Annotated in this window: 102 protein-coding genes (2 of these 102 cut by a window edge); 51 read left to right on the top strand and 51 right to left on the bottom strand. The window is 41.1% G+C overall.

The window, feature by feature from the left end; translation table 11 throughout:
• A protein-coding gene (locus ACYVIL_RS15715) for a pyridoxal phosphate-dependent aminotransferase (protein ID WP_303472378.1) crosses the window boundary here: on the top strand, positions 1-1,161 show its 3' portion. 24 nt of this gene lie to the left of the window's left edge; 1,161 of the gene's 1,185 nt are visible here — the last part of the coding sequence; its start codon lies off the left edge, out of view; the stop codon is at positions 1,159-1,161.
• 240 nt (positions 1,162-1,401) lie between these two features.
• Here the strand turns inward: ACYVIL_RS15715 and ACYVIL_RS15710 are convergent, their stop codons facing one another.
• The 3 genes from ACYVIL_RS15710 to ACYVIL_RS15700 form a co-directional block, all read right to left on the bottom strand.
• Positions 1,402-2,571: a pyridoxal phosphate-dependent aminotransferase gene (locus ACYVIL_RS15710; protein ID WP_303472381.1), complete on the bottom strand. Its 1,170-nt coding sequence runs from the start codon at positions 2,569-2,571 to the stop codon at positions 1,402-1,404.
• A gap of 30 nt (positions 2,572-2,601) precedes the next feature.
• Positions 2,602-3,426, bottom strand: a complete 825-nt coding sequence (locus ACYVIL_RS15705; protein ID WP_303472830.1) for a sulfite exporter TauE/SafE family protein — start codon at positions 3,424-3,426, stop codon at positions 2,602-2,604.
• 127 nt (positions 3,427-3,553) lie between these two features.
• A complete protein-coding gene (locus ACYVIL_RS15700) occupies positions 3,554-6,172 on the bottom strand; it encodes a TonB-dependent receptor plug domain-containing protein (RefSeq protein WP_303472383.1) in 2,619 nt (872 codons plus the stop codon).
• A 526-nt stretch (positions 6,173-6,698) separates the two neighbouring features.
• Here ACYVIL_RS15700 and ACYVIL_RS15695 point away from each other — a divergent pair.
• Positions 6,699-7,700 (top strand): LysR family transcriptional regulator, encoded by a 1,002-nt coding sequence (locus ACYVIL_RS15695; protein ID WP_303472385.1) that lies wholly within the window; start codon positions 6,699-6,701, stop codon positions 7,698-7,700.
• Here ACYVIL_RS15695 and ACYVIL_RS15690 read toward each other — a convergent pair.
• Genes ACYVIL_RS15690 through ACYVIL_RS15680 form a run of 3 tightly spaced genes read right to left on the bottom strand, consistent with a single transcriptional unit; the run spans position 7,693 to position 8,703 of the window.
• Entirely contained in the window at positions 7,693-7,932 is a 240-nt protein-coding gene (locus tag ACYVIL_RS15690) for a hypothetical protein (RefSeq protein WP_460313344.1), read from the bottom strand. The two genes, ACYVIL_RS15695 and ACYVIL_RS15690, sit on opposite strands and share 8 nt — an antisense overlap.
• Before the next feature lie 11 nt (positions 7,933-7,943).
• Positions 7,944-8,378 (bottom strand): hypothetical protein, encoded by a 435-nt coding sequence (locus ACYVIL_RS15685; protein WP_303472390.1) that lies wholly within the window; start codon positions 8,376-8,378, stop codon positions 7,944-7,946.
• Between the two features lie 7 nt (positions 8,379-8,385).
• On the bottom strand, positions 8,386-8,703 hold the full coding sequence (locus ACYVIL_RS15680) for a DUF883 domain-containing protein (protein ID WP_303472392.1): 318 nt from the start codon (positions 8,701-8,703) through the stop codon (positions 8,386-8,388).
• Between the two features lie 213 nt (positions 8,704-8,916).
• On the opposite strand from ACYVIL_RS15680, the gene ACYVIL_RS15675 reads away from it, so the two are divergent.
• Positions 8,917-9,897 carry an endonuclease/exonuclease/phosphatase family protein gene (locus tag ACYVIL_RS15675; protein WP_460313342.1) on the top strand — a complete coding sequence of 327 codons (981 nt, stop codon included), beginning with the start codon at positions 8,917-8,919 and terminating at the stop codon, positions 9,895-9,897.
• 77 nt (positions 9,898-9,974) lie between these two features.
• Here the strand turns inward: ACYVIL_RS15675 and ACYVIL_RS15670 are convergent, their stop codons facing one another.
• The 4 genes from ACYVIL_RS15670 to pncC form a co-directional block, all read right to left on the bottom strand.
• Complete coding sequence (locus tag ACYVIL_RS15670) at positions 9,975-10,133, bottom strand: YqaE/Pmp3 family membrane protein (RefSeq protein WP_216046824.1); 159 nt, start codon at positions 10,131-10,133, stop codon at positions 9,975-9,977.
• A gap of 85 nt (positions 10,134-10,218) precedes the next feature.
• Positions 10,219-10,665: a PA2169 family four-helix-bundle protein gene (locus tag ACYVIL_RS15665; protein ID WP_303472398.1), complete on the bottom strand. Its 447-nt coding sequence runs from the start codon at positions 10,663-10,665 to the stop codon at positions 10,219-10,221.
• 366 nt (positions 10,666-11,031) lie between these two features.
• Positions 11,032-12,066 carry a recombinase RecA gene (gene recA / locus ACYVIL_RS15660; protein WP_303472400.1) on the bottom strand — a complete coding sequence of 345 codons (1,035 nt, stop codon included), beginning with the start codon at positions 12,064-12,066 and terminating at the stop codon, positions 11,032-11,034.
• A 212-nt stretch (positions 12,067-12,278) separates the two neighbouring features.
• A complete protein-coding gene (pncC, locus tag ACYVIL_RS15655) occupies positions 12,279-12,764 on the bottom strand; it encodes a nicotinamide-nucleotide amidase (RefSeq protein WP_303472401.1) in 486 nt (161 codons plus the stop codon).
• Positions 12,765-12,927: 163 nt separating this feature from the next.
• Here pncC and mutS point away from each other — a divergent pair, with 163 nt between their 5' ends.
• From mutS to ACYVIL_RS15610, 9 genes are all read left to right on the top strand, one after another.
• Positions 12,928-15,507, top strand: coding sequence for a DNA mismatch repair protein MutS (gene mutS / locus ACYVIL_RS15650; RefSeq protein ID WP_303472403.1), 2,580 nt, complete (start codon positions 12,928-12,930; stop codon positions 15,505-15,507).
• A gap of 187 nt (positions 15,508-15,694) precedes the next feature.
• The gene (locus ACYVIL_RS15645) at positions 15,695-17,326 is read left to right on the top strand and encodes a CTP synthase (protein WP_303472405.1); all 1,632 of its coding nucleotides are present in this window, start codon (positions 15,695-15,697) and stop codon (positions 17,324-17,326) included.
• Positions 17,327-17,432: 106 nt separating this feature from the next.
• Entirely contained in the window at positions 17,433-18,725 is a 1,293-nt protein-coding gene (eno, locus tag ACYVIL_RS15640) for a phosphopyruvate hydratase (RefSeq protein ID WP_460313338.1), read from the top strand.
• Between the two features lie 80 nt (positions 18,726-18,805).
• Positions 18,806-19,447 (top strand): hypothetical protein, encoded by a 642-nt coding sequence (locus ACYVIL_RS15635; protein ID WP_460313336.1) that lies wholly within the window; start codon positions 18,806-18,808, stop codon positions 19,445-19,447.
• A gap of 381 nt (positions 19,448-19,828) precedes the next feature.
• The gene (gene leuA, locus ACYVIL_RS15630; RefSeq protein WP_303472411.1) at positions 19,829-21,388 is read left to right on the top strand and encodes a 2-isopropylmalate synthase; all 1,560 of its coding nucleotides are present in this window, start codon (positions 19,829-19,831) and stop codon (positions 21,386-21,388) included.
• A 7-nt stretch (positions 21,389-21,395) separates the two neighbouring features.
• Complete coding sequence (gene leuB / locus ACYVIL_RS15625) at positions 21,396-22,502, top strand: 3-isopropylmalate dehydrogenase (protein ID WP_303472413.1); 1,107 nt, start codon at positions 21,396-21,398, stop codon at positions 22,500-22,502.
• Positions 22,503-22,542: 40 nt separating this feature from the next.
• Positions 22,543-23,937, top strand: a complete 1,395-nt coding sequence (gene leuC / locus ACYVIL_RS15620; protein ID WP_303472415.1) for a 3-isopropylmalate dehydratase large subunit — start codon at positions 22,543-22,545, stop codon at positions 23,935-23,937.
• A 9-nt stretch (positions 23,938-23,946) separates the two neighbouring features.
• Complete coding sequence (leuD, locus tag ACYVIL_RS15615) at positions 23,947-24,549, top strand: 3-isopropylmalate dehydratase small subunit (RefSeq protein WP_303472417.1); 603 nt, start codon at positions 23,947-23,949, stop codon at positions 24,547-24,549.
• Positions 24,550-24,712: 163 nt separating this feature from the next.
• A complete protein-coding gene (locus ACYVIL_RS15610) occupies positions 24,713-25,915 on the top strand; it encodes an HD-GYP domain-containing protein (protein WP_460313333.1) in 1,203 nt (400 codons plus the stop codon).
• Between the two features lie 54 nt (positions 25,916-25,969).
• On the opposite strand, the gene ACYVIL_RS15605 is transcribed toward ACYVIL_RS15610, so the two are convergent.
• Both ACYVIL_RS15605 and ACYVIL_RS15600 read right to left on the bottom strand, forming a co-directional pair.
• Positions 25,970-27,034: a general secretion pathway protein GspB gene (locus ACYVIL_RS15605; RefSeq protein ID WP_460313331.1), complete on the bottom strand. Its 1,065-nt coding sequence runs from the start codon at positions 27,032-27,034 to the stop codon at positions 25,970-25,972.
• A 1-nt stretch (position 27,035) separates the two neighbouring features.
• Positions 27,036-27,938, bottom strand: a complete 903-nt coding sequence (locus ACYVIL_RS15600; protein ID WP_460313329.1) for an ExeA family protein — start codon at positions 27,936-27,938, stop codon at positions 27,036-27,038.
• A gap of 117 nt (positions 27,939-28,055) precedes the next feature.
• Here ACYVIL_RS15600 and ACYVIL_RS15595 point away from each other — a divergent pair, with 117 nt between their 5' ends.
• The 4 genes from ACYVIL_RS15595 to ACYVIL_RS15580 all read left to right on the top strand — a co-directional run bounded on the left by ACYVIL_RS15595 (position 28,056) and on the right by ACYVIL_RS15580 (position 33,495).
• Entirely contained in the window at positions 28,056-29,288 is a 1,233-nt protein-coding gene (locus tag ACYVIL_RS15595; protein ID WP_460313327.1) for a multifunctional CCA addition/repair protein, read from the top strand.
• 109 nt (positions 29,289-29,397) lie between these two features.
• Positions 29,398-30,612, top strand: coding sequence for an ATP-dependent RNA helicase SrmB (gene srmB / locus ACYVIL_RS15590; RefSeq protein ID WP_303472426.1), 1,215 nt, complete (start codon positions 29,398-29,400; stop codon positions 30,610-30,612).
• A 427-nt stretch (positions 30,613-31,039) separates the two neighbouring features.
• Positions 31,040-32,827, top strand: a complete 1,788-nt coding sequence (locus tag ACYVIL_RS15585; protein WP_303472428.1) for a putative bifunctional diguanylate cyclase/phosphodiesterase — start codon at positions 31,040-31,042, stop codon at positions 32,825-32,827.
• A gap of 92 nt (positions 32,828-32,919) precedes the next feature.
• Entirely contained in the window at positions 32,920-33,495 is a 576-nt protein-coding gene (locus tag ACYVIL_RS15580; protein ID WP_303472430.1) for a thymidine kinase, read from the top strand.
• Positions 33,496-33,633: 138 nt separating this feature from the next.
• Here the strand turns inward: ACYVIL_RS15580 and prsR are convergent, their stop codons facing one another.
• The 13 genes from prsR to ACYVIL_RS15515 form a co-directional block, all read right to left on the bottom strand.
• Entirely contained in the window at positions 33,634-34,995 is a 1,362-nt protein-coding gene (prsR, locus tag ACYVIL_RS15575) for a PEP-CTERM-box response regulator transcription factor (RefSeq protein WP_303472431.1), read from the bottom strand.
• Between the two features lie 27 nt (positions 34,996-35,022).
• On the bottom strand, positions 35,023-37,047 hold the full coding sequence (prsK, locus tag ACYVIL_RS15570; protein ID WP_303472832.1) for an XrtA/PEP-CTERM system histidine kinase PrsK: 2,025 nt from the start codon (positions 37,045-37,047) through the stop codon (positions 35,023-35,025).
• Positions 37,048-37,114: 67 nt separating this feature from the next.
• Positions 37,115-38,239 (bottom strand): beta-ketoacyl-ACP synthase III, encoded by a 1,125-nt coding sequence (locus ACYVIL_RS15565; protein ID WP_460313324.1) that lies wholly within the window; start codon positions 38,237-38,239, stop codon positions 37,115-37,117.
• A 170-nt stretch (positions 38,240-38,409) separates the two neighbouring features.
• Entirely contained in the window at positions 38,410-39,366 is a 957-nt protein-coding gene (locus ACYVIL_RS15560) for a hypothetical protein (RefSeq protein ID WP_460313322.1), read from the bottom strand.
• Positions 39,367-39,409: 43 nt separating this feature from the next.
• The gene (locus tag ACYVIL_RS15555; protein ID WP_303472436.1) at positions 39,410-40,042 is read right to left on the bottom strand and encodes a hypothetical protein; all 633 of its coding nucleotides are present in this window, start codon (positions 40,040-40,042) and stop codon (positions 39,410-39,412) included.
• The gene (locus ACYVIL_RS15550) at positions 40,035-40,577 is read right to left on the bottom strand and encodes an RNA polymerase sigma factor (RefSeq protein ID WP_303472438.1); all 543 of its coding nucleotides are present in this window, start codon (positions 40,575-40,577) and stop codon (positions 40,035-40,037) included. The genes ACYVIL_RS15555 and ACYVIL_RS15550 overlap by 8 nt, the downstream gene beginning before the upstream one ends.
• Positions 40,578-40,648: 71 nt before the next feature.
• Positions 40,649-41,560 (bottom strand): hydrogen peroxide-inducible genes activator, encoded by a 912-nt coding sequence (locus ACYVIL_RS15545; RefSeq protein WP_303472440.1) that lies wholly within the window; start codon positions 41,558-41,560, stop codon positions 40,649-40,651.
• A gap of 130 nt (positions 41,561-41,690) precedes the next feature.
• On the bottom strand, positions 41,691-42,959 hold the full coding sequence (locus ACYVIL_RS15540) for an inorganic phosphate transporter (protein WP_303472442.1): 1,269 nt from the start codon (positions 42,957-42,959) through the stop codon (positions 41,691-41,693).
• A gap of 14 nt (positions 42,960-42,973) precedes the next feature.
• Positions 42,974-43,651: a TIGR00153 family protein gene (locus tag ACYVIL_RS15535; protein ID WP_460313319.1), complete on the bottom strand. Its 678-nt coding sequence runs from the start codon at positions 43,649-43,651 to the stop codon at positions 42,974-42,976.
• Between the two features lie 194 nt (positions 43,652-43,845).
• The gene (gene phoU, locus ACYVIL_RS15530; protein WP_303472446.1) at positions 43,846-44,523 is read right to left on the bottom strand and encodes a phosphate signaling complex protein PhoU; all 678 of its coding nucleotides are present in this window, start codon (positions 44,521-44,523) and stop codon (positions 43,846-43,848) included.
• A gap of 12 nt (positions 44,524-44,535) precedes the next feature.
• Positions 44,536-45,342: a phosphate ABC transporter ATP-binding protein PstB gene (gene pstB / locus ACYVIL_RS15525; protein ID WP_303472448.1), complete on the bottom strand. Its 807-nt coding sequence runs from the start codon at positions 45,340-45,342 to the stop codon at positions 44,536-44,538.
• Between the two features lie 13 nt (positions 45,343-45,355).
• Positions 45,356-46,915, bottom strand: coding sequence for a phosphate ABC transporter permease PstA (pstA, locus tag ACYVIL_RS15520; protein ID WP_460313317.1), 1,560 nt, complete (start codon positions 46,913-46,915; stop codon positions 45,356-45,358).
• On the bottom strand, positions 46,908-49,070 hold the full coding sequence (locus tag ACYVIL_RS15515; protein ID WP_460313315.1) for an ABC transporter permease subunit: 2,163 nt from the start codon (positions 49,068-49,070) through the stop codon (positions 46,908-46,910). The genes pstA and ACYVIL_RS15515 overlap by 8 nt, the downstream gene beginning before the upstream one ends.
• 246 nt (positions 49,071-49,316) lie before the next feature.
• On the opposite strand from ACYVIL_RS15515, the gene ACYVIL_RS15510 reads away from it, so the two are divergent.
• From ACYVIL_RS15510 to ppx, 3 genes are all read left to right on the top strand, one after another.
• Entirely contained in the window at positions 49,317-49,820 is a 504-nt protein-coding gene (locus tag ACYVIL_RS15510) for a glycine cleavage system transcriptional repressor (protein WP_303472453.1), read from the top strand.
• A 96-nt stretch (positions 49,821-49,916) separates the two neighbouring features.
• Complete coding sequence (gene ppk1, locus ACYVIL_RS15505) at positions 49,917-51,980, top strand: polyphosphate kinase 1 (protein ID WP_460313313.1); 2,064 nt, start codon at positions 49,917-49,919, stop codon at positions 51,978-51,980.
• Positions 51,981-52,024: 44 nt separating this feature from the next.
• Positions 52,025-53,551, top strand: a complete 1,527-nt coding sequence (gene ppx / locus ACYVIL_RS15500; protein WP_460313311.1) for an exopolyphosphatase — start codon at positions 52,025-52,027, stop codon at positions 53,549-53,551.
• 87 nt (positions 53,552-53,638) lie between these two features.
• On the opposite strand, the gene ACYVIL_RS15495 is transcribed toward ppx, so the two are convergent.
• The 4 genes from ACYVIL_RS15495 to tkt all read right to left on the bottom strand — a co-directional run bounded on the left by ACYVIL_RS15495 (position 53,639) and on the right by tkt (position 59,000).
• On the bottom strand, positions 53,639-54,538 hold the full coding sequence (locus tag ACYVIL_RS15495) for a fructose bisphosphate aldolase (protein ID WP_460313309.1): 900 nt from the start codon (positions 54,536-54,538) through the stop codon (positions 53,639-53,641).
• A 93-nt stretch (positions 54,539-54,631) separates the two neighbouring features.
• The gene (locus ACYVIL_RS15490) at positions 54,632-55,810 is read right to left on the bottom strand and encodes a phosphoglycerate kinase (RefSeq protein WP_303472460.1); all 1,179 of its coding nucleotides are present in this window, start codon (positions 55,808-55,810) and stop codon (positions 54,632-54,634) included.
• Positions 55,811-55,890: 80 nt separating this feature from the next.
• Entirely contained in the window at positions 55,891-56,898 is a 1,008-nt protein-coding gene (gene epd / locus ACYVIL_RS15485) for an erythrose-4-phosphate dehydrogenase (protein WP_303472462.1), read from the bottom strand.
• Positions 56,899-57,008: 110 nt separating this feature from the next.
• A complete protein-coding gene (gene tkt, locus ACYVIL_RS15480) occupies positions 57,009-59,000 on the bottom strand; it encodes a transketolase (RefSeq protein ID WP_460313306.1) in 1,992 nt (663 codons plus the stop codon).
• A 349-nt stretch (positions 59,001-59,349) separates the two neighbouring features.
• Between tkt and metK the strand changes: the two genes are divergently transcribed.
• On the top strand, positions 59,350-60,495 hold the full coding sequence (gene metK, locus ACYVIL_RS15475) for a methionine adenosyltransferase (protein ID WP_303472466.1): 1,146 nt from the start codon (positions 59,350-59,352) through the stop codon (positions 60,493-60,495).
• A 68-nt stretch (positions 60,496-60,563) separates the two neighbouring features.
• Here metK and ACYVIL_RS15470 read toward each other — a convergent pair whose 3' ends face one another.
• On the bottom strand, positions 60,564-61,016 hold the full coding sequence (locus ACYVIL_RS15470; protein ID WP_303472468.1) for a hypothetical protein: 453 nt from the start codon (positions 61,014-61,016) through the stop codon (positions 60,564-60,566).
• A gap of 137 nt (positions 61,017-61,153) precedes the next feature.
• On the opposite strand from ACYVIL_RS15470, the gene ACYVIL_RS15465 reads away from it, so the two are divergent.
• Positions 61,154-61,960, top strand: coding sequence for a M48 family metallopeptidase (locus ACYVIL_RS15465; RefSeq protein WP_303472470.1), 807 nt, complete (start codon positions 61,154-61,156; stop codon positions 61,958-61,960).
• Positions 61,961-62,031: 71 nt separating this feature from the next.
• Here ACYVIL_RS15465 and ACYVIL_RS15460 read toward each other — a convergent pair whose 3' ends face one another.
• Positions 62,032-62,856: a mechanosensitive ion channel family protein gene (locus ACYVIL_RS15460; RefSeq protein ID WP_303472472.1), complete on the bottom strand. Its 825-nt coding sequence runs from the start codon at positions 62,854-62,856 to the stop codon at positions 62,032-62,034.
• A gap of 577 nt (positions 62,857-63,433) precedes the next feature.
• Here ACYVIL_RS15460 and ACYVIL_RS15455 point away from each other — a divergent pair.
• The 3 genes from ACYVIL_RS15455 to ACYVIL_RS15445 all read left to right on the top strand — a co-directional run bounded on the left by ACYVIL_RS15455 (position 63,434) and on the right by ACYVIL_RS15445 (position 66,113).
• Positions 63,434-63,613, top strand: coding sequence for a hypothetical protein (locus ACYVIL_RS15455; RefSeq protein WP_303472474.1), 180 nt, complete (start codon positions 63,434-63,436; stop codon positions 63,611-63,613).
• Between the two features lie 213 nt (positions 63,614-63,826).
• Positions 63,827-64,555, top strand: a complete 729-nt coding sequence (locus tag ACYVIL_RS15450) for a 16S rRNA (uracil(1498)-N(3))-methyltransferase (protein ID WP_303472476.1) — start codon at positions 63,827-63,829, stop codon at positions 64,553-64,555.
• Between the two features lie 88 nt (positions 64,556-64,643).
• Positions 64,644-66,113 (top strand): ATP-binding protein, encoded by a 1,470-nt coding sequence (locus tag ACYVIL_RS15445; RefSeq protein ID WP_460313302.1) that lies wholly within the window; start codon positions 64,644-64,646, stop codon positions 66,111-66,113.
• Here ACYVIL_RS15445 and ACYVIL_RS15440 read toward each other — a convergent pair.
• Both ACYVIL_RS15440 and ACYVIL_RS15435 read right to left on the bottom strand, forming a co-directional pair.
• On the bottom strand, positions 66,084-66,734 hold the full coding sequence (locus tag ACYVIL_RS15440) for a response regulator transcription factor (protein ID WP_460313300.1): 651 nt from the start codon (positions 66,732-66,734) through the stop codon (positions 66,084-66,086). The two genes, ACYVIL_RS15445 and ACYVIL_RS15440, sit on opposite strands and share 30 nt — an antisense overlap.
• Positions 66,731-67,870 carry a sensor histidine kinase gene (locus ACYVIL_RS15435; RefSeq protein WP_460313298.1) on the bottom strand — a complete coding sequence of 380 codons (1,140 nt, stop codon included), beginning with the start codon at positions 67,868-67,870 and terminating at the stop codon, positions 66,731-66,733. The genes ACYVIL_RS15440 and ACYVIL_RS15435 overlap by 4 nt, the downstream gene beginning before the upstream one ends.
• Before the next feature lie 220 nt (positions 67,871-68,090).
• On the opposite strand from ACYVIL_RS15435, the gene ACYVIL_RS15430 reads away from it, so the two are divergent.
• Complete coding sequence (locus ACYVIL_RS15430; RefSeq protein WP_460313296.1) at positions 68,091-68,633, top strand: hypothetical protein; 543 nt, start codon at positions 68,091-68,093, stop codon at positions 68,631-68,633.
• Here the strand turns inward: ACYVIL_RS15430 and ACYVIL_RS15425 are convergent.
• On the bottom strand, positions 68,630-69,811 hold the full coding sequence (locus ACYVIL_RS15425) for a XylR family transcriptional regulator (RefSeq protein ID WP_303472486.1): 1,182 nt from the start codon (positions 69,809-69,811) through the stop codon (positions 68,630-68,632). The two genes, ACYVIL_RS15430 and ACYVIL_RS15425, sit on opposite strands and share 4 nt — an antisense overlap.
• 181 nt (positions 69,812-69,992) lie before the next feature.
• On the opposite strand from ACYVIL_RS15425, the gene xylB reads away from it, so the two are divergent.
• Positions 69,993-71,453, top strand: coding sequence for a xylulokinase (xylB, locus tag ACYVIL_RS15420; protein WP_460313294.1), 1,461 nt, complete (start codon positions 69,993-69,995; stop codon positions 71,451-71,453).
• A gap of 146 nt (positions 71,454-71,599) precedes the next feature.
• Complete coding sequence (gene xylA, locus ACYVIL_RS15415; RefSeq protein ID WP_303472490.1) at positions 71,600-72,919, top strand: xylose isomerase; 1,320 nt, start codon at positions 71,600-71,602, stop codon at positions 72,917-72,919.
• 123 nt (positions 72,920-73,042) lie between these two features.
• Here xylA and ACYVIL_RS15410 read toward each other — a convergent pair whose 3' ends face one another.
• The 3 genes from ACYVIL_RS15410 to ACYVIL_RS15400 all read right to left on the bottom strand — a co-directional run bounded on the left by ACYVIL_RS15410 (position 73,043) and on the right by ACYVIL_RS15400 (position 75,969).
• On the bottom strand, positions 73,043-73,816 hold the full coding sequence (locus ACYVIL_RS15410; RefSeq protein ID WP_460313292.1) for a ThuA domain-containing protein: 774 nt from the start codon (positions 73,814-73,816) through the stop codon (positions 73,043-73,045).
• 76 nt (positions 73,817-73,892) lie between these two features.
• Positions 73,893-75,269, bottom strand: a complete 1,377-nt coding sequence (locus ACYVIL_RS15405; protein WP_460313355.1) for a sugar porter family MFS transporter — start codon at positions 75,267-75,269, stop codon at positions 73,893-73,895.
• A 247-nt stretch (positions 75,270-75,516) separates the two neighbouring features.
• Entirely contained in the window at positions 75,517-75,969 is a 453-nt protein-coding gene (locus ACYVIL_RS15400; RefSeq protein ID WP_303472493.1) for an Lrp/AsnC family transcriptional regulator, read from the bottom strand.
• A gap of 123 nt (positions 75,970-76,092) precedes the next feature.
• Between ACYVIL_RS15400 and cysK the strand changes: the two genes are divergently transcribed.
• The 4 genes from cysK to ruvX all read left to right on the top strand — a co-directional run bounded on the left by cysK (position 76,093) and on the right by ruvX (position 79,200).
• Complete coding sequence (gene cysK / locus ACYVIL_RS15395) at positions 76,093-77,073, top strand: cysteine synthase A (RefSeq protein ID WP_303472496.1); 981 nt, start codon at positions 76,093-76,095, stop codon at positions 77,071-77,073.
• 182 nt (positions 77,074-77,255) lie between these two features.
• Positions 77,256-78,221: a glutathione synthase gene (gene gshB, locus ACYVIL_RS15390; protein WP_460313289.1), complete on the top strand. Its 966-nt coding sequence runs from the start codon at positions 77,256-77,258 to the stop codon at positions 78,219-78,221.
• On the top strand, positions 78,208-78,765 hold the full coding sequence (locus ACYVIL_RS15385; RefSeq protein WP_303472500.1) for a YqgE/AlgH family protein: 558 nt from the start codon (positions 78,208-78,210) through the stop codon (positions 78,763-78,765). The genes gshB and ACYVIL_RS15385 overlap by 14 nt, the downstream gene beginning before the upstream one ends.
• 15 nt (positions 78,766-78,780) lie before the next feature.
• The gene (ruvX, locus tag ACYVIL_RS15380) at positions 78,781-79,200 is read left to right on the top strand and encodes a Holliday junction resolvase RuvX (RefSeq protein WP_303472502.1); all 420 of its coding nucleotides are present in this window, start codon (positions 78,781-78,783) and stop codon (positions 79,198-79,200) included.
• 2 nt (positions 79,201-79,202) lie between these two features.
• Here ruvX and ACYVIL_RS15375 read toward each other — a convergent pair whose 3' ends face one another.
• The 3 genes from ACYVIL_RS15375 to ACYVIL_RS15365 are packed head-to-tail and all read right to left on the bottom strand — an operon-like array spanning position 79,203 to position 81,700.
• Complete coding sequence (locus tag ACYVIL_RS15375; protein ID WP_303472504.1) at positions 79,203-79,529, bottom strand: putative signal transducing protein; 327 nt, start codon at positions 79,527-79,529, stop codon at positions 79,203-79,205.
• Between the two features lie 5 nt (positions 79,530-79,534).
• Positions 79,535-80,647 carry a PilT/PilU family type 4a pilus ATPase gene (locus ACYVIL_RS15370; RefSeq protein ID WP_460313286.1) on the bottom strand — a complete coding sequence of 371 codons (1,113 nt, stop codon included), beginning with the start codon at positions 80,645-80,647 and terminating at the stop codon, positions 79,535-79,537.
• A gap of 9 nt (positions 80,648-80,656) precedes the next feature.
• Positions 80,657-81,700 carry a type IV pilus twitching motility protein PilT gene (locus ACYVIL_RS15365; protein ID WP_460313284.1) on the bottom strand — a complete coding sequence of 348 codons (1,044 nt, stop codon included), beginning with the start codon at positions 81,698-81,700 and terminating at the stop codon, positions 80,657-80,659.
• Positions 81,701-81,729: 29 nt separating this feature from the next.
• Between ACYVIL_RS15365 and ACYVIL_RS15360 the strand changes: the two genes are divergently transcribed.
• From ACYVIL_RS15360 to ACYVIL_RS15335, 6 genes are all read left to right on the top strand, one after another.
• Positions 81,730-82,422, top strand: a complete 693-nt coding sequence (locus tag ACYVIL_RS15360; RefSeq protein WP_303472510.1) for a YggS family pyridoxal phosphate-dependent enzyme — start codon at positions 81,730-81,732, stop codon at positions 82,420-82,422.
• A 13-nt stretch (positions 82,423-82,435) separates the two neighbouring features.
• The gene (gene proC / locus ACYVIL_RS15355) at positions 82,436-83,257 is read left to right on the top strand and encodes a pyrroline-5-carboxylate reductase (protein ID WP_303472511.1); all 822 of its coding nucleotides are present in this window, start codon (positions 82,436-82,438) and stop codon (positions 83,255-83,257) included.
• Positions 83,258-83,270: 13 nt separating this feature from the next.
• Positions 83,271-83,792, top strand: a complete 522-nt coding sequence (locus tag ACYVIL_RS15350) for a YggT family protein (RefSeq protein ID WP_460313281.1) — start codon at positions 83,271-83,273, stop codon at positions 83,790-83,792.
• 9 nt (positions 83,793-83,801) lie between these two features.
• Complete coding sequence (locus ACYVIL_RS15345; protein ID WP_303472514.1) at positions 83,802-84,224, top strand: DUF4426 domain-containing protein; 423 nt, start codon at positions 83,802-83,804, stop codon at positions 84,222-84,224.
• A gap of 103 nt (positions 84,225-84,327) precedes the next feature.
• Complete coding sequence (locus ACYVIL_RS15340) at positions 84,328-85,611, top strand: ABC transporter substrate-binding protein (RefSeq protein WP_460313279.1); 1,284 nt, start codon at positions 84,328-84,330, stop codon at positions 85,609-85,611.
• A 34-nt stretch (positions 85,612-85,645) separates the two neighbouring features.
• On the top strand, positions 85,646-88,375 hold the full coding sequence (locus ACYVIL_RS15335; RefSeq protein ID WP_460313277.1) for an ATP-binding protein: 2,730 nt from the start codon (positions 85,646-85,648) through the stop codon (positions 88,373-88,375).
• Between the two features lie 42 nt (positions 88,376-88,417).
• Here the strand turns inward: ACYVIL_RS15335 and ACYVIL_RS15330 are convergent, their stop codons facing one another.
• Positions 88,418-89,674 carry a lytic murein transglycosylase gene (locus ACYVIL_RS15330; protein WP_460313275.1) on the bottom strand — a complete coding sequence of 419 codons (1,257 nt, stop codon included), beginning with the start codon at positions 89,672-89,674 and terminating at the stop codon, positions 88,418-88,420.
• A 94-nt stretch (positions 89,675-89,768) separates the two neighbouring features.
• Positions 89,769-90,542: a peroxide stress protein YaaA gene (gene yaaA / locus ACYVIL_RS15325; protein ID WP_460313273.1), complete on the bottom strand. Its 774-nt coding sequence runs from the start codon at positions 90,540-90,542 to the stop codon at positions 89,769-89,771.
• A 375-nt stretch (positions 90,543-90,917) separates the two neighbouring features.
• On the opposite strand from yaaA, the gene tal reads away from it, so the two are divergent.
• The 3 genes from tal (at position 90,918) to ACYVIL_RS15310 (ending at position 94,091) form a co-directional block, all read left to right on the top strand.
• Positions 90,918-91,871 carry a transaldolase gene (gene tal, locus ACYVIL_RS15320; RefSeq protein WP_303472526.1) on the top strand — a complete coding sequence of 318 codons (954 nt, stop codon included), beginning with the start codon at positions 90,918-90,920 and terminating at the stop codon, positions 91,869-91,871.
• Between the two features lie 117 nt (positions 91,872-91,988).
• The gene (gene pgi, locus ACYVIL_RS15315) at positions 91,989-93,635 is read left to right on the top strand and encodes a glucose-6-phosphate isomerase (protein WP_460313270.1); all 1,647 of its coding nucleotides are present in this window, start codon (positions 91,989-91,991) and stop codon (positions 93,633-93,635) included.
• 285 nt (positions 93,636-93,920) lie between these two features.
• Positions 93,921-94,091 carry a DUF3545 family protein gene (locus ACYVIL_RS15310; protein ID WP_303472530.1) on the top strand — a complete coding sequence of 57 codons (171 nt, stop codon included), beginning with the start codon at positions 93,921-93,923 and terminating at the stop codon, positions 94,089-94,091.
• Between the two features lie 50 nt (positions 94,092-94,141).
• Here ACYVIL_RS15310 and ung read toward each other — a convergent pair whose 3' ends face one another.
• Genes ung through thrA form a run of 4 tightly spaced genes read right to left on the bottom strand, consistent with a single transcriptional unit; the run spans position 94,142 to position 99,553 of the window.
• Entirely contained in the window at positions 94,142-94,804 is a 663-nt protein-coding gene (gene ung, locus ACYVIL_RS15305) for a uracil-DNA glycosylase (RefSeq protein WP_460313268.1), read from the bottom strand.
• Positions 94,805-96,091, bottom strand: coding sequence for a threonine synthase (gene thrC / locus ACYVIL_RS15300; protein ID WP_303472534.1), 1,287 nt, complete (start codon positions 96,089-96,091; stop codon positions 94,805-94,807). It abuts the gene before it with no gap.
• 48 nt (positions 96,092-96,139) lie between these two features.
• On the bottom strand, positions 96,140-97,087 hold the full coding sequence (gene thrB / locus ACYVIL_RS15295) for a homoserine kinase (protein WP_460313266.1): 948 nt from the start codon (positions 97,085-97,087) through the stop codon (positions 96,140-96,142).
• Between the two features lie 3 nt (positions 97,088-97,090).
• Complete coding sequence (gene thrA / locus ACYVIL_RS15290; protein ID WP_460313264.1) at positions 97,091-99,553, bottom strand: bifunctional aspartate kinase/homoserine dehydrogenase I; 2,463 nt, start codon at positions 99,551-99,553, stop codon at positions 97,091-97,093.
• A gap of 642 nt (positions 99,554-100,195) precedes the next feature.
• Between thrA and ACYVIL_RS15285 the strand changes: the two genes are divergently transcribed.
• Entirely contained in the window at positions 100,196-100,606 is a 411-nt protein-coding gene (locus tag ACYVIL_RS15285) for a universal stress protein (protein WP_460313262.1), read from the top strand.
• 308 nt (positions 100,607-100,914) lie between these two features.
• Here ACYVIL_RS15285 and ACYVIL_RS15280 read toward each other — a convergent pair whose 3' ends face one another.
• Positions 100,915-101,328, bottom strand: coding sequence for a MarR family winged helix-turn-helix transcriptional regulator (locus tag ACYVIL_RS15280; protein WP_303472541.1), 414 nt, complete (start codon positions 101,326-101,328; stop codon positions 100,915-100,917).
• Between the two features lie 367 nt (positions 101,329-101,695).
• On the opposite strand from ACYVIL_RS15280, the gene ACYVIL_RS15275 reads away from it, so the two are divergent.
• The 4 genes from ACYVIL_RS15275 (at position 101,696) to ACYVIL_RS15260 (ending at position 105,910) form a co-directional block, all read left to right on the top strand.
• Positions 101,696-102,421, top strand: a complete 726-nt coding sequence (locus ACYVIL_RS15275) for a siderophore-interacting protein (RefSeq protein ID WP_460313259.1) — start codon at positions 101,696-101,698, stop codon at positions 102,419-102,421.
• An 86-nt stretch (positions 102,422-102,507) separates the two neighbouring features.
• Entirely contained in the window at positions 102,508-103,071 is a 564-nt protein-coding gene (locus ACYVIL_RS15270; RefSeq protein WP_303472544.1) for a gamma-glutamylcyclotransferase, read from the top strand.
• 271 nt (positions 103,072-103,342) lie between these two features.
• Complete coding sequence (locus ACYVIL_RS15265; protein ID WP_460313256.1) at positions 103,343-105,466, top strand: TonB-dependent receptor plug domain-containing protein; 2,124 nt, start codon at positions 103,343-103,345, stop codon at positions 105,464-105,466.
• A 228-nt stretch (positions 105,467-105,694) separates the two neighbouring features.
• Positions 105,695-105,910: a Beta-galactosidase C-terminal domain gene (locus tag ACYVIL_RS15260; RefSeq protein ID WP_460313254.1), complete on the top strand. Its 216-nt coding sequence runs from the start codon at positions 105,695-105,697 to the stop codon at positions 105,908-105,910.
• Positions 105,911-105,986: 76 nt separating this feature from the next.
• On the opposite strand, the gene ACYVIL_RS15255 is transcribed toward ACYVIL_RS15260, so the two are convergent.
• On the bottom strand, positions 105,987-106,355 hold the full coding sequence (locus ACYVIL_RS15255) for a response regulator (RefSeq protein WP_460313252.1): 369 nt from the start codon (positions 106,353-106,355) through the stop codon (positions 105,987-105,989).
• Between the two features lie 77 nt (positions 106,356-106,432).
• Here ACYVIL_RS15255 and aceK point away from each other — a divergent pair, with 77 nt between their 5' ends.
• From aceK to nspC, 5 genes are all read left to right on the top strand, one after another.
• Positions 106,433-108,139 carry a bifunctional isocitrate dehydrogenase kinase/phosphatase gene (gene aceK / locus ACYVIL_RS15250; protein ID WP_303472564.1) on the top strand — a complete coding sequence of 569 codons (1,707 nt, stop codon included), beginning with the start codon at positions 106,433-106,435 and terminating at the stop codon, positions 108,137-108,139.
• 7 nt (positions 108,140-108,146) lie between these two features.
• The gene (locus tag ACYVIL_RS15245) at positions 108,147-109,136 is read left to right on the top strand and encodes a 1-aminocyclopropane-1-carboxylate deaminase/D-cysteine desulfhydrase (protein WP_460313249.1); all 990 of its coding nucleotides are present in this window, start codon (positions 108,147-108,149) and stop codon (positions 109,134-109,136) included.
• Positions 109,123-109,734 (top strand): nicotinamide riboside transporter PnuC, encoded by a 612-nt coding sequence (gene pnuC / locus ACYVIL_RS15240; RefSeq protein WP_303472566.1) that lies wholly within the window; start codon positions 109,123-109,125, stop codon positions 109,732-109,734. Before ACYVIL_RS15245 ends, pnuC begins: the two co-directional genes overlap by 14 nt.
• Before the next feature lie 112 nt (positions 109,735-109,846).
• Positions 109,847-111,049 carry a saccharopine dehydrogenase family protein gene (locus ACYVIL_RS15235; protein WP_460313247.1) on the top strand — a complete coding sequence of 401 codons (1,203 nt, stop codon included), beginning with the start codon at positions 109,847-109,849 and terminating at the stop codon, positions 111,047-111,049.
• Positions 111,050-111,063: 14 nt separating this feature from the next.
• Positions 111,064-112,203, top strand: a complete 1,140-nt coding sequence (nspC, locus tag ACYVIL_RS15230) for a carboxynorspermidine decarboxylase (RefSeq protein ID WP_460313245.1) — start codon at positions 111,064-111,066, stop codon at positions 112,201-112,203.
• 44 nt (positions 112,204-112,247) lie between these two features.
• Here the strand turns inward: nspC and ACYVIL_RS15225 are convergent, their stop codons facing one another.
• From ACYVIL_RS15225 to rsmI, 3 genes are read right to left on the bottom strand one after another with little or no spacing between them, the layout of a single operon-like run.
• On the bottom strand, positions 112,248-113,126 hold the full coding sequence (locus tag ACYVIL_RS15225; protein WP_460313243.1) for a DMT family transporter: 879 nt from the start codon (positions 113,124-113,126) through the stop codon (positions 112,248-112,250).
• Positions 113,113-114,159, bottom strand: a complete 1,047-nt coding sequence (locus tag ACYVIL_RS15220; RefSeq protein ID WP_460313241.1) for an FAD:protein FMN transferase — start codon at positions 114,157-114,159, stop codon at positions 113,113-113,115. Before ACYVIL_RS15220 ends, ACYVIL_RS15225 begins: the two co-directional genes overlap by 14 nt.
• A complete protein-coding gene (gene rsmI / locus ACYVIL_RS15215; protein WP_460313239.1) occupies positions 114,152-114,991 on the bottom strand; it encodes a 16S rRNA (cytidine(1402)-2'-O)-methyltransferase in 840 nt (279 codons plus the stop codon). Before rsmI ends, ACYVIL_RS15220 begins: the two co-directional genes overlap by 8 nt.
• Before the next feature lie 85 nt (positions 114,992-115,076).
• On the opposite strand from rsmI, the gene ACYVIL_RS15210 reads away from it, so the two are divergent.
• A protein-coding gene (locus ACYVIL_RS15210) for a penicillin-binding protein activator (RefSeq protein ID WP_460313237.1) crosses the window boundary here: on the top strand, positions 115,077-115,343 show its 5' end (the start). It continues 1,704 nt past the right edge of the window; 267 of the gene's 1,971 nt are visible here — the first part of the coding sequence; it begins with the start codon at positions 115,077-115,079; its stop codon lies beyond the right edge, outside the window.

Below are 115,343 nucleotides of genomic sequence, written 5' to 3'. Positions count from 1 at the left end.
AATAAAATTGATTCTTCACGCCGCAAATGGCTAAAATCCGTTGGACTAGGTACGGGAGCTTTAGCACTCTCTGCATGTGTAGATTCTAGTGTAAAAGAACTCAATGCCGCAGGCATGAAAACTGATCACTTTCCGTCCGCAACACCGAATGTAAATGACGGACTTATAAGACTGTCCTCAAATGAAAATGCATTTGGGCCATCAGCTAAAGCAGTAGACGCCATGCAAGGTGAACTATTCAACCTTGGCAGGTATGCTGATGCAACTGTGGATGTCCTGAAGAAGAAAATTGCAGCCCAAGAAGGTGTTTCTGAAGAACAGATCGTAGTCACCAATGGCTCTTCTCCAATCTTATTTGGATACGCGGACTGGATCACCAAAAATGGCAATAAATTAGTCACTTCCATGGCCACCTATGAAGGGGTTCCTCGTGGTGCAGAATTTATGGGCGCAGACGTTACTTATGTACCCTTAGACTCACAAATGAACTTCGATCTAGATGCAATCGAAGCAGCAGTTACTGATGACACCACAGCGGTTTATATTTGTAACCCAAACAACCCAACTGGTTGTGTAGTTGATGCTGGAAAACTAACCGAATTTGCAAAACGTGTATCGCAAAAAGCGCAAGTTTTCATTGATGAAGCCTACATTGAAATGTCAGATGCTTACCCTGCAAACGTCCAGTCAAAGTTAGCTGCCGATGGCTACAACGTCGTAATTTGTCGTACCTTCTCAAAAATACATGCAATGGCTGGACAGCGTTTAGGTTACGCTATAATGCCCGTTGAACAAGCCAAAGTAATAGGCCGAATGTTGAGAATGGGAGGTGTGAACTACCTCGGGCTAGTGGCGGGTATGGCGAGCATGGATGATCATGAGAATTTAAATACTATGCGAAAACGTGTTCAAACCGAACGCGCCAAGTTAACCGCTGCTGCTCGGGAATTAGGACAGCCATATGCAAAAAACCCGCAAGGGAATTTTATCTATATGGATACAGGTATGCCCCATGACCAATTTTCGGAAAAAATGAAAGCTGAAGGAATAAAAGTGGTCGGCAGAACATGGCCTGGTTATGACTCTTGGTCTCGTATTAGTATAGGAACGCCAGAAGAGACTGATGCTTGTGTTAAAGCTTTAAAGGCAGTTTTAGCATAATTAAGGTTGTCCAAAGCATTTAATAACTTCAACTTTAAACGCAAAGGATACCGCAACAACCTCAAGCCTCTGTTCCAGTCAGGTTAAATATCTCTGGCTGGAGCATTGGTTAACTAAACAGATATTTAACAACTTTGCCCTTTCAAAAACCATAAAAAACCCATTATCTGCAAGAAACAAATAATGGGGTTAATGTTAAATCTACGATTTTGAAGCTAACCTAAAGTAGTGGTTGCGAACTTACGATTTCATCATTTTATACATTTCATCTAACGCTTTAGGCATAGCATCAGCGTACATTTGCACATCTTTTATTATTCCTGTACTCACCCGCGACCAAGGTTGATAAGTACGATATTGGCCGCGAATTAATACGTTTTGTTTTTCCATCGCCTGCCTAAATGAATTGGCGTCTCCATCACCAAGATTAACAAACACAAAGTTAGTGCTTGAAGGTAACGCAGTCAACCCATTGGCTTTTACCGCTGACAATATTATGCCTTTAGCTTCCATAACTTTTTCTCTAGAAAAGGTTTTGAAGCCCTCATCATGATAACTAGCAATGGCTGCAGCTAAACCAGCCTGGTTGATTGAATAACTTCCCAAACCATATTTGTTAATAAATTCGATATTTTCTTCCGAACCCAGCATATAACCCACTCGCATTCCCGCAAGTCCATAGATTTTAGAAAAAGTACGAGCAACAATGATATTGTGGCCCTGATTAATAAGGGGGATCATCGAATGTTTAGGACCATCTTCAATGAGTTCATTGTATGCTTCATCCACCAAGACTAAAGTTTTCTTAGACGCCTTAATACAAAACTCTTTCAGTTTCATCGGATCAAGAATTCTTCCGGTGGGGTTATTCGGATTACAAACGTGCACCATGGCAACATCATCATCTATAGCATCATAAAGAGCATCAAGATCAATTTCTAAATCGGCAGTATTTGGCACCCGGCGAATTTCGGGTCCTCCCTGACTTATAGGCGCTTTAGAGGTGGTATCCCAAAATAAATCTGGCCCTAAGATAACGCCTTTCGTTGTTGCTGCCAAAGCGGCGAAAGCCAGAATCAGCGAAGAGCCTGCAGTAATTGAGATATTGCTAGGTTTCAAACTATAGTTTTCTGCAATCATATCCCGTAAATACATTGCTGCATTGTAGGCATAATACGCGCCTCCCTGACTACTCGCTTGCGAAATAGCTTTTAAAGCTTCTGGGCTAGGGCCATAAGGGTTTTCATTGGCGTTAAGTTTGGCAATACCGGCGGCAGGTCCGTAATTAACTTTGGGTGCTGTTGTAGCAGCTGATGCCATGCCTGCAGGCACAATTAAGCCTGAAGCTCCGGCAGCGGAAGCAGCTATACTGCCGCCTAAAAATAAGCGTCTAGATGGATTATAAGTCATTATTATTTTCCTTTTCTTCTTAAAATGTGTCTACGACAAAACTTTGATAAACATGGCTGTTGATACAATTACTAAATAAATACCGAACAAACGTTTGAGTTTTTTCTCGCTAAAACTATGGGCCAATGAAGCCCCAAATGGTGCAGTTAAAATGGAACCAACGCTGATGGCAATTAAGGCCGGCAGATTGATGTATCCAACAGTGCCAAATGGCATGCTCTCAGGACTAGTGTTTTCCATAAACAAAAATCCGATAGCACCAGGCAAGCCAATTAGACATCCCACACCCGCTGCAGTTGCCACTGCCTGTTGTATGGTGCGTTTACACATAACCATAGTGATAACAGTTGGCGTTCCGCCACCTATACCCAATAATGCCGAAAACCCGCCCAATACAAATGCCAGTGTGGCTTTGCCCATGCCTGAAGGCATTGAAAAGGACACCCCTGGACGAACAACAAAATCTGGGAAAAGAAAATAGATTGAATACAGCAAAACCCCTGCGGCAAAAACAATAGTTAAACCAACGCTACTTGTATGGTTAGCAATGGCAAGCCCTCCCAGAACCCCTAAAACAATCCAAATAGACCATGACTTGAGGACATCAAAATCAACCGCACCTCGACGACGATGGGCCATCACTGACCGGGCACTCGATACCACTATGGAAGCCAAAGACGTACCTATCGCCACTTTCACCAACTCTTCAGAATTGGGTGTAAAAAACGGAAAGACCGCCAATAGGGCGGGCACCACGACAAAACCACCACCGTTTCCAAATAATCCCGCGGTAATACCAGCAACAGCGCCGGCACAACATAACGTTAGAACGAACCAGAGTAACTCTATCTCCATCACAACATCGCTCCACTAAAAATGGTTTTCAAAATATGTACTCAACTTAATAAAAAATAAACTCGTAAAACAAGCAGGGGGCTTTCGCCCCTTCTGCCATTTCAGTATCTTCTAATCGTTTAACGATTTAGAAATTAGCAATAAATTTGGCGTAGTAGTAACCACCTTGCCAATCAACCACCGAATCTGAGCGATAAACGCGTCCACAACATGAATCTCCCATTGTTGCTACATCAGGATAGTTGTCGAAAATATTACGAACTCCCATGGAAACCGTATACATATCATTGATATGATAGGTACCTTCCAGATCAACCATTAGCTCTGAACCAAAAGTTTGGATTTCAGTATCAACTGAGCTATCGTTGGCGTTTTCATATTCACCGTAATAACTGAAACGTGTAGTTAAACTCCAATCCTCGTAACTGTGATTAATCGAGAACACACCGCGCATTTCGGGTACCCCATTCTCAAAATCGAATTGATCTTCTGCGTTTAAGTAATCACTAGGATCTGAATCAAACTCCTGAGAGTTATAATTGATCGAAGCGGTAAACATTGTTTCGCCAAAATCAGATTTCAAAGCGTAGGTACCAACTACGTCAAGGCCTTCAGTTATTGTATCGAAGGCGTTTTGGAAGAAGAAAACACCACCAATGGATTCAGCGCCCACTACACCGGCTTCGGCCAGATTCAAATAGTTAGTGTAATCATCACCACTTGACGGATCGGTAGACACATCCATGGTAGAAACAGCATACACTCTGTCTTCCAATAATATATGGTAGTAGTCAACGGTTAAGCTGAAATCACCAATTGCTGCGGTCAAACCCAATGTAAAGTTAGTCGATAACTCAGGGCGAAGCTCTTCAGCACCAAGTGCTTGGGCAACCGAACCTCCTGCTGGAAACAAACCTGTCGCAACCGGAAACCCATTGGGTAAGCGTGTAGACACATTGGTTGTACCTTGCTGACCTGGAGTTGGTGCTCTGAAACCAGTTCCGTATGAACTACGAACTGCAAACTCATCGGTAAATTGGTAAATAGCAGCGACTTTATAAACTAGCTCGGAATCAAAATCAGAATAATCTTCATAACGCAGTGCAGCTTGTGCAAATAGTTTGTCAGTAAGATCACCTGAAATATCCACATAGGCAGCATAGGAATCTCGAGAGTATTTACCTGAGAACTCAGGAGAATAACCAGGGAAACCATTTGAACCTACACCAACAACTCGGTAAACCGGATCTAATCCTTCAATACCGTCATCTTCAAAACCGTCACCATCTACATCATTGGTTGTATAGTTAGCGCAATCTAGTGTCGAACCGCTGTCAATAACAGCTTCACCAGCTTCAGTTGGTAGATAATCATCTGTACAGAAATCCCAAGGATCTGCAGAAGCGTAAGGGCCTGCAAAGTACGAGTCTTCTTCTCCGCCGGAGATTTCATAAGACTCATCCATATAACTCAAACCAAAAGCAAGAACGTAATCAGCTAAGTCATAAGCAAAGTCAGCTTGAATTTGTGTCTCTTCATTACTTAAATCACCCGGTTTAAATGACGTAGGTGACAAGTTACCCATTGATGGGTTAACAGTATTGCTTAACGTATACGAAATTTCATTGTAACCATATCGGGCACTTATATCGTAACTAAATGCATCGTTCACCCCTTTTATACCACCAAGCAGTGAGTAGTCAGTTACGTCTCCGAAGAAACGTGGTGTAAACCCTCCAGGAAATATTTCGATTGGGCTCCATATAGAACCATCTTCCAAACGAAGATCTTCAATGGTGCCATTACCCGGATAACGATAAAAGAATGACCCATCACCTTCACTTTCTGAATAATTTCCAAAGCCATAAAGTTCAACATCATCAGTAAGTGAATACCCTGCATTCACAAAAATCCGAGTACCGCTTGAATTGGGCTGACCCCACGGCTGAACTTGAGACGAACCGTGTATTGTTTGACCTTGTAACTCTGCAGCTGCAATATATTCTGCAGATTGTTCGTCAACGCAGAACCAAGCTTCACAATACTGGGTTCCTCTGAAAGTGGCTTCCGAGTCTGAATACTCAGCGGAGATGCTTAAAAAACCATCATCACCTAAAGCAAACCCTTTATTACCTGCGATGACCAACTGATCACCATCGCCTTCAAAATATTGTCCAATTTCTGCTGAAAACATGCCGCCTTCAGTATTATTTTTAAGCTGGAAATTGATTACCCCTGCGATGGCATCAGAACCATATTGGGCAGCAGCACCATCACGTAGTACCTCCACACTCGCTATCGCTGCGGTAGGAATGGTCGCTAGATCAGGCCCTTGTGTACCTGAACCACCAATGGAAACTAAAGAAGCACGGTGACGGCGCTTAGAGTTTACGAGTACTAAGGTTTTGTCGGTAGGTAACCCCCGCAGCTGAGCAGGACGGATAAAGGTACCGCCATCTGAAATAGGCTGTCGAGAAACTGAATAAGATGGTACTAAGGTTTTTAGGACATCATTCATATCTGAAAACGCGACCGCATTTAAGTCATCGGCACTGAGCACATCTACAGGGACAGGTGAACTGGTCACTGTTCTTGGAGCACCTCGCACCCCCACTATCGCTATCTTTTCTAAGTTGTCTTCTTCTGCCGCAGCCTCTTGCGCGAGTGCTAAAGGAGCACTCATCAGAGAAATAGCACAACCAGATAAACCCGCTAAAATGGCGGCATTGATTTTGTTTAATTTCATTGTGTGTTCCCCTATCAAATATGTGTTCTAAATAGTGTTTTGTTATTTTTTCTTTTTATTTTTTATTCTTGTGTGTTTTTAGTTTCAAATTCCTGAGTTAATTTCGACTTAGGGAGTGCCCTTTTTGGGTTCAATTAAGCACCAACTTCAAGCAAATAGATTTTTTGATAATGCATCAGGCCTATCAACTATCTTTCAAGAGACTAAAAAATGCTGTGACGAGGCGGAAGAAAAAAGATTATTGAGGGTTATAAGAAAAACATTGAGCCTTAAATTTTTCTTATGAATAACAAGAGCATATAGATTTCGTTTTGCTCAAAAAAATATTATCAAAAATTGAACTAAACATATTTTTTACATTATCAAACTAGATATATCATAGCCATGGTATAAAAAATGCTTAATTAACAAGTAATTACAAGGAATAGTGCAAAAAATAAGTCTGAAACCGATATGTAACTAATTTAGTGCAATGGAGGACACCAATTATCATTAAATAAGCGTCATTGTTAGAGGTAGCTGTTAAATGAATACTAAACAACTTGAGTACTTTTTGATGACTGTACAGCAAGGTAGCATTGCAGCCGCAGCAAGAGACCTCGACATTGCTCAACCCGCCATTAGTCAGCAATTAGCTAATTTAGAAAGAGAAATGGGCGCAGTCCTTCTTGAGCGCAGCTACAAAGGTGTGAGGCTTACCCATGCAGGGCAAATATTTGTTAATTATGCTGAATCAATAACCAAAAACATCAATGACGCTAAGAGCGAACTGCAGCAACTCGTCAAAAGCTCCTCGGGAGTAGTTAGGGTTGGCATGCTACCGTCAATTGGAAATGTCTTGTCAATGCCTCTGATTGCAGAGATCAATCATTTTCACCCTCACATCAAATTAGAAATTAGTACAGGCCCGTCCTACGCGGTAAAAGAATGGCTTAAAACCAATCAACTCGATATCGCGTTAACTTATGAACAAGAAATAGATCAGAATTTTATGAGCTCCTACCCCCTTATCGAAGAGTTTATGTACTTGGTTGTTGGGGGGAATGATAGTGCGAAAAACTTCAAGCAGTTGTTACATAGAGATTCAGTGAATTTTTGGGAGTTAAGTCAATTTGAGCTTTTAACGCCAGGCCTAAAAGACGCTCTAGGAAAGCTAATCAATAATTATGAACAGCGCACGGGGGTTGCCTTAAAACACGATAAAGCGTATTCAGGACAATTAATGACAGGATTAAGACAAGTGATCCAAGGCGAGGGATTGATGATATTACCTTCCTCAGCAATGTACCATTTAGAAGAGAGCAAGGTCATTAAAACTTTAAAGATAGAGCAACCAGAGATGACTCGAATGGTATTAGCAACCACCAATAAGGGAAAGCGTATTTCTGATGCTTCGATTCAAATGCTAAACGTGATCAAAGCTGTGACAGCAAGTGAACAAGCTTTATCACATTGGCGCGGTCGATTAGCGTTATCGACAGAAAAACTCCCACAAACCCCATCAAACTTAATCGCTAAAGCTATATAAGTCGCAATAAAATACTGATGATGGTTTTGCTAGAATTTGAATCTGATCCCGATTGAAGTTCGTAACAAGAGCCAACTACAAAAGACGTTAACAGCCCTTTAGGAGATCCCAGCCATTGTTTAGATTGGTTTTGGGCATGCTCTAACCTTTGCTGCTTAATATCTTTGGACACTTTATATATAGACGCTTCGTTATCGACTCGGGCTTTTTGTGCGGCCAATAAATCAAACATATTAAACCTCGTTAAGTTTGAGTTGATGAATTTTCTGTAGGTTTACCAAATAAAGTATTGAGTGTTGTAGAAAGTCCAATAGAACAAACGGCATTTTTGAAAACTCGATGGATAACCCAAAACAAAAGTAGATTTAGGGTGATTAAAAAAACAGCAACAACCATCCAGTGAACACCGTAACTATAAGCGCTATAACCTAAGGTGAAAAGTAAGCCGGTCCAGGTAATTAAACTAATCCCGACTAACAGTAAAATGCAAACAAAGCTCAACACCAATCCTTTCACAGAAAGTTTTAATTCCTGAACTGCTAGCGTCTTCGCCTTGCCTACTTGTGCTTTTTGTGACTCCCACACCCTAGCCCAACTTGCCTGCAGTTCAGCAAAATCTGCAACGTCATTGTCAGTCGCTGCAGATTTTTCGCGCTGGTGAGTCTCGCCATCAATCATCAGAAGTCTACTTTCTTTTCAGAAGTGCAGTCAGTGCCATACCGGCAGCAAATGCGATACCTGCTGTTGCAACCGGGTTCTCTTTGGTAAATTTCCCTACCGCTGAAGAATTCCAGAAATCTAAAGCTTCTTGCTGTTTTTCCGACATTGCTTCTGCTGAAGCGCTTGCAGAGTGCCTTACTTTTTCTTCAGTCTTAGCTGCTTGCTTCGATAATGAATCAACTGAGTGATGAAGGGCATCTGTTACCTTGTCAGCAATTGGAGTGTCTGACTCATCACGGCCCTGTTTAGGAATATTGCTAGCTGAATGTGCTTGGTTTGACATGTAATGCTCCTTTTTTAGTTAAATGCTATCAATCAATTATTGAAAGACAGTAATTTATAAGGAGCAACCAATATGCCACTTTAAAAGGCACAACTTAATTCAATGAAAACAAATAATTAACGCTTTTTAGTACGAACCGCCCAATAATTAAAAGGTTATTCTTGTAAATACTTCTGATACTCTTTGCAACAATTACATCAATTCGTAAAAAATATGATTGAAACAACTCTACTTTGTACCAGCGGTTTTCTTTTAGCCATTACTCTACTCCCTTTATTACCTAGCAATCATTGGATATGCCGGAGTTGGGAGTTCCCTCGGGTACAGATAGTTGTGTTAATCGTAATTAATATTTTACTAACGGCAATCTTCAGCGAAAATACCTTAATGATAAGTCTGCTTGCAGTAAACATCGCAAGTTTACTTTATCAAGTAGTTTGGATATTGCCTTACACATTTCTTTATCCTAAAGAAGTTGAACAAGGAACAAAAACGCAATCCAGCACAAGTATTAAAGTCATCACTGCAAACGTACTCATGCCGAACAAATCAGCTCAAAAACTAATAGACTTAGTGACCCAATATGAACCGGATATCTTAGTCACATTGGAAACAAATAAGTGGTGGCAGGAAGCAATGAGTCCCATCCACAAAAAATATCCATATCGAGTTAATAAGCCTTTGGAAAATTTATATGGAATGCACGTTTACAGTAAGTTTGAAATATCCGATTTACAGGTTATGGAATTAATTGAGAAGGATGTGCCATCGGTTCATTGTTATATCCATTTTGCACAAAACGTGAAAGTAAAATTTCATTTTATGCATCCTGCTCCCCCGTCACCAACAGAAAACGAAACAGCAAAGCCCAGGGACAAAGAGTTACTTTTGATTGCCGATGAAGTGAAAAACTCTCTACAACCGACCATAGTGACTGGAGATTTAAATGACGTTGCCTGGTCTCCTACTACACGAAATTTTCGTCATAAGAGTGGATTACAAGATCCTAGAATTGGCAGGGGCTTTTTCAATACCTTTCATGCAGACTATCCAGTAATTCGATGGCCTCTTGATCACCTTTTTCATTCACATCACTTCATGCTGATAGACATAAAAAGGCTGCCTTCCATCGATTCTGATCATTTCCCACTATTCACTGAGCTCGTCGTGAAAGAACAAGCACAATCAGAGTAAGGGTATCTGCAATGAAAGTAGTCCGCTTGCAAATTTAAATTATATTGCTGCGGACTTTACTCTTAATATTATTAACTTTATCTTTTGGCAATAATCCAAACTGCGTGGATTATTCCGGGTAAGTAACCAAGAATAGTCAGCAGAATATTTAAGAAAAAAGCGCCACTGAATCCTACTTGAAGAAAGACTCCTACGGGTGGCAATAGAATAGCTAAAATAAGTCGAATGATATCCATAATGTACCTCACTGATGAACATTGATTAGTTTAAAATCACATTATAAGCCGCCCTGTGAGCGGCTTATAACTATTAAGTTATCGGCTAAGCAGTGATTTCCTGCAGAGCTTTCATTTCATCGTGACAAGCTTGCATAGTGCCACGGATTTCTCGAAGTGCTAAGGTGCATGTATCAGGCTGAGTTTCTTTAAGAGCCTCATCAATAATTTCTAAGGTTTTATCTTCAACTTCTTCAAGTTGACTAATGTACGTATGTTCTTTGTCGAAAGACAAAGCACCGACTAATTTGGTGTACATGTTTCGTATATTAACCGCAATGGATTCACCTTTTTCTTTCTCACCTTTTTCAGCAATGGCGAAAGGCTGTAGAGCTTCGATTGCCGCCTTTTTCTCAAACATCATTCTTGCAAAAACTTGTTTCACCGATTGATGAGATGCTTTGTCGATACTTTCTTCATAAAAGTCTGCGCCAGCGCTTAATACTTCAATCACATCAGTTACTTTGTTTACTTGTTTCACTTCATTACTCATAAATATCTCCTTTTAATGATCGAAAAAATAATCAAAATTTCACTTTGATTGTGTTGTTATTCAGTCTAAAGGGTTGCAGAAACCGCACCATCGTGAAGTAACAGCGCAAAGAAATATTAGAATGAACATGAAAAGCACATTTTATTCTTATATTTCAATTAGATAAGAGAATTTTAAATGAACCCGTTAATCGGCATTCAGAGATAAAGAAAAAAGTAGAAGGGAAAGACAGGCAATCCAAATTGTAAAAAATTTACGCATAAGATGGAAAGTTTACAAAGAAAAGTATCTATTTCAGTATTTAAAAAGCCCCGCCAATAAAATTAGCGGGGAACTCACGCTTAGGGAATGTGTGTAAGGTTAGGGTTACAACACATCCTCAGAAGCTATAGGATCTTCTGGTTTGACTGTTTTAGACAGTAATAACTCAGCTCTGAGGCGTTTCTCAATATCATCAGCCATATCAGTGTGTTCTCGTAGGTATTTAACCACGTTGGCTTTACCTTGACCGATACGCTCTCCATTGTAGCTATACCAAGCCCCCGCCTTTTCAACAAACTTCTGCTTTACACCTAAGTCAATCAACTCAGCTTCTTTACAGATACCTTGGCCATATAAAATTTGGAATTCAGCTTGTTTAAATGGCGGAGCAACTTTATTTTTAACCACTTTAACTCGGGTTTCATTACCAACCACTTCATCGCCGTCTTTAATCGCACCAATACGGCGTATATCTAATCTTACCGAAGCATAAAACTTAAGGGCATTACCACCAGTTGTGGTTTCTGGAGAACCAAACATCACCCCAATTTTCATACGAATTTGGTTAATGAAGATAACTAAGGTGTTTGACCGTTTGATATTACCGGTTAGTTTACGTAGCGCTTGTGACATCAAACGTGCCTGCAAACCAACGTGGGAATCTCCCATATCACCTTCAATCTCAGCTTTCGGCGTTAACGCCGCTACGGAATCGACGACTACAACGTCAACCGCACCAGAACGCACTAACATATCGCAGATTTCTAATGCTTGTTCACCGGTATCAGGCTGAGAGACCAACAGATCATCAATATTCACCCCTAATTTGGCCGCATAGACTGGATCCAAGGCATGCTCCGCATCTACGAAGGCACAAGTTTTACCCATTTTTTGTGCTTCAGCGATAGCTTGTAAGGTCAGGGTTGTTTTACCAGATGATTCTGGACCATAAATTTCGACGACTCTACCACATGGCAAGCCACCTATTCCCAGCGCAATATCAATTGTCAAAGAGCCGGTTGAAACCGCTTCAATATCTAAAGCTTGGTTGTCTCCAAGGCGCATAATCGCACCTTTACCAAATTGTTTTTCAATCTGCCCTAGAGCAGCTGATAATGCGCGAGATTTATTATCGTCCATCGGAATATCCTTCGAAAATAGCGTGATAAATTAAACAAGGGTTCAACGAACTTGTTTATTTGTTTCATAACCTAAAGTTTATGCTGAGAAGTATACTGTATGATTATACAGTTGCAAGTACAGTTTTACTTGTTTTGTAATTTTCTGACCTGATGAGTTAAAAATGTCTATTAAAGGTAAGACGTATTAACGCCTTAACAATATGTAAAGCCTTAACAAATTCGTTGACTAACCTGTTTTAACGCAAACTCGATAGCTTGCAGCCTCACTTCATGACGATCCCCAGAAAATATCTGTTTTTCAGTAAAAATATCACCATTGATATAAAAGCCAAACCACACTAAACCTACAGGTTTGTCTTCTGTCCCACCATCAGGTCCGGCAATACCACTTATGGAAACGCCCACTTCGGCGTGGGATTTTTGTGCGCATCCTGAAGCCATCTGTTCAACAGTCTGAGCAGACACAGCGCCAAAGGAAATCAAAACTTCCTGTCTAACCCCTAACAAATCATGTTTTGCTTCATTAGAATAAGTAACGAAGGATTGCTTAAACCATTCAGAACTTCCCGCAACGCTGGTGATTGCAAAGGCAACGCCTCCGCCGGTGCAAGATTCTGCACAACTTATCGTCCAACCTTTTTGTTGTAACTGCTGACCAAGTTGCTGCGCCATTAAATCGATTGATTCGGTTAACATATACAAATATGCTCCAATATTAATTTTAAGTGGCAGATTGTACTAACAACTGCTAGAAAAAAAACCCATACTTCTTATAATGCCCAATTGTTTTTAATTGTCTTGCTTTAGGTAAGTCATTTATTCAAGCATAACCTCAACCTGCAAAGAGATCCCAACCTCAATGAGTAATAGCGTTAAACAGCCAGATCTAGATAGTCATACTCCCATGATGCGTCAGTACTTAACCATAAAAGCTGAACATCCAGATATTCTGCTTTTCTATCGAATGGGCGATTTTTACGAGCTGTTTTTTGACGATGCAAAAAAAGCCTCGGAACTACTAGATATCTCCTTAACCGCCAGAGGCAAGTCAGGTGGGAACGCCATTCCTATGGCCGGTGTGCCCTATCATGCTGTAGAAAGTTACCTTGCCCGGTTAGTTAAAATGGGGCAATCGGTGGCGATAGTTGAACAAGTGGGAGATCCTGCCACCAGCAAAGGTCCAGTCGAAAGGCGAGTACAACGAATTGTCACCCCAGGCACAGTAACCGATGAAGCCTTACTCGAAGACAAGCAAGATAATTTGTTAGCGGCTGTGTTTTCCCAAAAAGACGTGTTTGGTTTTGCCGTGATCGATATTACAAGCGGCCGTTTTAGTTTATCTGAATTTACTGGAGAAGAAGCTCTATTAGCTGAATTACAACGCTGTAATCCTGCCGAGTTGCTATATCCTGAGGGGTTTAGTCATCTGCATTTAATCGATGATCGCGCAGGCTTAAGGCGACGTCCTGTATGGGAATTTGATCTGCAAACGGCCAACAAGCAACTAAACCAACAATTTGGCACCACAGAGCTCAATGGCTTTGGTGTGCAAGATGCAAAAATTGCGATTTGTGCTGCTGGCTGTATTGTTCAATATGTTAAAGACACCCAACGTTCGGCTTTACCGCACATACGCAAAATCCAATTGCAAAATAATGACGATACCGTACTCATGGATGCAGCCACCAGGCGCAATCTAGAGTTAACCTTGAATTTATCTGGCGGCGTTGAACATACTTTAGCGAGTATTCTAGATTATACGGTTACGCCCATGGGTAGTCGCTTATTAAAACGCTGGATCCAAACCCCTGTGCGCGACTTACAGGTTATTAATAGCCGTCAACAGCAAATAAAAGCCTTACATGAAGGCGAATACGAAGATTTGCGAGATATGCTTAAATCTGTAGGCGATATGGAACGCTGCTTAGCCAGGTTAGCTTTACGTTCCGCTCGTCCAAGAGACTTTTCCCGATTAGGCAATGCATTTGAAATGCTACCAAAGGTTCAACAAACTTTGGCAAATTTAGGACCAGAGTTTGTTAAATTGAGTGAAGATATCAACAATTTTCCTGAACTTGGTGAATTGTTATCCAACGCAATCATCCCTAACCCACCGGTATTGATACGAGATGGAGGTGTGATCGCCCCAGGCTACAATGCAGAATTGGATGAACTCAGAAACCTAGCCAAAGGTGCTACAGACTATCTCGAACAGTTGGAAATTCGAGAAAAAGAACGAACGGGTATTCCCTCACTTAAAGTAAATTACAATAAAGTGCACGGTTATTATATTGAAGTTAGTCGCAGTTTTGCCGATCAGGTCCCTGCGGATTATGTCCGCCGTCAAACCTTAAAAAATAACGAACGCTATATTATTCCAGAACTCAAAGAGCACGAAGACAAAGTACTTACCAGCCAAGGACGCGCACTCGCTTTGGAAAAGCAGTTATATGATCAGCTCTTCGATTTATTATTACCCCAATTAAATGAGCTCATGATAAGTGCTATGGGACTGGCTGAGTTAGATGTTATTTGTAATTTAGCACAACGAGCAGAAGCGTTAGATTTACATTGTCCGGAAATGTCTGAACAGAGCGGAATATTCTACGAACAAGGTCGCCACCCTGTGGTTGAAAATGTGATGAAAACGCCTTTCATTGCCAATCCCTTAGCGATGACCCCATCTAGACGGATGTTGATTATAACAGGGCCAAATATGGGCGGAAAATCAACTTATATGAGGCAAACAGCATTGATCGTGCTGATGGCGTACATAGGTTCATTTGTGCCCGCACAGCAGGCCGTTATCGGCCCTGTAGATAGAATATTCACCCGCATTGGAGCATCAGATGATCTCGCCTCTGGCCGCTCTACTTTTATGGTGGAGATGACCGAAACGGCGAATATTTTAAATAATGCAACGGCCAATAGTTTAGTTTTAATGGACGAAATTGGTCGTGGAACCAGCACCTATGACGGCCTATCATTAGCCTGGGCATGTGCCGAATACCTTGCATCTAAGATTCACGCATACACACTTTTTGCCACCCATTATTTTGAATTGACTCAATTGGCTTCAGAGCTCGACAGTTTAGCTAATGTGCACCTTGATGCTATTGAACACAACGATGAAATTCGTTTTATGCATGCGGTTCAAGAAGGCCCTGCTAATCGCAGTTATGGTTTACAAGTGGCGCAACTAGCCGGAGTGCCGAAGAGTGTTATTCGCTCCGCCAAAACAAAACTCGCTATTTTGGAAAAACAACCAAACATTGACAGTAGTGAGCTGGCAGTAAGTGATCACTCACAGCAATTAGATCTTTTGGACTGTGTAGATGAATTACGGATTAAATTGAAGCAAGTGGAACCCGATGAGTTGACGCCTAAAGAAGCCCTAGCATTAGTTTATTCCCTTAAAGAAATGAGCAAACAATCTTAATAATATAGACGTTATTAGCATTGACTGAATGTAGTTTAAATCAAATCAAGATTTGTCGCTGTTTAATGAAAAAGTTCGTTGTATGGACAGGCAGGTTTCCGTATACTGTTGAGCCGTCCATATGCCGAAACTTTGTCGGTTCCTTGGTCAAGTATTCTTATCAACTCCAAAACGTCTTAGGTTACACATGACACATTATATTTTCGTCACAGGTGGTGTCGTTTCATCACTTGGAAAAGGTATTGCCGCAGCTTCGTTAGCTGCAATTCTCGAAGCTAGAGGATTGAAAGTTACGATGCTCAAACTGGACCCATATATTAACGTGGATCCGGGCACTATGAGCCCCATTCAACACGGCGAAGTATTTGTTACCGATGACGGTGCAGAAACAGATTTAGATTTAGGTCATTACGAGCGCTTTATTCGTACCCGTATGACCAGACGCAATAATTTCACCACAGGTCGCGTATACGAAGAAGTATTAAAACGTGAAAGACGCGGTGACTATCTTGGCGCGACCATACAGGTTATTCCTCATATTACTAACGAAATAAAACGTCGGGTAATAGAAGGCGCAGAAGGAGTAGACGTAGCCATTGTTGAAATAGGTGGAACTGTAGGTGATATAGAGTCACAACCATTTCTCGAAGCAATTCGTCAGTTAGGTGCAGAATTAGGGCGTGAGCGCGCCATGTATATGCATCTAACATTAGTTCCTTACATGGCTGCATCCGGTGAAGTGAAAACCAAGCCCACTCAACACTCCGTGAAAGAGTTACGCTCCATTGGTATCCAACCAGATATTCTAGTTTGCCGTTCAGAGAGTGCCCTTCCTTCAAACGAACGTCAAAAGATTGCATTATTCACGAACGTCCCCGATAAAGCCGTTATCGGTTTAAAAGATGTGGATAGTATTTATCGCATTCCTGCGGGCCTAAAAGCCCAAGGTATGGATGAATTAGTGGTTCAACGTTTTGGTTTAGATTGCCCTGAAGCCGATTTGACTGAGTGGGAACAAGTTTTATATGCAGAGTCTAATCCAAATGACGAAGTCAATATCGGCATGATCGGCAAATATGTCGAATTACCCGATGCATACAAATCAGTTAACGAAGCATTAAAACATGCAGGCTTAAAAAACCGTCTTTCAGTCAATATTCGTTATATCGATTCTCAGGATATCGAAAGCAAAGGCGAAAATGTATTGCACGATCTTGATGCTATTTTGGTTCCAGGTGGATTTGGCGAACGTGGTATTGAAGGGAAAATAGCTGCCGCTAAATATGCTCGTGAAAACAAAGTCCCCTATTTGGGAATTTGTTTAGGGATGCAGGTTGCGCTAATTGAATATGCTAGAAACGTAACTGGCATGGCGGATGCGAATAGTACTGAATTTAATCCAGATACCCCATTCCCAGTCGTCGGCTTAATTACAGAATGGCTGGAATCGGACGGCAGCACAGAGGTCAGAGATGAAACTTCTGATCTAGGTGGTACAATGCGTTTGGGTAGTCAATTGTGCCATTTAATTCCAGATACAAAGGTGCACCAAACCTATGGCGATACAGAAATTTATGAACGCCATAGACATCGTTACGAAGTAAATAACAATCTGCGTGATGAAATTGAAGCATCAGGTTTAATTGTGTCTGGTTTATCTACCGATAAACGTTTGGTTGAGGTTATCGAATTACCTGATCACCCATGGTTTATTGCAGGCCAATTTCACCCAGAATTTAACTCTACACCCCGTGACGGCCACCCTCTATTTACAGGGTTTGTGCACGCCGCTGGTGAATACCATAAAAATAATAATTAAAAGAAGAACCAAGCGCCTATTCGCATAATAAATATAAGCCTTAAACAAAGGCATTATTATGCGAGTGCTTAGAACGTAAATTAAACATTTTTATAAGGCAACAAGAATGGCAAAAATCAGCAAGATTATTGGCCGTGAGGTAATGGACTCGCGTGGTAACCCAACCGTAGAGGCAGACGTTTATTTGGAAAGTGGTGCTTGGGGGCGAGCTTGTGCTCCTTCTGGCGCATCAACTGGCTCTCGTGAAGCATTGGAATTACGTGACGGTGATAAGTCTAGATACTTAGGTAAAGGTGTACTTAACGCCGTTGCCGCTATTAACGGTGATATTCAGGCAGCGTTAGTGGGTCAAGATGCACTTGAACAACGTGCAGTAGATAAGGTTATGATCGACCTAGATGGCACAGAAAATAAAGAAAAGTTTGGTGCTAATGCCATTCTTGCGGTTTCTCTGGCAGTTGCAAAAGCGGCGGCGATGGAGAAAAAAGTTCCTTTATATCAACATATTTCTGAACTTAACGGCACGCCAGGACAGTACTCAATGCCAGTCCCCATGATGAATATCATTAACGGTGGTGAGCATGCTGATAACAACGTAGACATTCAAGAGTTTATGGTTCAGCCGGTAGGCGCACCGAATTTCCGTGAAGCACTACGTATGGGCGCTGAAATCTTCCATAGCCTTAAAAAAGTTTTGTCTGCTAAAGGCCTTAACACTGCAGTTGGCGACGAAGGTGGCTTTGCCCCTAACCTAAGTTCAAACGAAGAAGCCCTTAAGGTTATTATCCAAGCAGTTGAAAGCGCTGGTTATGTCATGGATAAAGACGTTACCCTAGCACTCGATTGTGCATCATCTGAGTTTTATGTTGACGACCAATATAATATGAAAGGTGAAGGAAAAGTCTTTAACTCTGAACAGTTCAGTGATTATTTAGCTGACCTTTCTGCTAAGTATCCCATTATCTCAATTGAAGATGGTTTGGATGAAAGCGACTGGGATGGTTGGGCTTACCTAACAGGCAAAATCGGCGATAAAATACAACTTGTCGGTGATGACTTGTTCGTGACCAATACCAAGATTCTTAAACGCGGTATTGATAATGGTGTAGGTAACTCTATCCTGATTAAGTTTAACCAAATTGGTTCACTTTCAGAAACCTTAGATGCGATTAAGATGGCTAAAGATGCAGGTTTCACAGCCGTTATCTCTCATCGAAGTGGTGAAACTGAAGATGCAACCATTGCAGATTTAGCAGTAGGAACCGCAGCAGGACAAATCAAAACAGGTTCTCTATGCCGTTCTGATCGTGTTGCTAAGTACAACCAATTGCTGCGCATTGAAGAAGCTTTAGGTGACTCAGTTAGTTACGGCGGTCGCGCTGAAATTAAAGGTCAATAAAGCCTAATGAGCATGTGCCAGCCTGAGTTTTATCTGGTGCATGCTTACAACTACCCTAATTGTCTGATATAAGTCAGATAATGTCCGATACCAATCATCAACAACAAGTTGATATCTTCGCCTCAGATCAAAGACAGCGCCATTTTGCCGAGCTGTGTAATGCCCTGTATGAAAGAGAATTACACTCCTTAAGTAAAACCGCACCGAATAATATACGATTGTTACAACGTCGGTTATCCGGATTGCCCTACCATATTAAAAATGCAGCCGAATATTTACTTGCCCAAGACTATCCAATTCAAGTGGATATTCACAATGGCAGCTGGCAAGCAAAACAAACGGCTAAATGTGTTAGTAGTAAGTACGATCCAGAAAAAACCTTTGTTTGGTTTAGCAATTATGTTCGTATGGGCTTACCCTCACCGATTTACATGAGTGATATGGGCGTTGAAACCGTGGAGTTAGACTCTGTTGATAGAATCGACCAAGAACAGCATAAACTGCATTTCAATAAACATGGTTGGTTTAATTTTAACGGCGCTTATTTAGGCGAGTATGAACATTCATTGCAAAGCAAAACCTTATTAATTCCCAATAAAAGCAATATCACCGCAGCGTGTTGCGGTCACAGCTGGAATCATAAGGGGAAAACCATTCCCCGCACGCTCAGCTTACGAGAATTATTGCTATCCACAACCATCAATTGGAAGACCTATAAGTAATTAACCTAAAAGCAACATAGGTTAAAAGGTCGCTTAGTTAATGAACAGTTTTTTGAGTTTAGTGAAATTTCCACTGCAAAATGCGCCATATACGCCTGCTTATCCCGAGTTAAGGTTAGTTATTCCAAAGCGATATATATGGATTTATTAACTAAGGTTGACGCATAGGCTGATAAAGGATACAAATACACCACTGGAGAATTTACTCTAAATTTGATTAATTGAGAACAATGTGGCTTTACGAAAAATAGCTTTACTGAACATCCTACTACTTCTGGCAGCGAGACTGCACGGGTAGGTTGTAAATGTCACAACTGATTTTAAAACCCGTGCAACGCACGGGTTTTTTGTATGGGCAATATACTTAACAGGAGAAAAAATATGTCTAATCAAGTGAAAATATTTGATACAACCTTGCGTGATGGCGAACAAGCGCTGCCTGCAAGTCTCACTGTTAAAGAAAAACTGCAAATTGCGTTTGCCATTGAACGTTTAGGCGTAGATATCATTGAAGCTGGATTTCCAGTGTCATCACCGGGTGACTTTGCGTCAGTGCAAAGCATTGCCAGAGAAATCAAGAACGCCACTGTATGTGGCTTATCTCGAGCCCTAGAAAAAGATATTGATGCCTGTGGTGAAGCCTTAAAGGTTGCCGATCAATTTCGTATTCATACTTTTATCGCAACCTCAGATATACATGTTGGCGCTAAACTTAAAAAATCCCAAGAAGAGATTGTGGAAATGGCGGTACATGCCATTAAACACGCTCGTCGCTATACAGATGACGTAGAATTTTCCTGCGAAGATGCAGGACGTACTCATATCGACTACTTGTGCAGCATGGTTGAAGCGGCAATCAACGCTGGCGCAACTACGGTCAATATCCCTGATACTGTCGGTTATACAACGCCAACAGAGTTCGGTGGGATCATTAAAAATTTATACAATCGAGTCCCGAACATCGACAAAGCAACCATCTCAGTTCATTGTCACAATGACTTAGGTTTGGCCGTTGCTAACTCCTTGGCTGCCGTGGAAAATGGTGCAAGACAAGTTGAAGCAACAATGAATGGAATAGGTGAACGCGCGGGTAACTGTTCATTAGAAGAGATTGCAATGATATTGCAAACCCGCCATGCCATGTTGGGTTTGCAAACCAACATCAACTCCAATGAAATTTCACGTACCTCTAAACTCGTTAGCCAGTTATGTAATATGCCGGTTCAGGCTAACAAAGCCATTGTAGGAGCCAACGCGTTTAGTCACTCTTCTGGTATTCACCAAGACGGTGTTCTAAAAGCACAAAACACCTATGAAATCATGACTCCAGAGAGTGTGGGAATTAATAAAAATAACTTAAACCTAACTTCACGTTCAGGTCGCCATGTCATTAAGCATAGATTGACTGAGTTAGGCTATAAACAAAGCGACTATGACTTAGAAGCGATTTACAGTGCATTCTTGAAATTAGCCGATAAAAAAGGCCAAGTGTTTGATTATGATTTAGAAGCACTGTTGTTTTTTGATCAACAGAAACAAGACCAAGCTCATTTCGAGCTACTCTATTTACAAGCCAATTCGGGTCGGGAAATTATTCCCAGTGCTACCGTGAAAATGCGTATTGGTGAATCTGAAGTTACCGAATCAGCTGTGGGTAACGGACCAGTAGACGCAGCCTTCAATGCCATTACTAAAGCCATAGGTCACAGCAGAGTCGATGTGGTTGATTTCAAATTAGACTCGAAAGGTGAAGGTGCTGATGCACTCGCTCAAGTCAGTCTAATCGCCGAATATAATGGTCGCCGTTTCAACGGTATCGGTCTTGCCACCGATATCGTGGAGTCGGGCGTCAAAGCACTCATTTATGTGTTAAACAACACACATTTAGCTGATCAAATTGATCAACAGAAGAAACAACAAATAAAAATTGCAGGGGTTTAATAAGTACATGTCTAATTATGAAATTGCCGTTTTACCAGGAGACGGTATAGGTCCAGAAATTATGGCTGAGGCCAGAAAAGTGCTCAGTGCAGTTGAAAAAACCTGCGGATTGTCATTTACTCTGAACGAATATGATGTGGGTGGCTTAGCCATTGATAATCATGGAAAGGCTCTCCCAGAGTACACCCTAAAAGGGTGCGAACAAGCAGACGCAATTTTGTTTGGTTCCATAGGCGGTCCTAAATGGGATAGTTTGCCTTTGGAGCAACGCCCGGAACGAGCAGCATTGCTTGCATTGCGAGGCCACTTCGATTTATTCAGTAACTTACGACCTGCTAAGATTTATGAAGGCTTAGAATCACTATCCCCCCTTCGCGCAGATATCGCAGCAAGTGGATTTGATGTACTCGTCATCAGAGAACTCACCAGTGGCATTTATTTTGGTCAGCCTAAAGGACTTGAGGGTGAAGGCGAAGAGCAATTTGCCTATGACACTATGCGTTACTCAAAACGTGAAATTCGTCGTATAGCTAAAAGTGCGTTTGAAGCGGCGATGAAGCGCGGCAAAAAAGTCACCTCGGTAGATAAAGCGAATGTGCTAGTGTGCTCTCGTTTATGGCGTGAAGTAACGGAAGAAGTAGCAAAGGATTATCCAGAAGTACAACTTGAGCATATCTATATTGATAATGCCACCATGCAATTACTGCGTTACCCCAACGAGTTTGATGTGATGCTTTGTTCTAATTTGTTTGGCGACATCATCTCTGATGAGTGTGCAATGATTACAGGCTCCATGGGATTATTACCGTCTGCGAGTGTTAATGAGAGCGGTTTTGGTATGTTCGAACCTGCTGGAGGCTCAGCGCCTGACATTGCAGGTAAAGGCATTGCTAACCCTATTGCGCAAATATTGTCTGCTTCGATGATGCTACGTTATAGCTTGAATCAGGGCGAAGCGGCAGATCAAATTGATGATGCGGTGCGCAAAGCGTTAGCTGAAGGTGTATTAACAGGAGAGTTACTTCCTCCAGAAAAACGCCATCTAGCCAAAACTACATCGCAAGTGGGTGACGTAATTAGTCAGCACATATTATCAGCAGCGCAAAATAGCTAAAATTAGCCTGCAGGCTAAGCTTTAAATTTAGGAACTAAAAATGGCAAAATCTTTATATGACAAAATTTGGGAATCCCATATTGTCGATCAATTGGGTGAAGATAATCTTATTTATATTGACCGTCACCTGATCCACGAAGTCACCACTCCACAAGCGTTTGCAGGGTTAAATGAAAAAGGACGTAAAGTAAGATGTCCACAAAAAACCTTCGCAACCATGGATCACAGTATTTCTACTCGCTCGTTAGCAATAGATGCCTGCGGCCCAGAAAACCAACTGCAATTGCAGACCTTAGCCAACAATTGTAAAGAACACGGTATTGAATTATTCCCTGTAGGACATCAAAAGCAAGGTATCGTCCATGTAATAGGGCCTGAACTTGGCTTAATTTTACCCGGTATGACGGTTGTTTGTGGAGATTCCCACACGGCAACCCATGGCGCATTTGGCGCCCTTGCTTTTGGTATAGGTACTTCACAAGTTGAGCATGTTTTTGCCACCCAAACATTAAAACAAAGCAAAGCCAAAAGTATGCTAATTAATGTTGATGGAAAATTACCCATTGGCATCACAGCAAAAGACATCATTCTGGCCATTATTGGTGAAATAAGCCATGCCGGCGCCACTGGGTATGTTATCGAATATGCCGGAGAAGCCATTCGTGGGTTAACCATGGAAGAGCGCATGACAGTGTGTAACATGACCATTGAAGCAGGAGCAAAAGCGGGCTTTATTGCACCTGATGAAACCACGTTTGAATACATTAAAGGTCGTGAATATGCGCCAACTGGGGAAACTTGGGATGAAGCAGTAGCCTATTGGAAAACCTTGCATACCGATGAGGGTGCGCATTTTGATAAAGTGGTTGAATTGCAAGCACAAGACATTGCCCCACAGGTAACTTGGGGAACCAACCCAGGTCAAGTGACTGGTGTGACTAATGCCATTCCAACCCCAGAAGACTTTAGCGATCCCATCGAGCGTGAATCAGCTAGTAAGGCCCTGGCGTATATGGATTTGAAAGCAGGCACAAAGCTTACGGATGTTGCAGTCAATAATGTATTTATCGGTTCTTGTACTAATAGTCGAATTGAAGACCTGCGCTCAGCAGCGCAGATTGCTAAAAAAGGAAAAGTAGCAGAAGGCGTAACAGCCATAGTTGTTCCCGGTTCCGTATCAGTTAAACAACAGGCTGAAGAAGAAAAACTCGACCAAATCTTTATTGATGCGGGTTTTGAATGGCGCCTACCCGGTTGTTCAATGTGTTTAGGAATGAACGACGATATTCTCAAAGCAGGTGATAGGTGTGCGTCAACGAGTAACCGAAATTTTGAAGGACGCCAAGGCCGTGGGGCAAGAACCCACCTAGTTTCTCCAGCAATGGCAGCTGCAGCTGCGATCACTGGTCACTTCATTGATGTACGCGACTTGTAGGAGTAGATGATGACAGGATTCACAACCCATTTAGGTACAGCAGCACCACTTGATCAAGCCAACGTGGACACAGATCAAATCATTCCCAAGCAATTTTTGACTGGGGTTACTCGCACAGGCTACGGCAAACACTTATTTCACGATTGGCGTTATTTAGATTTACATGAAAAAGAAGTCAACCCAGATTTTGCCCTAACCAAACCTGAATATCAGGGAGCGAGTATTCTACTAGCTCGTGAAAATTTTGGTTGCGGTTCAAGCCGTGAGCATGCTCCTTGGGCCCTCGCTGATTTCGGCTACAGCGTCATCATTGCCACCAGTTTCGCTGATATTTTTTATGGTAATTGTATAAATAATCAATTATTGCCAATTAGCCTTAGCAATGACGAGATGAACAGTCTTTTTGCCATTGTGAAAGACAAGCCTGAAACCCAAATTTTTATCGATTTACCCAATCAAAGGGTTAAAGTGGCTGAGCATGAATATCATTTTGATATCCCTGAACACCATAAAAACAATTTGATTAAAGGGCTTGATGCTATTGGTCAAACCTTAGAACTAGACGATAAAATTCTTGATTATGAAAATAACGCGTTAGCTTGGTTAAGATAGTTCTCTTGTAATAACAGCATCCAGGAACGACGGAGTAAATTCCTTGCCTGGATGCTTGTTTAAATTTCTAAACCACGATTTAAAAGGAGATTTGAAATTACTATTGGGATAAAATACAGCTTCATTTAAAACCTTAAAAATCTGTTGGGAGTGTTGGGTAGTAATGCTTGAAGCGATCAAAATCGAAGATTTAAAGCCAGGCATGTTTGTTAATGAAGTTATCGAACAAAAAGGCAAATTAAAAATAAAAACAAAAGGCCTAGTAAAATCAGTTAAATCAATTGATTTGTTAAAGAGCAAAGGTGTAACCAAAGTAGAAATTGATTTATCTCGAAGTAATCTTCCACCACCAGTTGTCACTCCTAAAGTAGAACAAGACGAAATTAAAGAAACACCTTCATCGCCTCCCCCCAAAATAAAATCTTATACTGATAGTGAACAACTTGAGGCTGCTACTAAGCTATATGATGAAGCCTTGGTTATTCAAAGTCGATTTTTTAAGCGCTTAGCAGCCAACGATACGCCGTCACTGTCTGATGTGAAGAACTTAAGTGCAAATATAATAGAATCAGTATTAAACATGCCAAGTGGCTTGAGTTGCTTAACCTTACTAAATAAATCAGGAAGATATTTGTTAGAGCATTCTCTAAACTGTTCTATTTTACTGACGATGTTTGCAAATTATAGAAACATGGGTCCGCAAGCAATTGAAGAGTTAAGTCTAGCCGGATTGTTAATGGATGTCGGTATGACCAACATGCCAAAAGACATTACGCAATCCCCTGCAAAACTAACCCTCCAACAAAAAGAAATTATTACAACCCATGTGGATATTGGTCTTGATTTAGTTGACCGCTGCGGAGGTGTAACCGCGATAGTACAAGATATTATCTTCAACCATCACGAACGAATCGATGGCACAGGTTATCCAGATGCGCAGAGTGAACATGATGTAAGTGAATACGCTCGAATGGCCGGGATTGTAGATAGCTACGATGCGATGATTAATGAACGGCCATTTCGTAAAGCCGTGACCCCTTCTAAAGCCCTAGTGAAGCTTCTAAGTGATGAAAGTTATGACCAGGTACTTGTTGCTCAATTTATAAAATGCTTAGGTGTGCACCCCGTTGGCTCTCTTGTAAAATTGGATAATGATAGGTTAGCGATAATAACTCGCGGCAACAAAGAGACTCCTATGAAGCCTGTCGTCATGGCTTTTTATAACTTAAAAACCTCAAGCTATTCTGAAGTCAAAAAGTTAGATTTAAGTCAGGTGAATGTAAAAATTATCAGTGCCGTTCGATCTGAAGACTTTGGTTTAAATTTAACCAAGTTTTTAAAAGAGATTTTAATAACCGCGTTGTGATTTTTAAACAGGGCATTTAGTAGTCGTTAAATGCCCTCGAATAAGTCACTTAATCTACCAATCTGATAGTGCTTCCATACTAAACTCTTGACCTTTAAAAGTCATGATCACATGTTGCGGCTCAATTCCCTGTATAATAAGCCCGTCTTCAATTTCCTGTCCTTCAACGGCTCTTTTACCATTCACCCTAACCCATCTCTCTTGCGGTGCTGACACGTACATATGGGCGGAAAACGCTAAACTCGGTAATTCCATTAACACCCAAGCAGGAAGATCACTCACCGATGGTACATCCTTGATGGATTGTGAATTATCAGCAGGATCGACGGGGGTTTCATCTCCTAAAGAGGCCAAGGCATTTCGAAAGCGCTGCAATAACTCTGGTGGAATATTAGCTTCTTCTTCCTCGCTTTGTTGTTTAACTGCTTGTTGTTCTGCCAGCCGTTGCGCCTCGTCATCTGCAGATTCTTTCTCTATAGGGCGTTGGTTTTGCGTTGGCGGTTTTGCTTGTTCAGGCTCGGAGTCGAGTTCAGAAATGACTTGCTCGGTTTTCGCCGTTACCGAACTAACTTGATCAATATTCTGCTCTTGCTGAGTAATTTCGGACCCAGTGGACTCATTAGGATCGATGAGTTGGCTGTTATCTTCTGGTTTTGATTCTGTCGTTTGTGCAACTTCAGGGGGGGGATTAAATACATGCTTAAATTGGGTTAAGTTTGCCAAAGTTAAACCAAAACAAAATCCAGCGGCGATAACCACTACTGCAATCAGTGATTTTTTACCATAATACTGCCATGCTTCTGGTAGCTCTTGCACCGAAGGTAAAAATAAACTGCGGTTAAACTGCTCTGAAATACCTTGGTCGATGTGCTGAGTAATAGTACTGGTATCTTCAACCAATTTTTGGGTTTTCGATTTAGCAATTTTGGGCTTTTTGACTTCCACCGTCATATCGGGGTCGATCTCAACTTCCTGCACCCCCATTTCAGCTAACGCATTTACCATATCCAAGCTGCTAACAAGACCGGACTTTTTAATCTTTACGGGTCCGTTTTGGGCAGTCACTTTAATAATGACCATTCCAACTTTAAGTTGCTCAACACTGATTTTTTGGGTCATGTTAGGCTCCAACCAAATAGCCAATACTGGCAGCGGCGAGAAAACTTGCAACCAATATCAAAGTCCATTGCTTTCCTTGTCGCTGTTTAACCACGTCATCACCTAAGATTTGCCTAGCAGCCGCGATAAAAATATGGCGACGAACAATGGGATGTTGTTTGGTAAATGTTAGTGTTAAAGCGCGATCGCAGAGTAGGTTAATGACCCTAGGTATGCCGCCGGTTATTTGATAAATCGCTTGTAAAGTAGGTTTACTGAAAATTCGTTCATGCCCGCCTGCCACCGACAGTCGATGGGCAATGTAGTTTTTGACTTCCAGTGAAGAAAGGGGCAATAAGTGATATCTGGCGGTAATACGTTGGGCTAATTGTCTTAACTCATTGCGTTTCAGCAACTGTTGTAACTCAGGCTGTCCTATTAACACCACCTTAAGTAATTTTTCCCGATTGGTTTCCAAATTCGTTAAGAGTCGCAACTGCTCCAACACTTCAGGTAATAAATGTTGAGCCTCATCAACAATCAAAACCGTATTGATTCCGTTTCCATGATTGGTGGTGAGTTTATCTAAGATTTTATCGGTAAAATATTTCAAACTGGCTTGTTTTTTAAGATAACGAATTTTTAACTCATCGCAAATTGTTGCCAGTAATTCTATTGCCGAAAGGGTTGGGTTGAGAATCATTGCCACTTGCGTATTATCAGGCAATTGTTGCAGCAGTTTGCGTGAGACAGTGGTTTTCCCAGTGCCGACCTCACCTGTGAGCATGACAAACCCGCCGCTTTCACGTAAACCAAAAATTAAATGAGCAAGCGCTTCTTTATGGCGAGGACTCATATACAGATAATCTGGGTTAGGTGCTATCGAAAACGGGTTATCGGATAATCCAAAATAATTCAGGTACATATATGCTTATAAAACCAATCCAAATTTGCGACGAATAAGGTAACACTATTTGAGGTTAACTCAAAGACTGCTTACTATGGGAGTTATTGTGGAAAGCATAAAGAGAGTTATCTACAGATGAAATGTTTTTTAGTTGGCGGCGCGGTGCGCGATAAACTGCTGGATCGCAAAGTTAATGACCAAGATTGGGTTGTGGTTGGCGAAACCATAGAATCAATGTTGGCCGCGGGTTTCACTCAGGTAGGTAGTGATTTTCCGGTTTTTCTGCACCCCAAAAGTAAAGAAGAATATGCACTGGCGCGCACCGAGCGAAAAAATGGTAAAGGCTATACTGGATTTGAGGTAAATAGTGCCCCTGATGTTACCCTTGAAGAAGATCTGCAACGCAGAGATTTAACCATCAATGCCATGGCGTTAGATCAGAACCAGCAGTTGATCGACCCTTTCAATGGTCAAAAAGATTTAAAGGAGCGTGTTTTACGTCATGTCTCCCCTGCTTTTACGGAAGATCCACTCAGGGTACTGCGAGTAGCTAGATTCGCTGCTCGATATCATCAATACGGTTTTCAAATTGCGCCAGAAACCGCATTGTTAATGAAACACATGGTGGAACAAGGAGAATTAGATCACCTCGTCCCTGAACGTGTATGGAAAGAAACATCTCGCGCACTATTGGAAAACGATCCCGACATATTTTTTGAAACCCTAAGAGCCTGCGGTGCATTGAAAGTATGGTTTCCTGAACTAGACATACTATGGGGCATTCCAAACCCTGTGCAATGGCATCCCGAAATAGATACTGGGATCCATACCATGATGGTCATTCAACAAGCGGCGAAACTCACTGATAGTTTAGCCATACGTTATGCAGCCTTAGTACATGACTTGGGCAAAGGGCTAACAGATCCTGCTCAGTGGCCATCCCATCGAGAGCATGAAGAGTTGGGAGTTGCCCCTATCCAAGCCCTCAGTGAACGTTTGAAAGTCCCTAATGATTGTAAAGAATTAGCGATTATGACCAGTGAATACCACACTCATATTCATCGAGCTTTGGAGCTCAGACCCGCCACCGTATTGAAGGTATTAAATCATTGTGATGCTTGGCGACGACCACAGCGATTCAAAGATTTACTTACAACCTGCATAGCGGATGCAAAGGGACGAGCCGGCTTAGAAGATAGAGACTATCCCCAAGCGGATTTCATGTGGCAAGCCTTCGAAGCGGCGAATGGCGTAGAGGTCAAATCGATTATTGAAGCAGGTGCTGTGGGCAAAAATATTAAACTACGCTTAAATGAAAAACGCATTCACGCTATTCGAAACATGAAAGAGAATTATGCGGCGAATTAACCCCCTTACATCGGCAAAATTGCTTAACTCAATTAAGGCTGCCCTAAAGTGGATAACTACTTTATAATTGCGGCAATTATGTGAAAGCGACTAGAATCCACGGAAAAATATGTTTGATGAATTAGATCTTGACGAAAAGTTATGTCAAGCCTTAGCCGATATGGGGTACACCTCCCCTACCAGTATTCAATCTCTGGTGATCCCTCCAGCCATGGAAGGACAAGATATCTTAGCCAATGCACCTACGGGAACGGGTAAGACTGCCGCATTTTTGTTACCGGCTTGTCAGTTTTTACTGGATTTTCCTCGTCAACAACCTGGTTCTTGTCGAATTTTGATACTAACGCCTACCCGAGAACTCGCCTTGCAAGTGTATGAACAAGCAATGCAAATCACACAATATACAGATTTAGAGTGTGGCGTAATCACTGGAGGCATTAATTATGGAACAGATCGCGAAACCCTAGAAAAAAACCTGGATATTTTAGTCGCAACCCCCGGCAGATTGTTCGAGCATATTGAAAAAGAAAGTTTTGATTGCCGCGATATTGAAAGTTTAGTGTTGGACGAAGCAGATCGCATGTTGGATATGGGCTTTTCCGCCATTGTGAATCAAATTGCTGCTGAAGCGCGTTGGCGCAAACAGTCCATGTTGTTTTCAGCTACCCTTGAAGGTCCTGGGATTGCGCGTTTTGCCAAAGACTTGCTAACCAATCCCGTTTCACTAGAAGCGACCCCAAGCCGCAAAGAACACGCGAAAATTCTGCAATGGATCCATCTAGCAGATGATGCAACCCATAAATATAATTTGCTAAAAAGTATTCTAACCAATCAAATTCAATCAGCGGTGGTATTTGTAAAAACTCGGGACCGACTCAACCAACTTAAACAAATGCTCGAACGAGATGGATTCACAATTTCGTGGCTGCAAGGAGAAATGCCCCAAGATAAACGCAATAGTGCGTTACAACGTTTTAAAGATGGCGAGATAAACATTCTGTTAGCCACCGACGTTGCTTCAAGAGGTATTGATGTGGACAACATCAGTCACGTCATTAATTACGATCTTCCTAGAACAGCAGATATTTACGTTCATCGTATTGGTCGAACCGGTAGAGCAGGAAAAAAAGGAACCGCTATATCCATTGCTGAAGCCCACGAGATGGGGATCATCGCAAAAATTGAGCGCTATACACAGCAGCGCTTGAAACGTCGCGTGATAGAAGCGTTGCGACCAAAGAATAAAGAAGCTAAACCGCCGGTTAAAAAGAAAAAGCCTAAATCTGCCAAAAAGAAAATTAAGCGTCCCAAGAAAAACAAATGAAGGTGATAGTTTGCAACACAATATCGCAAGAACTTCAAATTAATCAATAACTTGCTGTGATAGCTAGTTAAGCCTTCAAATTATGGGGGAGTAAATTGTTTTTTTAGATAGTTTGATAGTCCTATTTGCTTAAAAGTTGTATGATGTTGCCGTATTTAGTTTCGCTGTGTAACCAATTTGGCTGGTTTTTAGAAGGGGTTCTGCCATTAACAACGATTTTGAAATTAATCAGGCAAATTTACGAGATAAAACTAACTCCATTTATGAAAATTTACTTGTCGGACTAATCGGCAGCTTAGTTGCAGCCATTTTTCTTGTTTTTGCATTAGATACACCCAATACCCATAGTTTAAAGCTAACTTGGTTGGCTGTTGTTGCTCTGATAACAGCTTTCCGGTTCATTGATTGGCTTTATTGGCGAATTAAATTGCGCCGAAAAAAATACGAAGCACATCCGGCCAGAAATCGCGCGGTGCTTGGGGTTATTTCGTTGGCTTTAATGTGGTGCGTCTATTCGGTCGTTTTTTACGACAGTATGGATCTAACAGAGTTGGCTTTGACCTTTGCCATGCTTTGTACTCTCTCAAGTGGAGCGAACTCTGCTCTTTCAGGCCATAAAAAGACGGCTATTCTTTATACTATTCTGTTGTTAACACCCGTATCCTGTATGGCGTTATTTTCTGGTGTTACAGTACATATTTTTATCGGCTGTTTAGGGCTTCTATACAATATTGCCATCACCTATTCCGCAGCTCGAGCCGCTGACTTAACGAAAGAAGCCATCAAACTACGCAATGAAAACACGCTTATTTTAGAAAAAATGCAGCAAAAAATCGCCCAAACTGATGCCGTCCATGCAGAATTATCACAGGCTTATAATCATTTAAGTGATAACAAGGAAGCCTTAGAAAAAGAGGTAGAGCGACGCACAGAAGAAATCAGAATGTTATCGAGCTTAGATCCGTTAACTCAGTTATATAATCGTGAAGCATTTATACGTCAGTTATCTGAAACGGCAACTAAGAGTATTAAAAGCGGTCATTCAGTCGCTTTGCTTTTCATCGATTTAAATGGCTTTAAAAAAGTCAACGATACACTCGGACACAAAGTAGGGGATGCAGTATTAGTCGAGGTAGCCGGCCGAATTGGTGCATTTGCTAATGACTATCAAGCGGGACGCTGGGGTGGCGATGAGTTTTTAATGTTATTACCCTATGCTGACCATGAAACTGCTATTTCGGTGGCCAATGCATTATTAGCTCGTATATCTCAGCCCTTAGATGTCATGTCTAATCAGCTTTTTGTCAGTGCAACCATTGGCATCGCGATGTTACCCGAACACACGTCAAATGAAACAGAACTAATTCAACTGGCTGACTTTGCAATGTTCGAACAAAAGAAATTGAATTTATCTGCGCCAAGAATGTTTTCCCAGGATTTATTTGAAAACCTCAAACAAATCGAAGAACTGCGCAATGGTTTACAGGAAGCCATCAGCAATAAACAACTTTATTTATGTTACCAACCCATTGTGAAATGCAAAACTAAACAACCTTGGTCATTTGAAGCTCTGTTACGTTGGAATTTTAACGGCAACCTCGTTGGTCCCGACACCTTTATCCCCTTAGCAGAACAAACCGGATTAATTCACGAAATTGGTGCTTGGGTGCTTAACCGAGCCTGCATTGATGCCAGCCAATGGCAGCATAGTCCCAATGCATCGGTCTCTGTAAACGTTTCCATCACACAGCTGTTAGATTCTGATTTTATTGGCGTTTTAGATAAAGCATTAAAAACGAGTAAATTAAAACCAGAACGACTGCATTTAGAAATAACAGAATCGATGTTTGCTGATAACAAAGAAAAAGTCAAAGCCAAAATAAATGCCATCAAAGAAAGAAATGTTCAAGTTTCCATTGATGACTTTGGTACAGGTTACTCGTCATTGAGTCAGTTACAAACCCTCAAGTTCGATACCATAAAAATTGACCGTTCTTTTGTTTTGAATATGCAGCATGGTGGCGAAGCTATCATCAGAGCAACCCTGTTTATTGCCAAACAATTTGGTTGCCAAACCGTAGCTGAAGGTATTGAAACAGAACAAGAAGCACTCAAACTGTCTGAAATGGGTGTGGATTACTTACAAGGTTTTTTGTTTTCTAGACCGATAAAAAACGACGATTTACGTCACTGGGTGGAGAAGATTGAAACCTAATTTAGGCAACATATACCCCAATAACAGACACACCTTGATTTCAACTTTTAAAATACAACTGTGTGGCATAACACAGTTTTAGAGCACGCTTTATGGCCCAACTTTATTTCTATTATTCTGCAATGAATGCAGGTAAATCCACATCTTTGTTGCAGTCTGCTTACAATTATCAAGAACGCGGCATGCGCGCAGAAATTTTCACAGCTGCGCTGGATGATCGCTACGGAATTGGAAAAGTAACGTCCCGTATAGGTTTAAAGTCAGACGCTCACTTGTTTAATCGAGAAAGTGACTTATTTAAAAGTACGGAAGCGTTACAGGACAATGGAAAAATTGACTGCATCTTTATCGATGAGGCGCAATTTTTAAATAAACGCCAAGTAAAACAATTAACTAAAATTGTTGACCAATTGCACATTCCGGTCTTGGCCTATGGTCTGCGCACCGACTTTCTCGGTGAAACCTTCGAGGGAAGTCACTATTTATTAGCGTGGGCCGACAAGATGATTGAATTAAAAACAGTATGCCATTGTGGTAAAAAAGCAAATTTCGTTGTCCGTTGGGATGAGACGGGAAAACCGGTAAAACACGGCGCACAGGTGCAAGTTGGCGGTAATGATACTTATGAGTCTATGTGTCGAAAACACTTTACTCAACTAGTTTGGTAGTCTCCATAAAAGGGATAACTGATTAGACTTTAACGCTAGGCTGCTCCCCTTTAGACACCAAACCTGCCCCATTAAACTTAAAACGCCTCAGCATATTTATCCTGAGGCATTGTCGTGTTTTGGATTTCCCAATACTTGTTAGGCTCCAGTTTTAATATCATCTAAGTGGTACTTATCAATAAGCGAATATAACGTTGGTCGTGTCACCCCTAAAAGTTCAGCAGTTCTCGACATATTCTTCTCGGATTGGTAATAAGCTCGGCGAATAGCACGACTTTCGGCTAATTCTCTTACTTCACGTAAGTTTAGGCTATCCACGCTATCATCACCATCTTCACGGACAATTAAGCCTAAGTCATCAGCCTGAATTGTACTGCCTTCGGCTAAAATAACCGCTGACTTCAGTTTATTTTGCAACTCACGAATATTACCGTTCCAGCGATGTTGCAACATCGCTTTAACCGCACCATCACTCAGGCCTTTCACTTTGGTTCCAAACTCTTCGTTGTACTGATTTAAAAAGGTTTTAGCCAGTAAAATAACATCATTCTCGCGCTCTCTTAAGGGCGGAATGCTGATAATAATTTCGCCAACGCGATAGAACAAATCTTCACGGAAAGTTTGTTCTGTCACCATATCTTGCAAATTTCGGTGGGTTGCACAGATAACACGAATATCCACAGGGATTTCACTTCTCCCCCCTACCCGTTCAATCACCCTTTCTTGCAGAAAACGGAGCATTTTGGCTTGTAGTCCAAGGGGCATATCACCAATTTCGTCTAAAAATACAGTGCCGCCTTGAGCCGTTTCAATTTTACCTAACGTGGTTTTATTCGCGCCGGTAAACGCCCCTTTTTCATAGCCAAAAAGTTCGCTTTCTAGTAAATTTTCAGGAATAGAGGCACAGTTGATGGCTACAAAAGGCTTGTCTTTTCGAAGACTATGATCATGAATACTGCGGGCAAACACTTCCTTACCGGTACCACTTTCACCTAACAACAAGGTGCTAATATCAGTTTGTGCAATTTTCTCAGCTTTACGGCTAACTATTTGAATAGATTCACTATTACCAATAATTTTGCTCATGGATGAAGAGTTTTTAGCAAGCTGCCGGTTTTCTAGTTCAAGATTAAATAAATTAGCAGCCCGATTCACTAGAATCTGAATGGTGTCAGAGTCGATTGGCTTTTGATAAAAGTCGTAAGCACCTAGGGCAATAGCTTTGAGGGCATTTTCTTTATCATTATTGCCGGTCACCACGATCACTTTGGTTTGCGGCGATAAGGCTAAGATTTCCTCCAGAGCGGCTAAGCCTTCAGAAGCATTAGCAGGATCTGGTGGCAATCCTAAATCGAGGGTAACAACTTTAGGCTCATATCTGCGTAATTGGTTGATCGCAGATTGGCGATCTTCAGCAAAAACAACTTCGTATTCGCTTAAGCTCCATTTAAGTTGCTTTTGAATTCCTAGATCGTCGTCAACTACTAATATTCTATCCACGTCTTTTGGGTCCCTCTATAAAGATTATTATTCTGCAGGAAAATTCAGTGTAAACACTGACCCTTTTTGCTGTTCACTTTGGACCTTAATACTGCCGCCCAACCTTTCAACAAAATTCTTGGCATCGTATGCACCAATTCCCATTCCTGCGTTACCTTTAGTGGTATCGAATGGTTTAAATAAGCGATGTTCAATAAAATCTTGACTCATTCCCTCACCGCTATCTTCGATGGTAACGATAAGAAAACGTTGGTCAACGCTCATATCGATGCTCACTTTTACCTGCCCGTGATCGTCAGTCGCTTGTTGCGCATTACTGATCAAGTGATACATAACATTACAGAATTTTTCTTCATCTATCACCAGTTGTTTCTCATCAATGACAATTAAACTCGGAATGGGTAAATTTCCTGCGCATTTTTTGTCGATCACTGATTGAATACTCACGGAAACATCACATAGCTTTTCGTTGCTTCGTTGCGCTTCTTTTTTATCTGTGAGCTGGCGTAACATTTTATCCATACGCGCTTTTGTGTGGGTCAAGGTTTCAAAAGTATCTTCAATAAACTCAGGGTTATCTTTGTGTTGCTCAGCGTTGGCTAAGATCAAATCGATTTGTGCTAGCACATTCTTCAAGTCATGTAATACAAACGCCGACATTCGGTTGAACGCCGCAAACTGTGCATTTTCAGCCACCTCTTTACCGGCTTCGTGATGGAAAACATAGCTTGATATTTGTGCGGTCACTGCGGTCAGGTAATCCCTGAGCTCCCAATTTAATTTACGAACCGAGCGGTCACCATTCATAATTGCTAACCCCCAAAGCGCTTCGGCCTTATATATGGGAAGCACAATTTGAAAGGAGCACTCATTTAACAACGCATGGTTCAATTTTAAGCCTTCATAAATAAACGGCTGATAACGCAACTCTTCTATATCGATAACCCAGTCTTTTTGCTGGCAATACACAGCTAACTCATTCAATAATTGAACTTCTCGTGGAGTAAGATCTGGGTGGTTAATTTGTGCTTTAGGATTTAGGCTGTGCCCTTCCTTTTTCAGTAACACACCAGAATTGTATTCAATGGCTTGAATCCAACCATTAAGCGCATTTTCATAAACCTGTGAAATATTGGATTCATTGGAAGACAAAGCATCGGTTAATTTTAACCATTCAATACGATAATCGAACTGATTGACGAAAAAGTGCTTGGTAATAAATACCCGTATTTTCACTCTTAGGCTGTTGGACAAGAACAAGGTCATTAGCAGTGCAGTGGATAATACTATGAGTATTATCTGTATTGTGCTTCCCCACTCTCCACCAATGTATTTTACGAAATAGCCTATCATCGCCATGATAAACAAATACACGCCTGCGACCATTAACAAAGAACTGTGTAACACGATTTCTCGAGAGATAAATATGTCAACGCCCCAATGTTTGATTCGGCGAATAGCCAATACTAGGAACGGCAACAATCCCGTATAAACGTAACCTCGTGCGGCAATATAAGTTACTTCTACGCCGCCAACCATGGTGGCATTGGCAAAGGTCACGAATTCAAATAAATTCGTGGCTCCCAGGTATAACACAAGGGGTTTATATGCCCACTTATTTTCTCCAGCTTGTCGATAGATTAACTCCAGTATGACCAGAACTTCCAAAGAGATAATTGTTAGGGCTAGAAACTGCCAACTCACATCGATTGGGAGAAAATAAGGTAATAAAATGCTGGCAACGGGCACAGATAACATGATGATGGAAAAGGGACGCATTAACACGTCCTTAATACTTCGAAAGTCGTTTTTAATGCAAGCCAGTAAGAAAACTAGCCAGATACTTTGTTTAACTGCATCCCATAGAAATAAGTGTTTGATTTCTACAGGTCCAAATAAAAAATTAATGTGCAGTAAACACCACACAGCAGTCCCTGCTGTAGCTAGAATCAATAAATATTTAACCAATCCTGCCTTTCTAACGGTGAAAAGCAACAATAGCAATAGGCTGTAACTGACTACACCTAGTCCAAACCCAAGATCAGCTATCATCATCTATTGACTTCCTTGCACAAAACTAACTATCGTAAGCACCAATTAACCCTTCAATGGTTAACTCTTACTTCTTTTTAAGCACTAAACTGCCAATGGAATAACCCGCACCGAATGAGCAAATCAGGCCATAATCTCCTGATTGTAAATCTTGATGATGTAAATGAAACGCAATAATTGAGCCTGCCGATGCGGTGTTTGCAAATCGATCTAGTACAATAGGTGCTTCGTCAGCATCTGCCACCCGACCGAGTAACTTTTTAGTTATCAAGGTGTTCATATTAATGTTCGCTTGATGTAACCACCAGCGCTTTACATCTACGGAGGTTAAATTGTGCTTGGCCAAATGATCGGCAATGTGAGCGGCCGCCATGGGACAGACTTCTTTGAATACTTTGCGTCCCTCTTGATGAAACAATTTATCCGGCCCGTAAGGTTCGGTATCAAAAACTCGACTCATGTAACCAAAGTTGGAACGAATATTACTGGAAAAATCGGTAACAGCTTTGGTACTGAGAATTTCAAATTGTTGCTCACTGGTAGCCGTATCTTGATGTTCAATTACCATAGCTGTGGCAACGTCACCAAAAATAAAGTGACTATCACGGTCCTGATAATTAATTTGCGGTGAAATTAATTCAGGATTAATGACTAAAACACACTTGGCCGTTTCAGCAGCGATCATTTCATATGCTCGATGCAACCCAAAGGTTGCCGCGGAACAGGCAACCAACATGTCGAAGCCAAAACCTTTAATGCCTAACGCACCTTGCACTTCAATGGCAATAGCCGGATATGAGCGCTGAGTATAAGCACAAGATACAATAACTGCATCAATGTCTTGTGCTGTCTTATTTGCCGCTTTTAGTGCTTTTTTCGCTGCATCTAAAGCCACTTCAGCTTGGTGTGACAATTCATCATCACTGCGTTCTGGAATATTTGGACGCATTCGTTCAATATCTAAAACACCGTCTTTTACATAAGCGTACCGACTTTTGATACCTGATGCTTTTTCTACAAAATCTGCGCTAGATAAGGGTTTAGCCTTTATTTCATCCGCAGCAATGGCCTCGGCGTTTTCTAAGTTGTACTTTTCAGCATAAGCATTATAACTGTCAACCAACTCACTGTTAGAAATACTGTAAGGGGGCGTCCACATTCCCGAACCACTGATCACAATCTGTTTAGTCATGTATTAAAATCCAATCATTTGTCACTGCAAAATTAAACTGTCTAAGCTTAGCGTTTTCGCAGTGAAAAGTCATGGAACATGCACAAGCAATTTACATCTAACGCCTGCTCATATAAAAATACCGTGAAGATTCACGGTATTTTTAACGCCTCGATATACCTGATTTGACCTTAAAACATGTAGGTCTCTGCGTTGGTTAACAATTGTTTATCCGTTATTTTGTCTTTTACACAAGATTGAATATCCTGATTTTTAAAAACATAAATACGATCTTCAGAGCCATTGTTCTGTGGCGAGCCAAAGTTCGATAGCACAAAAGTGACATGCTCATCCCCAGGCAGTGCTCTAAATCCATTGCCGTATTTACACAAAGTCGTGGCTATATTGTTTTCAAAACGCGATAGAAATGCACTGTACTGTTGCTTTTTCTGAGCCATCCTTTGCTCCGCTTGCTGTTTTTGATCTGCTGCTAACTGTTTGGCATATTTATCGACACTAGCCTGCTGTTCTTTTAATTCTGCAATTTTACTCTCAAGTTCCGTTTTTTCTTCTAACAGATCTGCTTTTCGCTGACTATCTGCGCTGCGCATTTCAAACTCTATATCCCGCAAGCGGCGTGTATATTCTCGCAGCTCCCAAGCTATTTCACGTTCTTGTTGATTGAGCTCCCGTAGCTTTTCTCTTGCTTTATTCATTGCCCCACTCGCTAACCGCAAAGATTCCTCGACTTCTTCGCTCCAATGTTCTTCATCAATTTCAATGAATACATTGTGCTCATCATCGCCAATCTCCGGTAAAGGCGGTATAGGCGGCAATTCGGGTATCACCGCAAAGTCACTATCGCCATTAAAGGAAAATTCAAAGTGTCTGGAGTGAGCACTGCTTGTTAACTCAAAAACCACACCTTGGGTAGACAAATAGGTAACATCTAAGCCCCTAAGTTTGATCCCATCTTTACTTTCCCCTTGGGTTAACGCGGTTTTGATAATACCGCTCATTATCTGCAATTCACTTTTCAATTCAGGCAAATTTGTTTTTGCCCATACCATGCTTGTCGTTATGCCTAATAGTGCGGCACTCAAGCTAGCCGCTAATGTGAGTTTTTTGAATTTACGATAGGTTGTCATTTTTCACCTCTTGAATACTTAAAATTAGATACACTATTCGGCCTTAGGGTTTGCCCGTTGGGTTATCATATATAGCGTTTTGAAGCTGATTGAGTTGGCGGGCATAAAACAACTGATCGTCATTTCGTTGTTCATTAATAAACTTAATTAACTCACCAAAATCTTCTTTACGTTCTTGTCTACTGGAAGCCAGTAAATACTGGGTAAGCTGAGTACTAGCATCTAATTGCTGCTCACGTAGGGAGGCGACATAGTCATTCAATGCCGCATTTTGTTGCGCTTTAAATTCGTCTAGCTGTCGCGCCACTTTTTGCTCTAGACGTTGCCCAGAATCACGAAAACCAAATGTCATTTTACCTCCCTCAACACTGGCTTCGAAACCACTAAACACCAGCACAATGGCGACAATTGAAAGTGCGCTTGAAAACACCGAGAAGCCTTGCCACTGCCACCATTTTTGCGAAGCTTGATAATCAAAGCTTGCTTCTTGATTCCAATTAGGTGCAGCTTGTGATTGATAATCTTGAGCAAACAAAGAAGCTCGGTTGGCCATTTCCACTTGCTTGGAAAAGTCGTCATCTTCAATGCATAAACTTTCAAACTGCTGTTGTTGTTGTGGACTCAAGTCTCCTTCCATCCAAGCGGCAAGCAACTCAGATTGATTTAAATTAGGCATATTCAACCTCCAATAAAATTTTTAACTTTGATAACGCGCTGTACATTCGAGATTTAGCGGTGTTAGCTGAAATTCCAAGTTGTTCCGCAATTTCTTCAAACGTAAATTGACCGAAAAATTTCAATTCAATAACCGCTTTTTGAGATAGCGGAAGCTGCTGCATTGCATTTACCAATTGATTAGCATTTTGAGAGGACACCATGGATGTTTCCATACATGGCTCACCACTTTCAATTTCTGGACTATCATCAAGGGCTTGATGGGGCTTTTTACGTCGGTAAAATTCAATGCATCTATAATGGGCAATTTTGAAAAGCCAACCTCGAAAGCAGCCCTCTCCCCGGAAATTACTTAAATTACGAAACACTGAAATAAATACTTCCTGCATCAAATCTAATGCGTCTTCGCGGGTGCCTGTCATGCGAATGCCATAGTTATACACTTGAGATTCATAGCGTTTTATCAGATTCAACCAAGCACGTTTGTTGCCGTTTAATGCTTTGCTTATTAACTGTTGGTCGCTTTTTTCAAACACGTAAATGGTTCCATTAGTCTGCTTGTTGATATAGTCGAGACCAAGTTTCAAATAGTTTGAAACCAGCGAAATTATTTTTTTAAGGTAGGTATAGGCATCAGTGGTGAGAGCAATTCTGCTAACATTCTGAATAAACGAACACGGGTGGTTCCCGATCGCCAAACTAGGCCAATTTCACGGTAAGCATTGTCTTCGGCTGGCATGGACATTAGTTGTGCGTTGTTTAGTATATGATGATCAATGGCAAGTTCTGGTAAAAAAGTATAACCGAGTTTGCTATTTGCCAGTTCAACCAGAGTATGTAAGCTAGACGCTGCGAGTGAGCTAACTTGTTCAGAATGTTTCAGTCGACAGGCGCTCACGGCGTGTCCCGTCATACAATGTTCCCGTTGTAACAAGAAGACACTGTCTTTGGGTAATGCAGACATATCCATAGGATCGGCCAAGGACTCGATTAAATCACTGTGGGCCACTAAATGGAAGGGGTCATGACCAATAACCAATTGCTTACAGCCAGGGGTTTCCATAGGCAAAGCTAAAATTAATAGGTCTAAGATTCCATCGTTTAATTGGCGTAACAGATTTTCAGTGGTGTCTTCTTGGAGTTTTAATTGCAACTCAGTGAAGTTGGCTTTGACTACTGACAATATTCCTTCGAAAATGAATGGCGCTATAGTAGGAATGACCCCTAATTTCAGACTACCCGCCTGCCAATTACCAGCCGAATGGGCAAAATCAACCAATTCCGTAGCATCATTTAACAATTTTTTACTGCGCTCGACCAACTCTAAGCCGAAGGGCGTAAAAACAAAGGTTTTATGGTCCCGCTCGAGCAACTGACAAGCAAATTGTTCTTCCAGGTTTTGAATAGCGGTACTGAGGGTCGATTGACTGACGCAACACAGCTGAGCAGCCTTATTAAAATGCTGCACTTCATGTAATACAACCAGATAATGTAAATGTTTTAAATTGGGCCACTTCATGATTTATCTTCTAAAAAACTGATTAGACTTGTTAGTTTAAATCAGATTTTTAAATATTCAAATCAAATAAAAACGGCACCCTAGGGTGCCGTTGTTTTGCATAAGCAATTTAATCGCTATCAATTTTAGACTAACTAGCAAATATACCTTTGAGCATGAAAAAGAATATAATTGATAAAGCGGCACCTGCAGGTAGAGTAACAACCCAGGAAATCACGATGTTTCGCACAACCCCCAAGTTCAGTGCAGCGATACCACGTGCCATTCCTACTCCTAACACAGCCCCTACTAGAGTTTGTGTAGTAGAGATGGGTAAGCCAGTACCTGAAGCAAGCACCACTGTGGAGGCAGCTGCTAACTCAGCCGCAAATCCACGACTGGGCGTTAAATGGGTAATGCCGTTTCCTATGGTTCGAATTACTCGGTGACCAAACAAGGCTAATCCTGCAACAATACCGAGTGCTCCTAGGGGGAGTATCCACCAATCCAAGGCAGCTTTAGAACTGATTTCACCTTGGCTATTGACCACTGAAACAACCGCTGCCAAAGGTCCAATTGCATTGGCTACATCGTTTGAACCATGAGCAAATGCCATACAACAGGCAGTAACAACCATCAAAATAGCAAATACTTTTTCAACATTGGTAAAATGCATTGATCTGTCGAGACTTTCGTCAAACTTGAGTCGATTTATATACAAACGACCAATAGTAGAAACAACAACGGCAATAACTATCGAAAGTATGCAAGCCTCAAAGAAGGTAAAGTGCAAGCCTACATGCTTCAACCCTTTCGTGATGGTGACTAGCGACATTACAAAGCCAGCAAATGCCATATAGAAGGGCACATAGCGTTTGGCGTTTCTAAACGGATTATCGGTATCAAAGATAAGACGTTGGGCACTCATGAAAATCAAAAAGGCGATAAAACCGGAAATAGCAGGTGTAATTACCCAACTACCTACAATCCCGCCAACTTTAGTCCAGTCTACAGAATCTGCACCTACGCCGACGGCGGCAAAACCAACAATGGCACCTATAATAGAGTGAGTAGTGGATACCGGCCACCCCAAATAAGATGCAACCCCTAACCAAATGCCAGCTGAAAACAACGCAGATATCATTCCAAATACGAGTAAATCGGGAGAATCAATGAAATAGCTAGTATCAATAATGCCTTTCCGAATGGTAGAAGTCACTTCCCCACCGGCTAAATAAGCGCCGGCAAATTCGAACACCATTGCAATAAATACTGCTTGTTTAATGGTTAACGCTTTAGAGCCTACAGAGGTTCCCATGGCATTCGCAACATCATTAGCGCCAACCCCCCAAGCCATCAAAAACCCAACGACAGCCGCAACAACGATCAGGATAAACCCGTAGTCATTAATAATTTCCATAGAGGTACGCCTTTTTATCCTGCTAACATCAATTCAAGTCGAGCACCGACTCGTCCTGCGGTATCGGCTAAACCACCGACTAATTCAATGATGTTGTATAAGAACATAACATCGACAGGATTCATTTCAGATTCCAATTTCATTAAAGAACTACGCATGTTTATTTGCATACTGTCAGTTTCATCTTCAATTTCATCTAGTTGGGATATCATTCTTTCAACTAAATCGACTTCCCTACCTTTAAAACCTGCTTCCAATAATTCATCTAATTCATTGATGACATTTTTAGCTTGAGATGAAGCATCAAGACACCTAAGCAGATAAGCATTAAATGACTCCTGTAATGATTCGGGGATCTGTAATTGACGACCTATAATGCGTCCAGAAATATCCTTTGCTTTATTGGCCAATTTATCTTGCTGAGTTATCAGTGCAAGTATGTCTTGACGTTGAATGGGCATAAACAAACCTGTAGGTAAGTTTGTTCTCAATTCACGTTTGACCTTGTCTGCCTGTTTTTCCAGTTGAGATATTTGTTGTTGCACATCCTCTGCGCGAGTCCAATCACATTCATAAACATGTTTAAAAAATACAGCGAGCAATTGAGTACACTGATCGACTAGATCAATGTGATCTTCAATCGGCTTCAGTGGCGATTTGGCAAAAACACCAAGAAATGAGTTTGTTGACATTATGTATCTCTAAAATAATCGGTTAGCCAATCCAGAAGCCTGAATCATACGCGAAAGACTAACCTGTTTATATGACATTTTTATGACCCCGCTGAAACCCTTTGAATAAAAGGGTTTATAGAAAAATCACAAAATCGAATGCGCTTAAAAAAAGCACTATTTACGCTAAAAAAACGACTCTCAATACCCTCTATTTAGATGTCGCGGTTAGCTGAGCCTTCCACCAAAAATATAACGTATTCACAGACATTCTTGCACCTATCTCCAATACGCTCAAATGAGCGCAAGGCCCAAAGGACCTCCAACCAATTTTCAAGTTCATCGGAATGTTGTTGCATTTCTAAAATAGTAATACTGAGTAAGTCTTTGTACTGGGCATCTATTGATTCATCATTTTCATACGTTTTCTGCGCAGCCATTATATCCAAGCGTGCAAACGCATCTAAGGTATCTTTAAGCATTTCTAATACATGTTCACCAATATTCAACATACTCGACTTGAGTGTCTCCGAGTCAGGTACATTAGAATGAGAGATCAGTTTTGCTACCCGTTCTATTTCATCTCCCATGCGTTCAATATCGGCAGTTGCTTTGGCTATCGTCATAATTAAGCGCAAATCACTAGCCGTTGGGTGACGTCGAGCAATAATTCGCATGCATTCTTCATCAATCTGAATTTCCATGGAATTAATTTCTTTATCATTAATTACCACTTTTTCAGCTAAACCAGCATTATTTGTTTTTAAGGCATGCAAAGTATCATTTAGTTGCTGCTCTAACAGGCCTCCCATAGTCAGCACTGAGTTCTTGAGATCTTCAAGTTCCTTGTTAAAACCAACAGAGATATGGGTATTGATTTCTATGTAAGCCATTTAGCGTGGTTCCTACCCGTAACGTCCGGTTATATAAGACTCTGTTTGCTTGCGTTTAGGCATTGTGAACAAACTATCACTGTCAGAGTATTCAATAACCTTACCTTCATGGATGAACGCAGTATAGTCAGATACCCTTGCAGCCTGCTGCATATTATGGGTGACTATAATAACAGTGTGTTGCTTCTTCAGTTGATTGAGCAATTCTTCAATATGTAATGTTGCTAATGGGTCAAGTGCTGAAGTGGGTTCGTCAAGCAAAAGGATCTCAGGTTTTAACGCTAAAGCACGAGCGATTACCATACGTTGTTGTTGACCGCCTGATAGGGTTAACGCCGATTCAAATAAACGGTCGCGAACTTCTTTCCAAAGTCCGGTTTCACGTAATGCCTGCTCAACTGCGTCATCAAGTTTTCTTCGTTCATGGACACCTTGCAACTTCAAACCATAGGACACATTTTCAAAAATTGACATGGGAAACGGATTGGGTTTCTGAAATACCATGCCAACACGAGTACGCAAAGTCGCAACATTTTGTTTACGATGGTAGATATCACTACCAGAAATTATCACCTGACCAGATACTTCACACCCGTGCAATAAATCGTTCATTCGGTTGAAACAGCTAATTAAGCTAGATTTTCCACAGCCACTTTGACCGATCAGTGCGGTCACCTGATTTTTAGGGATTAACATATTGATGTCTTCGAGCACTCGTTTCTCACCAAAACGCAAATTGAGTTGCTTCACCTCAATGGCGGTTTGCTCTGGTGATAAATTATTGACATCTAATTTGTCATGTTCAAATAACTTTAACATGTATTCCTGTACTCTAATTCTGTGTATATTGTTTACGCAGCCGATTACGAATAAAGATAGCGATTAAGTTTAAACTCAACACCATTAACAGTAACAACATGCAACAGGCAAATATAAATGAAGAGCCATTACCAATATTTTGACTATGGAATGCGCCGTCATATATTAGTACACCTAGGTGCATAAATTGGCGTTGTAAATGGAAAAAGGGAAATTCCCCGTCTACGGGTAACGCTGGCGCGAACTTCACAGCACCAATTAACATCAAAGGTGCGACTTCCCCGGCCCCACGGGCCATTGCGAGTATGACACCAGTCATGATCCCTGGACTCGCAATAGGCAAAATCATCTTAAAAATCGTTTCAGCTTGTGTTGCTCCAAGGGCATAACTGCCATCGCGCAACGACTGAGGCACCCGTCGTAAACCTTCTTCTGTGGCAACTATGACAACGGGCAAGGTCAAAATAGCCATTGTCAGTGACGCCCAAAATATCCCCGGGGCGCCGAACGTTGCCGCGGGAAGTTCGTTGGAGAAGAGTAACTTGTCAATATTTGCCCCAACCACGTATACAAAAAAACCTAAACCAAAAACACCGTACACAATGGAAGGTACCCCTGCCAAATTATTCACCGAAATACGAATAAGGGCCGTCATTTTATTGCGCGGAGCATATTCATGCAAATACACTGCGGCTAGCACGCCAAATGGAGTAACGAATAACGTCATTAACAGCACCATCACAATAGTACCAAATAACGCAGGGAAAACCCCGCCTGAGGTATTGTTCAATTTTGGTGAGTCGCTAATAAAAGAGGCAAATGCAGCAAACGAGGAAGCAAGCTTATCTTTCAGACTCATGGCATTTGGAGTGCGCAACTCGCGAATATCCTGAAGATTTATTGAATAAGTACTGCCATCAGCAAATGCGACTGTGAGTGCATAACCTGTGAGGGTTCCCTCCACATCCTTAAGGGCATCCTGCAATTCATAAAACCGTTTAGCTAACTTTACGCGGGCTGGAGCATCAGACTTAACCCCCCGCTGATCCAAACTGGCTAGAGCTCGATGGATATCAGCCAATTCGCCTTGACGAATTAATTCAACAGATGCAATTAATTGATTAATTTCCCCTTGAACACTATCAAACTTTTCCAAGCCTAAAGTATTGCCCGATGCATCCATTATTGATAAAAATTGAGCAATCACTGTCCCGCCGTTTTTTAATTCAACCACTACCACATCGGGGATCTCTTCAATACTGATAATACTTGATTTTTTAAGGGTCAACTGGCCACTGAATAGTTGTTGTACAGAAGAATAGCGGTAATGCATAATCTCTTCACCAACACGCATTGTTTTGGCATCCAACTTTACAAACTGAGTCTGATAATTTCCATCAGGTTGTTGGTAAATAATAGTTTGAATATTTTGCGGCCAAAAAAAGCCTCCACCTCGAATAAAAATAAAAAACGACAGTGCGATTAAAACTAACACTAAAAAGCCTGCCACCGCTGCGGTAAAGCTGGTTGCCACTGATTGTTTTTGGTCGAGATTAAACTTCCAATTAGCCATGTTGATAGTTCTTCCTCAACCACTGTCGAAGTAACTCTGCAAAGGTATTTAATACAAAGGTAAATAGAAATAGTACTAGAGCAGTTAAAAACAGAATTTGGTAATGACTGTTACCCACTTCTGCTTCTGGCATTTCAATGGCTAAGTTAGCGGTTAGGGTGCGTAAACCAGATAACAAATTCCAATCAGCAACGGGGGTATTTCCAGTGACCATCAGAACGATCATGGTTTCCCCAAAGGCCCTGCCTAACCCTAAAGCGATGGCACTTAAAATACCTGGATACGCCAAAATCAACACCACTTTACGGAGAGTTTGTAGCCGCGTAGCCCCCAAAGCGGAAGATGCTTGTTTGAGACTATCGGGCACTTCATAAATCGCATCTTCAGCGAGCGAATAAATGCTAGGCACTATGGCTATTCCTAATGCCAACGCAACAACAAGGGTATTTTTATTAATATTTTCTAAACTATCTATTGGTAACCACCAATGTCCTTGAAGATTAGTGCTTACCATCGACAAGACGTCCGTAATCGAATAAACAAAAAAACCTAAGCCAATGAGTAAAACACTCGCAATGGGCAACTCCCACCCTTGTTTAAAGCGCTGTGGCAAACGTTCCACCAATGGTTGATGTAAAAGGGCAAACAAAACCAAAACCAGGGGTAATAACAAAACAAAAAGCAACAATGACAAGATAAATTGTTCTGCTAAGGGCGCTAACCAAATCGCAGCAATAAAGCCCAGAACCACAGAAGGGATAGCTTCGAGCACTTCGATACTCGGCTTAATCCAATTACGTAACCTTGGTGGTGCGAAAAAACCGGTATACATGGCTGCGCACACAGCCAAGGGAACTGCAATTAGTAATGCCAAAAAAGAGGCTTTTAAACTGCCAATGACCAAGGGAACTAAACTAAATTTAGTTTCGTGATAATCCGCTGCCGAGGTCGTTTGCCATACATAATCAGGTTTAGGATAGCCCTCATACGTATTTTTCCCCCACAAAGATTGCATGGTATTTACCGCAGAAATGGACTCAACTTCCCATACATGAATGGTGTTATCCGTCGCCGAATACAAAATGTTCTGGCTTAATGAGACATGATTGTTGATATCGTTTGTGAATACATCGCTAACCTGCTCACCAGTGACATAATTGATGACCTTTAATTGATGTTTATTATCAACGATAAAGGCCGCATTCTCGGATTGGTGAATTAAAATTTGTTGCGGTTGATGTTCAATCACAATCGAGTACATGGGTTCAAAGACTAATTGCCCTTTGGAGTTCACTATGCTCCATTTTTGCAGTGTTTTATCCCGTAAACTAATAAACAATGAACGTTGGCTAGGAAATACATTCAATGAACTAATGGCATCCTCAAAAGCGATACGATTTAAGCGGCCAGTGGCGATATCATGGGTAACCAGTTTACTATCAGCCACATACACAAATTTACCAATTCGTGGTAGTAATTTAAGGTGCCGCGCACGTTCAACGTTGACCACATCAATTTTATTTTTGCTGCGTCTATCAATATTATAGACCTTCCAGCTTTTACCCTGTTGCACTGAAAGCATGATAGTGTTGTTGCTAAGTTGAAAGTCAAATTGATTGGTCGCAATTAGGTGGTTTATCTCGGTGACCGCTAACGACATCTCCAACTCAGGAAATAGCTGTTTATCTACTTGATTGAGCTTTTCGATCCGTAAAATGCCAGAATGACTTAATATGGCCAGATAGAGCTGACCATCAAAGAACTTAACTTTGATTTGGTCAGTGCATAACAATGGCATAATTTTACTTTTTCTTAAGCTGGCATTTGGCGTTTCTGCTGATTGAGAGTAAAAATTTACTCGGCAATCTTGATCTTGGGTGATGATGGGTACCGCATTCACCACATCTCCCATATACAAAATCCGTTCATTGGGGGAAATAGCATATTGGTGTGTTTGCGTAATGCTGACATCACGAGTCAATGGCAACACTTGAATAAGCAATTGCCAAAGTAATAACCCGAGCGTTAGCAAAACCAACCATCCTGACGTTGCGATAGCTCCAGCAACCAGACGGTTTTTAATTTTTCTTAAACGGGCGACTTTCACCGTTTGGGTGTTGCTAGACGATGATTCATCAACTGATGATTGACTCACAAAACTAACCCTACTTTTAAAATTGTGCCTAGTGTAATGGATATCTGCAAACAGGCAAGTGACAATCTTTTTAGTCGGGACACGTTAGAATGATGAATCTATGTTTAAAATATGCCTATCTACACAATGATTAATTTACGAATTATCATATGATTAGGCTATGATGTTAGTACAACTGAAAATTAGACCTATCGGGGATAACCCTGAAGGTATAACTCTAAAATAGTTAAGTCGAAGGGGATTCCAATGAAACCGATAATTTTAACCCTAATCGGAAAAGATAAACCAGGGCTAGTAGTATCACTCGCGCAAAAAGTTTATTCCTTAGGAGGGAATTGGTTAGCTAGTAACTTTTCCTATATGGCGGGTCACTTTGCAGGTTTTGTCGAGGTCGATATCCCTGTTGAAAATCATGACACCCTAATCGACTTCTTACAAAAACATCCCGACCTCACCATCCATTCGGTCAGTGCTGACAACGAAACTGATGATAAACCTGATATCGTGGAAATTGACATTATGGGCAATGACAAGCCCGGCATTGTGCAAGAGCTGACATCAACCTTGAACCGATTTAATATCAATATCATTAAGTTTGAATCCAGTTGTCAAAGCGCGCCTAATTGGGGCAGTTTATTGTTTAAGGCCCATGCCGTTGTGGCTATTCCTTCAGGTTTCCAGCTAGATGAACTTTCCGAGGCACTTGAAGATATTGCCAACGATTTGATTGTTGATGTTGATTTACGTTAGTAATTTACAATGAAATTACACAATTTAACAAAACTGTCATACAAACAATGGAACATTCCATCCTATTGAAAACGCGCGAGAAAAATCAGGTAACTAATGTATCCAGAACAAATCTATTATCCAAAAGAACTCAGTTGGCTTTCATTTAACGAACGAGTATTGCAAGAAGCCGCCGATCAACATAACCCAATCGTTGAAAGAATCCGTTTCTTGGGCATCTATTCAAGCAATATGGATGAGTTTTATCGGGTTAGAGTAGCCGAAGTAAAGCGCCTAATTTATATCCATCTAGAGGAAGGGAACGAAAAAGCGGCGGAAAATACCAAGTTGTTGATGGAACAGATTCAAAACAAAGTGGTAGATCTAACGGACAGTTTTGAAAAAGTATACGATGATGTTGTACATGGGCTAAAGCGTTACAACATTTACATTGTAGATAAAAACCAACTCACGCCATACCAACACGAGTGGCTCACCAACTATTTTAAAAATAAGATATTACGGCATATAGCGCCAATTTTACTGCACAAAAAAGTAAATCTAGTTGACCGTTTAAACGACTTTGGTACCTATTTATATGTGGCAATTTATAAAAAAGACCGGGCAACTAAATACGCGACCATCGAGTTGCCCACAGAAGCCATGTCCCGTTTTATTCAAATTCCGCCAGAAAAAAGCCGAAAAAAGAAACATATCATACTCATTGACGATGTTATTCAACTCTGCTTAAGCATTGTTTTTAAAGGTTTTATTGAATTTGACGAATTGGAAGCCTATTCGTTTAAAGTGACCCGAGACTCAGAATATTCAATTAACGATGAGATTGATGAAAGTTTCGTAGAAAAAATGTCTGAAAGCATGAAACAGCGCTTAATTGCTGAGCCGGTTAGGGTTATATACGATGCTGATATGCCCGAAGAAATGCTTAAAAACCTAAAGAAGCGACTAAAAATAAGTTCCTTTGATAGTTTGATTGCCGGCGGAGCCTATCGAAACTTCAAAGACTTTATCGGTTTCCCGAATGTGGGTAGAAGTTATTTAGAAAACCCACCGCTACCCGCGATTAATACCCATTTATTTACTGATTTCGACACCGCATTTGATGCCATCAAGCACAAAGATATTTTACTTTACTACCCCTACCATCGATTTCTACATTTTACCGAGTTTGTTCGCCAAGCGGCGTTTGACCCGAGCGTAAAACATATCCGCCTTAATATTTACCGAGTAGCCAATAAATCGCGAATTGTGAATTCACTTATTGATGCCGTAGACAACGGTAAAACTGTGACTGTGGTGGTTGAACTGCGAGCCCGTTTTGATGAAGAAGCCAACATTGAATGGTCTAAAACCATGACAGATGCAGGGATTCGAGTGGTGTTAGGTTCTCCTTCTTTTAAAATTCACAGTAAATTATGTGTTGTCAGTCGTGAAGAAAAAGGTGAGTTAGTTCATTATTCCCATTTCGGAACGGGTAACTTTAATGAAAAGACCGCCAAAATTTATACCGACTTTAGTCTTTTTACCCGTAATCAAGAGTTAGCTCAAGAGGCCATATGGGTATTTGATTTAATTCAACTACCTTACCGCCGTAATAAATTTCAGCACCTTCAGGTATCCCCGCTGAATGCACGTACCAAAATCCAAATTTTAGTACGCCAAGAAATACAAAATGCCAATGAAGGGTTGCCATCGGGCATCATATTAAAAGTGAATAACCTTGTTGACCAACAGTTAATTGATGACCTTTACCGGGCCAGTCAAGCTGGCGTAAAAGTGAAAGCCATAGTGCGTGGCATGTGCTCCCTTATCCCTAACATACCGGGGGTCAGTGAAAACATTTCTATTATTAGTATTGTCGATCGTTTCTTAGAACATCCTCGAGTGACGGTTTTCACCAATGGTGGGAAACCCAAAGTGTATATATCCTCTGCCGATTGGATGGCAAGAAATATGGATAACCGTATCGAAGTGGGTTGTCCTATTTATGATGACGATTTAAAGCAGCAAATTATTCATATTCTCGAACTTCAACTTAAAGATACTATTAAAGCGCGGGTAATTGATGCAGAGCAAACCAATAACTATGTGAAACGTGGAAATCGAAAAAAATTGCGCTCGCAAGTTGAAATATACCACTATCTTAAATCACTAGAATAATACACTATATTGGAAAGTGAACGGGTTAAGGAACCTTTGAATACATGTCTGAATTAAGCGAAGCCTTTAGTAATATTGAAGCACGCCCTACAACCCAAGTTGCGGCCCTAGATATTGGCTCCAATAGTTTTCATTTGGTGGTCGCACGTATTGTTGCCGGTAGTGTTCAGATATTACATCGCGTTAAGCAGAAAGTGCGTTTGGCTGATGGTTTAGATAAGCATAACCGATTGTCAGACGAAGCCATGCAAAGAGGCTTAGACACCTTGCAGATTATTGCGGAAAGTCTTAAAGGCTTTGAGCCAGACACAGTTAGAATTGTTGCCACTTACACCCTGCGAAAAGCCAAAAATGCCAAAGAGTTTATTCAGGCGGCCAAACAAATTTTACCTTATCCAATTGAAGTTATATCCGGCATTGAAGAAGCCCGTTTAATTTATTCAGGTGTGGCACATACGGTTCAAAATGATGGCCAAAGGCTAGTGGTAGATATTGGCGGAGGTTCAACTGAATTTATCATTGGCGAAGGTTTTGAAAGCACAATCATGCGCAGTTTACAGATGGGCTGTGTGAGTTATACAAAACGTTTTTTTGCCAATGGCTCTCTTTCTTCCGGGGCGTTCAAAAAAGCGGTTACCGCCGCACAGCAAGAGCTGGAATTGATAGATGCAAAATACATAAAACTAGGTTGGCGGCACTGTATTGGCACCTCGGGTACAATTAAAGCGATAGTACTATTAGCCCAATCTTTAGATGATGCCAATCCAGAGGGCTTTGTATCGCTGGACGATCTAAAAGCATTGCGCGATAAATGTATATCTGCCGGTCATATAAAAGACCTAAAATTAGCGGTCACCGAAGACCGAGTTCCAGTTTTAGCAGCCGGCATTTCCATTTTAATTGGCATCTTCAAAAGTTTAAAAATAACCACAATGGAATATTCTGCAGCTGCGTTGCGAGAAGGCGTGCTCTACGAAATGGAAGAGCAATTGGCCCATCACGATATCCGTGAACGCACAGCGCAAAGTCTAGCGACTCGTTATGATGTAGATGTGGACCAGGCCAAACGTGTGCATGTAACCACATTAGCCGTGTACAACCAATGTAAAAAGGCCTGGAAAATTGGCGGTCAACAATATCGCAACTTACTGAGTTGGGCTGCGCTGCTACATGAAGTGGGTTTACAAATAAATTCTCGAGGCGTTCAGCGCCATTCTGGTTACATATTACAAAACGTGGACTTACACGGCTTTAACCAAGAACAACAGGTTCTGCTGTCTGTGTTAACCCGGTTTCACCGCAAAAAACTTCGCCCAGACGAACTACCTGAGTTTTGGCAATTTGATTCGGAAGTGGTAAAAAAGCTGATTGTCATTTTACGCTTAGGTGTGCTGTTAAATATCAAGCGACAAGATGATTTTCTGCCTGATTTTGCAGTTGTAGTTGATGACAAATCGATACAAATAACCTTCCCTGAACAATGGTTATTGCACAAGCCAATCATCAGTGCAGATTTAGCCCGAGAAGCTGAATACCTCAGCGTATTGAACTATAAACTGGCCTTTTCCTAGTCAATTTCTTAAATCATTTCAGATGTACTAGCCAGAAAATAAAAAAGCCGAACAAAGGTCCGGCTTGATTAGCTATTGACACTAAAATTAGGTAATAGAAGCTTGATAGATACTTTCGATAGAAGCATCCAAAGTATCTTCAAACTCTTGATCAGAAAGTTGCGCGAATAAACCTTCTGAAAGCGCTCGTGAAAAACTAGCAATAATACCTTTGTTTGCAGTTAAACGACTGTTGGCTTCTTCTCTTGAATAGCCGCCAGATAAAGCAACAACTTTCAGTACACGAGGGTGCTCAATCAATTCGGTATAAAAACCATTCACTTCGGGCAAAGTCAGTTTTAACATTACATTTTGGGTATCTGGAAGAGCATCAAGTTGCGTTAAAATTTCAGCTTTAAGCAAAGATTCCGCGGCTTCTTTATCAACAGCATGAATATCAACTTCTGGCTCGATAATAGGAATAAGCCCTTTCGCCAATATTTGTTTACCTACTAGAAATTGCTGTTCAATTACCGCTTTAATACCAGCAGGGTTAGCAGATTTCACCACTGAACGCATCTTGGTACCAAAGACATCTTTTGCGTTGGCTTTATCCAAAACCTGATCCAAGCCTGGCATCGCTTTCATTAACTGTACGCCATTCTCTTCCGCTTCCAACCCTTTATCCACTTTCAGAAAGGGAACAACTTGTTTTTCTTGCCACAAATATTGCGAACTAGCTTTGCCTTCAATATCTCTGTCTAGGGTATTTTCAAACAAAATAGCGCCTAATACTCGCTTACCATTAAACGCATTGCTGGTGATGATTCGAGTGCGCATTTCATGCACTTTATCGAACATCTCTTCGTCACCGTTATACTCATCTTCGGTTACACCATACAGCTTTAATGCTTTTGGGGTACTACCACCACTTTGATCCAAGGCCGCTATAAATCCATTATCGGACTCTATTTTTTTAAGCATGTCTAGTTGTGCTTGTGATGCCATTAGCAACACTCCTTTTTATTTGAGTAGTCTACAAAACTTTTATTGAGTGCTTCATTACACTTCTTGTTGTGAGAGTAAAAAACCTCTCGATTGTTACTCTTTTGCCCTTGCTTCCAACATTGCTACAGCAGGTAAAGTTTTGCCTTCTAAAAACTCCAAGAAAGCACCACCGCCTGTTGAAATATACGAAACTTGGTCAGATATACCATATTTGTCTACCGCTGCCAAAGTATCGCCACCACCGGCAATTGAAAAAGCACTACTTTGTGCAATTGCCAGAGAGATTGCTTTCGTTCCTTCACCGAATTGATCGAATTCAAAAACGCCAACTGGACCATTCCATACAATAGTGCCAGCTTGTCTAATTAAAGCGGCAAGTTGATTGGAAGTTTGAGGTCCAACATCAAAAATCATGTCTTCATCGCTGACCTGAGTCACGGCTTTCAGACTAGCTGATGCGCTTTCGGAAAACTCAGTCCCCGTCACCACGTCTACGGGTACAGGAATATTGCCACCATTATCCGCTGCTGTCTGCATTAAACGCTTAGCTTCAGGGATTAAATCTTCTTCATACAAGGATTTACCCACATTATGCCCTTGAGCTGCGATAAAAGTATTGGCAATGCCGCCACCAACGATAAGTTGATCAACTTTACCAGAAAGTGATTCTAAAACCGTTAATTTTGTTGAAACTTTAGATCCACCCACAATGGCTAACATAGGTCTAGCTGGGTTATCTAACGCTTTACCTAAGGCATCTAACTCGTTAGTTAGAAGAGGGCCAGCACAAGCTACAGGGGCAAATTTACCTGCACCATGGGTTGATGCTTGCGCTCTATGTGCCGTGCCAAACGCATCCATAACATAAACGTCACACAAGGCTGCATACTGTTTTGATAGCGTTTCGTCGTCTTTTTTCTCACCCACATTAAAGCGCACGTTTTCTAATACAACGACTTCGCCTGTTGCCACTTCAAGGCCATTCAAATAATCGGTTGCTAATCTGACTGGGCAATCAAGGTGCTCGTTTAAATAATTGACAACAGGCTGCAATGAATACTGAGGATCAACTTCACCTTCGGTGGGTCTGCCTAGATGAGACATCACCATCACCTTTGCACCTTTTTCCAGGGCTAGCTTAATTGTTGGCAAGGCCGCTTTAATGCGCGCATCTGAGGTCACTTTGCCGTCTTTTACCGGCACATTGAGATCTTCGCGTATTAACACGCGTTTATCTGTGAGAGTTAAATCAGCCATACTGAGTATCGACATATTGCTTCCTTTAATCTTGCTTTTATGGATAGTTAATCTTTCAAATCATTAAGTATATTAGTTAATAATTACATTATTGTTTAGACACGAAACATAGCTTGCGCTGTATCTAACATTCGATTTGCAAACCCCCACTCATTGTCACACCAAACCAAGGTTTTCACTAATTGCTTATGGCTCACTCTGGTTTGCGTGCCGTCTACGATACAAGAGTGTGGGTCGTGATTGAAGTCTACTGATACCAACGGTTCTTCAGTGTAACTCAATATTCCATTTAATCTGCCCTGACCTGCTTGTTTCAATACCTGATTAATATCGTCTATCGAGACTTTTTTATCTACAGTTACACTTAAATCCATTGCGGTTACATTAATTGTAGGCACTCTGACCGCGATGGCTTCAAATTTTCCGGCAAATTTAGGCAAAATGCGCTCAATACCTGCAGCTAATCGGGTATCAACGGGAATAATGGATTGGCTTGCGGCACGAGTTCGGCGCAAATCAGTATGATAAGCATCTATAACTTGTTGATCGTGCATTGAGGAATGAATGGTAGTGATTGTGCCACTCAGTACATCAAATGCATTATCCAACACTTGGATCACAGGCACAATACAGTTTGTAGTGCAGGAACCATTGGATACGATTCGGTCGTCTTGTTGCAACAAATCATCATTGACACCATAAATAACAGTGGCATCCATATCGGGTGTTGACGGATGGGAGAAGAGTACCTTTTTAGCGCCCTGAGCTATATGAATTTCAGCGTCGGCCCTGTCGTTATGCACACCTGTGCATTCCAATACCAAATCAACACCGAGTTCAGCCCAAGGTAACTTGTCTAAAGTGGGAAACTGTAATAATTGAATACTGTCGTTAGCCACATTTAAACAATCACCATCCAACGAGACAGGAAAGCCGAATCGACCATGGGCAGTATCATATTTTAATAAATGAGCAATGCCTTCGGGATTGGCAATCTCATTTATTGCAACAATTTTGATTTGTTCATATCGAGCGGTTTCGTAAAGTGCTCGCAATACATTCCGACCTATTCGTCCAAAGCCATTTATTGCAATTCGTATCATGTCACTCTTAATACATAAACGAACACACTCTAAAGAGAGTGTGTTCTTCTTTAGTCATAGGATAACTCTTATCAAATCGGATATGAGTCATCCTAGTTTATTGCCATCAATTACAGTGAGTTAGCCGTTTCGACAATCGCGTCTGCGGTAAAACCAAAGTATTTTAGCAAGGCACCACCTGGAGCTGACTCACCAAACGTTGTCATACCAACAACTTTGCCATCAAATCCAACGTATTTGTACCAAAAATCAACGTGGGCAGCTTCAACAGCCACTCGTTTTGTTACGCTACGGGGTAATACTGACTCACGATAGTCTGCATCTTGCGCATCAAATACATTAGTACTTGGCATGGAAACCACTCGCACAGCCTTGCCTTGAGCCGTCAATTTTGCTGCTGCTTCAACAGTGATTGCCATTTCAGAGCCGGTTGCAATTAGGATGATCTCAGGTGTTCCATCGCAATCAAGTAAAACATAACCACCTTTCGCAATATCAGCTAATTGCTGCTCATTGCGGGCTTGTGCAGGCAAACCTTGACGACTGAATACTAGGGCACTTGGGCCATCAGTGCGTTCTATCGACGCTTTCCAAGCCACTGCTGTTTCAGCCCCATCACAAGGTCTCCAGGTGGTCAGGTTTGGCGTCATACGCAAATTGGCAACTTGTTCAATAGGCTGATGGGTTGGGCCATCTTCACCTTGACCAATTGAGTCATGGGTGTAAACAAAAATATTCGGAACTCCCATCAACGCAGACATACGCACAGCATTGCGGGCATATTCCATAAACATAAGGAAAGTAGCACCGTAGGTTCTAAAACCACCATGCAGCCCAATACCGTTCATGATTGCGCTCATACCAAATTCACGCACACCGTAGAAAATATAGTTGCCGCTAGCATCATCTGCGGTAATGCCTTTTGAACCGGACCATAGAGTCAAGTTGGAACCCGCTAAATCAGCGGAACCACCTACCACTTCTGGCAATAAACTTGCAAAAGCTTCAATGGCATTTTGCGAAGACTTACGACTGGCCACATTTTCAGATTTTTCTTGAGTCTGCTTAATATACGCTGCGGCTTTTTCGCTAAAATCTGCGGGTAACTCACCGTTAAGACGACGGGTAAACTCACTAGCCAACTCCGGATGCGCGTCTGCGTATTGCGCGAACGTATCATTCCACTGTTGCTCTAGTTCAAGTCCACTTTGTTTAGCATCCCATTGGGCATAAATATCTTCAGGAATAACAAAAGGAGCATGATTCCAGTTAAGTTCTTTACGAGTTGCTTCAACTTCGTCAAGACCTAAAGGTGAACCATGACTATCGTGGCTACCTGATTTATTCGGAGAACCAAATCCTATTACCGTCTTACAGCAAATCATGGTGGGTTTTGTCGTTTCAGCTTTAGCAGCTTCAATCGCCGCCTTGATTGCAACAGGATCATGACCATCTACATCAGCAATAACCTGCCACCCGTATGATTCAAAACGAGCTGGCGTATCATCCGTAAACCAACCTTCTACTTCGCCGTCAATGGAAATACCGTTATCATCCCAAAAAGCGATCAACTTACCTAAACCTAAAGTACCAGCAAGCGAACAGGTTTCATGGGAAATGCCTTCCATCAAACAACCATCACCTAGAAAGCAATAAGTAAAGTGATCAACGATATCAAATTCAGGTTGATTAAATTGGGCTGCTAACATTTTCTCAGCAATTGCCATACCCACAGCGTTACTGATACCTTGGCCTAAAGGGCCAGTAGTGGTTTCAACACCGGGAGCATAACCATACTCTGGGTGACCTGGGGTTCTTGAATGCAATTGGCGGAAGTTTTTCAATTCTTCAATGGGTAAGTCATATCCAGTTAGATGTAACAATGAATAGATCAACATCGAACCATGACCATTGGACAGAACAAACCTATCACGGTTAGCCCATTTAGGGTTAGCTGGGTTGTGGTGCATAAAATCACTCCACAATACTTCCGCAATATCAGCCATTCCCATTGGTGCTCCGGGGTGGCCTGAATTAGCTTGTTGTACTGCATCCATAGATAAAGCGCGAATGGCGTTGGCTAGTTCTCGACGTGAAGGCATGTTGTCTCCTGCTATAAATAAGTGCCTAAAAGCATGCTCAATATCTAATTATCTTAGCTAAGACATTGATTGATTTGCTTGTATTCGTGTTGGGTGCAACATTTTCCACCAGCCATCGACGAACTGCAACGCTTATTCATTATTGATTATGCTTTTTTTGGTTATGTTCTATTCCTTTTCCGGTTTTTTTACGTATATAGCAGTGGAAAGCATTCTGAACATATAGCCATTTGGACGTCTAGACGGAAAGACTGGTATTTTTAAAAATATTGATTAAAATGTAGCTATTACCGATAACAAACCACTTTTGGCGCGAATCTAACACGCGAATTCAAAATAGGATTAAAACATGACATCACACCTTTTCACTTCAGAGTCTGTTTCTGAGGGGCATCCTGACAAAATTGCTGATCAAATTTCTGATGCAGTCTTGGACGCCATTTTGACTCAAGATCCTAAAGCTCGAGTAGCTTGCGAGACCTTTGTTAAAACAGGAATGGTTCTGGTTGGCGGTGAAGTAACCACTTCAGCATGGGTTGATATAGAAGAGTTAACCAGAAAGACGGTTCGCGAGATTGGTTACACTCATTCCGATATGGGCTTTGACGCTGATTCCTGCGCAGTACTCAATGCCATTGGAAAGCAGTCACCAGACATTAATCAAGGGGTAGATCGCAGCAGACCAGAAGAACAAGGTGCCGGAGACCAAGGCTTGATGTTTGGCTATGCCAGTGATGAAACTGATGTACTGATGCCTGCCCCTATTACCTATTCTCACCGTCTGGTTAAACGCCAGGCTGAGGTTAGAAAAAACAATTCTCTGCCTTGGTTGCGCCCCGATGCCAAAAGTCAGGTCACTTTTGTCTACGAAGATAATCAACCAGTGGGCATCGATGCAGTAGTGCTGTCTACTCAACACTGTGATTCAATCAGTACTGCCGATTTACAAGAAGCAGTAATGGAAGAAATAATCAAACCTGTACTGCCTGAAAAATGGTTGTCTGCGAAAACCAAGTTTTTAATTAATCCAACGGGTCGATTTGTGATAGGTGGCCCTATGGGTGACTGTGGTTTAACAGGCCGTAAAATTATAGTTGATACCTATGGTGGCATGGCTCGTCACGGTGGCGGCTGCTTCTCAGGAAAAGATCCCTCAAAAGTAGATCGTTCAGCAGCCTATGCTGGTCGCTATGTGGCTAAGAATATAGTTGCTGCAGGTTTAGCCAAGCGATGTGAAATCCAAGTATCTTATGCCATTGGTGTGGCCGAACCCACATCTATTAGTATTGAAACTTTTGGTACTGGCGTGATTACAGATCAAAAACTTACCGAATTAGTTAGAGCTAACTTTGATCTTCGCCCCTATGGCTTAATTAAGATGCTAGACCTTGAGCGCCCTATCTATCAGGGCACTGCGGCTTATGGTCACTTTGGTCGAGAGGAATTTCCTTGGGAAGCAACTGACAAAGCAGAACAACTAAAAGCGGCTATCTAATCACCTTTAAAAACATAAAAATAGCGTCTACTTAGACGCTATTTTTGTTTGTAGAGAGAAACAAAGGTTTAATCTTCAGGTTGACAGTAATTTGCGTTGGCCAGAGTGACATGCACCTGATTAGCCATTCGTACTCGCACACAATCTCCCTGTGCAGCAGGAAAATAATCTAACACCACCACTAAGTACTCACCATCAGTGGCAGTTAAATGGTATTCATACCCACGGCTTGGACCTTCTTCTATTTGCATGAGTAAGCCACCAAAAAATGCACTTATTAATGCGCCAGCAATAATCTGTCGATCGCTACCATAAATATTATTCATCGCTCCCCAAAGCCCCCATGTCGCTGCGGCTTCACCTACCTGAGAGTCAAATTTCACATCGTATATCTGATCGACGTTGGCGTACAACTCAGTGATAAATTGGTTGCGTTCGATATGTCGCGTATGATGAGATGCACAAGACGAGAGTACAGATAGCAAACACAATACCGTTAATTTTATGTATATTGTTTTCATAGGTAAGCATCTTTACGGACAAATATCTTTAAGGATAAATATCTTGTTAAGTAATTATTCTAGCATACTGATCTAAAACTGAATTTAAGCTTAACAATAAAGAACGGATATAGTTAGCAGCAAATCGGAAATAATTTATGTTAAAAAGTATCACCAAATCATCGATTGCAATTGCTATTAGTGCAATTTTTCTAACCAGTTGTTCCACTTCGCCAACCGGAAGATCGCAATTAAAACTTTACTCTAAAGATCAATTAGCCAATATGGGTGCGCAAGCATTTGATGGCATGAAGTTAGAGCAGAAAGTATCCCAACAAGGAGTAGATAATCAATATGTTTCTTGTGTAGCCAGCTTTATTACCAAACATGTACCCAATAGTGTATTTGATGGTCAATGGGAGTTGGTCGTGTTCGAAGATGATCAAGTAAATGCGTTTGCATTACCTGGTGGCAAAATAGGCGTATATACTGGGTTACTCAATGTTGCGCAAAACCAAGATCAGTTGGCTGCCGTTATTGGACACGAAGTTGGACATGTGATTGCAGAACACGGAAACGAAAGAATGTCGAATTCAGCTCTTATTGGTATTGGTTTAGAAGCAACCAACCAAATCCTCAATGCGAATCAGGTAGCAAACAGCAATATGATCATGGCAGGTATTGGTTTAGGTGTGCAGGTTGGTGTGCAGTTACCCTTTAGCCGTACCCACGAGACTGAGGCGGATCTGATAGGATTAGAATTAATGGCCAGAGCTGGATTCGATCCGACACAATCCATAGCACTTTGGAAAAATATGGACAAAGCAAGTGAAGGACAAAGAACCTCTGAGTTTATGTCGACTCACCCCTCTCCTGCCACGCGAATTGAAACCTTAACTGCAAATATGTCTGCAGCGCTATCATTGGCAGCACAAGCAACTGATAAACCAAACTGTACGATGTAAACGCCTCTAACATACGATTTCTAGATAAAAAAAATGCCGCTAATGCGGCATTTTCTTACAATCATAAAAGATTATGATTCTTCAGTTTTGTGCAAGTGAACATCCATTTGTGGGAATGGAATGCTAATGCCTTCTTGGTCAAAACGAAGTTTAACCGCTTCAGTGAAGTCAAATTTAACAGCCCAGTAGTCAGCAGAAGCAACCCAAGGACGAACAATGAAGTTCACGCTGCTATCTGCCAGTTCTGAAACTGCAACAGTAGGCGCAGGATCTTTTAGAATGCGTTCATCAGCATTAACCATTTCAAGCAACACTTCTTTGGCTTTCTTAAGATCAGCGTCATAACCAATACCAACAACCATATCCACTCGACGAGTTTCTTTTGCTGATACGTTTACAATGTTGCCACTATATATAGCGCCATTTGGAACGATAATTTCTTTGTTATCTGGTGTTGTCATTACCGTTGTAAAAATGGTGATATCTTTTACGACACCTGCAGTACCTGCAGCTTCAATGAAGTTGCCGCGGGTAAACGGACGAAATACAAGCAACATAACGCCAGCTGCAAAGTTCTGTAAAGAGCCTTGAAGAGACAAACCGATTGCCAAACCGGCAGCACCTAAAATAGCGACTAAGGACGTTGTATCCACACCTAGCTGATCTAATGAAGCGACAATAACGAACAACATTAAGACCGCATTCACAATGGCCTTTAAAAAGTCCACTAACATATCGTCATATTTAGAGCGAGCCATTACCTTGCCAAATAAATTGACAAGAATTCCGACGACTATTTTACCGATAATGTAGATGATTACCGCGAACAGTATGTTCAGTCCCCATGGAATTACATAAGTTTCAACTAACTCTGCAACATTTATATCTTCAAGCATTTTGTTTCTCCCAAACATTTTTTAATTCTTGATATAGCGATAGTCCTTCACCAAAAAGAAAGCCTTTTCATTTAATTAGCTAACATCACTACTTGGTAATTAGTTGGACGGTGAAATAATAAAGGAAACAAGACTTTATGCACTCTTTTTTTTGCAAATTAGACTAATGTATATGTCGCAATTTAGCGCCATAGACTAAAGTTGAATTCGTTTATTATTTTCGATGTTTTAAAGTATATGTCATTGAATTGTCAGAAACCTAGGTTAGTTTACATTTCGTAAATTAAGCGCGGTCACAATCAATATCAAGAATCTAATTTTAGAAATAACGCAGTTAGTTTTTCGGATTTTATTCATTTAATTTTGTATTAAAACAAAGTTTTTATCACTGTTTATTATTACGAACAGGTAGTTAGTCTTCTTTTAAAAAGTTTGATTTATTACAAACATTTGAATTTGTTAGAGTTTTATAAATGTTGTTTTTTTGAACACATTTGACTCTACTTTGTGTTTTAGAAGTGCTATGCTATTGGCCCCTAATTTCAGGGAAACCGTAATATTTTTAAAGGAATTGAAAATGTTAATTCTCTCTCTTATCTTCGTTAGTTTGGTCATTCTATTAGTCTTTTGCCTTGCTAAAGACACTGGCGAAAATACTGCGTTTGCCCGAAAAGATGCATCGGTGAATAGCCAGTATGAATCTATTGATGCGCCTCACGATGGAATGACGTCAACTAAAACATTAAACGCAAACTAAAATAAACTAATTTTAATATCATCATTTGCATCAAGCGCGGTCACATGAAACACCGCGTTTGATGTTCAGATATCGTAAACGTTTATGCTGTAGTCACCTTGGTGCATTGATGTAAATGCGTTACTGGTGCAGCCAATTTGCAAAATTCTTTAGTTGAGATACCTTTTACTTCATATACCATGTAGCGAATTGTAACCTGCCAATTTAAATAACATGCGAATTCCGAGAATTTATCACCCAGATTTACTCATAGTTGATCAGACAATTGATCTCACAACCGATGCTGCCAACCATATTGCTAACGTACTTCGCCTCAATGAAGGACACCCTTTAGTATTGTTTAACGGCGATGGTAATGAATATAGTGCCGAACTAGTCACTGCCAAAAAGCGTCAAGTGAGTGTATTAGTGGATGCAAAGTTATCGATTAACGTAGAGTCCAGCCTAAAAGTTCATCTTGGTCAAGGTGTATCCCGGGGCGATAGAATGGATTTGGCCATTCAAAAAGCGGTTGAATTAGGTGTTACCGAAATTACGCCACTTATCACTGAGCGATGTGGCGTTAAATTATCACCTGAACGCTGGCAGAAAAAGTGTCAACAATGGCAAAAACTCATTATTTCAGCTTGTGAGCAGTGTGGCAGGAACCAAATTCCAACGCTGCACCCTTGTACTTCTATTCATGAATGGACAAAACAATCCACCTCTGATCTTCGGTTAACATTACATCCTAAAGCAGAAAAGAGTATTAAACATCTCACGATCCCAGCCAGTGGTGTTAGATTGCTTATTGGTCCTGAAGGTGGTTTTAGTGAGCCAGAAGTGTATGCCACTGAACAAGTTGGATTTCAAACTGTACAAATGGGTCCCCGGATATTACGAACTGAAACTGCGGCCATTGCAGCAATAGCAGCGTTGCAAGCTATACATGGTGATTTGTAGACAAGAAATTTTGCGTAGACATGGGCTATTTTCGTGCTACATTGAGGTGTAGTGGGCGCAATAAATCATCAACTTGGCTACCCAAACCATGAAATCTCTTAATGCCATGAATACTCAAGGTAAGAACAATTACACGCATCTTAAACGCCATAATGCCATTGAATCTGGTCGTATAAACGCACTGTCCATGTTAGTAAATGGGGAACCGCTAGAAATTGTTTTAAGGGAGATTATTGCTAGCCTTGAATCGGCAACCTCGGGGCTAAAGTGTTCAATAAACTTGATGGATAAAACAGGCTTTGCCCTCAGCCCTTTTGTATCCCCAAGCCTTCCAACACTCCTTTTGGATGCATTACAAAATCAAAGAGTGATTCCCCCCTCTACCACCTGTGCATTTGCAATTGCTAACAGAGAACTCACCGTAACTGAAGATATTACTCAAGACCCCCATTGGCACAAAATACGCGATACAGCATTAGCATGCGGTATACGCGCTTGTTGGTCGCAGCCAATAATTTCGCCAAGTAGTGAGGTGTTAGGCACCTTTTCCATGTATTTATCCACTTGTGGAGCTCCTGAGCAAGACGATATTGATTCGTTGATCTACGAATCTCAAATTGTGTCGATTATTCTTGAACGGGCGAACAATATTCAACAACTGGAAGAAACAAATGCTGAGCTGGAAAGACGTGTAGAAGCACGCACCGAGGAGTTGACCAATGCCAATCAAATGTTGAAAAAGGCGTTAGAACAGCGCAACGAAGTGCAAAACCAATTGGTAGAATTAGAAAACATGGCGGCTCTGGGAACCATGATGTCAAGTTTAACTCATGAAATTAACACCCCAACAGGTGTTGCCATAACGGCGACTTCTTATTTACGAAGTATTCTCAGCACAACCACTCAATCCTTTAAAGAAGGTCAACTTAAACGTTCACAGTTAACGTCATTTTTTAACAAAACCAAAGAAAGTGTCGATATTATTGAACGCAATTTAGTTCGCTCTACCCAGCTAATAAAAACCTTCAAACAACTTTCTTTAGATCAACACAGTCAAGAAGTGCGAAAAATTAATCTCATGAGTTATGTAAATGAGGTTTTATTGACATTGAAACCAAGATTGAAACGTTCTAAACAACAGTTTTGTTTCGACATAGATCCTGATTTAGAGGTGTATAGTAACCTCGGCGTGCTGAGTCAACTAATAATTAATTTAATTATGAATTCGGTTCAGCATGCCTTTGAATTAAATCAAATTGGTCATATCTTTTTCAAAATAAGAATCGACGAAAAAATTGCTGACCACCCGTTGTTAAAGATTATTTATAAGGATAATGGCCGTGGCATGTCTGAGCATACACTGGAAAATTTATACAAACCATTTTTTACCAGTGCACGACAAAACGGCGGTTCGGGGTTAGGCATGCATATTTGTTACGACATTGTGGTCAAAGTATTGGCCGGACATATTGAATGTAAATCAAAAATAGGAAAAGGTGTCGAGTTTACCGTTGTTTTTCCTGTCGCTTTAGATGAACCCGAGCTCGATAGCTTTTAGCACAGCACGAGTGCGATCTCGTACTCCAAGTTTTTCTAATACGTTTGAGACTTGATTCTTAACTGTTCCTTCCGATTTAAATACGACTTCGGATATTTCACGATTACTGCATCCCGCTGCGATTAAACGTAATATTTCAACTTCCTTGGCACTTAGAGGGATGGGGATATCGGAGCTTTCAAACGTGCTCTGCTTATCTTGCAAAGTTTTGACCACACGCTGGGTAATACTAGGTTGAATTAAGGTCTCTCCCGCATGTACTTTAGCAATGGCATCAACTAAGGTTTCTAAAGACACATCCTTCAATAAAAAGCCCTTTGCTCCGGCCTGAATGGCTTGAATAACAAGTTGATGATCATCAAAAGTTGTCAACATAATAACCGGTGGGTTCTTAACCTCGTTACATTGATTAAGGGCCTCCACCGCTTCAATCCCATTCATTACTGGCATGCGAATATCCATTAATACAACATCTGGTTTTTGCGTTGAAATCACTTCCAATGCACTTTTTCCTTCAGCGGCTTCTGCAACAATGTTGATTTCAGGGGCTAAAGATAACAAGCTTTTTATCCCTTCCCGAACCAAGGTTTGATCGTCAACGACCATGACATTAATACTCATGTTAACTCCGGTAATGTAATTTGGGTATGAAACCCTATGGGGGTTAGTTTGGCATCAAGCGTACCCCCTAAGTGAGCGACTCTTTCTCGCATACCAGTCAACCCATTGCCTTCTTGAATGTCATTTTGTTTAACTCGACTCCCGTCGTCCTGCATTCGAAGCAATATAGAATCATCTTTATGGCTAAGCTGAATATTGAAATTTTTGGCATGGCTATGCCGTAAAGTATTGGTCACAGATTCTTGGACACAACGGAGTATCGTTTCAGCTACATCCACATCTGAGATAGTTAAATTTGTTTCAATATTGAGAGAAATACGTAAATTAGGCACATTGTCCAACAATGCATGCAGCGCTTGATTCAATTCAATATGAGACTTTTCCCGAATTTCAGAGACAGCTTCGCGTACATCACTTAATAATAACTTTGCTAAATCATGACATTGTTGAATTTGAGACTGCACTTCTCCATCGGAAATCCGCGACGCTACCTGCAAATTAATGGTTAAAGCCGTTAAATGATGCCCCAATAAATCATGTATGTTACGCGCAATTCTGACTCTTTCGGCTTGCTTAGATGCTTCCCCCAATAAAGTTTGTGTGGCCATTAGTTCGCGATTAAGCTCCATCGCCTGCTCGGTTGCACGCTTTTCTTTAATATTTGCGTTCACCATCACAAGGGCAAAAATATTGAATGTCCAAAATAGTAGCGTGGATATTATTGCAGAATCTATTTGCCAATAAAAATGCATAACCAGCCAAAATGGTGCTGTCCATATGGGAGAGGAAAAAAGTGTTTGTTTAAATGGCATGAAATAAGGTAATTGGGCACTCCAAATGGTGACAAGAATCGCCAGAAAGGTGAAAGGAGTAAGGAAGCCTAAAATCATAATAGCTGCATATTGAATGGCAATAAATATCAGTCGGGTTTGCAAGTTATTGCGATATTCGTGATCTGATATGACAAGCAAAAAGAACACAATGTAAACGAGCAAAGCACATCCGGCCGCAGCTACTTTTTGCCCAGAGTAGCTATCTGAGCTCACCATCAAAGACAACGCTATGGCGCTCACTACCGCCCAGGGGAAAATAGCTGAGAGATTTTCTTTTCTAAACAAGCTTTTCACATATTGCATTTAAGACCCAAGATAAAATTGACCATATGCCAGCAACTGACACTGCGAGAAGATCAAGTATGAACAATTTTAGAATTGAACGCTATAGGCCAAAAGTCACGTTTTATATAGTGACTTTTGGCACTAAACATTATCTCTAGAATACTTAAACTGGACTCAAATCACAGCGATAAACTTAATTATTTTTTGAATTTAAGATAGTGAATTATTGGAGAGAAAAATGACAATCTTGCTTGCTAGTTTATTTATTGCACCATTTATTATAGGAACCTTGGCTTTTATTCTATTCTGGCTCCCGTTCAAAGCCCAAAAAGGTAAGCTCAAGCATAAAAAGCTTGGTGGTTATTTTGCTGCAACCATATACTCGCTAGTCTGTTCGGTTGCTCTCATGGCATTTATGACTTTATACTTTCCTATGCTGGTTGATGAAAAAATACTATCAATGACCATCGAACCGCAACGTTTCATTGTAAGTTTACAAATCATTTTTAGCATTTTAAGTATGCTAATGGGTATTATTATACTGGTTTTTTCCATGAAGCGAATACATAGTCTGAAGCCAACAATCACCAAGCATCGAAACTCAGCAATCACATTAGGCATTATTGCTCTTACCGTTCTTACTGCCTTTGGCGGCGGAAAGTTGTTTGCAAACCTTGGCGACGCACAAATTATATTCTGGTTCGCTCCTGGTATAATCGGCGGTGTAGCAATATTTTTAATTTCTAAAGTTTATGCCTCTAAGGGGGCGTTAAAAAATTAACTCTCGCTTTGCTGTAAATGTTGGTCACGGTATTCTTTGGGTGTTTGATCAAAGTGTTTGCGAAACACCGCGTACATATATTGCAATGACGGATAACCACACATCAAGGCTATCTCAGATGTTTGGTTATCACTAGAGGTAAGCATACTGCACGCTTTTGAGAGTTTCTCATTGTGAATCTCATTATGAATGCTGTGTCCTCTCTCTTCATAAAAGCGGGACTCAAGGTTGGAACGAGAAATCCCAACATAATCTAATACTTGCTCTACTTTTATGCCTTTACAGGCATTTTGACGAATAAAATGCATGGCCTGAATCACATGGGGGTCTTTTAAAGCTTTAAAGTCTGTTGATTGTCGTTGCGCAACGCCAATGGGCGGAACTGTCACAATTTTATTTTTTAGATTGGGGTTTTCAAGCCGGCGATGGAGTAACTTGGCAGCTTGAAAACCCATATCGAAACCACCTTGGGTTACTGAACTTAAACTTATCCGGCTTAAATTTCGGGCAATATCGTCATCATCAATACCGACAATAGAAATTTGATCAGGTACTAGTTTACCTGTGTGATCACAGGCTTGCAGCAAATGACGAGCTCGGGCATCGGTAACAGAAATAACTCCAACGGGGTTTGGCAAACTTTGCAACCAATCGGACAATCGATTCATTGAATATTGCCAAGTTTCAGGACGTGTTGGATGGCCTCGGTACACGGCACAATCGTAGCCATCTTCTTTACATAGTTTGATAATCGCTTTTTCACGCTCGGTGGCCCAGCGATGATTTTCATCTGGTGGAAATCCATAAAAAGCGAAACGTTCTAAGCCTTTCTGTTTGAGATGTTCGTAAGCGCATTTCACTACCGCCAAATTGTCGGTGGCCACATAGGGAACATTGGGGTAGTCATCCAGATTTTCATAAGATCCTCCTACGCCAATAACGGGAAGGTCAATATTTTCGACTGCATGTTGAATAGATGGCGAGTCAAAGTCAGCAATGATGCCATCTCCAACCCAATCATTAATGTTATCTATTCGGGCTAAAAAGTCTTCTTCTAAATACACATCCCAATCGACTTTAGAAGATTGTAAATAGTGCCCAATACCTTCAATTACTTGCCGATCATAAACTTTGTTTGCATTGAAAAGTAACGAAATACTGTGTTTTGCCTTGAACATGCAACACCTCATAGACACTTTTGTGTAATTACGTTTTTGTTAAGTGGGCGTATAGTAATACCAAATTTAGTAAAAAGAACCTAGACAAGAAATTACGAAATTTAATAATTAAATAACATAATTGATACAAAACGCCCTCTCGTAAAAGATGCACAGACATTTTTCACAGACTGAGAGCAACATGTACCTTGGCGTTGATTTAGGCACTTCCGGCATAAAAATTATAGTAATGGACGAGGCTGGCAATATTGTAGACAGCGAAACAGAGGCCCTGCAGGTTTCTCGTCCAAACCCACTTTGGTCAGAACAAGATCCGCAGCACTGGTGGGCCGCATGTGACACTGTGATGCAAAAACTGGCCAAGCGAAACCAGATGCAGCAAGTTAAAAGTATTGGTTTATCGGGGCAAATGCACGGTGCGACCCTGTTAGACAGCGAAAATAACGTTATTCGCCCCGCCATTTTATGGAATGACGGACGCAGCCAAGCCCAATGCGAAGAACTGGAACAAAAAGTAGCAAATTGTCACCAAATTACCGGTAATTTAGTGATGCCCGGCTTTACCGCGCCCAAAGTACTATGGGTAAAACAAAATGAACCTGATAACTTTGCAAAAATTGCCAAGGTGCTGTTACCCAAAGACTATTTTCGCTTCCTATTAACTGGCAGTTTTGCCACCGACATGTCAGACGCAGCGGGTACCATGTGGCTAGATGTTGAAGCTCGAGACTGGCACAGTGATATGTTATCGGCATGCGGCTTAACCAAAGAGCATATGCCGACGTTATTGGAAGGTAACGAAATAAGTGGTCAGCTAGATGAACATTTAGCTAAGCGTTGGAATATGCAATCAGTGCCCGTTATTGCTGGCGGTGGCGATAATGCTGCCGGCGCAATTGGCGTGGGGTTAGTTAGCCCCGGCCAAGCCATGATTTCATTAGGTACTTCAGGTGTTTATTTTCTCGTTTCTGAGGGGTTTAAAGCCAACCCTCAAAAGGCAGTGCACAGCTTTTGTCACGCAGTCCCCAATACTTGGCATTTAATGTCAGTAATGTTGAGCGCAGCGAATTGTTTACAATGGTTTGCCGAAGACGTAGTAAAGTCGAACGTTTCCGATCTTTTAGAAGAATTAGCATCCAAATCCGCCACTTTGGATATCAAGCAAGCTCCTATTTTTCTTCCCTATTTAAGCGGAGAAAGAACGCCCCACAACAACCCTCATGCCCAGGGTAACTTTTTTGGGATAACCAATGAAAGTGATCAAGCTTGTTTTACCCATGCCATTATGGAGGGCGTCAGTTTTGCGTTCGCCGATGGCCTAGATGCTGTCCACGACTCAGGTGCTCAGGCCAATGAGATCACATTAATTGGCGGTGGCGCCAAAAGCCCCTATTGGCGCCAATTGCTAGCCGATGTTTTAAATACAAAAATTACCTTTCGCAAAGGCGGCGACGTGGGTCCAGCTTTAGGTGCAGCAAGACTCGCCAAAATGGCCATCCACAGTGAACTCACCTTAGATGATGTGTGTCCGGAACCTGAGATTGTAGAAATTCATTACCCGAATTCTCACAAGGTGGCCATTTATAGATCTCGCCGAGACAAATTCAAGAAGTTATACCCAGCGATAAAGGAGCTATTTTAAATCTGTTCGTGCATTAGGCTTGTTCAACTGACATTGAACAAAAAGCACAAGAGTCTAAGCACAAAACGTAATTGTTAGCTTGGCAATAAACACTCACTATTCATTTTATATTTACAGCAATCATTCATTTGTAGCAGGAGACCAAGATGTCCCAATATTTCGAAAACATTGAAAAAATCCAATATGAAGGAGTGGATTCAGATAATCCATTGGCGTTTCATCATTACAACCCAGAGCAAATCATTTTAGGAAAAAGCATGAAAGAGCACCTGCGTTTTGCAGCGTGTTACTGGCATAACTTTTGTTGGGATGGGGCTGATGTATTTGGTCAAGGCACCTTTGGTCGTCCATGGTTGAAACCCGGTGATCCTATGCAACGGGCAAAACAAAAAGCGGATGTGGCGTTTGAGTTTTTTAATAAATTAAACATCCCGTTTTATTGCTTCCACGATGTAGACGTTTCCCCAGAAGGTAACTCAATCAAAGAATACACTGAAAATTTTGCGCAGATGGTTGATGTGTTAGAAGCCAAACAAGAAGAGTCTGGGGTGAAGCTACTTTGGGGTACTGCCAACTTGTTTAGTAACCCAAGATATGCTGCCGGTGGTGCGACTAACCCCAATCCAGAGGTGTTTTCTTACGGCGCTACCCAAGTATTTCATGCAATGAATGCAACCAAACGCCTTGGTGGTGAAAATTATGTCTTATGGGGAGGTCGTGAGGGCTATGAAACCCTATTGAATACTGATTTGCGTCAAGAACGAGAGCAACTAGCTCGCTTTATGCAAATGGTTGTTGAGCACAAACATAAAATTGGATTTAAAGGCACCTTGCTGATTGAACCTAAGCCTCAGGAACCCACCAAACATCAGTACGATTATGACAGTGCCACTGTATATGGTTTCTTAAAACAGTACGGTTTAGAGCAAGAGTTTAAAATGAATATTGAAGCCAACCATGCAACTTTGGCTGGCCACTCGTTCCACCATGAAATTGCGACCGCTGTATCTTTAGGTATCTTTGGAAGCATAGATGCAAACCGCGGTGATGCGCAAAACGGATGGGATACCGATCAGTTCCCAAATGCAGTGGAAGAATTGTCACTCATTATGTATGAGGTACTCAAGGCTGGGGGCTTTACCACAGGCGGTCTAAACTTCGATACCAAGCTACGTAGACAAAGTTCTGATCCTACGGATTTATTCCATGGACATATAGGTGGTATGGATCATATGGCCCTAGGTTTGAAAAAAGCCGCAGAGATCATTAACAATGATTTCTTGGCAGCTAAAGTAAAAGAGCGCTATGCCGGTTGGAACAAAGACCTGGGTAAAGGCATTATCAGCGGTGAACATTCGTTGCAATCTTTAGCCAAGTTTACGCTAGATAACTCCCTTGCACCAAAACACGTTAGCGGACAGCAAGAGTTATTAGAAAATAAAGTGAACCGCGTACTTTATGGTTAATTAGTAGGGTTTAAACTACTTTAAATTAAAGATTAAAAAAGGCCTCTATATTCGAGGCCTTCTTTATGTCTGAAAAGTACTTTAAGCAATATTTCGTTTATTGTTCATTGGACTCGGGCCAATTTATTTACGGATACCTTTACCGCTATAAGCCCAGTACATTCCACCAAACAAATGTTCCAGAAAGGCAGTGTTTTCGTAAACAGCAGGCAAATGACCTAAACCGGTATAAAAAGCACGACCTCCGTGGATTTCCTGATACCAGGCAACGGGATGAAACTCCCCCATTCCTTTACCTTTTACCTGTCCCCAATCTGCTTCTGGAGCATAAGTTGACTCGTCTATACTTAGAATATAATTTAAGTTAGAACTTAACTCTGGACCATATTGATACCATTCATCTGTCCATAAGGATACGTCAGGTAACTTTTCCGTTCCTGGGAAGGAGCGATCAATGACTGATAACTCTGCAGTTTGAATAAGCGGATGAATAACAAATTGCCTACCAACTAATTGTCCATACCACGGCCAATCATATTCTGTATCGCTTGCACTATGTACACCTACAAAGCCTTTACCAGACTCGATAAATTGTTCAAATGCTTGTTGCTGGGACGGATTCAAAATATCCCCAGTGGTAAGCAAAAACATCACAACATCATACTTAGCAAGATTTTTTTGATTAAATACATTCGCATCTTCCTGCCAATCCATTGAAAAATGGTGTTTTTCAGACATCTTTTTTAGTGCACTTATTGCTTGGTTCACTGAAGTATGATGAAAACCCGCCGTCTTGGTAAACACCAAAACGTTAAATTGTTTGGCTTCTACCGACAGGCTTAATAGTAAGGTTGCTACTAGCACTGTGACTATGCCTAAGCAATTTTTAGTGGCCATATTGTCTCTCTCCTCTTAACCTTATAAAAATCAAAAAAAGGCAATCCCATTGCCTTTTTCCAATATAAACTTGAACTTATCCAATCATATCTTCTAATTCAGTGCCTCTGGTTTCATGTACTAATTTAACCACGAACAGCACAGACAACAGCGCGCAAACTGCATAGAACCCGTATGCGCCAGCTAAGCCAATGCTAGTCAACATAATTGGGAAGGTCATGGTAATCGCAAAGTTAGCCCCCCACTGAAATAATCCAGCCACCGCCAAACCAGAACCACGAATTTGATTTGGAAACATTTCTCCTAACATTACCCACATTACTGGTCCCCAGGAAAGATTAAAGAAAAAAACATATGCATTGGCAGAGACCAACGCCAGCGTTCCTAAACTTCCTAAATCCAAATTCCCTTTGGCATCAAAATCAGCCGTTGCGAAACAAAAGACCATTAGACCTAAGGTCAAGGTCATTCCTATCGAGCCTAGGGTTAGTAAAGGCTTACGCCCAATTTTATCAATTAACAACATGGTTATTATGCAGGCAGCAATACTCACTGCACCGCTGATAATGTTAATCAGCAAAGCGTCTGATTCAGAAAATCCAACCGCTTGCCAAAGCACCGCACCGTAGTAAAAAACGACATTGATACCAACTAACTGTTGGAATATGGCCAAACCGATTCCTACCCATACAATTTTTCTTACTTTCCCAGAGCTTTTATCCATCAAGTCGGATAATTTAGGTTGATGATCACCTGCTAAAGACCCCTCAATTTCAGCTAACTTTTGTTCTCCAGCCTTTTGCCCATATAACCTAACGAGCACCACTTTGGCGGTGGTTAATTTCTTTTTAATGACTAGAAAACGGGGACTTTCTGGGATAAGTAATAAACTTAACAAAAATAGACATGCAGGCACTAATTCAATCCAGAACATCCACCGCCATGCACTAAAACCCAACCATAAATCAGATGTGGATACACCAGCTAAATCCGCAAGTAAGTAGTTACTTACGAATGCAGCAAACAAGCCACTGATAATAGCGACCTGTTGAATCGTTGTTAGCATGCCACGGAATCTTGCAGGGGCAATTTCGCTTATGTATGCAGGAGCCATAACCGATGCGGCTCCAACGGCTATTCCGCCGAGAATGCGATAAATAATAAACTCGCCAGAGCTATCAGCGATACCCGATCCCCAAGCACTAATAATAAAAAATATGGCGGCCAAAATTAAAATCGTTTTTCGGCCAAATAAGTCCGCTAGTCGGCCGGCGCAAAATGCGCCTATTGCACATCCCAACAACATGCTGGCTACGTTAAAACCCGTACCAACACTGTCTGAGTTAAATGCGTTTTGTAAACCATCTACGGTGCCATTAATCACACCGCTATCAAAACCAAATAAAAATCCGCCTAGGGTTGCAACGCAGCTCACCATAACGATGAACAACATATTTTCTTTTTCTTGTATCAACTCAGATTCCTTTTTATTTTAATTTTTAACCGAAAACCAAAAACGATCCCTTTGTCTTTCAATCGGTTAACACTGTTAAATAATTGTTAATCGATAGAATATAGAGAACACTGGTAATTTGGAAACAAAAACGAATTAAAATAAAACCATTAGAAGATTAGTGAATGACATTGAGTTTCAATGTTTTAATAATGTCTTTAAATAGATGACTAAAAGATGGAAGGACTCAGACAATAGGCAGGGTAGTGGTATATTTAATTTGTTCCATAGAAAAACTAGAAGTGACATCGGACAAATCAATTCCCGATACCAATTTTTTGTAAAACACATCAAAGGCTTTTAAATCAGTGACCATCACTTTAAGCATATAATCATATTCACCACTCATACGGTAAAATTCAATCACTTCTTCTAAATTTCTGGCGTGAGCGGCAAACATCTTAAACCATTTATCGTCATGTTTACCTGCTTTCACTTGCACAAACGCCGTCACATTTAATCCGACTTTTTCACTGCTCAACAACGCCACTCGTCTGCTAATGATCCCTTCTTTTTCAAGAAGTTGAATCCGTCTCCAACAAGGAGTGTTACTCAATCCCACCTGCTCTGCAATTTGACTTACCGAAAGTGTTACGTCTTTTTGCATTAATCGTAAAATAGCCTTATCAATAGAATCCAAAATACAAAAACCCAATACAATTAGAATGTAATTCTAATATAAAGCAAAAACATAAAACAGTTTAGAATTTTTTACTTTTTTTCTATGGCAGAATTATAAAAAACAACAATGGACAACAAGGTTATGCTAGCAAGACAAAATACCATTCAACCGCAAATCGGTCTAAACGAAAAAATACATGACAATATTACCCAAACAATTGGAAACACCCCTTTGGTGAGATTGTCTCGAATGATCGAAAATACTGAACTTGAGTGTGATCTTGTAGCCAAAGTAGAATACTTTAACCCTGCCGGTTCGGTAAAAGATCGCCCAGCTTTAGCCATGATAGATGCATTAATGGCCTCAGATGAATTTACCTCTGACACCCATATCATAGAAGCAACTTCGGGTAACAATGGTGTAGCTTGCGCGTGGATATGTGCAATAAGACAAATTCCATTGACCATTGTTATTCCAGAACACATGTCGATTGAGCGCAGAAAGTTAATCCGTCTATATGGTGCCAATGTTATTACCACACCCAAAGCGTTAGGCACGAAAGGTGCAATTGATCACGCTGCACTATTAGTCAGCCAGCAACCCAATGCCGTTTCGTTGAACCAATTTTCTAATCTCGCTAACGTGGACACCCACTTTAATTCCACTGCACAGGAAATATGGCGGGACTGCGATGGTAATCTAGATATATTTGTAGCAGGTGTTGGTACCGGTGGGACTATTACCGGAATCGCTAAGGCCCTTAAACAACTGAATCCCAGTATCCAAATTGTTGCCGTCGAGCCCAGTGCTTGCCCTGTGTTGAGCGAGGGAAAAAGTGGTGTGCATAAAATTCAAGGGCTTAGTTCGGGTCATGTGCCAGACATTTTAGACGTGAGTGTCATTGATAGCATTGAAACCGTTAGTGACGATGATGCCGTAGAATATGCAAGAATGTTAGCCAGAATTGAAGGTATTCCAGTGGGTATATCATCAGGAGCGGCGTTGTGTGCAAGTATGCGTTTAGCGACTTCAGCAGAAAATAAAGGGAAACGAATTGTAACCTTATTTGCGGATACAGCGGAACGCTATTTCAGCACGGATTTGTTTTCTCACTGCCAATAGTTTAAGTCTGTTTTACAGGTTTACTAATAGTCACGAATTACTCCAGGCAGCCTGTTGCTGTGCAGAATTTAGCGTCTTTTAATGAAGTTAGCTAATTTTTGCATGGGCTTTCCCTTGAAATTTTTAGTCGCAGCACAAGATCTTAGGTATGATGAATTAATATCAATCAACAAGGATCAATATTGGCTATTAAACTCGGGATCGTCATGGATCCGATAGAAAGCATAAATATCAAGAAAGACACCAGCTTTGCAATGTTATTGGATGCTCAGCAGCGTGGTTATGACATTACTTATATGGAAATGTCTGACCTATATATTGATAACGGTGTTCCTATGGCGCAAATGCGTCCTTTAAACGTTATCAAAGATCCACAAAAGTGGTTTGAGCTAGGCGAAGCAAAAAACGGCAACTTGGCAGAGCTTGATGTTATTTTGATGCGCAAAGATCCTCCGTTTGACAGTGAGTTTTTATACGCCACTCACATATTTTCATTAGCCGAGCAAGGGGGAACGCTCGTTGTAAATCGTTCCTCGAGTTTGCGTGATTTTAATGAAAAATTATTTACTTCTTGGTTTCCCGATTTAATTCCAGATACCCTAGTCACCCGTAATTCAGCCTTGATTCGCGAATTTCACAAAAAGCACCAAGACATTATTTGTAAACCCTTAGATGGGATGGGCGGAACATCCATATTTCGTGTCACGCCAGAGGGTACAAACTTAGGTGTGATCATGGAGACCTTAACGGATAACGGTACTACCTATGCAATGTTTCAACGTTACATGCCGGAAATTAAAGACGGTGACAAACGAATTCTGATCATTGATGGACAAGTCGTACCTTATTGCCTTGCCCGTTTGCCCAGCAAGGGGGAAACCCGTGGAAACTTAGCGGCAGGTGGTACAGGAAGAGCCCAGCCCTTATCTGATTCAGATAGACAAATCGCAGAGAAAATTGCGCCACTATTAGTGGAAAAAGGTCTGATTTTTGTTGGTTTAGATGTTATTGGTGACAGAATTACCGAAATTAATGTGACCAGCCCTACCTGTGTACAAGAAATTGAAGCCGCATATGACGTTAATATCACAGGTATGTTATTTGATGCCATTGAGAAACGTTTAGGTGATAGAAATGCAAAGCTTTGAACATCATTTATTAGTTGCCATGCCAAGTTTAGATGATCCCTATTTTGCCCGCTCCTTGACCTATATTTGTGAGCATAATGACAAAGGCGCTATGGGTCTTGTGATCAATCAACCCATTGGAATGAGTTTACAAGAATTGATCAACCAGGCGGATAAAGATGCCATTGTATTAGAGGAAAAAGCCAATGAAATTGTCTTAGCTGGCGGTCCCGTTAGCCAAGATAGAGGCTTTATTTTACACACAACTCAACCTGGCTGGAGCTCAAGCTTACAACTCACGTCTGAAATAATGATCACCACCTCTAAAGATATATTATCTGCCCTGGGTAACGAGCAAGCACCGGCGAAATCCTTAGTAACACTTGGCTATGCAGGCTGGTCTGCAGGGCAGCTTGAAGAGGAAGTGCAAAACAACTCGTGGCTAATAGTAGAAGCAGATGAGGAATTATTGTTTGATGTTCCTATCCATAAAAAATGGGAAGAGGCTGTGCGTCGACTTGGTATTGACGTTTGGCAACTAGGTCCAGATGCTGGACATGCTTAAAAAGGTTTGTGAACTATGACAATTGGGTCTAGAACCTTTTTGGGGTTTGATTTTGGTACTAAAAGTATTGGTGTTGCTATTGGTCAAGAAATTACTGGCACAGCTTCGCCATTGGACGCGATTCAAGCTCGCGATGGTATTCCAGATTGGGAGCTGGTTAAAAAAGTATACGAGCAATGGCAACCCCAGTTAGTGGTAGTGGGCTTACCCCTAAATATGGATGGCAGTAAACAGGAGATGACCTTTAAAGCACAAAAGTTTGCCAATAGATTACATGCTAAATTTAAAGTCCCAGTGCAAACCCTTGACGAACGCTTAACCACAGTGGATGCCAAAGCGCGACTTTTTGAGATGGGGGGATTTAAAAAGCTGACGAAAGGTAAAGTGGATAGCGCCTCAGCTTGCTTAATATTAGAAAGCTTTATGGCGCAGTAATATCAAAGTTCGTTGGCAGTAGTACTTGCACTATTGCCACAGTTCCAACATAGGGCGAAACTTCCTTCATTTTCTTCTTGGCATTGATTACACACCCAGCGAGCAGTATTTTCAGGAACAAGATTAAATTGGGCAATTAGTTGCGTCGCTTTATCGTACCAAGTCTCATCCGTTAGCCACACTTCAGGCATAGCATCTAATGGCGACAATTCACCAATTGCTCCAATCGCGAACTCGTTTTTGATAAAGTTTGGGATCTGATTATCATCTAGTAATTGCTTAATTTGATAAATTCGAAAGCGCTCATTATGCCAATAAATTTTCTTCATTGGGGCTAATCCATATCAATTGAAACATTAGACAATGAACCTAAGCTCGTGCCCTCTTCTGTATCCAATTTAATCATTAAGCGAAGATCATTGGGGGAATCCGCATGATGGATAGCTTGTTCCATGCTAATGCGCTCTTGTTTGTATAATTCGTACAAAGCCATGTCGAAGCTTTGCATCCCCATTTCTTTACCTTTTTTCATGGCTTCTTTAAGGGAACCAATTTCATTACGCTGAATTAAATCTGTCACTAAAGGTGAGTTGAGTAAAATTTCGATGGCCGCTACACGTCCTTTTCCATCAATGGTAGGTACCAGTTGTTGTGCAACAATAGCGCGTAAATTTAAGCTCAAGTCAAAGCGCAATTTTTCATGCTGCTCAGGTGGTGCCAGGTGCATAATCCGCTCTATCGCCTGATTGGCGTTGTTGGCGTGCAAGGTTGCCACACACAAATGACCTGTATCAGCAAAGGACATTGCATATTCCATGGTTTCCATAGAACGTATCTCACCAATTAAAATCACATCCGGAGCCTGCCGCAACGAACTTTTAAGGGCATCGTCAAAGGAGCGAGTGTCTATGCCCACTTCCCGTTGTGTAACCACACAGCCTGCGTGTTCGTGTACAAATTCAATGGGATCCTCTATGGTCAGAATATGGCCCCGAGAATTTTGATTTCGATGGCCCATCAAAGCAGCCAAAGAAGTAGATTTCCCCGTACCAGTGGCACCCACAAACAGAAGTAATCCACGTTTAGACATAATCACGTCTTTAAGTATCTCTGGTAAGCCCAGATCATCGGCTTTGGGAATTTGCGTAACAATCCGACGCACTACCATGCCAGCCATATCTCGTTGCCAAAATGCACTACAACGAAAACGCCCTATACCATCTCTGGCAATAGCGAAATTGCACTCTTTGCTGTTGCTGAATTCATCTTGTTGTTTTTCACTCATCACGTTATTGACTAACGCGAGTGCAGCTTCTTCTGTTAGACGCTCATCATTGAGTGGCGTCATTTGTCCATTTATTTTGGCACTAATGGGAAAACCCACGGTAATAAACAAGTCTGACGCACCTTGCTCTGCCATTTTTCTTAAGTAAGGATTCAGATCCATTGGATACTCCTAGAAACCAATTTTAGGTTGTTTATCCACTGACTTAGCCGCTGCGTCTTGAGCGGTAATCACACCTTGCGCAACTAACCGCTGTAAACATTGAACCATAGTTTGCATGCCGTGGGCTTGGCCAGTTTGGATGACAGAATACATTTGTGGCACTTTATCTTCGCGAATTAAATTACGAATCGCTGGGATACCTATCATAATCTCATGGGCAGCAATACGCCCTCCCCCCACTTTTTTCAACAAGGTTTGAGAAATAACGGCACGCAATGACTCTGAAAGCATGGAACGCACCATTGACTTCTCTTCTGCTGGAAATACATCGATGATTCTATCAATGGTTTTAGGGGCGGAGTTGGTATGCAAGGTAGCAAACACTAAATGGCCTGTTTCAGCCGCAGAAATCGCCAAACGAATTGTCTCTAAATCACGTAATTCGCCCACCAGAATAGCATCGGGATCTTCCCGCAACGCAGAACGAAGGGCATTGTTAAAACTATGGGTGTCACGATGCACTTCACGCTGGTTAAGTACGCAAAGTTTATTCTCATGCACAAATTCAATGGGGTCTTCAATGGTCAGTATGTGTTCCCGTTTACTGGTATTAATGTGATCGATCATCGCCGCCAAGGTGGTACTTTTACCTGAGCCGGTAGCACCTGTGACTAATACAATACCCGTGGGTTGGTTAATGATATCTTTAAAAATAGCTGGTGCACCTAAATCGTCTAAGGTCAGTACTTTACTGGGAATGGTTCGCAGAACAGCAGCTGCACCTCTATTTTGCATAAATGCATTAACCCGGAATCGAGATAAATCTTTCACCTCAAATGAAAAGTCCACTTCGAGGTTTTCTTCGTATTCTTTGCGCTGCTTATCATTCATGATTTCGTATACCAGCGCGTGAACTTGCTTATGATCCAATTCCGGCACATTTAGACGACGGATTTCGCCATCAACGCGAATAATCGGAGGTAAACCCGCTGATAGATGTAAATCTGATGCATTATTCTTAACACTAAAAGCTAAAAGTTCGGTAATATCCAAAATATGATTCTCCGTCTAAACAATGGCACATGGAAACAATAGCAGAACGTCTCAAAAGCGCACACAAAAGCCTATCGCTGGCAGTAAATAAAGCTAATCGTGCGCCAAATTCAGTCCAATTACTAGCAGTGAGTAAAACAAAACCGGTATCTGATATCGTCCTTGCGTATGAAGCTGGACACCGATCATTTGGTGAAAACTATGTGCAAGAGGGTGTCGAAAAAGTTCAGGAATTGCAAGAACTTAAAGATATTGAATGGCACTTTATTGGGCCCTTACAGTCGAATAAAACTAAGCTGGTTGCAGAACACTTTGATTGGGTACAGAGTGTCGATAGGGAAAAAATTGCCACGCGCCTGAATAATCATCGCACTCCTCATAAGAAGCTGAATGTGCTTATTCAAGTAAATATTAATGCAGAACACAGCAAAGCTGGGGTTTTAGCCAATGAAGTTGAGACACTGGCTGCGCTTATTGCTACACTACCTAACTTAACGCTTAGGGGATTAATGACAATTCCTAAAGCTTCACAATCTGCGCAAGAATTGGTTAACACCTATCAACACATGCACCAACTTTTCGTCGACTTGCAACAAACTTATGAATCAGTTGACACGTTATCTATGGGCATGAGTGCAGATATTGAACCAGCAGTGCTATGTGGAAGCACAATGGTACGGGTAGGAACAGCCATTTTTGGTGCCCGCAATTACACAAACTAAGAGACAATAATTTATGAGTGAAAAAACCATCGCGTTTATTGGCGCAGGTAACATGACACGTTCGATTATCTCAGGTCTGGTAAATTCTGGGTACGACCCCAAAAAAATTATTGCCAGCAACCCGTCCGTGGGAAAACTAGAAAGTTTAGAGTCTGAATTAGGTGTAAACACCACACAAGACAATCAAGAGGCGGTCAAACAAGCCAGTGTAGTGGTTCTAGCAGTGAAACCGCAACTGATGGAAACCGTTTGTCAAGATCTAGCTCAAAAGCAAGATTTGAACGGTAAATTATTTGTATCTATTGCTGCTGGAATCAGCCACGCCCGTTTATTAGAAATGCTTGGTGGTCAATACGATTTAGTTAGAACAATGCCAAATACCCCTAGTTTGTTGAGTAAAGGCATGACGGGTTTGTTTGCTCCTGATACCTTGGCCAAAGAATTAAGAGATTTTGTTGATCAGATGATGGCCAGCGTTGGCGAAACCTTATGGGTATCCAAGGAATCTGATATTGATATTGTTATTGCCACAGCGGGCAGTAGCCCTGCTTACTTTTTCTTATTCTTAGAGTCCATGCAGAATCACGCAATGTCGTTGGGAATGAGCCAATCCGACAGCCGCAAGTTAGTCCAACAAGCCATGTTAGGTGCAGCGGAAATGGTTTGTCACAATGATCATCTTGAAATTGGTGAGCTTAGAGCCCAAGTTACTTCAAAAGGCGGTACTACTAATCAAGCCATTGAAAGTTTTCAGGCAAGTGAATTACCGGCAATAGTCGCCAAAGCGATGGATGCAGCAATTAGTAGAGCCCAACAAATGTCTAAACAATTTTAAGGTATCAAAATATATGGAAGCCGTGGCTTTTTTAGTTGAAACGATTTTTAAGCTTTATTTAATGGTTGTTATGTTACGACTTTGGCTGCAACTCGCCCAAGCCGATTTTTACAACCCATTGAGTCAATTTGTTGTCAAAGTGACACACCCAGTTGTTGGCCCTATGCGCAGGCTCATTCCTTCCATAGGAAAGTTTGATACTGCAACCTTTGTATTTGCTTTGGTCATAGCCTTAGCAAATGTATGGGTTATCGCTTGGCTAAAAGGGTTCATGATTTTAGATGTACTATGGCTACTAAAAAGTGCGTTTTTGATGCTACTTATCGAAGGCGTACAATTAATCATATATGTACTTATTATTCGTGCGATTCTAAGTTGGGTCAGCCAAGGAAATAACCCCCTTGAATATTTGTTTCACCAGTTAACAGAGCCAATGATTGCGCCCATAAGAAGAATAATCCCCCCTATCGGCGGGCTTGATTTATCCCCTATGATTTTGATTATCTTTTTGCTTTTTATCATGCGACTGTTTTAGGAACCTAAAATGTTTTACCGGGCTATTTGTTTATCACTAATTTTACTCTCGAGTGTTTGTACTGCGGAACAAAAAAAGGTTTTAGGCGATTGGGATGTTCATTACATTGCTTTTAATACTACCTTTTTGACGCCCGAAATCGCCCGGGCAAATGGTATTGTTCGGAGTCCAAATAATACTCTACTTAATATTTCAATTATCGACCGAAAAACTAAACAAGCTCAAAAAGTAGATATAAGTGGCACAGCCAGAAACCTCATAGGTACAACAACTGAACTAACGTTTAAACCAGTTATTGAAGGAGAAGCCATATATTATTTGGCTTCTATGCCTTTTGAACATGAAGAGCATTACCGTTTTAGCATTTCGTTGAGACAAAATAAGATCAATCAAACACTAAAATTTGAACAAAAACTTTATCGTGAGGAATAATCAAAACCAGGCTAATTTAGTCTGTTTTTTATACCATTGTTTAATAGATAAAGTAACTAAATTGCTTTAACGTTCAGTTATTAGAATCGACTGAATCGTTTTCATGGCAAATACTTCAAACCTTTTAGATAAAAGTAAACGTAGAACGCTAAAAACCTTAGCTAAAAGTGGCACCACAGCAATGCTGATTAGCAAGGCTCCCTATGTGTTTGCCCGCACTAAAACTGTACTTAAAGTTCTTGGTACTCACGTTACCTTGCAAGAGGAACTGCGCAAGCAGGCAATGCAAGATTTAGGCATCGATTTAATCTTTGAAGCTGGTGGCAGTGCTGCGATTTTGCAAAAAGCTTCGGTAGATCCAACGTCTTTTGATTTATATGAACAATGGTCGAATAGCATTAACGTACTTTGGGCATCGGGTTCTATCCAAGGGATTGAGAAGAAAAGATTAACCTATTGGGACGAGATTAATTCGTTAACCAAAACCGGCAAAATTACCGAGGATGCTAAATTCGGTGCAGGGGATGCCCCTTACAAAATTTTACATGTACAAAACAATGGTCGCTTAGGAATTGAACACACGGATAAAGTGAGTTTTTTACCCTATGTTCATAATGTAGATTCCTTCGGCTATAACACCAGCAAAATTGCCCAAGGTATTCCTTATAAAACTGAAAGTTGGGGTTGGTTATTAGATCAAAAAAATCGAGGAAAAGTCGGCATTGTTAATGCACCTACAATAGGAATATTCGATTTAGCCTTAGCAGCTCAAGCGCAAGGTGTATTAACCTTCAACGATATAGGCGCGATGTCGAAACGAGAATTAGACATCATGTTTGATTATCTTATTGAATTGAAACATAAAAACCACTTCAGTGGATTTTGGACCTCAGTACCCGAATCTGTGGACTTTATGTGCTCTAACCGTGTGCATATTGAAAGCATGTTTTCACCCGCCGTTTCTGCATTAAATGGCCAAAATGTACCTGTCTCATTTGCCGCTCCTAAAGAAGGTTATAGGGGTTGGCATGGTGTGATGTGTTTGTCATCTGCAATTTCCAAAAGTAAAAAAGATGCAGCTTATGATTACATGAATTGGTGGTTATCAGGCTGGCCTGGCGCTTTTATCGCCAAGCAAGGATATTATATTTCAAATCCGCAACGTTCTGCTAAATACTTGACTCAAGCAGAGTGGGATTATTGGTATCGAGGATTGGCCGCGAGTCATGATTTACAAGGAACTGATGGCAATATTTCAGTCAACAAAGGAGAGATTCGTTCTGGCGGAAGTTACGAAACACGATTCTCAAATGTAGCAGTGTGGAATACAGTGATGCCGACTTACGATTATAGCTTACAAAAATGGTACGAATTTATTAGCTCATGATAATTTTGGAGATCTAAAGGAATTGTTTAATTCGTTGAAAATTCAAATAACGATAGTGTTAACTGCGCTGATTCTTTTTTTAACCGCACAGTCGTATTTGTCTACAAAAAACCAAGAAGCCTTTTTGGCGGGGATAACGTTATCACAACAAACAATGGATAAAGTTGGCCTTGTTCGCGATCTCGAAAAAGACCTTCTTGATATCCAACGATATGTACTGATTTATAAACAAACCGCCAGTGAATCAGTCATCGAGCGGTTTAATTTAATCCAAGACAAAATCAACTCAAACCTGTCATTGCTATATACCTCTGTTCAGTCTGATGATCAGGCCACCGTATATATCGATCGAATCAGCAGAATGCGGGCACACTTACAAGAATATAGAACTAATTTCGAAAACGTAATTCAAGGGCGTAGCCGCAGAGAAAGGTTATTCGAAGATAGTATTAAAAGGCAGTTCGAAAAAACCCAATTACAGTTAGAAGAATACCAATCCAGTAAAAATCTTTCCGAGCAAGAAAGTAGCGCAGTATTGGCTATGAGTCTGCAGCTGTCTGAAGCTCATGCTCTGTCTTTAGAGTATTTGTTAACGCCAGACCCAAGCATAGTTGGCGATTTTGATAGTTTGTTGTCAAAGTCAAAAGAGATTATGAATGAATCTCTTAAAGACAATCCAGTTTTGTTTAGCCTAGAAACCGATTTAGACAAATTGAGCACTGACTTTAAACAACTAACTCAAGTTACCCGAGGGTATTTATTCTTAATTAATGTGGTAATGGCAGGCTCGGCAAACGAATTTTTATATTTAACTAGAGAACTCAATCAACTTGTTACAGAGAACCAACAACGAATAAATGAAGAAATTATTCAAAGTGGTAAAGATGCGCAAAGCCGCAACAGTCTTTTCGCTGCCATAAGTGTGGCCTTAGCCGTATTAACAGCATTGTTTTTTACTTATCGGGTAATGATGCCAATATCTGAAATGACTGAATTATTTAAAACCTTGGCCAGTGGCAAAAATATCAATAAGACCATTAAAAAACGCAAAAACAACGAAATTGGCGAATTAGCCGCAGCAGCACAAGTGTTTCAAGAGAAGAATAAACAGACCCAAGAGCTTTTAGAACATTCCAAAAACCTGAATGCTAAACAGGAAAAGCTCAATCAAGAGTTAGCGATTTCAACTAAGAAAGCGGAGGAGGCTTTGGCAACTAAGAGTATTTTTCTTGCCAATATGAGTCATGAAATCCGAACACCAATGAACGGCATTATCGGCTTAGTCGATATCGTTTTAAAATCGAAGCTTGATAACAAGCAGAGAGCGAATTTAGAAAAGGTTATTTATTCAACCCATATTCTGCTGAATTTAATCAATGGAATTCTCGACTTTTCAAAAATAGAAGCCGGCAAACTGGATATCGAAAAAGTAAAATTTTCCCCCAGATCGATGTTCGAAAACGTTTTAGCTAATATTTCCGCCAAAGGAAACGAAAAGAACCTTAATATACAATTTTTTGTCAATCCCTTACTACCCGTAGAACTTATTGGTGATCCCATGAGAATAAACCAAGTTCTACTTAATTTGTGTACCAATGCGGTTAAATTTACGCGCAATGGTTCTGTGCATATTCACATCGACTTCACCCCACTGGAGAATGAACAAATTTGTTTAAAAATATCAGTGAAGGATACCGGTATTGGTATGGATGAAGCACAGTTAAAAAGTATATTTAATCCATTTACTCAAGCAGATGACTCTACAAGCCGAAAGTTCGGTGGTACTGGGCTGGGATTAACCATAGTCAAACAACTCGTAGAATTAATGCACGGGAAAATAACGGTTGATTCAACAGTAAATAGTGGAAGTCATTTTCAAGTGGAATTAATTGTAGGTGCTGGAAGTCTAAATAAGCGAATTATGGACTTAGGATTTGAAGTGGGTATTGCACACATTTCTGTCAATGATTCAGGCTTAACTCCCGATACTTATTTGAACAGTTTGGATCAAGATTATGTATCTTTATCGTTAGCAGAAATCGACAATTTTGAATTTCAAAATAAAGAAAAGTCCTTGTTGTTGATAGATATTGACGATATTAAAACCCACAAAGTTTTAAACCAACATATTGCCAAAGCAAAAGAAAAAGGAATGAATATTGGTTTAGTCACTAATACTCAGCCCAGTACGCTACCTTCACTGTTGCAACAAAAATGGAACCTGCCGGTACTTTCCCATCCATTTACCCCTAGACATTTTAGTCTGTTTATATTGCAAACATTAGGCGTTGACTGCCCATACGACACGCCTAATTTGGGAGAAGTTACCCCAAAATCAGCGCAACTTAAAGGACATGTTTTATTGGTGGAAGATAATCATATCAACCAGATTGTTGCCTCTGAAATGCTCACAGCTCTTGGCTTAACCTTTGATGTAGCTGAAGATGGTCATCAAGCCGTGACCAAGATAGTCAATTCACCTCAGTACGATATTGTGTTGATGGATATTCAAATGCCGGTTATGGATGGTTATGAAGCCACCAAACAGCTCAGAAGGCAGGGCTTCAAAGATTTAGTAATATGTGGATTGTCTGCCAACGCAATGAATTCTGACTTTGAATTAGCTTTTGCAGCTGGTATGAATGATTATATAACGAAACCCATTAAACCCCAGATGTTAAATCACGTATTGAGTAAATACCTCCCCTCAAAAACGACGGATAACACCGCAAAAGATGACTTCATACTTGAGAGACAAAGTTAACGAGTTGAGGAGATCAGTTTCCCCTCAACTTTAGCTGTCAAATTAACTGCCGCTTACATCTGAGCGGGCAGTTACCGCTTCTTGCACGCCATTGAAAACACTTTCATCAGGGTACCCATCGGCTAGCATATTATTAGACAATTGGAATTGACGAATGCCCTTACGGGTAGCCGGTCCCATGATCCCATCAGCCTTACCGACATCAAAGCCAAGGTCATTGAGCCCATCTTGTAGGGCAACCATTTGACTGATCGGGTAATTAGGTAGGTCGGGCAAAGACTTGCTCCATTCAGGTTTACCAATAATTCGATCCGCTAGATAGCCAACAGCAAGGGCGTAAGACTCAGAGTTATTCCAGCGCATAATTACATCAAAATTGCGGTAAACTAAAAACGCGGGCCCTTTCGCCCCTGTGGGTAAAATGAGTGAAGCATCCATATCACTTTTAGGAATTTTATCGTCATTCACTTTACGGAGTCCAAACTCGGACCATTGAGCCAATTGTTTTCGACTATCTTTACCTGCATGGCTATAGTCAAAGTTTTCCGGGAGTGTCACTTCTCTTCCCCAAATAAAACCTTTTTCCCAGCCTAATTTACTTAAAAAATTGGCAGCTGATGACAATGCATCAGGTTCACTGTCCCATAAATCCACTAAGCCATCATTATCTCCATCAACGGCGTAATTGATATATGCAGAAGGCATAAATTGCGTGTGTCCCATCGCGCCCGCCCAGGAACCAAGCATCTTATCTTTCTTCAAATTTTCTCGTTGCATCAACTTGAGTGCAGTGAGTAGCTCTTGGGTAAAAAATCGACTGCGGCGTTGATCACACGCCAAGGTAGCTAAAGAGTCGATAATTGGCATCTTGCCTTTGTAACTCCCAAAATTGGTTTCTAACCCCCAAAAGGAGATTAAATAGTGGGCTGGGACTCCATACTCTTGAGTTAATTGACTCAGTAGGTCCTTATGCTTACGCAGCATTTCACGACCTTTATCAATCCGCCATTGAGTGACACGTTTATTTAAATATGTAGGGAAAGTTTGTACAAATTCAGGTTGATTACGATCGTATTCAAGCACTTTGTCAATTTGCTTTACATCGTCCAATGCATAAGCGATGACAGTTTTATCTATACCTGCTACTTCTGCTTTTTGCTGGATACCAGAAATGCATGTTGAAAAAACTGCGTCATCCGACTCCAGAGCAGTTTCAACAGGTGCATCTTGTGCCAATAAGGTGGCACAATAAAACAAATTTGCAGCAACCAATGTGCTTTTTGTCAAAACAGACATCATATAATTCCTCGGCTTGAATAGTTCTAATAGTAGCTTAAAAGGCGCGCTTGAGCTTAATAACGTTTCTGGCATTTCATGACTGCCCTATTCAATATCACTGTTCTTCGCGGGTAAAGACCCACTGTTTGTCATTACTTTGAGATGCACTATATTGATAACCAGCGGCATCAAATTGCTTAATTTGTTCAGGATCAGACAAACGCTTTTCAATAATATATCGAGCCATTAATCCTCTTGCTTTTTTAGCATAAAAACTAATGACTTTATATTCACCGTTCTTTTTATCTTTGAAAACTGGTGTAATAACTTCGGCTTTCAAGTTTTTCATCTTCACCGATTTAAAGTACTCATTTGAAGCCAAGTTAACTAATACGTTGTCACCCTGCTGTTGCAATGAATCATTGATGCCAAGTGTTATTTTGTCTCCCCAAAATTCATACAGATTCTTGCCCCTTAAGTTAGCTAACTTAGTGCCCATTTCTAAACGATATGGCTGCATAAGATCCAAGGGTTTTAGCAAGCCATACAAACCAGATAAAATGCGCATGTGTTGCTGGGCATATTCTAAATCTTGTTGACTAAATTGTTCGGCTTGAATGCCCGAATAGACATCACCATTGAACGCTAAAATAGCTTGTTTCGCGTTGTCAGGGGTGAATGGCAAAGACCAACTACTGAACCGGGCAGCATTAAGACCAGCTAATTTATCACTTATATGCATTAGACTGGATAATTCAGCCGGTGATAATTTGACACACTCTTTAATTAATAAGTCAGAATCCGGCAAATATTCAGGTTCAGAAAAAAGTTGGGGTGTGGGCGGTGTTTCGTAGTCTAAATTCTTTGCAGGTGATACAACAACTAGCATCAAATATCCTTTGGTAAATTTGTGTGAATGACAGGTTTAAGCCGGTCATCACTATAACATTAATTATAAATACTAAACATTTGGACAGTTACATATTTAACAGTTCAATTTATATTTAATTAGAATTTAAGCCCCTAGAAACCACAAATAAATGTGACAATTTTGAGTAATTACTCACTACTCATATAATTGCTCACTTTTATTTATTATAATAAGTCTATTATTTTTAATAGTTCAAGGGTCGATAAAGTAGAAACCAAACCTTAACAGTTATACCCTGTGAGTCATTCTTAAGGTTTACTATTTTTATCAGGCAATATCGATAACCATTCACTATCGATGATTGTGAAATTAATTTTTTCTAAAGAGGTTTTTATGACAAATCAATTAGCAGCTTTGCGGGAAATCACCACTGTAGTGGCAGACACCGGTGACATCGAAGCCATTAAAAAGTATCAACCTGTTGATGCTACGACTAACCCATCTTTGTTACTTAAAGCTGCCGAACTCCCTCAATACCGCACTTTGATTGAAGAATCAGTCGCCTGGGCAAAAAGCCAATCAAATGATGAATTACAGCAAATAGAAGATGCCGGTGATATGTTGGCGGTCAAAATTGGTAAAGAAATCGTCAATATCGTTCCTGGCCGCATTTCTACGGAAGTCGATGCCCGCTTGTCTTTCGACACCCAAGGCAGCATCGCCAAAGCCAAAAAACTTATCGCCTTGTATGACCAGGCAGGTGTTAGTAAAGATCGCGTTTTAATTAAATTAGCTTCCACTTGGGAAGGTATTCGTGCTGCTGAAATATTAGAAAAAGAAGGCATTAACTGTAACTTAACTTTATTGTTTAGTTTCGCTCAAGCACGAGCCTGCGCTGAAGCTGGCGTTTTCTTAATTTCTCCTTTTGTAGGCCGAATTCTAGATTGGTACAAAGCGAGTACAGGTAAAGATAGCTACCCAGCCAATGAAGATCCTGGGGTAGTTTCTGTCAGTAATATTTATCAATACTATAAAGAACACGGATATAAAACCGTAGTTATGGGAGCAAGTTTCCGTAATACCGGTGAAATCATTGAGCTAGCAGGCTGTGATAGATTAACCATCAGCCCAAACCTTTTAGAAGAACTTTCACAAACTGAAGGCGGTTTGGAAACCAAATTAATTGATAAAGGTGCAACTAAAACAGCTGGCGAAAAACTGACTGAAAGTCAATTTAGATGGGAACATAACCAAGATGCGATGGCGACAGAGAAACTTGCTGAAGGTATTCGTAACTTTGCCAAAGATCAAGACAAACTAGAAGTAATGTTGAAAGACCTTTTGTAAATGGATTTAACCTAGCCTCTGAAAACATGGCTATTTAGTTACCAGGTTTTCTTGGCAGGAATTAAAATCATCCAATACAACAATCTTTAATCGCCTTTAAAAGAAGAGAATTGATAAATGTCTTTAGTAAATCAAAGTGAACAATGGAAAACCCTTGAGCAATTAGCTAGCGGTATCGCTGATCAGCATATGCGTGATTGGTTTGCAGCAGATGAGTCAAGAGCATCTAAGTACTCCTTGGAAAGCTGTGGGATCAAGTTAGACTATTCCAAAAACTTAATAAACCAAGAAATACTGCAGGCCCTTTATAGTTTAGCAGATAGCCAAAAAGTAGCTGAAAAGCGCGATGCTATGTTCGCTGGCAACATTGTTAATTACACGGAAAAAAGAGCGGTATTACATACTGCTTTACGCAACTTTTCCGGTGAACCCGTGTTGGTTGATGGCGAAGATGTTATGCCAGAGGTTTTAGCCACACAAGATAAAATTAAAGACTTTGTTCATTCGATTCATTCTGGCGAGCACCTTGGTTACACAGGCAAAACAATCAAACATATTGTGGCTATTGGTATTGGTGGCTCATTCTTAGGCCCTAAAATTATGTCAGAGGCGTTAAAGCCATACTGGCACAAAGGTATTTCAGTACACTACGTGGCTAATGTGGATGGTTGTCATATCCAAGATGTGTTAGCTGATCTTGATCATACCGATACCTTAGTAGTCATGTCTTCGAAGTCTTTCACTACCCAAGAAACTCTGCAAAACACACTGACTGCAAAACAATGGTTTCTTGACCAAGGTGGTAGTCAGAAGGATATTGCTAAGCATTTCGTGGCCGTTTCATCTAACGTCAAGGCGGCTGTCGAATTTGGCATGGACGAAAATAATATTTTCCCTATGTGGGATTGGGTTGGCGGCCGCTATTCATTATGGTCAGCCATAGGTTTACCGATTGCGTTAACCGTTGGATACCAAAATTACCGTGAATTACTCGAAGGCGCTTACCAAATGGATTGCCATTTCAAAGAAGCACCAGCAGAGCAAAACCTCCCCATGTTATTAGGCCTACTTGGCGTTTGGTACACCAATTTCCACGCTGCGCAAAGTCATGTTCTACTGCCTTATTATCATTATCTACGTGGTTTTCCAGCGTATGTCCAACAGTTGGATATGGAAAGTAATGGCAAGAGCGTAGCGGGTTTAAATGAACAAATTGACTATGCAACAGGACCCGTTATTTGGGGAAGTGAGGGTACCAATGGTCAACACTCGTTTCATCAATTAATTCATCAAGGAAAAGTACTGATCCCTGCTGATTTTATGTTCCCGTTGAGAGTAAACAATCAAGATGACACTCACCACGCAATGCTAGCCTCTAATTGTTTTGGGCAGACCCAAGCACTGATGCAAGGTAAAACCTATGAAGAGTGCTACGCTGATTTAGAGGGTGCCAATTTAGATGAAGAAACTCGTCAGTCTTTAGCCACCCATAAAACCATGCCCGGCAACAAACCAAGTAATACCTTATTATTTGATCAACTAGATCCTAAGACGCTAGGGGCCTTAGTTTGTATGTATGAACACAAAGTGTTTGTGCAAGGCGCGATTTGGGGTGTGAACTCATTTGATCAATGGGGTGTTGAACTTGGAAAAGTTTTAGGTAACCAAGTGTTAGACAAATTGGTTAATAGCGATGCACAATTGGATTTTGACAGTTCTACTAATCAACTGATTTCCGCGTTTAGAGCTGCCAATAACAATTAGTTTTTTTCCTCTATAAGTAGGATTTGCTGTTGCTTAGTGCACACAGCAAATCCTTTCCCACCTCGTTCCTTAGTTTGCATGAAAACCCTGCAACTTGTTCACTTTAAAGGCAAAAACCACTTTTTTGTCATCAAAAGTTCATGTTTTATTAACAAAAACTAAAACTAATAGTTTTATTTTGGTAGCGCCTGTGATAAAAAATTACTCGGTTAGGAAACTAAAGCAGGAAATCTTGGTTGACTAACTAGCCTTATTTGCGCCAAAAACAATAAATGGAGACGTAAAGTGGATACAAAAAAATTAATGTCAATGATTGACAACGAATCCCGCCCATCAAAAACTAAAAGCAAAAAGCGTAAGTGGAGAGAAATAGAAGCGATTCAAGATCGCTATAAACTGAGAAAAGAACTCGAAGATATGGACATGTCTTTAGAAGCAGAATTAGCTAACCTATAAACGATAAATCAAAGCCCCACATTGTGGGGCTTTTTTTATCACTATAGATTTTAGTCAATCTGCCAATTTATTGGAGATTGTCTTTGGCTAGTCAGTATTTTATTGGTCTGGGAGAAGTGTTTACATCCTAGAAAGCCTCGATGTGCTGACAACGGCGATGGATGCGGTGCCCTAAGTATGTGGTGGCGATTTTGGTCTACCAATTGCCCCTTCTTTTGACTATGGCTGCCCCACAGTAAAAAGACTAGCCCCTGACGGTGTTGGTTTAATTGACTGATCACATTATCGCTGAATATTTCCCAGCCAATTTTTGCATGGGAGTGGGCTTTGCCCTGCTCTACAGTTAATACCGTATTGAGCAATAACACATCTTGTTTCGCCCATTGAGTCAAATTGCCATGGGCCGGTATTGTAAAGCCTTCAATATCCTCAGCCAGTTCTTTGAATATATTTCTCAATGATGGCGGGATTTTAACGGTTGATTCTACCGAAAAACTTAAACCATGAGCTTGTCCCGGGCCGTGGTATGGATCTTGACCTAAGACGACAACCTTAACATCCGTAAAGGGAGTCATTTTAAAGGCGTTGAAGACAAACTCATCTGGCGGATAAATTATTTTACCCGCGCCACGTTCACTGGCAATAAACTGTTCTATGTTTTGGAAATAAGGCTGTTTTTTCTCAGCCTCAATAATTTCTTTCCAAGTTAGCATTTACGCTTGTAGAGTCTTGAATAAATGAGCCTTTAATTGCTCATAATCATTAGCCAAGTCTACCGAGAAGCTCTCTTTACCAGCACAGTCAGCCAAAGGTTGAGGCAAACTAATAGGCTGCCCCAGTACATTCTCAACACTTTCTCTAAATTTCGCTGGGTGAGCAGTACCTAAGAAAATACCGGTTTCACCTGGCTCAATAAAACGTGTTAACGATTTATAAGCGATTGCGGCATGGGGCTCACTCACATAACCAAGTTGAGCCAATTGTTTCATAGCAACCTGAGTGTAATCTTCATCTACCGCATCACCCTGCAACATTTCTTTGTCAATTAAACCACGTTCGATTAGGGCTTCGATTCTTGGCCAGTTGTTTGGTTGGCTCACGTCCATAGCATTGGATAAAGTAGCAACTGTCGCTTTTGGATCCCAGTCACCGGTTTTCAGGTAACGGGGAACCGTATCATTAGAGTTAGTCGCCGCAATAAAACGTTTGATAGGTAGGCCCATCACTTTAGCAATCATCCCTGCGGTTAGGTTACCAAAGTTTCCGCTTGGTACAGAAATCACGACGTTTTCACGCTCTTCTTCTGACAACTGAGAAATCGCTTCAAAGTAATAACAAACCTGGGCCAGCAAACGACTGATGTTAATTGAATTAGCCGAGTTTAAGTGCAAGCCTTGACGCACTTCAATATCATCAAAGGAAGATTTGACTAATTGTTGGCAAGCATCAAAGTCGTCTTCAATGGCAACAGTGTGGATATTGTCGCCAAGTGTTGTGAACAGCTTTTCCTGTAGCAGACTAATTTTGCCTTTAGGATACAAAATCACCACATTAATATTGTCTAATCCATGAAATGCATGGGCAACAGCCGCACCAGTATCTCCTGAGGTCGCGGTAAGGATAGTAATAGGCTCACCTTTTGCGATGACAGACAAGACTTGCGCCATAAAGCGGCCACCAAAGTCTTTAAACGCCAATGTTGGCCCATGGAACAATTCAAGACTGTAGATACCGTCAGTCACTTTTGCCAAGGGAGCTTCGAAAGCAAACGCTTTTTCGACAATACCTTGAATTTCAGCTTTGGAAAGCTCATCGCCAATTAACTTTGACAATATTTCCACTGAACGGGGAACGAATGGCATATCCAAGATTGCTTGGATATTTTCGAACTTAGGAAATTCCTTTGGAAAATATAGCCCTTGGTTTTTACCTAAGCCTTTTTTTACCGCTTCAGCGAAACTAACTTGATCGCTGTCATCTTTTAAATTAAACAATTCCACTTAATTACTACCTTTATTTTATCGGTTTACCAGCGTCTTAGGGCTGGTTTATGAGACCACCGCACCTTGCGTATCAATCTGGCAAATATGACTAAAACCCGTGTCATTCTGAATATAATTTTCAGATAACCAATTTTGAATACCTTGTGCTTTCTCTAAATTATTACAAACTGCAAATACAGTTGGGCCCGAGCCAGAAATACCGAAGGCTAAGCCACCATTGTTCATTACATAATCTCTGCTTTCATCAAATTTGGGTAACAAAGACTTACGATAAGGTTCTGCCAACACATCCTTCATCACTGCAGCGGCTAAAGCTTCGTCTTTTCGATAACTTGCATCCACAAACACGGCCAGCTGCTGACCAAAGGTGATAGTCTGCACCATGGGGATTTGCTTGGGCAAAATGTCCCTCGCTGCAGCCGTTGAAACACTGATCCCTGAATAACAAGCTACCCAATACCAATTTTCAAAAATCGGTAACGACAACGCTATTTTGTCTGACTGGCTATTCATCAAAGTTAAACCGCCCACAAAACAAGGTGCTACATTGTCGTAATGCACACTTCCGCTAATTTGTCCTTCCAATTCACCCATCATCAATAGTAACTCGTTTGCTTCGAAAGGTTCATCAAAAAACTGATTTAAACCGTGCAACGCAGCGACTATCGAACTGGCACTTGAACCTAGGCCACTGCCAATGGGTAAGTTTTTGTGTAATACCATTGCCACTTCCGCACTTGGCAATTCACGTTCATGCAATTTTTTAGTGAATAAAGTGTAGCAGTGAAAAACAATATTTGATTGTGGATCTGCAGGCAATTTATCCGCAAAGCGTCCTTCAACTTTTAGACTAAAGGTATCCGCAGCGCTAACCTCCACTTGATCGCCCAAAGGACTTCCATCAATAGGGGTTAATGCTGCACCTAGTAAGTCGAAACCTAGACTAACATTGCCAATTGATGCAGGCGCGTAAGCTGTCATGCTTTTATTCATCGTTTAGATATCCTGTTTCCATGGCATAGTACGAAGTACATCAGCAAACACACCAGCGGCGGTAACTGTTGCGCCGGCGCCATAACCGCGAATAACATAGGGAATAGGCTGGTAATAATGACTATGAATCGCTAAGGCATTTTCCCCTTCTTTAATTGCATATAAAGGGTGGGTGTTATCAACGGCTTTTAACGCAACTTTACATTGGCCTTTTTCAATTGAGCCAACATAACGTAAAACTTGTCCTTTGCTTTTGGCTTCTTCAACCAGTTTTAAATAGTGGCCATCCAAGCTAGGTAGGTTAGCCATAAAGTCATCGATACTGCCACTGGCATCAAAAGAGTCTGGAAGTACGGATTCTATTTCAATATCGCTTAGTTCTAACTCTAGATCTGACTCGCGAGCCATGATTAAGAGCTTTCGCGCCACATCCATACCCGATAAATCGTCCCGAGGGTCAGGTTCGGTGAAGCCATTTTGCTTGGCTATTTGAGTGGCCTCTGACAATGTATGGCCTTCATCTAACTTACCAAATACAAACGATAAAGAACCCGATAAAATACCTTCAAAGCGTTTTAATTCGTCACCTGCGTAAATCAACTTTTGCAAGTTATCGATTACCGGCAATCCAGCACCAACCGTTGTTTCATATAAAAATTGGCGATTTGTTTCCTGAGCCATAGAACGCAGTTTTTTGTAGTAGGCAATATCGCGAGTGTTGGCTTTTTTGTTAGGGGTCACAACATGGAAACCAGCAGACATAAAGTCGGCATATTGACCGGCAATATTTTCGTTACTCGTACAGTCCACAATAACTGGGTTAATCAGACTGTTTTGCTTAACAAATTCATTCAAATTTTCAACCGATAAGGTTTTGTCTGAGTTATCTAAATCAGTTTGCCACTCCCCTTGCAGATCAATGCCACCAGCTTGCAACAACAATTTACGACTATTGGCTACGCCGTAGACTTTTAAGCTAATACCACGCTCAAACAAAGGTTGTTGTTGGCGAGCCATTTGTTGCAATAGTTCTTTCCCTACGTTGCCGCACCCCACAAGGAAAATATCAATGGAGTGGGTATTCGAGAAAAAATTCTGATGTACAACCTTCACTGCTTCTTTTGCACGGTGACTCTCAATTACCGTAGAAATTGAGCGCTCAGATGAGCCTTGAGCAATAGCGACATTGTTGACTCTTGCTTGAGCCAATGAACTGAAGAACTTGGCTGCTAAGCCCTTTGAATGACGCATACCATCTCCAACTAAAGTGACAATTGCTAATTCATGGCGAACTTCGATGGGATCTAATAAGTTGTTCGCTAATTCCAACGCAAACGCATCTTCTAACAGATTTTGAGCTTTTTCAGCATCTTTGCTGTGAATACAAAAGCTAATGCTGTATTCAGAAGATGACTGGGTAATTAAGCTGATAGAGATATTCGCATTCGACATGACTTCAAACACACGACTGGCCATGCCAACCATACCTTTCATACCTGGGCCAGCGACATTAAACATAGTCATATCATCAAGATGAGATATCCCTTTAACACTGGTCCAAATTTCACTCGAGTCTTTACCGATTAATGTCCCAGGAGCAGCGGGGTTTAAGGTATTGCGAATCAAACAAGGAATATGGTGTTGGGCGATTGGGCCAATGGTTTTCGGGTGCAGAACTTTGGCTCCAAAATAAGAAAGTTCCATGGCTTCTTGATAAGTAAGTTTATCGAGTAACACGGCACCATCTACTTGGTTGGGATCGGCATTGTAAACCCCGTCCACGTCTGTCCAAATTTCACAACACTCCGCATCTAAGCAGGCGGCAAGGATAGCTGCGGAATAATCAGAACCATTGCGACCAAGGGTCACTTTTTCGCCTTCAGCGTTAACTGCAACAAAGCCCGGCATAATCAATATTTCAGATTTATCATAAACAAAGTCTGAAAAGCGCGCTTTGCTCACTGCAACATCAGCAATGCTATCTAAATACTCGCCTTCAGCAACAATATAATTAACAGGGTCAATAATGTGATTTTTTTGGCCAAGTGCGTTTAATATTTCGCTAAAAATATTCACACTAACATATTCGCCCATACTTAAAATTTTAGCGGTAATTTGGTCTGGGGCACAACGAAGTAACTGAATGCCATCTAAATGCTGTTTCAACTCAACTAAAATAGTGTCAATAAAGCTGCTTAAACGGGCTTTACGAAAAGCGGGTAATTGGTTAGCGAGATCGCTAGCAATACCATTTAACGTCATTTCTAGTTTGGCATACAATTCGCCAAAATCGTTCCCTGCACTCGCTTGTTCACATAACAAGGATAATGCGTTGGTCACTCCCTTAGGAGCCGATAAAACCACTGCTGCACCGTTTTCTTCATGGCTAGCTAAGCTTATGTCTTTGACCGACAAATAACGTTTAGCATCAGCCATAGAAGAGCCACCAAATTTCAACACCTTCATTTATTGCTCCTGTTTACTTCTGTTCCGCTGCTTGAGATTACATTCTAATTTTATACTTCAGCCTTTCCCTCACACTGCGGCAATATAATTGCGCCCAGTGACAAAAGTAGGCAAATAATTTTGCTATAAATAACAAAAAGCCCGCTTGAGTCGCGGGCTTTTTTTAAATTTCTTTAAGCACTAGCCAGCGACCAACTCGTTTGAGGTGGTAATCATAATCATGCCGATGGTGCTTATTATTATTTTCATGTGGCTCAATTTGCCGTATAGACGTCTATATGTCAACCGTCAAAGGGCGATTTGTTGTTGATTTATGCCGATCTATTTACTCTAAGGTAGAATTAAACGGATTGAACCGACTATAAACAACACTTTCGGGTTAAATAACCACCCAAAAACCAACTTTGCCCCATAACTGACTTGTTTATTGTGCAAACACTGGATTCAGTTCAGTTCGATAGAATGTGTTACTGGCTTTATAAGCCTGAAAATGGCCCTTCGACCATTATAGAGTCATTGAGAGAAGATAGTTAAGATAATCAATTTCACCTAATATTGATGTGAATCATATATTTGCAGCTATTTTGTCGCTAGTATAACAACTAACAAATAGTTCATATTGATAATGATTAAGGAGCAATTATGTATAAAACAATTTTGTGTGCAATAGAGGCATCAGCAGAAGGGAAACAAGTTCTGGCCAAAGCAGCTGAAATGGGAGAGCTTTATGGCAGCAAATTAATTGTTATGCATGTTTTACCATACAAATTATTGCCTAAGGATTATCAGAAAGAATTAAAAGACGAAATATCGCCAAAGATTGAAGGGTTATGCGCTGATTTCAACGTTCCTAAAAAGAATCGCATTATCAAGGTGGGTAAACCTTATGAATTGATATGCAATGAAGCCATTAAGAGAAAGGCGGATTTAATCATGTTAGGAACACATTCTAAAAAAGGGATTCAAGCGTTAATAGGTTCAACTGCTAATGGGGTTGCTAACTATGCTGACTGCGATGTGTCATTAGTGAGAATCGCAAAACCCGCTCATTAGGCACAGAAATAAATGCAATCATTTGTTACCTACAAATTTGTGGGTAACAAATAGTATGCTGGGTAAAACAATGGCAATCGATAATCATCTTTGCTCTAACCGAAGCTGATATTTGTTTAAGAAAAGCGTTTAGCTAAATCTAAAACTTACTTAGTATTTTCTCCTATCCCATAACAATTCAGTTATAAAACCCACTGTCGTAATTTAATGATAAGCCACTAGGGTCACTTAATTGTAGCTTTGGTATTCAATGGCTTATTAAATCAAATACGATTGTGTTGTTTTTTTGATCCTAACCAAAGGCTTATTTATTGCAGATTACTCTTAAATTCCTTTGCAAGTTGGATGAAAAACTCAACTTTTTGCGGTTCAATATCTTTAAGCATAGTATCGAATACTTGCTTTTCGATTGTATTAAATTTGTCGAGGTACGTTTTTCCTTGGCCAGTTAAAGACAAAATTTGACTACGCCCATCGTTTTTGTTGCTAGTTTTAACCACCAACTGCTGATTTACGAGCTCTTTAATCAAGCGATTAATTTGCGCTTTGTCTCGAGACATAAAAGTGGCCAACTTTTGACCGGTGCAATCTTCAATTTTAGAGATCACCTTCAGGGACTTTAAATGCATTGGTGATAAGTCTGAATCCAATTGTTTAACGCCCTCAATGATATTCGTGCGCACGGTCCGAAAAAGACTAAAAAGCGCTTCATTTAATTCCATTATTTCTCCACATGTAAAAACTCCTGATACATTTGGTTGACATTATCAATCAAAATCAATATAGTAGACTTTATCAACCTTATTCCATTGGGTACGAAAATGCAACTAGAGTTCAAAAAACACTGACGATATTCACTATTCTCAGTACGTTCGTTGGCTTGATAACAGCGATTATGACATAGCTAAACTTGCAGACAACTCAGATTCATCAAAAGCAGTACTCGGACTTTTGAAGGCTGTGCTATTGGGATCTGCAACCGCAATAGGATTAACCTTCGCCTGCATAATGGTGTTTGTGATCCGCTCCAAGTTACAACAATGTTTAGCACCACCATTAACTTAAAAATCACTCTTAAAGGAGAATTATATGGGTCCCAAAATGCGTATGACAACGGTAGAATCGGTAATTGATTTATCGCCTCACATGAGACGAATCATTTTACAGGGTGACGAGCTTGAAGACTTCCCTGATGATAAAAAAAGCGCCCACGTAAAAGCGATCTTCCCAAATCCTAATTCAACGGAAAAAATGCCTAAACTAGGTATGTATATAGGCTTTAAGAAGTGGATGCGCTCATATACTGTGCGCGAATTTGACAAACAGAACCGTCAATTAACCCTCGACTTTGCGGTTAATGATCACCAAGGATTAGCCAGTAATTGGGCATCTAATGCTAAATCTGGAGACTTTCTGGGAATTGCTGGACCGGGAGAGGTTAAACATACAGATTTAAATGCCCCTCAGCATCTTTTCTTTGGTGATATAACTGCTTTACCCGCTATCGCAGCAACATTGGAGCAATTACCGGTTGATGCTAAAGGTAGCGCGTGGATCCAAGTACCTGATGAAGCAGATAAACAACAATTCAATGCACCTACCGGTATCGAGATTAATTGGTTGGTCACGCCTGATAAGTTAACCGAAGGTTTTTTATTAGGATTGTCATCGCAGCCGACAGATATACAAGAAACGGCGATTTTTATTGGGGCTGAAGCCAAGATCGTGAGGCAATTAAAGTCTTACTTAAATGAATATTGCCATTATGATAAAAGTAGATTGTATGCAAGTGCCTATTGGAACCAAAAAAAGTAATACTGTCTCGGTGGGTACTTTGACTAAAAATGTCAGGTAAACTATATGCCAACTTCAACACTTCACCATTAAACAAGTAGTTTTAGATGGCCTTTGATACGCAAGCAATCAACAAACAACGTCAGAACTTAACGGACTATGATGAAATCTGGTTGTTCGGTTATGGCTCATTAATTTATAAAGTGGACTTTGATTTCATAAGCAGTGAATATGCGCACATTTTTCATTACGAGCGCCGCTTTTGGCAAGGAAGTCATGACCATAGAGGGACTCCAGAGCGCCCCGGAAGAGTGCTAACCTTGTGCCCTAGCAGTGGAAAAAAGTGTTTTGGACGTGCGTTTAAAGTCAACCACGACGTTTTCGAGCACTTAGATCATCGAGAGAAAAATGGGTATCTGCGCCATGAAATACCTATCCATCTATCAGATAACCGAACAGTCAAAGGTTTGATATATCTTGCCAGTCCTGACAATGCGGCTTACTTAGGCGAAGCCAGTATAAAAGATATTGCAACGCAAATTTTCAACTCATCTGGACCAAGCGGATTGAATCGCGACTATGTTTATGAACTTGCTGCAGCGCTAAGAGAGCATGATGAAGTTGACAAACATGTGTTTGAAGTCGAAAAAGCACTTATCGCCATGGCTTAATAGTTAAGTATCAGCGCTATGATTCAACATTTCATAGGAATAAAGCCCAGCCGACAAACGTGTTTGCATATCTCAACGAAATCACAGAACCGGTAGCTCGGGCTTCAGCCCGATATATTAGCCGAAGCAATCCATCGACTAGAAATATTTCTCGAATGAAGTCTAGCCTAAAGGTGAGCGCGGAATATAAGGGTGCGACAATATGTCGCATTTTAGAGGGCTAACTGCCTCGCTATACTAACGTTAAATCACACTTAAAAGGTTCAAATTGGTGTCAGTAACGTCCAGTAATCTAAGCATTTCCCAGAAACTTTCCCCTATCGCACTAGTCATCGGTGCGTGTTTCTTAACTTCTCCTGTATATGCAAATGACGAAACCGAAATTGTAGAAGTAATAGGCTATAAACCTCAAGATAAAGTGCTTTTGGGTTCACCAGAAGCTCTACTAGAACAACAAGGTGTGCGCTTTTCGGCAGCAGGTGGAATGTCCAGCTTACCGGTACTCAACGGTATGATGGGAGATCGCGTTAAAGTGCTGGTAGATGGTGCAGATGTTACCGCAGCCTGTGCAAACCATATGAATCCTCCGCTATCCTATATTTCTGCCAATCAAATCAAGACGATTTCAGTAATTGCTGGCATTTCACCGGTAAGTTCGGCAGGAGACAATATTGCCGGTGTAATAGAGGTGAACACCATAAATCCACAGTATAACGACAGTGAAAATATAGGCTGGCAATCGGGTTATGCTTCGGCGGAGTACCGCAGTGTTAACGATGCCATGCTAATTGGTTTAGGTATGCACTTGTCAAGTGATTCAATCAGTCTGGATTATCAAGGTGCCTATGAAGATGCATCAAGTTATGATGATGGCAATGGTGACCAAGTGCGCGATACACTATACAGAGCACAAAACCATGCGCTAACTGCAGCTTTCAAAGACCAGTATCAGCAACTGGCAGTTAAACTAACCCATCAATATATCCCTTTTCAGGGCTTTGCAAATCAATACATGGATATGACTCACAACCAAAGTTATGGGCTAACCACACAATATTTACGTGAGTTACAAAATGGCGATTTTCAAGCACAATTCAATTGGCACCAAGTTGAACATCGGATGGGCTTTTTTACGCCAGAAAAAACGGGCATGATGCCGATGAATACTGAATCTGATGACTACAGTGCGAAATTACGCTGGCGTGTCCCTACCTCCGACAACCAAACCTGGTTAGCTGGTGCAGAATGGTTTGCTTATCGAATTGAAGATTGGTGGCCGGCGGTTGCCGATTCTGCAATGATGGGACCCAATGATTACCACAATATTCATGATGGTGAGCGCGACCGCCTGGCAATCTACGCTGAAAGTATTTCCCAGCTGGCCAACCAATGGACAATCTCTGCAGGAGTGCGGGTTGAACATGTTACAACCGATACCGGTGAAGTGCAGTCATACAGTACCATGTCGATGATGGGCATGCCGAATGCGGATTATGCAGCTAGCCTGACATTCAATGCAGCAGATCGAGATCGTTCAGATACATTAGTGGATATATCCTTATTGGCATCCATTCCCCTTAATAGCCAACAAACTTTAGAATTGGGTATAGCACGCAAAAACCGCGCACCAAACTTATACGAACGTTATAGCTGGGGCCGCGGCAGCATGGCTATGATCATGATTGGCTGGTTTGGCGATGGTAATGGCTATGTGGGAGACATTAATTTGGCCCCTGAAACGGCAGTAACCTTTAGTGCTGGATACCAATACGCTAGTGCCGATGAAAGTTGGCAATTTTCCATTAATCCTTATTACACTAAAATAAGTGATTATATTGATGCACAAGTTATTGGTAGCTTTAGTGCCTTTGGACAAACAGACAACCCTGATGCCACCCGCAACCTGTTGCAGTTCGGTAATACCGAGGCCACGCTTTATGGGGTGGATATCCAAGCGCGAAAACAAATTGCAGACGATGCCACATGGGGTCAGTGGAACCTACAAACCGAATTTAGCAGTGTCCGAGGTTCCCGTGACGATAGTGGCGAAGATCTTTATCAAATTAACCCCATAGAAGCTAAACTGAGTTTGCAGCACAAGTTAGCTAATTGGCAAAACAGCGTGAGCGTACAGTGGGTAGACAGCAAAGAGCGTGTTGATGCTCGTCGACTTGAAAATACCACCGATAATTACACATTAGTAGATATCGCAAGTCAGTATCATTGGCAACATATAACCCTAAGTGTGAGTGTCAATAATCTGCTAAATGAATACTATGAATTGCCGCTAGGTGGCGTCAGTGTTGCAGATATTAGAATGGGTGAAAGCACTGATTTTGCGCAGCTACCTGGTAAAGGTCGCTCAATTAACCTTGGCCTTCGTGCTAGTTTTTAATCTGAAACAATAGGGAAATAGACAATTGCAGTGAAGATGTCGCCGCGCTATCAGTGGCGACATCCACCAGCGAATCAAAGTGGCTTAGTTTGTTTCTTGGTCTCGAATATATTCATTGAGTTTTGCTTCTGCTTCATCGCCAAACAGAATATGGCAGGCTTCTAACAAACCGGGAGAAGACAAAATTTCTTGTTGCGATAACACCAACCAAATCGTTGCTAAATTTTTTTGTCTTCAGTAGCCGAAAAAGCCAAGATAAATACACTCCGCCTACCTAAAGATATCCGTATTATGCAAAGGGAAAACTTAACCTTTGTATTCAATTATGCCAGTGAGCCTCAATCTTTACCTACTAAGTTAGTCGATAAATTAGGACATTTTGTGTTAGGAAGTAAAAAGTTAGCACCATATGATCTGGCGATTATTCAACACGCAAATGAATAATGAAACCCCAAAGAGGTTTTATTAGCCAGAAAAACATGTCGTCATTATTATTTCAATTTTGACGACCGTTTTTTAATTAATATAGTCCAAAACGTGTTAACACATTTTGCAATTTGATTTTATCTACCGGCTTTTCGATAAATTCGAGTACGCCAAGTTTAGCCACTCTCGATTTCATTTCAGGCTGAATATTACCAGAGACAATAATTACGAAGACTTTGATGCAACGTTCATTTAACGTTTCTAAAACTTCAATGCCATTCATAGTGGGCATCATTAAATCAAGAATGAGTAAGGTAAATGAACCTTCGGTTAGTTTTTGAATGGCTTCTTGTCCATTACAAACACACTCAATCTGATTGACAAATTGACTAGGCAGACTGCGTGATACCATCTTGCGCGCTAACGCAGAATCATCACAAATTAATATTGAGAAGCTCACCATCTCACCTTTTATTGTTATTATTAGATAGTTTTATGTTTCAATAGACTTTTCTTCAACTTTATACTGTGACAGAAGTTATGCCAAGCACGCAACAAAAAGTGGCCTATCAGATACTTTATGGTTTTGAGAAAAACTATCGCTGGTTTTGTAGAATTACCTCAGGGGCAAAACAACGTTTTGAGCAAGCGCAGTGGCAGGCGACTCAACTGGCAGTAAAAGAGCGCATTTCTATTTATGAGCAAAGTTTGGCGGATACGATTTCTGAAGTGTATGCCCTAATTAATCCGCGCCAGCAAAGCCATGAATTCTGGCAACAGGTAAAACGCTTTTTTGCCCTTCAATTAGAACACCATCCACAATACGAATTGGCCGAAACCTTTTATAACTCAGTAATTGGCAGGCTTTACAAACACAATAAAATTGATGACGAGATCATGTTCGTGTTACCCAGCCGATGTTATATCCCTGGTCAAGATAAACATAAAGTCGTGAATAGTTTCGATACCAGTGGAACAGTTGGTTCGCTAATGGAGGCGATTTTAGCCATGTACCGCTTCACTATTCCGTATGAAAATAAACAAAGTGATATTCATCAACTTGACCAAGCACTTAGATCTCGACTTAACACAGAGCAATTAGCTTCAGTGCATACTGTTGAAATTTTAAAGCCTGTATTTTTTCGCGGAAAGGCTGCGTATTTGATTGGTCGCATATGTATGCCCGATGAAACCCTACCATTCGTAATTGCTTTATTGATCAGTGAGAAAAAAGAACTTCAGGTAGATGCCTTACTAACCAGTAATAAAGATCTCAGTGTCATCTTTGGTTTTGCCCGCGCTTATTTTATGGCAGATACCCTGTATCCGGCTGAAATTGTTGCGTTTCTACAAGAATTAATGCCCAACAAAAAGAATTTCGAATTGTATATGTCGATTGGTCACTACAAACACGGTAAAACCGTATTCTATCGAAATTTTTTGCAGCACTTAGACAATACCCAAGACCAATTTAGCATTGCACCCGGCATTCGCGGCTTGGTAATGGCGGTTTTTCATTTACCCTCATACGGCGTTGTTTTTAAAATTATAAAAGATGAATTTCCAGAGAGTAAAAGAGTCACTCGCGAACAAGTTAAAGAATGCTACCGTTTAGTCAAAACCACAGACCGCGTAGGACGAATGGCAGACACCCATGAATACGTTAACTTCAGACTGCCAAAACACCGAATAGAGCCAGCATTGCTAGAAGAGTTGCAAGCAGTAGCAGGTAAAAATATAGAAATAAAGGACAATGAAGTCATCATCAAACACGTTTATATAGAACGTAAAATGACGCCCTTGAATATTTTCTTGCAAACTGAAACTGACGAAACAAAAATTCACAATGCGATTAATGACTTGGGGTTATGCATTAAACAAATTGCGGCAGCTAATATATTCCCTGGTGATATGTTGCATAAGAATTTTGGGGTTACCCGCCACGGCCGCGTCATTTTCTATGATTACGATGAAATTTGTTTGATGAATCAGCGCACCTTTAGAGAGCTTCCCAAGTCAGATGACCCTTTTGCCATGGATACCCTATCAGTGTCTCCAGAAGACGTTTTTCCTGAACAGTTCGAACATTTTATTGTCGGAAAACGCCATTTGAAGGATCTTCTAAAAAAACTCCACCCTGACCTAATGACGGCACAATATTGGATTGAAGCACAAAAAAAAGCGGCAACAGGGACAGTGCAACACTTTACGCCTTATAGTTCAGAATTGCGTTTTAAACGACAGTAGACAGCAAGTGAATATAGCCCAAATGCCAGCAACGATGACGAGTAGATTAACTGAGAAACTTGGCATTCAGTTACCATCAGCAGAACAAAAGTTAATATTGAACTGGAAAAATGACCATGCGGTGAGTGTTTGGATTAAACGGGATGATTTAATCCATCCGATTATTTCAGGCAATAAATGGCGGAAGTTGAGTAAAACGTTGTTAAGTTCAGCCCAATCACCACCAGCAAACATTATCAGTTTCGGGGGCGGACACTCTAATCATTTACATGCATTGGGTTTTTGTTGTCACAAATTGGAAATTCCTCTCGTGGCAATCATCAGAGGGGATTATTCACAACATATGACACCCATGCTAAACGACCTCAAACGCTGGGGCGCAACAATTGAATGGGTCAATAAAGTCACTTATGCTCAACGAACTGAGGCGAGTTACTTAGAGCATTTAAAAGGCCGGCATCCCAATTCATTAATTATTCCAGAAGGCGGCTCTCATTTCGAAGCCTTAGATGGGGTTGCTGGCATAGTGACAGAATTAACCCAAGAATATGACGTGATAATTGCCCCTGTCGCCAGTGGTGGAACTTTGGCTGGGTTGATTCAAGGAGTACAAAATAAACCCAGCAAAGTATTAGGCATAGGCGTATTAAAGGGACATGACTATTTGTACCAATTGGTTAATCAGTTTTTGCCAAAACAGGGGAAACAACAACCCTCGGAGCAAGCAGCTTGGCAGATCAATTCAGATTTTCACTTTGGCGGATATGCTAAAACAACACCTGAACTAGTTACTTTCTGTGAACAATTTGAGCAAGATACCCATATAGCACTAGAACCAATTTATTCAGGTAAGCTGTTTTGGGGATTACGTCATCTCATTGAAAATAACCATTTTCCTCAAGGGAGTAAAATCCTTGCTTTGCATACCGGTGGCTTGCAAGGTAAACGTGGACAGCAACCCGCAAAGACAATAAGGAAACAAGATGCAATGGACTGAATGGCTCGCTGGCTTCGCTGGTGCTTCACCAATCGAGTGGATAGCAACTGTCAGCGGATTCTTATGCGTATTTTTGATTATTAAACGTAGTATCTGGTGTTTTTTCTTCGGTTTTATTCAAGTGAGTTTATACAGCTATATTTTTTATGATGTAAAGCTCTATTCCGACATGCTTCTGCATCTTATCTATGTGGGTTTTCAGGTTTATGGGTATTGGATTTGGTCGAAAAACTTAGATGACGGTGGTCATGTGGTAGTTCATCGCGGGAGTAATAATCTCTATGTGCAAATATCTGTGTTAGCCATTATTGCCACTGTCTTGTGGGGATGGTTTATGGCCAGCAATACAGATGCCAGCCTCCCCTACTTCGATGCATTCACCACTTGTGTCAGTTTAATCGCCCAATGGTTAATGTCACATAAGAAGCTGTACAACTGGAGTTTTTGGATTGTAGTTGATGTAGTAGCTATTTGGGTTTATTGGCAGAAAGCTTTATACCCTACCTCTGTGCTCTATTTATGTTTTTTAGTGATGGCCTGTATTGGTCAGTATCAGTGGTGGCGGATTTACCACAAAAATTCCAAGCAGTTCGCTTAACTGACTTGGAATAGCGCAATAAAGTGTCTATATTTTTGCATTCGCCTATTGCGTCTTTAGCTAGCAGTGTTAGCATGCGCAAAATTTTCAGCTTGGATAAAAGGAAGCTTATATGTCTCGTGTTTTGATCATCGGTGCTGGCGGCGTTGCTGCAGTTACCATAAAAAAATGTGCCCGTATGCCAGAGCACTTTGACGAAATCTATTTGGCCAGCAGAACGGTGTCCAAATGCGAAGCTTTGCAAGCTGAAGTTGGCGCAGATCGCGTTAAAGGTGTATATGCTATTGATGCTGATAATGCCGCAGAAGTTGAAGCGTTAATCAATAAAGTTAAACCTGATTTACTTATCAACCTGGCACTTCCCTATCAAGATTTGCCAATTATGGATGCCTGTCTTGCCACCGGAACCAATTATTTAGATACCGCTAACTACGAGCCGAAAGACGAAGCTAAATTTGAATATTCATGGCAGTGGGCTTATCAAGACAGATTTAAAGAAAAAGGCATAATGGCGCTTTTAGGTAGTGGTTTTGATCCCGGTGTGACTAACGTTTATACCGCTTACGCTGCCAAACATTATTTTGATGAAATTCATTATCTGGATATAGTCGATTGCAATGGTGGCGATCATGGTCAAGCCTTTGCCACCAACTTCAATCCTGAGATTAATATCCGCGAAATTACCCAGCGAGGACGTTTTTGGGAAAATGGCCAGTGGAAAGAAACCGATCCATTGAGTGTTAGAGAAGACCTTGATTACCAAAATATTGGGGTTAGAGCCTCATATTTGATGTTCCACGAAGAACTGGAATCAATTGTAAAACACTTTCCTACATTGAAACGCGCACGTTTTTGGATGACCTTCGGTGATGCTTACTTGAACCACCTGAAAGTACTTGAAGGTATTGGCATGACCAGTATTGAACCCATTGATTTCCAAGGGCAACAAATTGTGCCCCTTGAATTCTTAAAAGCCGTGTTACCAAATCCTGGTTCACTGGCTGAAGGTTACACCGGCATGACTTGTATAGGCACTTACATCACAGGGGTTAAAGATGGCAAAGAAAAAACCATTTTTATTTATAACAACTGTGATCACGCTGCATGTTTTGAAGAAGTGGGGGCACAAGCGGTTTCCTATACGACAGGTGTACCTGCGATGATAGGTGCAGCGTTGATGTTAAATGGCACCTGGAAAGGTGAAGGTGTTTGGAATATGGAACAATTTGATCCCGACCCATTCATGGACATGCTAAATCAACATGGGCTACCTTGGCAGGTGCTAGAGTGTGAACAAAGCCCCTTTAAACGCTAATTGGGAGTAACACCTTGAGCGATATAATGTTAAACCCAGCGATCCCTTCACCATGCTATGTGTGTGAAGAATCTAAGCTTGAACATAATTTGCAAATAATGGAACGTGTACAGCGCGAAGCTGGGGTTGATATTATTCTTGCGCTCAAAGGGTTTGCCATGTGGTCGACCTTCGATTTAGTGGGTAAATACTTGAAAGGTTGCACCGCCAGTTCAGTTTGGGAAGCCAAACTTGCAAAATTTGAAATGGGTAAAGAAGTCCATGCGTTCTCTCCGGCATACAAACCGGCGGACATGGATGAATTATTGAATCTGGTTAATCACATTTCATTTAATAGTTTAGGTCAGTGGCAGCGTTATAAAGAGCAAGTTTTGGGTAGAGGTATCTCTGCGGGCATACGCTTGAACCCTGAACACCGGGAAGCAGAAACAGAGCTGTATGATCCTAGTGCACCAGGCTCGCGTTTAGGTATTCGAGTAGCTGACTTAGCAGGTGCTGACTTAAGTGGTATCGAAGGTTTTCACGTGCACAATTTGTGTGAATGTGACTCTTATGCCACTGAACGCACCTTGTTAGCGGTGGAAAAACGCTTTGCAAAATGGCTTCCAGATATTAAGTGGTTAAACTTAGGTGGTGGTCATTTAATGACTAAAAAAGGTTATAACCTGCAACACCTAATTGATACCTTAATCCAATTTAAACAGCGCCATCCGCACATTCATATTATTCTTGAGCCTGGTTCTGCTGTAGCGTGGCAAACTGGTTCTTTGGTGTCTGAAGTTGTGGATATTGTTGAAAACGAAGGGCAAATCGCTATTTTGGATATTTCCGCCACTGGGCATATGCCAGATGTATTGGAGATGCCTTACCGGCCAATGGTGACAGGTGCAGGAGAGCCTGGTGAAAAAGCGTTTGACTACAAGCTTGGCGGTAATTCCTGTCTTGCCGGTGACGTTATCGATACCTATAGTTTTGATCACAAGTTAGCTGTGGGCGAACGAGTTATTTTTGAAGATATGATCCACTATACCATGGTAAAAACCACGTTTTTCAATGGCGTTGAACACCCCGCGATAGGGATAATTCGAACAACAGGAGAGTTTGAGTTAATCCGTGAGTTTAACTACCAAGATTTCAGAAATCGTCTTTCATAGCCTTAATTAAGGATTATTGCTTTCCCACTTTATACCTGCGGCAATTAACTTCTAAGTTGCCGCATGCCTAATATAACCAATACTAAACCAGTTAAATGCATAAGTGTCACAGGTTCGTTTAACAGCTGATTAGATAAAATAATCGTAAATAAAGGTCCTACCGCTCCCACAATTGACGCTTTACTAGCGCCTATTCTTTTCACCCCTGCACTGATCATAAAAGACGGGATCAAGGTCATAAAAATGGCCACGATTAACCCTCCCATATATAGCTCAGTTGAGTAGTGCAATAAGTCCCCCACTCCCGCAGCATAAGAATGTATTAGCAAGGTAATACAAGCAGATATCATAGCTAAACAAACAAAACGTTGACTGCCAATTTGTCGGGAAAAACGTTGAGTGGCCACTAAATACCAAGCCGTTAAAATACTCGCAACAAATACCAGAAAACTGCCCAAATAAAGGTTATCACCACCGAAGGAAAGGTCTGCATAGAAAAACACAAAAATACCGGCATAGGACAATATCAGTGCTAACCAGACATTGCGGACTGGTTTTTCGTTTAAAAACCACCAACCAAATAAGATTGCCACTGCGGGATAACAAAATAGAATAATTCTCTCTAACCCGGCAGTAATGTACTGTAATCCTAATAAATCGAAATAACTGCCCAAATGATAACAAGCGATGCCCGCTGCACAACAAGCCAATAATTCCTTAGGACTGAGCGTTCCCCAACCGGTCTGTTTTAATGACCAAAATAGAATCAGCAAATAAAAGGGTAAAACAAACAACATGCGAAGGGTTTGCAATTCCAAAGGACCTATACCTAACTGATACAGGTATTTAATCATAATCGCTTTACTGGAGAATAGAATAGTACCTAGAACAACGAAGAAAATGCCCGGATCAATGCGTAGCATGAACGGCTTCAAATGAACGAGAATAATGTAGTCGGCGCTGATCATCTAAAATAATCGCTTCATAGCCGCGGGTCTGATTGATTAAATCTATGCCTTTTTTGACGCCTAATACAAACACCGCAGTGGATAAACCATCATTTAAGGTGCTTCTGGGGCCAACAACAGTCACACTTTGCACTTCACGGCTCGACTCACCACTTTTTGGAGAAAGAATGTGATGATAGCGTTTCCCACCCTCTTCAAAATACCTTTCATAATCACCAGAGGTAGACATGGCGATATTTTCAAGAGGCAAAACCACAGCTTGTTTTTGCCGATTTCGAGGGTCACGAATCCCCACTTTCCAAGGACGTCCATTGCGATCCCCTAACAACCCTGTGTCACCACCTGCCGTTACCAAAGCATGTTTAATTCCCATATTTTTAAGAATAGACAAAGCGTTATCTACCGCGTGTCCTTTAGCAATGCCCCCCAAATCTATTTTGACTTTTGGATGGGCAAAAGTCACGGTTTGCTGTTCAGGGTTTAACAATAGGTGTCGATAATTAATCGCATCCAACAAACCTTGAATGGTTTTAGTATCTGGCCGTTGTTTTTGTCGATAGTCATATAAATACCCCACACTGGCAAACGTAATATCGAATGCTCCCTGGGTTTCTTCTGAAAGCCCATAAGACAACTGCAATAGTTCAAACATCTCTTTGGAGACAGTGACTGGCGTATTCGCAGCCAAACGGTTTAATTTCGACAATTCGCTGCTGTCGATATAGGGGCTCATCAATTGATTTATACGCTGCATTTCTGCCATTACCGCATCCACAGCCGCGCGCCCCACCTCTGGAGATGCGGCCCAAATTTCAGTATGGATGTTAGTCCCCATAATGCCGCGACTGTCAGAATACCAAGCCCCCTGCTCACCCTCAGTGTTGTGAAGGTCTTTTTCTGACTGCCCATAAGCAAGATTGGAAAGCGTAATGTTCACCCCAACCCATAAATAAAGTAGGTAGCGAAAACGATGCTTCACATTACTCATTCAAGCTTAAACCATACTGATAGAGCGCATTTTTTTTAAGTCCATAGTGTGAGGCGGTAATAGCAGCGGCTTTTTTTAGAGGCAATTCTGCTAATAACGTTTTTAGTAGCTGCAAACTTTCTGCTGGCATTTCAGTATCATGCTTGGGTGCGCCAGCGACCATTAATACAAACTCTCCACGCTGATGGTTAGCATCTTCTAACAGCCAGGCTAACGCCTGGGCTGCGGTGGCCGAGTAAAATGTTTCAAACGCCTTAGTGATTTCTTTGGCTATGGTGATTTTGCGCTGTGCTCCTAACACTTCAATAATAGCTTCAACGGTATCGACGATACGCCGAGGACTCTCATAAAAAACCGTGGTTGCCGTTTCACTATTGAGACGCTCTAACACACTGTGTTTGGCCATCTGCTTGACCGGTAAAAAGCCGTGAAATAGGAATTGATCTGTGGGTAAGCCTGATGCACTTAATGCTGCAATCGCTGCACACACACCCGGAATAGGCACCACTGTTACACCTTGTTCAGTGCAACGATTGACTAAGTTATACCCTGGATCACTAATCAAAGGCGTACCCGCATCTGAAATTAAGGCGATATTCATGCCTCCTTTCAATTGTTCAATTAAGCGATCGGATATCAGTTTCTCATTATGATCGTGAACTGCCGTCATTCGAGTGCTTACTCCCCAATGTTGCAACAGCTTTTGACTATGCCGCGTATCTTCTGCAGCAATCAAATCTACGTCGTTTAATACTTTGATTGCGCGGTGCGTTATATCGTCCAAATTGCCAATGGGTGTTGAAACAATGAACAATGTGCCAGTTTTTGCCACTTATAATCAGCCTTTGATTGTTTTACGTCATTAGGCATTTTAAACTACCTAGAGATAAATGGGGTGGAAAATTTTGAGAGTATCAATGGGCAAGTTAAAATGGCTATTTGTTTATAGTGCTGTCACAGCATTATTCGGTTGTGGGTCGACACCTGAAATAACCAAAACAGCAGGAATTAAAGAGTCCAACTCACCGGTCACGCAACCACAAGAGGCGCAGCCTAAAGATCCCTATTTATATTTAGATGAAGCAAAACGCATATACGCTGATACAGGTGACAAATATCAGCGTAACCAAAGAATTTTACTGGCGGCTGAGTCTTACAAGCAACAAGGTCAATGTATACAAAGT

The sequence above is a fragment of the Aliiglaciecola aliphaticivorans genome, assembly GCF_054782055.1.
This window is presented reverse-complemented; position numbering and strand designations above follow the sequence as displayed.

What these genes read in the sequence shown, in the direction of transcription:
- ACYVIL_RS15595 (WP_460313327.1), top strand. Translation starts at nt 28,056, where the DNA reads ATGAAATGTTTTTTAGTTGGCGGCGCGGTGCGCGATAAACTGCTGGAT.
- ACYVIL_RS15270 (WP_303472544.1), top strand. Translation starts at nt 102,508, where the DNA reads ATGGCCTTTGATACGCAAGCAATCAACAAACAACGTCAGAACTTAACG.
- ACYVIL_RS15460 (WP_303472472.1), bottom strand. Translation starts at nt 62,856, where the DNA reads ATGCTTGAAGATATAAATGTTGCAGAGTTAGTTGAAACTTATGTAATT.
- ACYVIL_RS15670 (WP_216046824.1), bottom strand. Translation starts at nt 10,133, where the DNA reads ATGGATATCATTCGACTTATTTTAGCTATTCTATTGCCACCCGTAGGA.
- pgi (WP_460313270.1), top strand. Translation starts at nt 91,989, where the DNA reads ATGTCTTTAGTAAATCAAAGTGAACAATGGAAAACCCTTGAGCAATTA.
- thrB (WP_460313266.1), bottom strand. Translation starts at nt 97,087, where the DNA reads ATGAATAAAAGCATGACAGCTTACGCGCCTGCATCAATTGGCAATGTT.
- yaaA (WP_460313273.1), bottom strand. Translation starts at nt 90,542, where the DNA reads ATGCTAGTTGTTGTATCACCTGCAAAGAATTTAGACTACGAAACACCG.
- ACYVIL_RS15685 (WP_303472390.1), bottom strand. Translation starts at nt 8,378, where the DNA reads ATGATTGATGGCGAGACTCACCAGCGCGAAAAATCTGCAGCGACTGAC.
- ACYVIL_RS15450 (WP_303472476.1), top strand. Translation starts at nt 63,827, where the DNA reads ATGCGAATTCCGAGAATTTATCACCCAGATTTACTCATAGTTGATCAG.
- ACYVIL_RS15490 (WP_303472460.1), bottom strand. Translation starts at nt 55,810, where the DNA reads ATGTCGATACTCAGTATGGCTGATTTAACTCTCACAGATAAACGCGTG.
- pnuC (WP_303472566.1), top strand. Translation starts at nt 109,123, where the DNA reads ATGCAATGGACTGAATGGCTCGCTGGCTTCGCTGGTGCTTCACCAATC.
- ACYVIL_RS15545 (WP_303472440.1), bottom strand. Translation starts at nt 41,560, where the DNA reads ATGAAGTGGCCCAATTTAAAACATTTACATTATCTGGTTGTATTACAT.
- ACYVIL_RS15565 (WP_460313324.1), bottom strand. Translation starts at nt 38,239, where the DNA reads ATGACTAAACAGATTGTGATCAGTGGTTCGGGAATGTGGACGCCCCCT.
- ruvX (WP_303472502.1), top strand. Translation starts at nt 78,781, where the DNA reads ATGACAATTGGGTCTAGAACCTTTTTGGGGTTTGATTTTGGTACTAAA.
- ACYVIL_RS15385 (WP_303472500.1), top strand. Translation starts at nt 78,208, where the DNA reads ATGCAAAGCTTTGAACATCATTTATTAGTTGCCATGCCAAGTTTAGAT.
- ACYVIL_RS15705 (WP_303472830.1), bottom strand. Translation starts at nt 3,426, where the DNA reads ATGGAGATAGAGTTACTCTGGTTCGTTCTAACGTTATGTTGTGCCGGC.
- ACYVIL_RS15645 (WP_303472405.1), top strand. Translation starts at nt 15,695, where the DNA reads ATGACACATTATATTTTCGTCACAGGTGGTGTCGTTTCATCACTTGGA.
- ACYVIL_RS15555 (WP_303472436.1), bottom strand. Translation starts at nt 40,042, where the DNA reads ATGCCTAATTTAAATCAATCTGAGTTGCTTGCCGCTTGGATGGAAGGA.
- ung (WP_460313268.1), bottom strand. Translation starts at nt 94,804, where the DNA reads ATGCTAACTTGGAAAGAAATTATTGAGGCTGAGAAAAAACAGCCTTAT.
- ACYVIL_RS15410 (WP_460313292.1), bottom strand. Translation starts at nt 73,816, where the DNA reads ATGGCCACTAAAAATTGCTTAGGCATAGTCACAGTGCTAGTAGCAACC.
- thrA (WP_460313264.1), bottom strand. Translation starts at nt 99,553, where the DNA reads ATGAAGGTGTTGAAATTTGGTGGCTCTTCTATGGCTGATGCTAAACGT.
- ACYVIL_RS15445 (WP_460313302.1), top strand. Translation starts at nt 64,644, where the DNA reads ATGAAATCTCTTAATGCCATGAATACTCAAGGTAAGAACAATTACACG.
- ACYVIL_RS15360 (WP_303472510.1), top strand. Translation starts at nt 81,730, where the DNA reads ATGGAAACAATAGCAGAACGTCTCAAAAGCGCACACAAAAGCCTATCG.
- proC (WP_303472511.1), top strand. Translation starts at nt 82,436, where the DNA reads ATGAGTGAAAAAACCATCGCGTTTATTGGCGCAGGTAACATGACACGT.
- ACYVIL_RS15375 (WP_303472504.1), bottom strand. Translation starts at nt 79,529, where the DNA reads ATGAAGAAAATTTATTGGCATAATGAGCGCTTTCGAATTTATCAAATT.
- leuA (WP_303472411.1), top strand. Translation starts at nt 19,829, where the DNA reads ATGTCTAATCAAGTGAAAATATTTGATACAACCTTGCGTGATGGCGAA.
- ACYVIL_RS15690 (WP_460313344.1), bottom strand. Translation starts at nt 7,932, where the DNA reads ATGTTTGATTTATTGGCCGCACAAAAAGCCCGAGTCGATAACGAAGCG.
- leuD (WP_303472417.1), top strand. Translation starts at nt 23,947, where the DNA reads ATGACAGGATTCACAACCCATTTAGGTACAGCAGCACCACTTGATCAA.
- ACYVIL_RS15330 (WP_460313275.1), bottom strand. Translation starts at nt 89,674, where the DNA reads ATGATGTCTGTTTTGACAAAAAGCACATTGGTTGCTGCAAATTTGTTT.
- ACYVIL_RS15425 (WP_303472486.1), bottom strand. Translation starts at nt 69,811, where the DNA reads ATGTTCAAGGCAAAACACAGTATTTCGTTACTTTTCAATGCAAACAAA.
- leuB (WP_303472413.1), top strand. Translation starts at nt 21,396, where the DNA reads ATGTCTAATTATGAAATTGCCGTTTTACCAGGAGACGGTATAGGTCCA.
- ACYVIL_RS15700 (WP_303472383.1), bottom strand. Translation starts at nt 6,172, where the DNA reads ATGAAATTAAACAAAATCAATGCCGCCATTTTAGCGGGTTTATCTGGT.
- ACYVIL_RS15710 (WP_303472381.1), bottom strand. Translation starts at nt 2,571, where the DNA reads ATGACTTATAATCCATCTAGACGCTTATTTTTAGGCGGCAGTATAGCT.
- epd (WP_303472462.1), bottom strand. Translation starts at nt 56,898, where the DNA reads ATGATACGAATTGCAATAAATGGCTTTGGACGAATAGGTCGGAATGTA.
- ACYVIL_RS15350 (WP_460313281.1), top strand. Translation starts at nt 83,271, where the DNA reads ATGGAAGCCGTGGCTTTTTTAGTTGAAACGATTTTTAAGCTTTATTTA.
- ACYVIL_RS15470 (WP_303472468.1), bottom strand. Translation starts at nt 61,016, where the DNA reads ATGAAAACAATATACATAAAATTAACGGTATTGTGTTTGCTATCTGTA.
- ACYVIL_RS15235 (WP_460313247.1), top strand. Translation starts at nt 109,847, where the DNA reads ATGTCTCGTGTTTTGATCATCGGTGCTGGCGGCGTTGCTGCAGTTACC.
- phoU (WP_303472446.1), bottom strand. Translation starts at nt 44,523, where the DNA reads ATGGCTTACATAGAAATCAATACCCATATCTCTGTTGGTTTTAACAAG.
- ACYVIL_RS15280 (WP_303472541.1), bottom strand. Translation starts at nt 101,328, where the DNA reads ATGGAATTAAATGAAGCGCTTTTTAGTCTTTTTCGGACCGTGCGCACG.
- ACYVIL_RS15605 (WP_460313331.1), bottom strand. Translation starts at nt 27,034, where the DNA reads ATGACCCAAAAAATCAGTGTTGAGCAACTTAAAGTTGGAATGGTCATT.
- mutS (WP_303472403.1), top strand. Translation starts at nt 12,928, where the DNA reads ATGAGTAATAGCGTTAAACAGCCAGATCTAGATAGTCATACTCCCATG.
- cysK (WP_303472496.1), top strand. Translation starts at nt 76,093, where the DNA reads ATGCTAGCAAGACAAAATACCATTCAACCGCAAATCGGTCTAAACGAA.
- ACYVIL_RS15535 (WP_460313319.1), bottom strand. Translation starts at nt 43,651, where the DNA reads ATGTCAACAAACTCATTTCTTGGTGTTTTTGCCAAATCGCCACTGAAG.
- ACYVIL_RS15285 (WP_460313262.1), top strand. Translation starts at nt 100,196, where the DNA reads ATGTATAAAACAATTTTGTGTGCAATAGAGGCATCAGCAGAAGGGAAA.
- ACYVIL_RS15600 (WP_460313329.1), bottom strand. Translation starts at nt 27,938, where the DNA reads ATGTACCTGAATTATTTTGGATTATCCGATAACCCGTTTTCGATAGCA.
- tal (WP_303472526.1), top strand. Translation starts at nt 90,918, where the DNA reads ATGACAAATCAATTAGCAGCTTTGCGGGAAATCACCACTGTAGTGGCA.
- ACYVIL_RS15255 (WP_460313252.1), bottom strand. Translation starts at nt 106,355, where the DNA reads ATGGTGAGCTTCTCAATATTAATTTGTGATGATTCTGCGTTAGCGCGC.
- ACYVIL_RS15495 (WP_460313309.1), bottom strand. Translation starts at nt 54,538, where the DNA reads ATGGCATCACAAGCACAACTAGACATGCTTAAAAAAATAGAGTCCGAT.
- prsK (WP_303472832.1), bottom strand. Translation starts at nt 37,047, where the DNA reads ATGATAGCTGATCTTGGGTTTGGACTAGGTGTAGTCAGTTACAGCCTA.
- ACYVIL_RS15465 (WP_303472470.1), top strand. Translation starts at nt 61,154, where the DNA reads ATGTTAAAAAGTATCACCAAATCATCGATTGCAATTGCTATTAGTGCA.
- leuC (WP_303472415.1), top strand. Translation starts at nt 22,543, where the DNA reads ATGGCAAAATCTTTATATGACAAAATTTGGGAATCCCATATTGTCGAT.
- ACYVIL_RS15435 (WP_460313298.1), bottom strand. Translation starts at nt 67,870, where the DNA reads ATGCAATATGTGAAAAGCTTGTTTAGAAAAGAAAATCTCTCAGCTATT.
- ACYVIL_RS15430 (WP_460313296.1), top strand. Translation starts at nt 68,091, where the DNA reads ATGACAATCTTGCTTGCTAGTTTATTTATTGCACCATTTATTATAGGA.
- pstB (WP_303472448.1), bottom strand. Translation starts at nt 45,342, where the DNA reads ATGTTAAAGTTATTTGAACATGACAAATTAGATGTCAATAATTTATCA.
- ACYVIL_RS15635 (WP_460313336.1), top strand. Translation starts at nt 18,806, where the DNA reads ATGTCCGATACCAATCATCAACAACAAGTTGATATCTTCGCCTCAGAT.
- ACYVIL_RS15665 (WP_303472398.1), bottom strand. Translation starts at nt 10,665, where the DNA reads ATGAGTAATGAAGTGAAACAAGTAAACAAAGTAACTGATGTGATTGAA.
- ACYVIL_RS15220 (WP_460313241.1), bottom strand. Translation starts at nt 114,159, where the DNA reads ATGAGTAATGTGAAGCATCGTTTTCGCTACCTACTTTATTTATGGGTT.
- pstA (WP_460313317.1), bottom strand. Translation starts at nt 46,915, where the DNA reads ATGGCTAATTGGAAGTTTAATCTCGACCAAAAACAATCAGTGGCAACC.
- pncC (WP_303472401.1), bottom strand. Translation starts at nt 12,764, where the DNA reads ATGTTAACCGAATCAATCGATTTAATGGCGCAGCAACTTGGTCAGCAG.
- ACYVIL_RS15560 (WP_460313322.1), bottom strand. Translation starts at nt 39,366, where the DNA reads ATGACAACCTATCGTAAATTCAAAAAACTCACATTAGCGGCTAGCTTG.
- ACYVIL_RS15580 (WP_303472430.1), top strand. Translation starts at nt 32,920, where the DNA reads ATGGCCCAACTTTATTTCTATTATTCTGCAATGAATGCAGGTAAATCC.
- ACYVIL_RS15440 (WP_460313300.1), bottom strand. Translation starts at nt 66,734, where the DNA reads ATGAGTATTAATGTCATGGTCGTTGACGATCAAACCTTGGTTCGGGAA.
- srmB (WP_303472426.1), top strand. Translation starts at nt 29,398, where the DNA reads ATGTTTGATGAATTAGATCTTGACGAAAAGTTATGTCAAGCCTTAGCC.
- xylB (WP_460313294.1), top strand. Translation starts at nt 69,993, where the DNA reads ATGTACCTTGGCGTTGATTTAGGCACTTCCGGCATAAAAATTATAGTA.
- ACYVIL_RS15510 (WP_303472453.1), top strand. Translation starts at nt 49,317, where the DNA reads ATGAAACCGATAATTTTAACCCTAATCGGAAAAGATAAACCAGGGCTA.
- ACYVIL_RS15370 (WP_460313286.1), bottom strand. Translation starts at nt 80,647, where the DNA reads ATGGATCTGAATCCTTACTTAAGAAAAATGGCAGAGCAAGGTGCGTCA.
- aceK (WP_303472564.1), top strand. Translation starts at nt 106,433, where the DNA reads ATGCCAAGCACGCAACAAAAAGTGGCCTATCAGATACTTTATGGTTTT.
- xylA (WP_303472490.1), top strand. Translation starts at nt 71,600, where the DNA reads ATGTCCCAATATTTCGAAAACATTGAAAAAATCCAATATGAAGGAGTG.
- ACYVIL_RS15540 (WP_303472442.1), bottom strand. Translation starts at nt 42,959, where the DNA reads ATGGAAATTATTAATGACTACGGGTTTATCCTGATCGTTGTTGCGGCT.
- ACYVIL_RS15225 (WP_460313243.1), bottom strand. Translation starts at nt 113,126, where the DNA reads ATGCTACGCATTGATCCGGGCATTTTCTTCGTTGTTCTAGGTACTATT.
- ACYVIL_RS15275 (WP_460313259.1), top strand. Translation starts at nt 101,696, where the DNA reads ATGGGTCCCAAAATGCGTATGACAACGGTAGAATCGGTAATTGATTTA.
- ACYVIL_RS15455 (WP_303472474.1), top strand. Translation starts at nt 63,434, where the DNA reads ATGTTAATTCTCTCTCTTATCTTCGTTAGTTTGGTCATTCTATTAGTC.
- ppx (WP_460313311.1), top strand. Translation starts at nt 52,025, where the DNA reads ATGTCTGAATTAAGCGAAGCCTTTAGTAATATTGAAGCACGCCCTACA.
- ACYVIL_RS15345 (WP_303472514.1), top strand. Translation starts at nt 83,802, where the DNA reads ATGTTTTACCGGGCTATTTGTTTATCACTAATTTTACTCTCGAGTGTT.
- tkt (WP_460313306.1), bottom strand. Translation starts at nt 59,000, where the DNA reads ATGCCTTCACGTCGAGAACTAGCCAACGCCATTCGCGCTTTATCTATG.
- recA (WP_303472400.1), bottom strand. Translation starts at nt 12,066, where the DNA reads ATGGACGATAATAAATCTCGCGCATTATCAGCTGCTCTAGGGCAGATT.
- ppk1 (WP_460313313.1), top strand. Translation starts at nt 49,917, where the DNA reads ATGTATCCAGAACAAATCTATTATCCAAAAGAACTCAGTTGGCTTTCA.
- metK (WP_303472466.1), top strand. Translation starts at nt 59,350, where the DNA reads ATGACATCACACCTTTTCACTTCAGAGTCTGTTTCTGAGGGGCATCCT.
- eno (WP_460313338.1), top strand. Translation starts at nt 17,433, where the DNA reads ATGGCAAAAATCAGCAAGATTATTGGCCGTGAGGTAATGGACTCGCGT.
- ACYVIL_RS15675 (WP_460313342.1), top strand. Translation starts at nt 8,917, where the DNA reads ATGATTGAAACAACTCTACTTTGTACCAGCGGTTTTCTTTTAGCCATT.
- ACYVIL_RS15340 (WP_460313279.1), top strand. Translation starts at nt 84,328, where the DNA reads ATGGCAAATACTTCAAACCTTTTAGATAAAAGTAAACGTAGAACGCTA.
- ACYVIL_RS15405 (WP_460313355.1), bottom strand. Translation starts at nt 75,269, where the DNA reads ATGTTGTTCATCGTTATGGTGAGCTGCGTTGCAACCCTAGGCGGATTT.
- ACYVIL_RS15610 (WP_460313333.1), top strand. Translation starts at nt 24,713, where the DNA reads ATGCTTGAAGCGATCAAAATCGAAGATTTAAAGCCAGGCATGTTTGTT.
- ACYVIL_RS15680 (WP_303472392.1), bottom strand. Translation starts at nt 8,703, where the DNA reads ATGTCAAACCAAGCACATTCAGCTAGCAATATTCCTAAACAGGGCCGT.
- ACYVIL_RS15695 (WP_303472385.1), top strand. Translation starts at nt 6,699, where the DNA reads ATGAATACTAAACAACTTGAGTACTTTTTGATGACTGTACAGCAAGGT.